Source organism: Caballeronia sp. SEWSISQ10-4 2 (genome assembly GCF_030464885.1).
Lineage (GTDB): Bacteria > Pseudomonadota > Gammaproteobacteria > Burkholderiales > Burkholderiaceae > Caballeronia.
Genome location: NZ_JALPRJ010000037.1, coordinates 1 through 90586, shown reverse-complemented (window position 1 = coordinate 90586; position 90586 = coordinate 1). Strand labels below are relative to the sequence as shown.

83 protein-coding genes and 2 pseudogenes are annotated in these 90586 nt (G+C 60.0%); 20 read left to right on the top strand and 65 right to left on the bottom strand.

What is annotated here, in order from left to right:
• Window positions 1-194: 194 nt before the first annotated feature.
• The 7 genes from denD to M0D69_RS24345 are packed head-to-tail and all read right to left on the bottom strand — an operon-like array spanning window position 195 to window position 6931.
• Complete coding sequence (gene denD / locus M0D69_RS24375; RefSeq protein WP_301784437.1) at window positions 195-1154, bottom strand: D-erythronate dehydrogenase; 960 nt, start codon at window positions 1152-1154, stop codon at window positions 195-197.
• Window positions 1155-1161: 7 nt separating this feature from the next.
• Window positions 1162-1959: a 2-oxo-tetronate isomerase gene (otnI, locus tag M0D69_RS24370; RefSeq protein WP_301784436.1), complete on the bottom strand. Its 798-nt coding sequence runs from the start codon at window positions 1957-1959 to the stop codon at window positions 1162-1164.
• Window positions 1960-1981: 22 nt separating this feature from the next.
• Complete coding sequence (locus M0D69_RS24365) at window positions 1982-3319, bottom strand: MFS transporter (RefSeq protein WP_301784435.1); 1338 nt, start codon at window positions 3317-3319, stop codon at window positions 1982-1984.
• Between the two features lie 50 nt (window positions 3320-3369).
• Window positions 3370-4023 (bottom strand): aldolase, encoded by a 654-nt coding sequence (locus M0D69_RS24360; RefSeq protein WP_301784434.1) that lies wholly within the window; start codon window positions 4021-4023, stop codon window positions 3370-3372.
• 2 nt (window positions 4024-4025) lie between these two features.
• Window positions 4026-5300: a 3-oxo-tetronate kinase gene (otnK, locus tag M0D69_RS24355; protein WP_301784441.1), complete on the bottom strand. Its 1275-nt coding sequence runs from the start codon at window positions 5298-5300 to the stop codon at window positions 4026-4028.
• Window positions 5300-6202, bottom strand: coding sequence for an L-threonate dehydrogenase (ltnD, locus tag M0D69_RS24350; protein WP_301784433.1), 903 nt, complete (start codon window positions 6200-6202; stop codon window positions 5300-5302). The genes otnK and ltnD overlap by 1 nt, the downstream gene beginning before the upstream one ends.
• Before the next feature lie 24 nt (window positions 6203-6226).
• Window positions 6227-6931, bottom strand: a complete 705-nt coding sequence (locus M0D69_RS24345; protein WP_301784432.1) for a FadR/GntR family transcriptional regulator — start codon at window positions 6929-6931, stop codon at window positions 6227-6229.
• Window positions 6932-7274: 343 nt separating this feature from the next.
• On the opposite strand from M0D69_RS24345, the gene M0D69_RS24340 reads away from it, so the two are divergent.
• Window positions 7275-8213: a DMT family transporter gene (locus M0D69_RS24340; RefSeq protein WP_301784431.1), complete on the top strand. Its 939-nt coding sequence runs from the start codon at window positions 7275-7277 to the stop codon at window positions 8211-8213.
• 77 nt (window positions 8214-8290) lie between these two features.
• On the opposite strand, the gene M0D69_RS24335 is transcribed toward M0D69_RS24340, so the two are convergent.
• From M0D69_RS24335 to M0D69_RS24290, 10 genes are all read right to left on the bottom strand, one after another.
• Window positions 8291-8644 (bottom strand): DUF1428 domain-containing protein, encoded by a 354-nt coding sequence (locus M0D69_RS24335; RefSeq protein ID WP_301784430.1) that lies wholly within the window; start codon window positions 8642-8644, stop codon window positions 8291-8293.
• Window positions 8645-8777: 133 nt separating this feature from the next.
• The gene (gene dhaK, locus M0D69_RS24330; RefSeq protein ID WP_301784429.1) at window positions 8778-9767 is read right to left on the bottom strand and encodes a dihydroxyacetone kinase subunit DhaK; all 990 of its coding nucleotides are present in this window, start codon (window positions 9765-9767) and stop codon (window positions 8778-8780) included.
• 13 nt (window positions 9768-9780) lie between these two features.
• The gene (gene dhaL / locus M0D69_RS24325) at window positions 9781-10413 is read right to left on the bottom strand and encodes a dihydroxyacetone kinase subunit DhaL (protein WP_301784428.1); all 633 of its coding nucleotides are present in this window, start codon (window positions 10411-10413) and stop codon (window positions 9781-9783) included.
• Window positions 10410-11429, bottom strand: a complete 1020-nt coding sequence (locus M0D69_RS24320) for an ABC transporter ATP-binding protein (RefSeq protein ID WP_301784427.1) — start codon at window positions 11427-11429, stop codon at window positions 10410-10412. Before M0D69_RS24320 ends, dhaL begins: the two co-directional genes overlap by 4 nt.
• Window positions 11422-12525 (bottom strand): ABC transporter ATP-binding protein, encoded by a 1104-nt coding sequence (locus tag M0D69_RS24315; protein ID WP_301784426.1) that lies wholly within the window; start codon window positions 12523-12525, stop codon window positions 11422-11424. The genes M0D69_RS24320 and M0D69_RS24315 overlap by 8 nt, the downstream gene beginning before the upstream one ends.
• Before the next feature lie 3 nt (window positions 12526-12528).
• The gene (locus tag M0D69_RS24310; protein WP_047897211.1) at window positions 12529-12723 is read right to left on the bottom strand and encodes a hypothetical protein; all 195 of its coding nucleotides are present in this window, start codon (window positions 12721-12723) and stop codon (window positions 12529-12531) included.
• Window positions 12720-13673, bottom strand: a complete 954-nt coding sequence (locus M0D69_RS24305) for a carbohydrate ABC transporter permease (protein ID WP_301784425.1) — start codon at window positions 13671-13673, stop codon at window positions 12720-12722. Before M0D69_RS24305 ends, M0D69_RS24310 begins: the two co-directional genes overlap by 4 nt.
• Complete coding sequence (locus M0D69_RS24300; protein WP_301784424.1) at window positions 13670-14626, bottom strand: carbohydrate ABC transporter permease; 957 nt, start codon at window positions 14624-14626, stop codon at window positions 13670-13672. Before M0D69_RS24300 ends, M0D69_RS24305 begins: the two co-directional genes overlap by 4 nt.
• Window positions 14627-14692: 66 nt before the next feature.
• Window positions 14693-16033, bottom strand: coding sequence for an ABC transporter substrate-binding protein (locus M0D69_RS24295; protein WP_301784423.1), 1341 nt, complete (start codon window positions 16031-16033; stop codon window positions 14693-14695).
• Between the two features lie 111 nt (window positions 16034-16144).
• Window positions 16145-17164, bottom strand: a complete 1020-nt coding sequence (locus M0D69_RS24290) for a LacI family DNA-binding transcriptional regulator (RefSeq protein WP_301784422.1) — start codon at window positions 17162-17164, stop codon at window positions 16145-16147.
• 311 nt (window positions 17165-17475) lie between these two features.
• Here M0D69_RS24290 and M0D69_RS24285 point away from each other — a divergent pair, with 311 nt between their 5' ends.
• On the top strand, window positions 17476-18309 hold the full coding sequence (locus M0D69_RS24285; RefSeq protein ID WP_301784421.1) for a crotonase/enoyl-CoA hydratase family protein: 834 nt from the start codon (window positions 17476-17478) through the stop codon (window positions 18307-18309).
• 19 nt (window positions 18310-18328) lie between these two features.
• Here M0D69_RS24285 and M0D69_RS24280 read toward each other — a convergent pair whose 3' ends face one another.
• The 4 genes from M0D69_RS24280 to M0D69_RS24265 form a co-directional block, all read right to left on the bottom strand.
• On the bottom strand, window positions 18329-19402 hold the full coding sequence (locus M0D69_RS24280; RefSeq protein ID WP_301784420.1) for a helix-turn-helix domain-containing protein: 1074 nt from the start codon (window positions 19400-19402) through the stop codon (window positions 18329-18331).
• Window positions 19403-19626: 224 nt separating this feature from the next.
• Window positions 19627-20697, bottom strand: coding sequence for an MBL fold metallo-hydrolase (locus M0D69_RS24275; protein ID WP_301784440.1), 1071 nt, complete (start codon window positions 20695-20697; stop codon window positions 19627-19629).
• 137 nt (window positions 20698-20834) lie between these two features.
• Window positions 20835-21488 (bottom strand): peroxiredoxin, encoded by a 654-nt coding sequence (locus M0D69_RS24270; protein ID WP_301784419.1) that lies wholly within the window; start codon window positions 21486-21488, stop codon window positions 20835-20837.
• A 136-nt stretch (window positions 21489-21624) separates the two neighbouring features.
• Entirely contained in the window at window positions 21625-22128 is a 504-nt protein-coding gene (locus M0D69_RS24265; protein WP_301784418.1) for a lipocalin-like domain-containing protein, read from the bottom strand.
• Window positions 22129-22578: 450 nt separating this feature from the next.
• Here M0D69_RS24265 and M0D69_RS24260 point away from each other — a divergent pair, with 450 nt between their 5' ends.
• Window positions 22579-23418: a MipA/OmpV family protein gene (locus tag M0D69_RS24260; protein WP_301784417.1), complete on the top strand. Its 840-nt coding sequence runs from the start codon at window positions 22579-22581 to the stop codon at window positions 23416-23418.
• Window positions 23419-23494: 76 nt separating this feature from the next.
• Here the strand turns inward: M0D69_RS24260 and M0D69_RS24255 are convergent.
• Window positions 23495-23605 (bottom strand): annotated as a pseudogene (locus tag M0D69_RS24255) (MerR family DNA-binding transcriptional regulator); the annotation flags it as partial.
• A gap of 478 nt (window positions 23606-24083) precedes the next feature.
• Here M0D69_RS24255 and M0D69_RS24250 point away from each other — a divergent pair.
• Both M0D69_RS24250 and M0D69_RS24245 read left to right on the top strand, forming a co-directional pair.
• On the top strand, window positions 24084-24506 hold the full coding sequence (locus M0D69_RS24250; RefSeq protein ID WP_301784416.1) for a VOC family protein: 423 nt from the start codon (window positions 24084-24086) through the stop codon (window positions 24504-24506).
• Between the two features lie 398 nt (window positions 24507-24904).
• A complete protein-coding gene (locus M0D69_RS24245) occupies window positions 24905-25801 on the top strand; it encodes a hypothetical protein (protein WP_301784415.1) in 897 nt (298 codons plus the stop codon).
• 336 nt (window positions 25802-26137) lie between these two features.
• Here the strand turns inward: M0D69_RS24245 and M0D69_RS24240 are convergent, their stop codons facing one another.
• The 3 genes from M0D69_RS24240 to M0D69_RS24230 form a co-directional block, all read right to left on the bottom strand.
• Window positions 26138-28033 carry an amino acid ABC transporter permease/ATP-binding protein gene (locus M0D69_RS24240; protein ID WP_301784414.1) on the bottom strand — a complete coding sequence of 632 codons (1896 nt, stop codon included), beginning with the start codon at window positions 28031-28033 and terminating at the stop codon, window positions 26138-26140.
• A gap of 170 nt (window positions 28034-28203) precedes the next feature.
• Window positions 28204-29058 (bottom strand): transporter substrate-binding domain-containing protein, encoded by an 855-nt coding sequence (locus M0D69_RS24235; protein WP_301784413.1) that lies wholly within the window; start codon window positions 29056-29058, stop codon window positions 28204-28206.
• A gap of 61 nt (window positions 29059-29119) precedes the next feature.
• Entirely contained in the window at window positions 29120-29812 is a 693-nt protein-coding gene (locus M0D69_RS24230; RefSeq protein WP_301784412.1) for a cyclase family protein, read from the bottom strand.
• A 53-nt stretch (window positions 29813-29865) separates the two neighbouring features.
• On the opposite strand from M0D69_RS24230, the gene M0D69_RS24225 reads away from it, so the two are divergent.
• On the top strand, window positions 29866-30408 hold the full coding sequence (locus M0D69_RS24225) for a hypothetical protein (RefSeq protein WP_301784411.1): 543 nt from the start codon (window positions 29866-29868) through the stop codon (window positions 30406-30408).
• A 59-nt stretch (window positions 30409-30467) separates the two neighbouring features.
• Here the strand turns inward: M0D69_RS24225 and M0D69_RS24220 are convergent, their stop codons facing one another.
• Complete coding sequence (locus M0D69_RS24220; RefSeq protein ID WP_301784410.1) at window positions 30468-31646, bottom strand: acetamidase/formamidase family protein; 1179 nt, start codon at window positions 31644-31646, stop codon at window positions 30468-30470.
• 398 nt (window positions 31647-32044) lie between these two features.
• Between M0D69_RS24220 and M0D69_RS24215 the strand changes: the two genes are divergently transcribed.
• Window positions 32045-34417 carry an acetamidase/formamidase family protein gene (locus tag M0D69_RS24215; protein WP_301784409.1) on the top strand — a complete coding sequence of 791 codons (2373 nt, stop codon included), beginning with the start codon at window positions 32045-32047 and terminating at the stop codon, window positions 34415-34417.
• A gap of 22 nt (window positions 34418-34439) precedes the next feature.
• Here the strand turns inward: M0D69_RS24215 and M0D69_RS24210 are convergent, their stop codons facing one another.
• From M0D69_RS24210 to fae, 7 genes are all read right to left on the bottom strand, one after another.
• Window positions 34440-35204: an SDR family NAD(P)-dependent oxidoreductase gene (locus M0D69_RS24210; RefSeq protein ID WP_301784408.1), complete on the bottom strand. Its 765-nt coding sequence runs from the start codon at window positions 35202-35204 to the stop codon at window positions 34440-34442.
• A gap of 37 nt (window positions 35205-35241) precedes the next feature.
• Window positions 35242-36174 (bottom strand): acetamidase/formamidase family protein, encoded by a 933-nt coding sequence (locus M0D69_RS24205; protein ID WP_301784407.1) that lies wholly within the window; start codon window positions 36172-36174, stop codon window positions 35242-35244.
• Window positions 36175-36205: 31 nt separating this feature from the next.
• The gene (locus tag M0D69_RS24200) at window positions 36206-37054 is read right to left on the bottom strand and encodes an ABC transporter permease (protein ID WP_301784406.1); all 849 of its coding nucleotides are present in this window, start codon (window positions 37052-37054) and stop codon (window positions 36206-36208) included.
• A gap of 26 nt (window positions 37055-37080) precedes the next feature.
• Window positions 37081-37905, bottom strand: a complete 825-nt coding sequence (locus M0D69_RS24195) for an ABC transporter ATP-binding protein (protein WP_301784405.1) — start codon at window positions 37903-37905, stop codon at window positions 37081-37083.
• A 15-nt stretch (window positions 37906-37920) separates the two neighbouring features.
• A complete protein-coding gene (locus tag M0D69_RS24190; protein WP_301784404.1) occupies window positions 37921-38955 on the bottom strand; it encodes an ABC transporter substrate-binding protein in 1035 nt (344 codons plus the stop codon).
• A 233-nt stretch (window positions 38956-39188) separates the two neighbouring features.
• Window positions 39189-39338, bottom strand: coding sequence for a hypothetical protein (locus M0D69_RS24185; RefSeq protein WP_301784403.1), 150 nt, complete (start codon window positions 39336-39338; stop codon window positions 39189-39191).
• 120 nt (window positions 39339-39458) lie between these two features.
• Window positions 39459-39992, bottom strand: a complete 534-nt coding sequence (fae, locus tag M0D69_RS24180) for a formaldehyde-activating enzyme (protein ID WP_301784402.1) — start codon at window positions 39990-39992, stop codon at window positions 39459-39461.
• Between the two features lie 124 nt (window positions 39993-40116).
• Between fae and M0D69_RS24175 the strand changes: the two genes are divergently transcribed.
• Window positions 40117-40890, top strand: coding sequence for a glycosyltransferase (locus tag M0D69_RS24175; RefSeq protein ID WP_301784401.1), 774 nt, complete (start codon window positions 40117-40119; stop codon window positions 40888-40890).
• Between the two features lie 25 nt (window positions 40891-40915).
• Here the strand turns inward: M0D69_RS24175 and M0D69_RS24170 are convergent, their stop codons facing one another.
• Entirely contained in the window at window positions 40916-41929 is a 1014-nt protein-coding gene (locus M0D69_RS24170; RefSeq protein ID WP_301784400.1) for a flippase-like domain-containing protein, read from the bottom strand.
• Between the two features lie 651 nt (window positions 41930-42580).
• Here M0D69_RS24170 and M0D69_RS24165 point away from each other — a divergent pair.
• Window positions 42581-42814, top strand: coding sequence for a hypothetical protein (locus tag M0D69_RS24165; protein ID WP_047897181.1), 234 nt, complete (start codon window positions 42581-42583; stop codon window positions 42812-42814).
• A gap of 178 nt (window positions 42815-42992) precedes the next feature.
• On the opposite strand, the gene M0D69_RS24160 is transcribed toward M0D69_RS24165, so the two are convergent.
• On the bottom strand, window positions 42993-44801 hold the full coding sequence (locus M0D69_RS24160; protein ID WP_301784399.1) for a phospholipase D-like domain-containing protein: 1809 nt from the start codon (window positions 44799-44801) through the stop codon (window positions 42993-42995).
• 1017 nt (window positions 44802-45818) lie between these two features.
• Window positions 45819-47372 carry a methyl-accepting chemotaxis protein gene (locus tag M0D69_RS24155; RefSeq protein ID WP_301784398.1) on the bottom strand — a complete coding sequence of 518 codons (1554 nt, stop codon included), beginning with the start codon at window positions 47370-47372 and terminating at the stop codon, window positions 45819-45821.
• 204 nt (window positions 47373-47576) lie between these two features.
• Here M0D69_RS24155 and M0D69_RS24150 point away from each other — a divergent pair, with 204 nt between their 5' ends.
• Window positions 47577-47774: a helix-turn-helix domain-containing protein gene (locus M0D69_RS24150; RefSeq protein WP_301784397.1), complete on the top strand. Its 198-nt coding sequence runs from the start codon at window positions 47577-47579 to the stop codon at window positions 47772-47774.
• A 143-nt stretch (window positions 47775-47917) separates the two neighbouring features.
• Here the strand turns inward: M0D69_RS24150 and M0D69_RS24145 are convergent, their stop codons facing one another.
• On the bottom strand, window positions 47918-48226 hold the full coding sequence (locus M0D69_RS24145; protein WP_301784396.1) for a hypothetical protein: 309 nt from the start codon (window positions 48224-48226) through the stop codon (window positions 47918-47920).
• Window positions 48227-49165: 939 nt separating this feature from the next.
• Here M0D69_RS24145 and M0D69_RS24140 point away from each other — a divergent pair.
• Window positions 49166-49924 carry a hypothetical protein gene (locus M0D69_RS24140; RefSeq protein WP_301784395.1) on the top strand — a complete coding sequence of 253 codons (759 nt, stop codon included), beginning with the start codon at window positions 49166-49168 and terminating at the stop codon, window positions 49922-49924.
• Between the two features lie 65 nt (window positions 49925-49989).
• On the opposite strand, the gene M0D69_RS24135 is transcribed toward M0D69_RS24140, so the two are convergent.
• On the bottom strand, window positions 49990-50883 hold the full coding sequence (locus M0D69_RS24135) for a LysR family transcriptional regulator (RefSeq protein WP_301784394.1): 894 nt from the start codon (window positions 50881-50883) through the stop codon (window positions 49990-49992).
• An 85-nt stretch (window positions 50884-50968) separates the two neighbouring features.
• Between M0D69_RS24135 and M0D69_RS24130 the strand changes: the two genes are divergently transcribed.
• The gene (locus M0D69_RS24130) at window positions 50969-51745 is read left to right on the top strand and encodes an NAD(P)H-dependent oxidoreductase (protein ID WP_301784393.1); all 777 of its coding nucleotides are present in this window, start codon (window positions 50969-50971) and stop codon (window positions 51743-51745) included.
• Window positions 51746-51870: 125 nt separating this feature from the next.
• On the opposite strand, the gene M0D69_RS43850 is transcribed toward M0D69_RS24130, so the two are convergent.
• The 5 genes from M0D69_RS43850 to ansP form a co-directional block, all read right to left on the bottom strand.
• On the bottom strand, window positions 51871-52146 hold the full coding sequence (locus M0D69_RS43850) for a YqjD family protein (RefSeq protein WP_367619753.1): 276 nt from the start codon (window positions 52144-52146) through the stop codon (window positions 51871-51873).
• A gap of 73 nt (window positions 52147-52219) precedes the next feature.
• Window positions 52220-53050 (bottom strand): transglutaminase family protein, encoded by an 831-nt coding sequence (locus M0D69_RS24120; RefSeq protein WP_301784392.1) that lies wholly within the window; start codon window positions 53048-53050, stop codon window positions 52220-52222.
• Between the two features lie 8 nt (window positions 53051-53058).
• Window positions 53059-54000, bottom strand: a complete 942-nt coding sequence (locus M0D69_RS24115; protein ID WP_301784391.1) for an alpha-E domain-containing protein — start codon at window positions 53998-54000, stop codon at window positions 53059-53061.
• 111 nt (window positions 54001-54111) lie between these two features.
• Window positions 54112-55509 carry a circularly permuted type 2 ATP-grasp protein gene (locus M0D69_RS24110; RefSeq protein WP_367619754.1) on the bottom strand — a complete coding sequence of 466 codons (1398 nt, stop codon included), beginning with the start codon at window positions 55507-55509 and terminating at the stop codon, window positions 54112-54114.
• 154 nt (window positions 55510-55663) lie between these two features.
• Window positions 55664-57160: an L-asparagine permease gene (ansP, locus tag M0D69_RS24105; RefSeq protein WP_301784389.1), complete on the bottom strand. Its 1497-nt coding sequence runs from the start codon at window positions 57158-57160 to the stop codon at window positions 55664-55666.
• 339 nt (window positions 57161-57499) lie between these two features.
• On the opposite strand from ansP, the gene M0D69_RS24100 reads away from it, so the two are divergent.
• Window positions 57500-58453 (top strand): LysR substrate-binding domain-containing protein, encoded by a 954-nt coding sequence (locus M0D69_RS24100; RefSeq protein ID WP_301784388.1) that lies wholly within the window; start codon window positions 57500-57502, stop codon window positions 58451-58453.
• Between the two features lie 116 nt (window positions 58454-58569).
• On the opposite strand, the gene M0D69_RS24095 is transcribed toward M0D69_RS24100, so the two are convergent.
• Complete coding sequence (locus M0D69_RS24095; protein ID WP_301784387.1) at window positions 58570-59046, bottom strand: hypothetical protein; 477 nt, start codon at window positions 59044-59046, stop codon at window positions 58570-58572.
• A 326-nt stretch (window positions 59047-59372) separates the two neighbouring features.
• On the opposite strand from M0D69_RS24095, the gene M0D69_RS24090 reads away from it, so the two are divergent.
• Window positions 59373-60335, top strand: coding sequence for a substrate-binding domain-containing protein (locus tag M0D69_RS24090; RefSeq protein WP_301784386.1), 963 nt, complete (start codon window positions 59373-59375; stop codon window positions 60333-60335).
• A gap of 78 nt (window positions 60336-60413) precedes the next feature.
• Here M0D69_RS24090 and M0D69_RS24085 read toward each other — a convergent pair whose 3' ends face one another.
• Window positions 60414-60719 (bottom strand): H-NS histone family protein, encoded by a 306-nt coding sequence (locus tag M0D69_RS24085; protein ID WP_301784385.1) that lies wholly within the window; start codon window positions 60717-60719, stop codon window positions 60414-60416.
• A gap of 254 nt (window positions 60720-60973) precedes the next feature.
• The gene (locus M0D69_RS24080; protein ID WP_047897220.1) at window positions 60974-61279 is read right to left on the bottom strand and encodes a hypothetical protein; all 306 of its coding nucleotides are present in this window, start codon (window positions 61277-61279) and stop codon (window positions 60974-60976) included.
• Window positions 61280-61888: 609 nt separating this feature from the next.
• Here M0D69_RS24080 and M0D69_RS24075 point away from each other — a divergent pair.
• From M0D69_RS24075 to M0D69_RS24050, 6 genes are all read left to right on the top strand, one after another.
• Window positions 61889-62524, top strand: coding sequence for a TetR/AcrR family transcriptional regulator (locus tag M0D69_RS24075; protein WP_301784439.1), 636 nt, complete (start codon window positions 61889-61891; stop codon window positions 62522-62524).
• A 421-nt stretch (window positions 62525-62945) separates the two neighbouring features.
• On the top strand, window positions 62946-63608 hold the full coding sequence (locus M0D69_RS24070; RefSeq protein WP_301784384.1) for a DUF3313 domain-containing protein: 663 nt from the start codon (window positions 62946-62948) through the stop codon (window positions 63606-63608).
• A 175-nt stretch (window positions 63609-63783) separates the two neighbouring features.
• Window positions 63784-65055 (top strand): paraquat-inducible protein A, encoded by a 1272-nt coding sequence (locus M0D69_RS24065; protein ID WP_301784383.1) that lies wholly within the window; start codon window positions 63784-63786, stop codon window positions 65053-65055.
• 61 nt (window positions 65056-65116) lie between these two features.
• Window positions 65117-66661, top strand: a complete 1545-nt coding sequence (locus tag M0D69_RS24060; protein ID WP_301784438.1) for an intermembrane transport protein PqiB — start codon at window positions 65117-65119, stop codon at window positions 66659-66661.
• Window positions 66658-67245, top strand: a complete 588-nt coding sequence (locus M0D69_RS24055) for a membrane integrity-associated transporter subunit PqiC (protein ID WP_301784382.1) — start codon at window positions 66658-66660, stop codon at window positions 67243-67245. The genes M0D69_RS24060 and M0D69_RS24055 overlap by 4 nt, the downstream gene beginning before the upstream one ends.
• A gap of 165 nt (window positions 67246-67410) precedes the next feature.
• Complete coding sequence (locus tag M0D69_RS24050) at window positions 67411-69885, top strand: penicillin acylase family protein (protein ID WP_301784381.1); 2475 nt, start codon at window positions 67411-67413, stop codon at window positions 69883-69885.
• A 55-nt stretch (window positions 69886-69940) separates the two neighbouring features.
• Here the strand turns inward: M0D69_RS24050 and M0D69_RS24045 are convergent, their stop codons facing one another.
• From M0D69_RS24045 to M0D69_RS23955, 19 genes and pseudogenes are all read right to left on the bottom strand, one after another.
• A complete protein-coding gene (locus M0D69_RS24045; protein ID WP_301784380.1) occupies window positions 69941-70522 on the bottom strand; it encodes a DUF3501 family protein in 582 nt (193 codons plus the stop codon).
• A gap of 24 nt (window positions 70523-70546) precedes the next feature.
• The gene (locus M0D69_RS24040) at window positions 70547-71884 is read right to left on the bottom strand and encodes a heterodisulfide reductase-related iron-sulfur binding cluster (RefSeq protein WP_301784379.1); all 1338 of its coding nucleotides are present in this window, start codon (window positions 71882-71884) and stop codon (window positions 70547-70549) included.
• A gap of 164 nt (window positions 71885-72048) precedes the next feature.
• Window positions 72049-72471, bottom strand: coding sequence for a rubrerythrin family protein (locus tag M0D69_RS24035; protein WP_047897154.1), 423 nt, complete (start codon window positions 72469-72471; stop codon window positions 72049-72051).
• 182 nt (window positions 72472-72653) lie between these two features.
• Entirely contained in the window at window positions 72654-74729 is a 2076-nt protein-coding gene (locus M0D69_RS24030) for a sigma-54-dependent Fis family transcriptional regulator (RefSeq protein ID WP_301784378.1), read from the bottom strand.
• Window positions 74730-75207: 478 nt separating this feature from the next.
• Complete coding sequence (locus M0D69_RS24025) at window positions 75208-76845, bottom strand: molecular chaperone GroEL (RefSeq protein ID WP_301784377.1); 1638 nt, start codon at window positions 76843-76845, stop codon at window positions 75208-75210.
• Between the two features lie 32 nt (window positions 76846-76877).
• Complete coding sequence (locus tag M0D69_RS24020) at window positions 76878-77672, bottom strand: metal-sulfur cluster assembly factor (RefSeq protein WP_301784376.1); 795 nt, start codon at window positions 77670-77672, stop codon at window positions 76878-76880.
• Window positions 77669-78688 (bottom strand): amidohydrolase family protein, encoded by a 1020-nt coding sequence (locus tag M0D69_RS24015; RefSeq protein WP_301784375.1) that lies wholly within the window; start codon window positions 78686-78688, stop codon window positions 77669-77671. The genes M0D69_RS24020 and M0D69_RS24015 overlap by 4 nt, the downstream gene beginning before the upstream one ends.
• A gap of 83 nt (window positions 78689-78771) precedes the next feature.
• Window positions 78772-79125, bottom strand: a complete 354-nt coding sequence (locus M0D69_RS24010; protein ID WP_047897150.1) for an MmoB/DmpM family protein — start codon at window positions 79123-79125, stop codon at window positions 78772-78774.
• Between the two features lie 44 nt (window positions 79126-79169).
• The gene (locus tag M0D69_RS24005) at window positions 79170-80255 is read right to left on the bottom strand and encodes a toluene hydroxylase (protein ID WP_301784374.1); all 1086 of its coding nucleotides are present in this window, start codon (window positions 80253-80255) and stop codon (window positions 79170-79172) included.
• A 66-nt stretch (window positions 80256-80321) separates the two neighbouring features.
• Window positions 80322-81413 (bottom strand): NADH:ubiquinone reductase (Na(+)-transporting) subunit F, encoded by a 1092-nt coding sequence (locus M0D69_RS24000; protein ID WP_301784373.1) that lies wholly within the window; start codon window positions 81411-81413, stop codon window positions 80322-80324.
• 67 nt (window positions 81414-81480) lie between these two features.
• Window positions 81481-83151: an aromatic/alkene/methane monooxygenase hydroxylase/oxygenase subunit alpha gene (locus tag M0D69_RS23995; protein WP_047897147.1), complete on the bottom strand. Its 1671-nt coding sequence runs from the start codon at window positions 83149-83151 to the stop codon at window positions 81481-81483.
• Window positions 83152-83762: 611 nt separating this feature from the next.
• Window positions 83763-83966 (bottom strand): hypothetical protein, encoded by a 204-nt coding sequence (locus M0D69_RS23990; RefSeq protein WP_301784372.1) that lies wholly within the window; start codon window positions 83964-83966, stop codon window positions 83763-83765.
• A gap of 43 nt (window positions 83967-84009) precedes the next feature.
• Window positions 84010-85101 carry a WD40 repeat domain-containing protein gene (locus M0D69_RS23985; protein ID WP_301784371.1) on the bottom strand — a complete coding sequence of 364 codons (1092 nt, stop codon included), beginning with the start codon at window positions 85099-85101 and terminating at the stop codon, window positions 84010-84012.
• The gene (locus M0D69_RS23980; protein ID WP_301784370.1) at window positions 85098-86102 is read right to left on the bottom strand and encodes a GTP-binding protein; all 1005 of its coding nucleotides are present in this window, start codon (window positions 86100-86102) and stop codon (window positions 85098-85100) included. Before M0D69_RS23980 ends, M0D69_RS23985 begins: the two co-directional genes overlap by 4 nt.
• Window positions 86099-86416, bottom strand: a complete 318-nt coding sequence (locus tag M0D69_RS23975) for a hypothetical protein (RefSeq protein ID WP_301784369.1) — start codon at window positions 86414-86416, stop codon at window positions 86099-86101. The genes M0D69_RS23980 and M0D69_RS23975 overlap by 4 nt, the downstream gene beginning before the upstream one ends.
• A 25-nt stretch (window positions 86417-86441) precedes the next feature.
• Window positions 86442-87485, bottom strand: coding sequence for an NAD(P)-dependent alcohol dehydrogenase (locus tag M0D69_RS23970; RefSeq protein WP_301784368.1), 1044 nt, complete (start codon window positions 87483-87485; stop codon window positions 86442-86444).
• Between the two features lie 720 nt (window positions 87486-88205).
• The gene (locus tag M0D69_RS23965; protein WP_301784367.1) at window positions 88206-88760 is read right to left on the bottom strand and encodes a glutathione peroxidase; all 555 of its coding nucleotides are present in this window, start codon (window positions 88758-88760) and stop codon (window positions 88206-88208) included.
• Window positions 88761-89450: 690 nt separating this feature from the next.
• Window positions 89451-89567 (bottom strand): annotated as a pseudogene (locus M0D69_RS23960) (NAD(P)H-dependent oxidoreductase); the annotation flags it as partial.
• A gap of 126 nt (window positions 89568-89693) precedes the next feature.
• Window positions 89694-90242, bottom strand: coding sequence for a hypothetical protein (locus tag M0D69_RS23955; RefSeq protein WP_301784366.1), 549 nt, complete (start codon window positions 90240-90242; stop codon window positions 89694-89696).
• Window positions 90243-90586 lie beyond the last annotated feature (344 nt).

The following is a 90586-nucleotide window of genomic DNA, read 5'->3' as shown; positions in this document are numbered from 1 at the left end:
CGCCACGCACAGTGGCTAATAGTGATAAAAAATACAGCTAACTCACGCAGACCGCAGACCTAAGCAGCAGCAACCCGGCACCGACCCCGACCGCTACGCCAGAAAACCCTGTGCAAGCCAGCATCACACCAAAACCGCGCCGCCGGCAGCCCCCAAAACCCGTCCACCGGCGCGAGCGAAAACCAATCGACCATTCAAGCAGCCCTGCTTTCTGCAATGAAAGCACGAATGACGTCGCTGAAATTACGATCGCCCGCCAACCCCAGCTTCTCGCCTCGCGAAGTCTCCCACGCCCCCGGCCAACTCCCCACAATCTTTTCGATCTTCGGGTCCGGTTGCCAGTCGATCAGCGAAGCGACCTCTTCCCCCGCCACTTCTTTCAGTGCGTCGACCATTTCCGCGACACTGACCGAGAGTCCCGGCATGTTGACCACCGGCCATGTGCCGAGCGCCGCCTGCTCAAGCTCGCAACCGGCGATCAGCGACTCGATCGCCTTTTGCGGCGACAGCAGCCACAAGCGTACATCGCCACTCACCGGACACACCGCGCGCTCGCCATTCAGCGGCTCACGAATGATGCCGCTGGCAAACGATGACGCCGCCGCATTAGGCCGCCCCGGACGCACGCTGATAGTGGGCAAGCGCAGCACGCGGCCATCGACGAAACCGCGTCGCGAGTAATCGCACAGCAACAATTCAGCGATCGCTTTCTGCGTTCCATACGATGACTTCGGGTTCAGCGCCGTATCGTCGCGAACCACATCGGGCAGCGTGCCGCCATACACCGCGACCGAGCTCGTGAACAGCACCCGCGGCGCGTGTCCGAGCGAGCGGCACACATCGAGCAGCAGACGCGATGCATCGAGATTGATACGCATGCCAAGGTCAAAATCCGCTTCCGCCTGACCGCTCACGATCGCGGCAAGATGAAAGATAGCCTGCGTGTCAGCACCAATGCACCGTTCCAGCACACTGCGATCCGCGATGTCACCGGTCTCGGCTCGCACCCGCTCGTCACCAAGATCCGGGGGACGCACGACGTCCAGCAGCGTGAGTCCGGTGATCGGCTTGCCCATCAAACTGCCGCGTTCGAGAAGACGGCGTGCCAACCGTTGTCCGAGAAAACCGGCGCCGCCTGTAATAAGAATTTTCATGGTGCCCTCACGCACGTTGCAGATAAGGTCTAATCCAGCCGAGTCCGTCGGAGGTTGCTGCTTTCGGCCTGTATTCGCAACCGATCCAGCCCTCGTAGCCGAGCGAATCGATGAGCTCGAACAGATACGGATAATTCAGTTCACCCAGGTCCGGTTCGTGCCGCTCCGGCACGCCCGCGATCTGGATATGGCCGATGCCCGCATGCGAGCGTTTCATGTCGCGCTTGAGCTTGACCGCGAGATCACCCTCCACGATCTGGCAGTGGTAACAATCGAATTGCACCTGCAGGTTCGGTGCGCCGATCTCCTCGCAGATCGCCTGCGCGTCGTCCTGGCGGTTGAGGAAAAAGCCGGGGATGTCGCGCGTATTGATCGGTTCGATGACAATCGTAATACCGGCTGCACGCGCAGCGTTCGCCGCCCGTTCGAGGTTCTTAAGATACACCGCACGATGTTTTTCGCGCGACTGTTCCGGCGTAATAAGACCGGCCATCACATGCAAGGTCTTGTTGCCGAGCACGGCGGTGTATTCCAGCGCTTTATCGAGCGCAAGTGCGAACTCTTCCTCGCGTCCGGGCAATGACGCGATCCCGCGTTCACCCGCCGCCCAATCGCCCGGCGGTGCATTGAACAAGGCCTGCGTAAGGCCATGTTCGTCGAGCCGTGCCTTGATATCGGTTGCGACAAAGTCATACGGGAACAGGAACTCCACACTTTTGAAACCGTCCTTCGCTGCAGCGCCGAAGCGGTCGAGGAACGCGTGTTCGGTGTACATCATCGTGAGATTGGCGGCAAAACGGGGCATAACATCGACTCCTTGAATGAGTTCAGCGATTCACGAGCTTGGCCGGCACGAGCCACGTGGCAATGGCGCCGATCACCAGCATGCCGGCGAGCACGTACATGCCCGTCGCCGTGCTGTGCGTCAGGTCCTTCAGGTACCCGATCATGTAGGGGCTCGCGAAGCCCGCCAGATTGCCGATCGAATTGATAACCGCAATCCCGGCAGCCGCCGCGGCGCCCGACATGAATGCTGTTGGCAGCGACCAGAACAAAGGCGCGCAGGTCAGCACACCGGCCGCGGCCACGGAGAGCGCCACGATCGACACCGCCGTATTGCCCGCGAACGATGCCGCCACGGAGAAGCCAACCGCAGCTCCAAGCGCCGGCACGATCAGATGCCAGCGGCGCTCACGATGTTTGTCCGCGCTATGGCCCAGCACATTCATCACGACGATCGCGACAAGAAACGGAATGGCGCTCAGCAAACCGATATTGAATGCTCCGCTCACACCCGTTGACTTGATGAAGGTCGGCATCCAGAACGTGAGACCGTATTGCCCCGTGACGAATGCGAAGTAGATCAGCGACATCCACCACATGCGGCTATCGGCGAAAAGCGCGCGCAGCGAATGTTTCGTGCTGTCGCCGGCAAGCTGCGGCTGCGCGTTGATTTCATCTTCCAACAGGCGCTTTTCGCGTTCGCTGAGCCACTTCGCGCTGCGGATGTTGTTGTCGAGATAAAGAATAGTCGCAATACCGATCAGCAGCGCCGGGACCGCTTCAATCAGGAACATCCACTGCCAGCCTTCGAAGTGCTTGTTGTCCGAGAAGGTCTGCATGATCCATCCGGACAGCGGATTTCCAAAGATCCCCGCCACGGGAATAGCCGACATGAACACGGCGACAATCTTCGCCCGCCGATGCGACGGAAACCAGTAAGTCAGGTACAGGATCACGCCCGGATAAAAACCAGCTTCGGCCAGTCCGAGCAGGAAACGCAGGATGTAAAACTGCGTGGGCGTCTTCACGAACACAAAAAGTGCCGAGAGAATGCCCCAGGTAATCATGATCCGCGCGATCCATATCCGCGCACCGATCTTGTGCATCAGAATATTGCTTGGCAGTTCGAACAAAAAATATCCGAGGAAAAAAACGCCTGCCCCGAGGCCGAATACCGTCTCGCTGAAACCCAGATCCTGCGACATCTGCAGCTTCGCAAAACCGACGTTCACACGATCCAGATACGCCACCACATAACACAGCATGAGGAACGGCACGATGCGCCAGAACACCTTCGAATAGGTGCGGGTGAGTTCTTTGATGTCGTAGCCAGATGCTACAGGCGTGCGCGAGCCGCCAGGCACAGCTTGGTCAGGGGTCATGCTTGTCTCCGGAAGGCAGTTTCGTGTTGGTGATTCGACCAGGCAAGGCGCTACCAGCGCACGTTGAAGGTCTTGCGCAAATCCTCGATGTCCGCTTCTTCGAGCGGTTCTGGAGGCGGTTCGTTAATCGAGCGCGCGAGGAGCCAGAGCCGAGCCGTTTCCTCGAGCTCTTCCAGCGCATACGACGCGTGGCTGACCGATTTTTCCCAGACGACCGGTCCGAGCCTTTCGAGCAATACGGCGCGCACCTTCGATGCAAGCGCCGCAACTTGTTCCGCGACTACAGGGTCACCCGGACGCCGATAAGCAATCAACGGCACGTGGCCCACCTTCATCACGTAGTACGGCGTGATTGGCGGCAGCACGTCGTCGCGCCGCCAGACACCGGCGAGCGTCAACGCGACCAGATGCGTGGAGTGCGTGTGGACGACGCCGTGCGCGTCGCCGTTATGTTCATAAATCTTGCGATGCAGCGCCAGCGTCTTCGACGGCTTGCCGCCGGACACGTGATTACCCTCTGTATCGACTTTGGCGATGTCGGCGGGATCGAGGCGTCCGAGGCAGGCATCGGTCGGCGTGATGAGCCAGCCGTCGTCGAGTCGCGCACTGATGTTCCCGGCGGTGCCGACGGTATAACGGCGTTCGTAAAGACTCGCGCCGGTCTCGCAGATTTCTTCTCGGATACGGCTTTCGGCGGTCGCCATGATCACGCGGCTCCGTCGAGAGACTTCAGCGCCTTCACGAAGAAAGCTTTCGTGCCGAAATTGCCCGACTTCAACGCCAGCCCAAGCGGTTCTTCGCCGATAGACTGCGTCGCCGGCACACCCGGATCGATCTGCGCGCCGATGCGCAGCGACTTCACGCCAAGCGCCTGAACGACCGCGCCCGAGGTCTCGCCGCCCGCAACCACGAACTTGCGCACGCCTGCATCGCGAAGCCTGCTTGCAATCGATGCCAGCGCTTGTTCGACCAGATGCCCAGCTTTCTCGACGCCCAGTTCCTTCTGCACGGCCTTGACTTCGTCCGGCGTGGACGTGGCGTAGATCAGCACGGGTTCATCGGCATGTTTCGACGCGAATTCAACAGCCTGCTCGACCACGGGTTCGCCGCCCGACAACGCGAGCGGGTCGATACGAAAGCTCGGTCTCGTCGCCCGCCATTCCGCGACCTGCTCGTTGGTCGCCTTCGATGCGCTGCCCGCCAGCACGACCGATTTACCTTCGATCTTCGGCAGGTCCGATGCGTGGCCGGCTTCGCTCAACAGGTTCGCCGCGCGGAAGTTGTCCGGTAGACCAAGCGCAATGCCCGAGCCGCCCGTGATCAGCTTAAGAGCCGAGCACGCCTCGCCCAGCACATAGAGATCGGCATCCGAAACCGCATCGGCGATAGCGAGGCGCACGCCATCGTTGCGCAGCGACGTGATCCTCTCGCGCACGGCTTGCGCACCCTTGGCGATCACGTCGTAAGCGATCAACCCGACCTTCGATTTCGTCTGCCGCTGCAGCACACGCACGAGGTTCGGATCGGTCATCGGCGTGAGCGGATGGTTCTGCATGCCCGACTCGTTTAGCAGCACATCGCCCACAAACAGGTTACCGCGAAAGATTGTGCGGCCGTTCTCGGGGAACGCGGGACAGGCAATGGTGAAGTTGTCGCCGAGCGCATCGAGCAGTGCGTCGGCGACTGGACCGATGTTGCCTTTATCGGTGGAATCGAAGGTCGAGCAATACTTGAACAGGAACTGTTTGCAACCTTGCACACGCAGCCATTCGAGCGCGGCCAGCGATTGCGCAACCGCTTCTTCTGCGGGGATGGTGCGCGATTTCAACGCGACGATCAGCGCGTCCGCCTCTATCTTCATATCCGATGCCGGCACGCCAATGCTCTGCACCGCGCGCATGCCCCCGCGCACGAGCATGTTGGCGAGATCGGTTGCACCGGTGAAGTCATCGGCGATGCAGCCTAGCAAGGCTTTCGTCATCATTTGGCTCCCTTCGGCACTTCGATGCCCGGGAAGATCTTGATCACGGCGGAGTCGTCTTCGCCGCCATGTCCCGCGGTCGACGCCATCATGAACATCTGGTGCGCCGCCGCCGACAACGGCAGCGGAAACTTCGACGTGCGCGCTGTATCGAGTACAAGACCGAGATCCTTCACGAAGATATCGACGGCTGACAGCGGCGTGTAGTCTCCTGCGAGAATGTGCGGCACGCGGTTCTCGAACATCCACGAGTTACCCGCGCTGTGCGTGATGACCTCATAGAGCGCATCCGGGTCCACGCCTTCGCGCAGGCCAAGCGCCATTGCTTCAGCCGCCGCTGCGATATGCACGCCTGCAAGCAGCTGGTTGATGATCTTCACCTTCGAGCCCGCGCCATGAGCCTCGCCCAGCCGATAAACCTTGCCCGCGATCGCCTCGAGCACATCCTCGCAGGCCGCATACGCCGATGCGGGACCGGACGTCATCATCGTCATTTCGCCGGACGCGGCGCGCGCTGCACCGCCGGACAGGGGCGCGTCGAGCATATGCAACCGGGCCGCTTCCAGGCGTTTGCCCAGTTCGACCGCAAAGGCAGGCGACACCGTGGCGCAGGCCAGCACGACACTGCCGGGTTTCATCGTGGAGACGGCGCCGGGTTGAGTGTCGGAGCCGAACAGCACGGTTTCCGTTTGCGCCGCGTTGACGACGACGGTCACCACGACCTCGCACTGGCTGCCCAACTCGGCCGGCGTCGCGCACGCAATGCCGCCCTCGCCCGCGAACGCTTCAAGCACCTGGGACCGCACGTCACAGGCATGAACCTTGAAGCCCGCGCGCAATAGCGAACGCGCGACGCCCAAGCCCATTGCACCCAAGCCGATTACTCCCACGTTTTTGGACATTTCGTTATCCTTCGAATTGATTGATCAGCAAATGCCCGCTTCCGCGAGGCGGCGAGCGGCGTTGTATAAGTGGGTCTGCGCGGCGTTGCGCGCAGCCATGGGATCGCGGGCGCGAATCGCAGCTACGATCCGGGAGTGTTCCTCACGGACCTGCCGCGAAAAGTCCTCCCGCAGCGCTTCATTGCGGCGCGTAACGAGCGTGCCGGCCTCGAGATACTGGTTCAGGAAGGCAAGCGTGGTCAGGAAATACGGATTGCCGGTTGCACTGGCAATCGCGCGATGAAACTCGACATCCTCGGTCACGCCGTCCTCGCCTTGCGCGGCGGCGACATCGATCTGCGCCAGCTTCGCTTCGATCACATCCATCTGCTCGTCGGTTCGGCGCATCGCCGCTTCCGACGCAACTTCCGCTTCGATCGCCCGCCGCAACGCAAGGATCTGCACGACCGCGCCGGGCTCGACGGCTTGCGCGTAGTCGATACGCAGCGGCCTGATACCCGCGCGCTCGACAATAAACACGCCACTGCCCTGGCGCGGCTCGACCATGCCTTCGTTCTTCAGCCGCGATATGGCCTCGCGGATCACCGTGCGGCTCACGCCAAACTCCTGCGCGAGCACAGCTTCGGTCGGCAGCTTGCCGGTTTTCACGAAGCTGCCCTTTTCGATCTGCAATTGAATCTGCTGCGCGACCGTGTCGCTCAAAGCCTGCGCAGGAATTTTATCGAACATGCAGTCTCTGATTTGTTGGGTGATGTGGTCATCATACAAATTTTGGATCTTTTCGACATACTAGAGATAACCCTGAGGACGCGATACGAGACAGCGCCAATTCCCTTGCCACGCTTTTCGATCGCAATATTTTTCACATAAGAGTGAGAAATGTTCGTTTGGCCGGTGTAAGGTGCACGCCTACGATGGCAGGCATATCCAGCCGTATTCCGCCGCCGTATCCCGCCGCATACGTGTAGCGAACCATGACGTCTTCATTTCACGCCAGCGTGAACCATCTTGCGCTGCTGCGCCCTTACGATGGCTTCACGTCGCGACTCCACTGCGCTCGACGTCCACAAAAATGAATCCTGTAAACATCGTCCAGTTGCTCATCCTCGCCGCCCTGTGGGGAGGCTCATTCCTTTTTATCCGCGTCGGTGTGACCGACTTTGGCGTTGCGCCATTGATGGCGTTGCGTGTGGGCATCGGCGCGTTGTTCCTGCTGATCGTGCTGATCACTCGCAGGTCCGCGCGCGATGCTTTTCATACGCTGCGCGCGCATGCGTGGCCGCTTTTCGTTGTGGGCATCCTGAACTCGGCCGCGCCGTTCTGCCTGTTTGCGTATGCCGAACTCACACTGTCCGCGGGCGTGACGTCGGTGATCAATGCCACCACGCCTCTGTGGGGCGCTATCGTCGCGTTCCTGTGGCTGAAGGATCGCTTGACCGGGCTGCGCGTAGCAGGGCTCGTGATCGGTTTCGTGGGTGTGGTCGCCCTCGTCTGGAACCAGATGGATGTGGGCACGAGCGCGGCGACGGCCGTGACGCCGGCAGCGACCGCACTCGCCGCAGCGGCTGCGCTCGGCGCAACGCTGTTGTATGGGATCGCGGCGAGCTACACCAAGCGGCATCTCACGGGCGTCGATCCGCTCGCGGTCGCCGCCGGCACGATGACCGGCGCGACCGTCGTACTACTGCCGTTTGCCGTGTTCTGGTGGCCGGCTGCACCCATCTCGACGCAGGCCTGGGGGTCGGTGATCGCGCTCGGCGTCGCGTGCACCGGCATCGCTTATATGCTGTTCTTCCGCCTGATCGCGGCGACTGGCCCGGCGCGCACGATCAGCGTCACATTTATCATCCCGATCTTCGGCATCCTGTGGGGCGCGTTGCTCCTTTCCGAACACGTATCGCCGGGAATGATCAAGGCGTGCGCGACTATTCTGGTGGGGACTGCACTTGCCACGGGTGTTATCAAGTGGCTTCCGGGCATGGGTACGCGGCGCAGGGTTTCTGCGAAGTAAGTAGTGAGAGAGCCTCAGTACTCTTTTCGATGAACGCAGCTTGCCGTCAACCTATGTTGGCGGCAACCTGAAAACCATCACGCGTCGACGATCACTTCGAAGCCGCCGTAAATCATCCGCTTGCCGTCGAAGGGCATCGCGTTCGTATCGGGCTGCAGCCGCGGGTCGGCCATCACCGCCTTCATTCCCTCATCCCTCACCTGACGCGACGGCCAGACGACCCACGAGAACACGACAGTCTCGTCGTCCTGGCGTTTGACCGCCATCGGAAAGGACGTCAGCTTCCCCTCCGGTACGTCATCGCCCCAGCATTCGACCACATTCAGCGCACCGTTCTCCTTGAAGACCACCGCTGCTGCTTCGGCATGCTTCCTGTACGTTTCACGATTGCCCGTTTGCACGGCGACGACAAATCCATCTACGTAAGTCATGAACGCTCTCCGTTTCGGTATGAATAAATTGGGGGCGCAAAGCGACTTCGTTTTGCATTGCCACATCGCAGCCCTACGCCCTATATGCATGACGAACGGTACGTCCATAAATCGACACGACTCACCAACTTTTTTACATACCCCATCGCAACGAAGGCGTATGGACCGCGCTATCCCAGTGCGTTTTCATCTCGTCGTCCAGCACTGAGAGCGTGATGGATGCGCCTGCCATCTCGAGCGATGTGGTCAACGCACCGACCTGTGCACGGCCGATGTTCAGGCCGCGCTGCCCGAGCCAGGCTCGCGTCGAGTTGAACAGCAGGTAAAGCTCGCCTAGCGGCGTGCCGCCCAGACCGTTGACGAGGACGAGCAATTCGGCATCGGCCTGTGGCTTCAGGTCGTCGACAATAGCGCTCAGCAATTCCGCCACGATGGCGTCGGCCGGCGCCATCTTCGCCCGTCGCCTGCCCGGTTCGCCGTGAATGCCGACCCCCACTTCAATCTCATCGTCGCCGATCTTGAACGTGCGCGTGCCCGCTGCCGGCACGACACAGCTCGTGAACGCAACGCCCATTGAAGCCGTGCGCTTGTTGATGTGGTCACCGAATGCCTTGCACTGCTCGAGGCTCGCACCGCTTTCCGCCATGCTGCCGACCAGCTTCTCGACGATCACCGTTCCGGCTACGCCGCGTCGCCCGGTCGTATAACTGGAATCCTCGACAGCGACGTCGTCGTTGATCAGCACGATCGCGTTCTGCACCTCGGACATCTCGGAGGCCATTTCAAAGTTCATCACGTCGCCGGAGTAATTCTTCACGATGAAAAGCACGCCCGGACCGGTATCGACTGCCATGGCGGCGGCCATCATCTGGTCGGGCGTCGGCGAGGTGAAGATCTGGCCGGGACAGGCTGCGTCGAGCATGCCGTGGCCGACGAAACCGCTATGCAGCGGCTCGTGTCCCGACCCGCCGCCCGACACCAAGGCCACTTTGCCGGGCTTGAGCACCTTGCGGCGCACAAACACGGGCTCGTTGTTCAGCACGACAAGGTCGGCGTGCGCGGCCGCGAATCCGGCCAAGCTTTCGGCGAGAAAATCGTCGACGTGGTTGATGAATTTCTTCATGGTCTGCGCTCCTTCACTCAATACGTTGTGCCAGATACGCGCACACCGCCGCGATCATCAGCTCGCTGGAACGCGCGCCCGGATCGATATGGCCGCGCGAACGCTCGCCGAGAAACGACGCCCGGCCCTTGGTCGCGAGCATGTCGCGGGTGGCGAGCATTTGTATGTGCGCCACCCGCGGCAATTCGTCAAGCAGCGCTTGCGCGGACGCTCCCGCGGCCGCCAGTTCACGATAGCGATTCGCAACCGGAATGAGCACGTCCATCATCGTCTTGCTGCCCACGCCCGTCTTGCCACGCTGGCCGACGGCGTCCACGCCCGCGGCAAAGATGGCTGAAAATCCGGGGACGTCGAGCGCGTGCGTGGCCGCGCCCTTCGACATACCGCTCAGCAGGGAAAAAAATAGTGGTCCTGATGATCCGCCGACTGTCGACAGTATCTTGGCCGCCGCCACGTCCAGCGATGGTCCGAACGCGGCTGCTTCAATTTCACTGCGCGCCGCGAGCAGCGCCTCCATGCCGCGCAGCAGGTTGAAGATGTGGTCGCCGTCGCCGATCTGTTGATCGAGCGACGCGATCTCGTCCGTGTTTTGCTTGAGCGTCGCATGCGCGGCTTCGATGCACGCCATGACCGTCTTGCCGTTCATGTCGCTATCCTCCCGCCGTCGGCGCGAAAATATAAGAGGCTACGAGGGGGCAACGACACGCCTACCGACTGCCCCGCGCTGAAATTGCGCTCCGTCACTGTCGTCGCCACCACGGCGGTGCCATTGCGATCCAGAATCAACAGATGACGCAGCGGCGAATATTCAAGCACCTTCACATCCATAGCGTTGCGCTCGCCCGCTTCAGCCACGACGATATCCTCCGGGCGTATTGCAACGGTCGCCGTCCCCTCCGGCACAACCGCCGAATCGAAGAGCGACGGGGGCAGCAGGTTGATCGGCGGCGAGCCGAGACGCCGCGCCGCACTCACGCACGCAGGATTGCCGTAGACCTCGCGCGGCGTGCCGAGCTGCACCAGGTTCCCATGTTCGAGAATCCCGATGCGATCCGCGAGCGTGGTCGCTTCCACCTGATCGTGCGTGACGTAGACAATGGTCGCGCCGATGCTCTTGTGCAGGCGTTTCAGCTCGATCCGCAGTTCCTCCCGCAGCTTGGCATCGAGCGACGACAACGGCTCGTCCATCAGGAACACCCGCGGCTCGCGAACCAGCGCGCGCCCGATCGCCACCCTCTGCATCTCGCCACCCGAGAGATGCGTCGCCATGTTGTCGAGCTTCGATTCCATGTGCAGCATGGCGGCCACGGTCTGCACGCGCATCCGCACCTCCGCCTCGCTGCTGCGCCGGCGTGGGGACCGCAGCGGGAAAGCGAGGTTGTCGAACACCGTCAGATGCGGATAAAGCGAGTACTGCTGGAAGATGAACGCCACGTCCCGGTCCGACGGATGAACGTTTGTCGCCAGCTTGCCGTCGATGAATACATCGCCTGCATCGGGCCGTTCCAGGCCCGCGATCAGGCGCAAGGTCGTGGTTTTTCCGGCGCCGCTCGGCCCGAGCAGCACGACGAATTCCCCGTCCTTCACGTCAATCGACAGATCGTCCACAGCCACCGTCGGGCCAAACCGCTTCGATACATTCTGTAGTTGCACTTCAGCCATGAACGTCTCCCGTTTCGGCATCCACCAGCACGGCCGCGGGAAGCCTCCGACCCGACATTGCGTCGTACAGCAGCACGCGCTCCTTGCGAAACGACAGCCCGACCATCGCGCCGGCGGCAAGACGCACCTCCTTGCCCACGCGCGCCCGCACGACACCCGCGGCCGTCTCGATCATGAGCACCTGATGCGAGCCAAGGAACTCGTCGGCGATCACCTTGCCACGCAGTGCCCCCTGTTCGTCGATGACAACATGCTCCGGGCGAATCCCGAGTAGCACACGTTCAGCCGCAGCGTTGCAATGAGGCACCGCCATGGTTGCACCATGCACCTGTACTTGCGTCGCGCCGGCTGCGACCGGTCCGTCGACGGGCAGAAAATTCATCGGCGGGCTGCCGATAAAGTTGCCGACAAAAACCGTCGCCGGAAAATGATAGATCTCGTGCGGCGCGCCGGCTTGCAGCACTTCGCCCTGGTTCATCACGACGATGTCGTCGGCCATCGCCATTGCCTCGCTCTGGTCGTGCGTCACATAGACCGTGGTCGCGTTGAGCTGGTCGTGGAGCTTGCGCAACTCGAGGCACATCAGTTCGCGGAAGTCGGCATCGAGCGTGCCGAGCGGCTCGTCCATCAGGAACGCCTTCGGCTGGCGGACGATGGCACGTCCCAGCGCCACGCGCTGACGATCGCCACCGGAAAGGCCGCCGGTCTTGCGGTCGAGGATTCCTTCAATGCGCAGCATGCGGGCGGCGGCGTCCACCCGCGCTTTTATCTCGCGCCGCGGCACATGCTCGTTCTTCAGCGGAAACGAAATGTTGTTGCGCACTGTCATGTGAGGATACAGCGCGAACATCTGGAACACGAAGGCGATGTCACGCTGACGCGCGCGCAGCGCCGTAACGTCCTCGCCGTCGATGAGGATCTGGCCGGACGTCGGCAATTCAAGCCCCGCGATCATGCGCAGCGTCGTGGTCTTGCCGCAGCCCGACGGACCGAGCAGCACCACGAAACGCCCGGCGCCTACGGCCAGATCCGTGTTGCGCACGGCGGTGAAATCGCCGAAGCGTTTGTGCAGGTTGACGAGCGTGATGGCGGACATGGATCAGTCCGGGAAATGGCTGGTGATGAGGAACGCCACCGCGCCGGCGAGGATCACGGGAAACGACCACGTGAAGAGCGCAAGCGAAAACGGTTGCACGAGCATCGCGATGCCGGCTCCGATCGCGACCGTCGCCGCAGCTTCGCCATGATCGCGACGCAGGAAGCGCGCACGCGGCGCCACGAGTTGTCGTTTCATTTGCGTACCGCTCCGAAGGTGATGCCGCGCAACAAATGTTTGCGCAGCACGACGGTGAAAAAGAGAATCGGCAGGACGAACAGCGTTGTCGCCGCGGCCACCGCAGGCCAGTCCTGCCCGCCTTCGCCGATGATGAACGGAATGAACGGCGGCATGGTCTGCGCGTCGCCGCTTGTGAGGAGCAACGCGAATGCGTATTCGTTCCAGGCGAAGATCAGGCAGAAGATCGCCGTGGCCGCGATGCCGGTAATCGCCTGAGGCAACACAACCTTCACGAATGCGTGCAAGCGCGTATAACCGTCGACGAGCGCCGCTTCCTCGTACTCGCGCGGGATCTCGTCCATGAAGCCCTTGAGCAGCCACACCGCCAGCGAAACATTCACGGCCGTATAGAGCACGATCATGCCGACGTAGCTATCGCTAAGCCCCAGCGCGCGGTACATCAGGTAGATCGGGATCGCGACGGCGATGGGCGGCATCATGCGCGTAGAAAGAATGAAAAACAGCAGGTCATCTGCCAGCGGCACCTTGAAACGCGAGAAGGCATAGGCCGCGAGCGTGCCGAGAAACACCGCAAGAAAGGTCGAGCCGAAACCGATCACAAGCGAATTGACGAAGCGCGGCAATACCTTCGACGGACCCGCGATCACCATGTTGCGCTTGCGCACGTCGCGCTCGTACCAGGTCGTGGCAGGCGGCAGGCTCGCGATGAACTCGGGCGTCTGACGGGACCGGATGGTAAAGAGATTGACGTAACCTTCGAGCGAGGGATGAAACAACACGACAGGCGGATACGCAATCGCATCCTCCTGGGTCTTGAAGCTCGTCATGAAGATCCACGCTATGGGCAGCGACGTCACGAGCGCATACACAATCACGACCAGCGCCGCGAAGGTCTTGCCGCGAGCCGACGCCGCGACCACCGAGTGAGCATTGCCGGGCTGTCTCATCGCTGTTTGATCCGGTTGAGCGCCTTGATATAGATGTTCGCCGCACCGAACACCGTGACGAAGAGAATGATTGCAAGTGCCGACGAATAACCGGTCTGCCACTTTTCGAACGCGGCGCGCTTGAGCGTGATCGACACGGTTTCCGTGACCGACCCCGGACCGCCCGAGGTCAGCAGGTTCACCATGTCGAACATCTTGAAGTTTTCAATCCCGCGGAAGAGCACGGCCAGCATCAGGAACGGCATGGTCATCGGCAGCGTGATCGACCAGAACTGGCGCCAGGGTGTTGCACGGTCGACTTCGGCGGCTTCATAGATATAGTCCGGAATCGAACGCAGACCCGCGAGGCAAATAAGCATCACGTAGGGCGTCCACATCCAGGTATCGACCATCACGATCGTCCAGGGCGCGAGCGGCACGTCGCCGATCATCTGGAACGAGGCCGGCGATATGCCGGTGACAAGGCTGACGACCTCGTTGAACAAGCCCGTCTGCGGCTGAAGCAGGAACGTCCAGAAATTGCCGACGACAGCGGGAGACAGCATCATCGGCAAGAGGATCAGCGTGGTCCAGAAACTGTGGCCGCGAAAGCGCCGGTTGATCAGCAGCGCGAGCCCGAAACCGAGCAGCACTTCGAGGCTCACCGACCAGAACACGAACCGCGCGGTGACCTGCATCGCGTACCAGATGTCCTCGTCGGTCAGGATATCGACGTAGTTGTCGATACCGATAAAGCGTGCCGGCACGCTCGGCATGTTCGACTTGAAATTCGTGAACGACAGCCGCAACGCCCAGATCAGCGGGAAGATGTTGATCGCGAGCAGAAGCAGGATTGTCGGAAGAATGAAGAGCCATGCAATAGTCCGGTCCGAGAGGCCGCGCAAGCTGCTGCCGCTGCGCGTCCCTCGTCCGGACTCCAGCTCCTGTGAAAGCAAAGGCTTGTCTGCCAACATGCCGTCCTCCTGATGGCGTACTGGCGCGGTCACACGGCCGCCGCCAGTACCGATGCATGAACCTCACTACTTGCCTTCCTGCTTGAACACCTTGTTCCAGTCCTTGACGAGCAGATCGAGCGCTTCTTTCGCTGAGCCCTTGTCCGCCACGACGTAGTCATGCACGCGCTTTTGCATGTCGAGCAGGAGTTCAGCGTACGCCGGCTCCGCCCAGAAGTCCTTGACGATCTCCATCGATTTAAGAAAGGCCGGCGCGAACGGTGCGCTCTTCGGAAAGCTCGGGTCCTGCACAACTGATTTTGCCGCCGAGTAACCTCCGATTTGCCACCATTTCTTCTGCACATCGGGCTGCGCGAACCACTTGATGTATTCGAGTGCATCCTCCTTGTGGTCCGAGTAGGAGACAACCGATATGCCCTGCCCGCCCAACTGCGTGAATTGCTGGAGCTCACGCGGCGTGACGAAGAATCCGATCTTGTCGCCACCTACATTCGGGTCCTTGTACAGGCCGGGGAAGAACGCGAACCAGTTCATCTGCATCGCCACCTGGCCGGACTTGAACGCGTCGAGCCCTTCCTGCATGTAGGCGTTGGTCATGCCCGGCGCCGTGCAACATTTATAGAGCGCCTTGTAGAACTCGAGTCCCTTCACCGCGTTCGGTGAATTCACGAAACCGTCGAGGTGATAGGGTTTCTTCGGATCCTCGTACTGGAACCCCCATGCATAGAGCGCATTCGTCACGCCCATGGTGATGCCTTCAGACCCGCGTTCGGTGAAGATGTAGACGCCATACACGGTCTTGCCGTCGATCTTGCGTCCCTGGAAGAACTCGGCGGTCTGCTTGAGTTGGTCCATGGTGGTCGGTGGCTCCAGTTCCCGTTTGTATTTCTGCTTGAACTCGGCGCGCAACTCGGGCCGTGCAAACCAGTCCTTCCGATAGGTCCACCCAACGGCATCGGCCATTGCCGGAAGCGCCCAATAGTTCGGCGTGTTCTTCGGCCATTCCGCATAACCGACGACGGTTGCCGGCATGAAGTCGTCCATCGAGATCTTGTTCTTCGTGAAGAAGTCGTTGAGCTTCACGTAGTGGCCGTTGACTGCCGCACCACCGATCCACTGACTGTCGCCAATAATGAGGTCGCAGAGCTTGCCGTGCGAATTCAGTTCGTTGATGAAGCGGTCGGCATAGCTCGTCCATGGAACAAACTCGAACTTCATGTTGATACCGGTCTTGGCCGTAAAGTCCTTCGATAATTCGACCAGCGCGTTCGCGGGATCCCAGGCCGCCCAGCACAGTGTCAGTTGCTTCGCCTGGGCGTGAGCGCCCGAAGCCATACCCAGCCCCAGCGACAAGGCGAGCGCCGCAGCCACTCGTGTCGACGTAAGTCGTGATTTAAGCCGTAACATGTGTCTTCTCCTTTTATTTCGGTCTCCGATACTTATGACGATCGGTGCCCATGCGCCGGGCACCGTGTTTCGGCTCTGCGGATTCAGCCATCGGTCCGCGTGTCGCGAGCGTCAGGCATGCGCATTCTCACGAAGGTAAATTCGGGTTTCCGGCGTCGGGATGGCCAGTGCGCCCCGCACGTCGTTCAGGAAATTGAGTGCGGCAAGCCCCGCCCAGTGGACAATGCCGCGTACGTCCTGGTCCAGGATGACGTCAATTGCGCGCTCGGCCAGCTGCGCGCGCGTCTGCGCCGTGCACTCGTGGCCGATCAGGACAACGCGCTCCTTGTCGCCGGATTCCTGCAGCGCCGACGCAATCCCGGCGATACCGCCACCCGTCACGTAGACACCCACGAGATCCGTATGGCGCGCGAGCAAGCCCTGCACCGCAAGGCCGGCGCCGCCGTCGTCTTCCGTGAAATCAGGTTCGGCGACCCAACGCAGGTTGCGAGAGTCTTCTTCGAGGACTTGCGAAAACCCGGTGCGCCGTTCGAGCTGGTCGTGCAGGCGAGATGACCCCGACAGCACCGCGACGGTACCGATTCGCGTACCTAGAAAGAGCCCCATCAGCAGTCCGGCGGTACGTCCCGCAATGCGGCTGTTGACGCCGACATAAGCGGCCCGGCGACTGCCCGGCAAGTCCGAGAACACGGTGACCACGGGAACACCTGCGTCGCTCAGTTCTTCAATGAAATGCGCGACCCAGGGATAGTCAAGAGGCGCCAGAACCACCGCGTCATAGGCGATCGCTTGCTCCGAAAACGATGCCGTGTCGCGTTGGACCGCGAAATCGCACCGGTAAAACGACGAGGTGATGCGGTGCTCGCGAAAGAAGCTCGCAGACAGCGCGATATCGCGTTCGACGTGATCGAGGAAGCGCGAGTTGATCTGTGGAAGAACGAACGCGATGCGGAAGGAATTGGCTTTTGCTGGCCGGCCACGGCTCGCGCGTTCGTCGCGCAGATTGGCGAGCGCCAGATGAACGCGTTCAGCCGTTTCGGGTCGCACGGCCTGATCGTCGCGCAGGACGCGATCGACCGTGGCCACGCTGACGCCCGCTCGACGCGCAATCATCATACGTGTGGCCGGCATTGTCCCCTCCGGTACCGTGCTGCGGATTTTTTGCGAAGAATCCTTTTGTTTACCTAAGGTAGTTTTTCCGCCAGAGAATGCAAGCTTTTTTGAGGATTTAAACCCGTCATTTGATTCTTGATGACGCCTTCTATTTATATGGATTATTTAGTTAATTTACGAACCGACTCCTAAACCGCGCTTGGAGAATGGTCATGGATCGGTGGTTGTCACCCGATTCCGCCCCGGCCCTGCTCGCGCGAAACCGGGCTCTCGCTGTTCTATCCAGACGCGTATGCTTTCGTGGATGCCGTTGGCTCAGGAGAAAGACCATGGCCGATTCCAGGCCCATGCCGAGCGTCACTCGCTTCGGCGATCACGTCCGGCTTGAATTGCATTCGCTGGATCCGCGTGTTGCGACAGTCGTTCTCGACCGGCCGGAGCGTCGCAATGCGGTCGACCGCCAAGTCGCCGATGCACTGCGCGCAGCTTTCGAAACCTTCGATGCCGACGCGTCGCTGGCGGTGGCCGTGCTGTGGGGTGCTGGCGGCACGTTTTGCGCGGGCGCAGATCTCACTGCGCTGAACGACGACGAGCATCGCAACGAGATTCATCCCGACGGCACGGGTCCAGGGCCGATGGGACCGACGCGGCTGATGCTCGGCAAGCCCGTGATTGCGGCCATCGCGGGACATGCGGTAGCGGGTGGGCTGGAACTCGCAGCGTGGTGTGATTTACGGATCGTCGAAGAGGATGCGGTCCTGGGTGTTTTCTGCCGGCGTTTCGGCGTACCGCTGATCGATGGCGGGACATTGCGGCTGCCTCGATTGATCGGCATGTCGCGTGCACTGGATCTGATCCTTACCGGACGGCCTGTCGATGCCGGCGAGGCGCTGGCGATCGGTCTCGCGAATCGCGTAGTCGAGCGTGGCGGTTCACGTGCGGCAGCGGAGGCGCTTGCGTGCGAACTGGCCGCGTTGCCGCAAGCAGCGATGCGCGCAGACCGGCGTTCGGTCTACAACAACGCATTCTCCGACGATTTAACCGGCGCGCTGCGCCGCGAAGGCGCGGGAGGTTATGCGGCGGTGTTTGCAGAAGGTCTCGCCGGCGCAGGCCGGTTTGCTGCGGGCGCCGGCCGGCATGGCGAATCGCAGTCATCGCTTTGATTGAGCTTCAATACCGCTCTTACTCGCGCAACAGGTCGAGTTCGAGCCCCCGGAAATCCTGCGGCGACATGCCAAAAAAGCGGCGAAAAGCGCGCGTAAAGTCGGAGTGGCTGTTGAAGTCCAGTCCATAGGCAATCTCCGCTACGCTCACGTGCGGGAATCGAATCAGATCGTCGGCTGCCTCACGTAGCCTGCAGTTGCGGATATAGGCACTTAACCCGCCCTCGGGTTCGAACATCCGATACAGCGTCGGGCGTGGCAACTGGAATATCTGAAGAATTCCGTCAGGCGAGAGCTTCTCGTGATGGAGATTCGCTTGAACATAGCGCTTCACCTCGTCAAACATCGCGGCACGGGTCGCCGCCCGGGCGCCTTCACTCAAGCGAGCCTGTTTGCCAAACGCCGCGATGAGCAGATTCGCGCACGTTCGCAACGTGTGTTCCGCGTCGGCAGCGTTCATCGAGGAGAGGCACTGGCCGAGCGTGAGCAGGTGCCTGTGAAGCAAGCGCGTCAGGGGCGAGCTATAAGTCAGCACTTGGCCGTGGATCGATTCCGCGTCCGGGATTGCCGACTCCACCATTGCGCGAGGCAAAAAGAACGCCAGCACACGGGCGGAACTGGGACGGCTCATGCGCATCGGCTGATTCATGTCCAACGCCAGGACACCCGGTACGAATTGCGCCGATTTTCGCGGATGGTGCGTACCTGTTACGGTTTCAACGATTCCATCGACAGCCACGTGGAACACAAAGTCGTGCACGCTATCGGTGGAAATGCGCGCCGTGGTTCGCGCCTGGGCCACTGGATCAGTTCGGGCGTCCAGGAAAACCATGTCCTTGAGCACATAGGTATCGATTTCGCCTCGAAACCCGGTCGCCAGTTGTGTGCGGGATATGGGTACATCGAGGGTTCTTCCTACGTAGTCTCTCCACGCAGGTAGCTGCAGCCCCACGGCTTCGTTAGCCACGGTGAAATGCCGATGAATGACGCGTGGAGCAAGCGCGGCCTCAGCGCCGGTCTCAGCCGGATAGACGTATCTCTGATGACGCGCTGCAATGAGTTGATCCACAGCTGGCGAATAGGATTTAGTCATACTCGGAGTGCAGCACGGCGGCAAAGTTGTTATCGGTTTATCGGCCGTGGCAGGAATAACTTTAGGCTTAGGAGTGTGGTGCAGAACCTCGCTTTATCAAGGGTTTTGTTGCATTAAATAAAACAGACCAGACGACGCCAATATGATTAGCATTACTCATAGACAAAATGATTCGGTATCGACCCGCGACGGACCGGTGTAACACAGAACTCGCGACAAGCAGGCTACACGCTGCCGTTCTCGACCACGCGGCCTTCCGCTCGCCAGCGCAGCATGCCGCCGGCGAGGTTGGCGATGGCCTCGAATCCTGCCTGCCGCAGGATGATCGTGGCTTGCGCTGAACGTCCGCCAGCCCGGCAGACCGTTACGATCGGGCGTTCCTGTGCGAACTCGCTGGTTCGCTGGGCTAGGTCGCCGAGCGGAATGAGCCTGGCTCTGGGAATGCGCCCCAGCGGCCCCTCGAACTCCGCAGGCTCGCGCACGTCGACGATCTGCACCGAATCGAGGTTCTCCTCGAGCCATTGCGAATTGATTTCCCAGATGCCCGCAAAGGTGTACGCCAGCGGCGCCCAGCCGGGCTCGGCTACCTGCATGGGGTCGCTTGCGGCGACGCCGCATTTCAGGTTTGCCGGCACCGCTATGTCGATCTGTCTGGGATGCGGCAATCGCAGATTCGTCATGTAGACGGTGAAATCGTCCTCGCAGAGTTCACCGCCGAGACGCGGATTGAAGCGGCGCTCCTCGCCTACACTCGTGACGCTCAGACCGTGATAATCGTGCGCCGGGTAAAGCAGGCAAGTGTCGGACAGCGTGAAAATCCGGTCGTGGATCGCCCGGAACATCGCGCGCGGGTCACCCTGCTGGAAATCCGTCCGGCCGGTGCCCCTGATCAACAGGCAATCGCCGGTAAACGCCATGGTCTCATCGTCGAGCACGAGGCTGATGCAGCCATTCGTATGACCAGGCGTCGCACGCACCGTCAGATGTCGAGCGCCGAATACGCACCTGTCGCCATCGCTCAGATAGCGGTCCGCGCCGTCAGCGCCGCTTGTAGCCGATATCGCAATCTGACTGCCCGTGCGCCGCTTGAGCATCCACGCGCCGGTCACGTGATCGGCGTGAACGTGGGTATCGACTGTATAAAGCAGGCGCAATCCAAGCTCTTCGATCAAGGCCGCGTCCCGGCGTACCTGTTCAAAGACCGGATCGATCAGCACGGAATCTCCGGTCGCGCTGTCGGCGAGAAGATACGTGTAGGTAGACGATTGCTGGTCGAACAATTGCCTGAAGATCAGCACGATTACGCTCCGTCGTCCGCCTCTGCGAACGCTTGAAAATAGTGGGCAAAACCGGCGCTGCTGACCTGGTCGGTGCGAGTCAGCGGACGCCGGCCGCAAGGTGCCGGCGCTCGCCACTCTGCTTGACGAGGGCGTTACCTCGGTTGCGCCACGTAGCGCAGGTACGGCTTCACGGTTTTGAAACCCTGCGGATATTTCCGCTTCGCGTCATCGTCAGAAACAGATGTCGGAATGATGACGTCTTCGCCCGGTTTCCAGTTTACCGGCGTTGCCACCGTGTATTTTGCGTTCAACTGCAGCGAATCGAGCAGCCGCAGCACCTCGTCGAAGTTGCGGCCGGCACTCATCGGATACACGAGGCTGGCCTTGACCTTCTTGTCGGGCCCGATGAGGAACACTGAGCGCACCGTCGCATTGTCGACTGCAGTGCGCGCCCCGCCACTGGCGTTCGGATGAATCATGTCGTAGAGCTTCGCGACAGTCAGGTCTGCGTCGCCGATCAGCGGGTAGTTGATCGCGTGTCCCTGCGTTTCCTCAATATCCTTCAGCCATCTCTGGTGGTCGCTGACAGGATCCACGCTGAGTCCGATAACCTTTGTGTTGCGCTTGTCGAATTCCGGCTTGAGCCCGGCCATGTAACCTAGCTCGGTGGTGCAAACGGGCGTGAAGTCCTTCGGATGCGAGAACAGGATCACCCAATGGTCGCCGATCCATTCGTGGAAATGGATCGGCCCTTCGGTTGTTTCGGCCGTGAAATCGGGCGCTTCTTCTCCTAATCGAATCGACATCTCTTCCTCCATGGGGTGGGTGCGTCAACGTACTACCGCTGCAGACGGAGCGACGGCCCCCCGGTTGCCCGGGGTTGTAGTCAGGTGATTCAATCGTCATTTCAATCGCTTATTTCCATCGTTTAACTAAAGATCCCTACTTTGCCCGTTGCCAAACCACGGTTGCGGCTCCATAGCCAAAGGACCCGGGTGTGATATAGGTAAGCCGGTCCCCGACGAGCGTGAACGGTCGTGTTTGAACATCACCGTCCCAGTTCGGGAAGGAGCTCTTCTGGATGTGGAAAACAATAGCGCTGCCCGCTTCGTCGACAGTATAGGTCCCGAAATGTGCCACGGTGCCCTCCGCTATCATCCTGTTCTCTTCAGTACTGCCAGCCAACCTGCTGCCCTCCGCGAGCTTCGGCAGGTCGGCGCGAATCCCCATTAACACGTAGCGGCCGTCGCTGCCGAATATGAGTTGGCCCTGGGGCTGGGGCCCGAGAAGATTCAACTGATTCCCACTCCTTTGAACAGTCAACGAGACCAATGACCAGGAACCCACGATCGAGGGCGCCGTTTGCGCGTGAGTCCCGACTGCCGGGAGACACAGCGCAATCAGCATGGCTACCGCAGCAGTCAGGTATTTAAGGAGTTGTTTCATGGCTCTCTCCGCCATGCATCGGCGCATAGAGTGTTGACAACCTAGACGGTGTGAACCTATGCCGAATGGTGTCGTCGCTCCCTAAGAGTTATAGACCCGGATCGAGCATTGCGGTATCAGCATTCGCTCTTTGATTGTGCGCTGGCAACGCCATTAACTCAGCGCAAAACAAGCGCGTCTGCGCCGCTGGCGGTTCATCGCTAAAATTTAGGACCGAAGCGACATTAATCAGTGGAACGGCTTTTGCTAAAGCGTTCCGAGCGAGATGACACATCTGACAAAAGTTCAGACGATGGCGGTGCTGAATGATGGTTGGTTGCTAGCAATTGGATGACCGCGGGTTACTGCCAACCGCGGTCGATGCTGTCCAACAAAGGAAATGGAGGCGCTGTGGCATCAACGACCTGCGCAGAGAAAATTTGCAAAACGTGCGACGTCGCGGTAGCGGGCATGCCAACTTTGTTGGCGAGGGCGACTGCCGCAATTGCCGTCTTCGCTGCGCAGGCTGCCCTCGCTCAAACTCCGTCGCCGCTCGGCGAATGGCAATACTCGGCGGGTATCGCGCTCGAAAAACTTTATCAGCCGAAGGTTCCGGATTGGCAACTGCGAGTTGGCATTGGGTCCACGTTCGAGCCGCGCTATGACGGCTCGGATCGCTATCACATGCTCGTGGGTCCAAGCCTCGACGTCCGTTACCGCGATCTGGCCTTTTTGTCGACCGGCGAAGGCATTGGTGTGAACGTAATTCAGGGGCCGAATTGGCGCGCCAGTATTTCTGCCGCCTATGACCTTGGCCGGCGCGGACACGACGACCCTTCGCGCTTGAACGGCCTTGGGAATATCAATCCCGCGCCAGAGCTGAAAATGGCCGGTGAATACGTCGTGTCCAAGGAATTTCCGCTTGTTTTCCGCGCGGCCGTCACACGCAGCATCGGAGGTTCCAATGGCTGGACTGCAGACCTGGGCACGTACATGCCGATGCCCGGCAGTTCGGAGAAGTTCTTCTGGTTCGCAGGTCCGTCGGTGACCTTCGCCGATTCGACCTATATGAACAGCTGGTTCGGCGTCAATGCGGCGCAGGCAGCCGCGTCCGGATACCGGCAATATGACGCAAGCGCCGGACTCAAGTCCGCCGGCTTCGGCATTACGATGATCTGGTTCGTCGACAAGCACTGGTTCGTCACCGCGGACGGGGCACTCAAACGCCTGCTCGGCAGCGCGGCGCATAGTCCAATCACCCAGACGAAGACGGGCGGCGTGTGCGACGTGTCGATCAACTACCAGTTCTGATCGTTTTGCAGGGCGCAGGTGGCAATGCGCCAAGCGAAGAGCATCGATATCTTCTGCATGCGAGCAATGTCAGATCTTTGCCTGGGGTTATCAGCCCTTGCCGCTCATAGAGCCGCGACGCTTTGATCGACACACCGAGGCGCCTGGCTGCTTCTGAAGCGTTCAAAAATGAAGGAGAAGAACTCATGTCCGAGGCCATGCAAGCCATTGCGCACGGCAACCCGGTGCACATAGCCGGCGATCGGGTCTTGAGTCCCCCAGTACTTTTCGTCTTGCCATGAGAGTGACATCGTCGCAACAGGCATATCGTCCTGTTCGATGACATACACCTCGCTTCGATCCGGACTCTGCTGCACGCCCATCTCGGTCCATCCTGCTTTGCCCCCAGCGGAATCGCCGTGACTGAGCTTGTACGCGAGGGCATCGTTCAGGATGTGTGTGAGAGCCGGCACATCTTCAATGGCCGCTTTGCGTATCGTTCTCGTCGTCATCGCTCACACCCTTCGACATGGTCGGCATTGGTGGACAAGTCTCGCATCGCGTACTGTAGCGCATACGCCCGCGAGCACAATTCACGGACCGATGAAGTGACATGGAACCTCGGATAGTCTCCGGCGATGATGCTGTCGGGCTGCCCTCTTACAAGCCCAAAACCAAGAGCACTCATGAAGCCACGAATATCCGTAATCACACTGGCGGTCGACAATCTCGACCGCGCTGTCGCGTTCTATCGCGACGGTCTGGGACTTCCTTCCGAGGGTATTATCGGCACGGAATTCGAGCATGGAGCCGTTGCGTTCTTTGATCTGAATGCGTCGCTGAAATTGGCGGTCTGGGCACGCGCCAACCTGGCCCACGACACAAGATTGCCACAGACCGCTCCCAGTCCGACCGATTTCTCGATTGGCCATAACGTTAACAGCCGGGACGAAGTCGATGAGGTGATGGAGCAAGGCCGCCGCGCGGGCGCAAAGATCGTCAAAGCGGCTCAGGACACGTTCTATGGAGGATATGCAGGCTATTTCCAGGACCCGGATTGTCACCTTTGGGAAGTTGTCTGGAACCCGCAGTTTCTTCCCGGTGATTAACCGGCTATTCCCTCGAGAATCGATTGACGGACGCGGATGGAAAGCTTGGCGGCATCACCCGGCTCGCAGGCGTGTGCTTTGCAAAATTTTCAATGCTTGCAGGAATGCCTTACGGTAGCTCGGTGTCGAGAACATCGAAGGAAACGCAGGTGCCCCTCTTCGGGAAAATTGCTGTCTTTCAGATCATGGTTTCTATACTGGTTACCGCGACCGTCGCTCGCGGAACAAGGCAGGTCGGGCCAATGACGAATAATTGAAACTGGGCTGCGCACCTATGCTTCCCAACTTGGGATGAACGCTTCAGCATCGACCATGCGGCAGCGCAATAATCAGTACACTATGGTCCGTAAAATGCTTTTCCAAACGACTTGCCATGGCTCTTGATGACCGACTTCACCGTGTCCTCCACTGAAAACGCCGATAATTGCCCCGTATGCGGCAATCCGCTCGCATCGCCTGATGTGGCGTGTCCGCGCTGCAACGCAAAACCTGCAACTGCCGCTGCAACCCTGATTGCCGCTGAACCTCCCGCGCCGGAAGCAGCGCCGGAAGACATGTTCTCCGACCGGTTCGCAGGCAAGCGGACCCCAGTGGATTCGCCCTATCCAAACTTCTCAGAACCGGAAACGACGGCTCCGGGCTCTAAAGGCCAAGCGGGTCGACGTCTCAAGCTTTTCGGGATCGCCCTGATAGCCTTGATCGGACTGGTCGCGGGCGCGTCGTATCTCAATCACGGGTCGGCGCCTTACGACCAGGAAGCAAAGCCCGTGGCCGGAGCACTTGCGAACGGCCTTCCTGATCCTGCTCCGCCAGGCAAAATCAATTCGCCCGTCAGCGCGAGAAACACCTCGCTTGATCTGATGGGAACTATCGATGCTGCGCGTTCGGCCATGGTGCGGGGCGAACTAAACTCCGCGCGCAAACAGTTGGCGATGCTTCCTTCCAGTCAGGATCAACGCAGCGATGTGCGGCGAATCGCCGACGAACTGAACCAGCGTGAACATGAAAGAGAGTCGGCGCTGGGCCTTGCGCGGGCCTGCGAGAAGGCTCGCGACATGCCATGTGTCTTGCGATCGGCAGGCGACGCCCTGGCGAGCGACGTATCCAATTCCGAAGCGCGCGACATGCTGTTACGCGCCGTGGCGCAGTCGGGCGTAAACCAGGTCGCTGCCGTAAACACGAACGAACAGGCCGATCCCGCTATAGCGACGCATCGACGATCGCCAGCAAGACATAAGGTCCGACGCGAATCGCAGATGCTTGCGAACGAGAACGAGATTTACTCGAAACATTGAGCAAAGTGCCGACGGTGCAGATTCCGCCGCCGCTCGCGGCGTCACAACGCGGCGGTCAATTGTCCAGTTCCGTCGACCTCACGATGCTCTGTTGCGCGTCGAGTTTGGCGAGCGCCCGAATCCGCAAGAACTGCCGGTGATGAACCAGGTGCGGTTCGACTAACCCTCTCTTAACACAGGATGACTAGGTAATATCAATGTCGATCGACAACTTTCATCCATTACTTCGCTCGCCGGATGGCTTTGCCCAAAGAGATGGGACGCGGTCATCTGGAGGCTGAAGCAACCGACGTCTCAAGGGAACATCCGGCGTGCAAATAGCCTTCTAGGCTTATCTCATTCGGCTCGCGTTTCAACCATCCTCAGGAACCGCTGCGTTCGTTCATGCTTCGGATGATCGAGTACTTCATTCGGCGGGCCTTCCTCGATCACCTGTCCTTCGTCCATGAAGATCACGCGATCCGCCACCTCACGCGCGAACCGCACCTCATGCGTGACCACCATCATGGTCATGCCGGCCTTGGCGAGCCTGCGAATAACAGCCAGCACCTCACCCACCAGCTCGGGATCGAGCGCGGAGGTCGGTTCATCGAACAGCATGAGGCGAGGAGAAATGGCGAGCGCGCGGGCTATCGCCACACGTTGCTGCTGGCCGCCGGATAAACGATGAGGCAGATGATCTGCATGGGCCGCCAATCCAACCGCGCTCAACAAGTCGAGGCCGAGCGCGTGCGCTTTTGCCGCCGGCTCCCCATAGACATGAACAGGCGCCTCGACGATGTTTCCCAGCGCGGTGAGATGATCGAACAAGTTGAAATGCTGGAACACCATCCCGATACGGGCGTCGGCCCGTGCTTTCGCAAGATTGCGAGTCGGGCGCAGGCCGCCGCCAACCTGCTTTTCATAACCGACATATTTACCGTCGACGGTTATCTGCCCCCAGTCCAGCGGTTCCAGATGATTAACCAGGCGCAGCAGCGTGCTCTTTCCTGAACCGCTCGGCCCCATCAAGACCACGACTTCACCACGCTTGATCACCAGGTCGATGCCTCGAAGTATCTCCTTTTGCCCATAGGCCTTCTGCACGTTGTAGCAGACGACGAAGGGATCGTCGGAGACCGGCACCGGGGTATCGGCGGTTCGAACGGCATCGATCCATAGGAGGTTCCTGGCCGGCGGAGCAAGCGACCTATCCGTGCTTTCGATAAGCGACGGCAACGCTGGGCGCTGCTTGCGTTCCGTCTCCGGATTGAAGGCACGCTCGAGATAGTATTGCGCCACGGCGACAGCGCTCGTCATCACCAGATAGAGGACACCGGCGGCCGCGAAGACCGTGAAGAACTTGAAATTCTGGCCGACAATCTGCTGCGCCCGGAAAGTAAGTTCGTTCACGAAGATCACCGACGCGATCGACGTGCCTTTAATCATGGAAATGCCTTGATTGGCCATGCCCGGCAGGATGGCTCGCATCGCCTGAGGCAAGACGATGCGCCGTAGCGTCAGGAGCGGTCCCATGCCGAAGGATGCCGCGGCAAGGCTCTGCTTCCGGTCCACGGAGAGAATTCCGCCGCGGATAATCTCAGCGCTGAAGGCGGCCTCGTTGAGCATGAATCCGACGACCGCAGTAGTGAAGCTATCAAGCTCGATGCCCACCACGGGCAACGCGTCATACAGGAAGATGATCTGCAATATGACCGGCGTTCCGCGCATGAACCAGATGTAGGACCACGCCGCCCCACTGACCGCGCGGACACTGGACAGCCGCATCAAGGCGAGGATCAGGCCGAGGATCGCGCCGCCGACCATTGCGAGAGCGGCTATTTCGATGGCGAGGAGCGCCCCTTTCGCGAGGAACGGATCGAAGAGATAACCTATCGCCGCCTTGATCGCCGATACGGTGATCATCGACCGGGTTGCGGCTGAAGTAGCCGTTGGAGGCAGTACCGCCGGTGCCGCTTTAGGTGTTGCCTTGGGCGTCGATGCAGCGTCCGGGCACCCTACTATGCAACCACCGCTTCCGAAGTTTCCTCCCTGCCCGCCCACCAGATCGTTCGCCGCGAAAGCCGTTGTCAGAGACAGCGCGAGCAATCCTCCGATCAGTAAAGTCCGCTTCGGAACGCTTCGATTCAGGAACCGCACGCCGACATGAAGCAGATCCCGCAACCCGTGCAGCAGTGCGATGAATGGCGTTGTCGTTCCAGCATTAGTTCGGGCAACGGATCGGTATGCCATTGACAAATCTTCCTTCTCGCCGGCCTTTGCCGGAAACGGGTCTGATAGGCTCCATTAGAAATGTCGACACTTCGCCGGGCGCGAGCAGCCGTTCAACTGAGCGGTTCCTGTTGTCATGCCGCGTTGGACAAGAGCGGCCTTCCGGCCGCCCCGGCACGCCGTGTCAGCCGCTATTCCGTCTTGATCTCGACGGGATACTGCAGCGACGGATCCACCTTGTACTTCGCCAATATTGCCTTTTCCTGGCCGCTCGCCTGGACGACCTTCAACGCTTCGGAAATGGCCTGGAGCAGTTCGGTCTCGCCCTTGTTCACCGCGACGCCAACGTGAAAGCCGCTCAGGATATTGAATGCAAGGGCGAGGTTCTGCGGCTGGTCGGCGACAAGGATGTTCGACATGGCAAGGTCGGTCATGATGACATCCACGCGGCCGCTCGCCACCTGACGCAGCCCGGCATTGAGGTCAGTGTAAGTGACCAGATTAATGTCAGGCTTTCCCATGCTGACGCACTTCTTTCCCAGGTCGTGGAACGCCGCCTCTTCAACCGTGCCAAGGCCGGCTGCCGCATTCAGGCCGCAGATGGAATCGAGGCTATCGACATGCTTGGGATTGCCCGCATGCACGATAAAGCCGGTAGCAGCGGAAAGATACAGCGCATAGTTCACCTGCTTGGCGCGGGCCGGCGTGTAGTTCAGCGTGTCCCACATGACGTCATTGCGGCCCTCGGTCACCGACGTAATCAACCCCGCCCAGACACCGACGCTTTGCGTCCACGGCACGCCGATGCAATCGAACGTCGCTTTGGCGAGATCGATATCGACGCCGATGATCCTGTCGGGATTTTGAGGGTCCCGATAGGTGAACGGCCGCTGCAGGCCATCGAGGGCTACCTTGACCGTCCTCCCGACGAGGCTGGGATACTTCTCCTTGAGTCTGGCCGGCTCACATTTGGCATCCTGTGCGTGGGCAATGCCCGCCGTAGCGAGGAACAAAACTATCAGTAAAACAAAGCTCTTGCGGATCATGGCAATGTCTCTCCCTAAGCGGCTCGTACCACAGGTGTTTTACGAATGTCCGATCACCCACTCAGACGACCAGCGCGACCGCGCGCACCGGACAACCGGTTCCCCCGATGGTCTTGATCGGGAACGCGCAAAAAAGGAAATCCTTTTGAACCAGCTTGTCGAGATGACAGAGCTGCTGAACCATGCAGATATTGTTCTCGAGCCACGCCAGATGTGTCGGGTCATGCCATTCATCCGGATGATCCATGCCGATGAGGTCGGTAGCGAACAGCGTGACTCTCTTCTCCACCATCCATTGCGCCGATTCCGCCGGGATATGCGGCCGGATACGGTTCATATTCTTTTGGCCCCACACCTTGTCAACACCGGTCCAGCAAATTAGCGCGCTTCCTGGGCCCACCGGCTTTCCCGACGCCGTCTCGGCTTCCTCGAAATCCTCGACCGTGATCGCCTCGCCGACCTTCCGATGAGTGAGGTCCAGGAGGTGGCCCGGCAGACACAACTGTTCGACGGGAATAGACGCTACGTCCATGCCATCTTCGACGAAATGGCGAGGGGCATCGATATGCGTGCCCGTGTGCTCCGAAATAAGGATCATTCGGGCTGCATAACCCACCTTTCCGCCGCTCAGTTGCCTTGTCTTGGCGATCGTATCCATCATCGGAAATGCGGTCGTCCACCCCGAGATATTTTCCATGTTCTCGGAGACTTCGTGACTTAGATCGATTACTTCCTTGATCGGATTCTGAAACATTAGCTAGTTCTCCCATTCCATCGTTTATGGTCGGCACGACACGCGTGGCGTCGATGTCTCAAGATACGATCGGGTTAAAAAAGCGGCTTGGATCAGCACGAATGATCTCTTGCCTATTTTCGTTGCAGTCGCGGCGGTTGCTTTTTTGGCTCAGGCAGATCGGGCCAGTATTGAATCAGGTGCATGGTCGCGCCACAGCAATGTCGCGACGCGGTTCACTCGCCGGTCAGCAGACACCGCTGTCGAGCGCTCTGCCGGGGTCTTTGAAGGCCTCAAACCGCTGCCCGCAGCGTTGCGTGCGCCAGCCCACACTTCACCGAAGATTCCTCACACCATTAATTTCGTCTGATCTATATTCAGTTCCACAACTTCAAAAACAATCCGTCTACAAGTCACCACTGCAATGCGCTGATTCGTCTATCGGCGCTCAGTCGGCATTGAGAACGGGTGTCGGGGCGTCGGGGCCAAGAACAAGAACTAAAGGCATGTCTGATCAAAGCACCCTTCGGGGTGCTTTTTTTTCGGTTCCGCAGTCGTCGTTAAAAACCGCACGCGCACGACAAGAGATGAAATTTGAAGATTTACCAAGCATTTAGGAATGCAGATCCTTGGCGGAAATTTGCGGTCAAATAAGCCGCTTACGTTCAGGACACACTCACGTTCCGGTAAAAACACTTTTGCGAATCGAGCCGTGCACGCCCCAGTTGGCGTCCACAACCTGAGTCACGCCGAAGTCCGCCGAGACCGACATCAGCGCAATCGCTTCATCCTCGCTCAAGCGATGCACGGTCATGAGGAAACGGCGCAATTTCCGGAAAGCGTCGCGCATGGCCTTGTCGAGGCTGGCGTGTTGCGCCACTTCAACCTGCGCGTTGGGCCCGAGTTCGGCCAGGTAGTTGGGAAAAGTGAAGCCGTACACAGACCATTGCTGCTCCGTTTCGAGCATGGGGTGAGTCAATCCCTCCAAAATCGTCCCGCCCAGTTGATCCTTTTTATGAAGGATGAATTCGAAATCGCCGGTGAGCGAGGCCTCGATCGCGGTGCCGCCAAGTTCGCTATCCCCTTGCGCCGCATGCGGATCGCCCACCGAAAAGAAGGCGCCCTCGACAGCAACCGGGTAATACATCGTCGCACCCTTGCCGACGCGCCAGTCGTCAATGTTGCCGCCTGTATAGCCTGGCGGAATCGAGCTCACATAGTCCGACTCGGAAGGCGCCAGTCCCATGGTCCCGAAATGCAGCCGCGCCTGCACCTTGATGTTGGGAAGAATTTTTTCCCGTCGCCGCACGAGCGTCTGGTCTACCTGCACGCCGGGATAGTCGATCACCGAATGGACGATGCCATCGGGATCGGTTTGCGGCGTCCAGACGTAGTTGTAGACCGCGCGCGCGAAGGGCTCGCCGGAGGTATCGAGCTCAAAGATGGTGACGACTTCCCGGGGCTTCGGTTCTTCGATCAGGTCGTGATACTGGAAGCCCCAGGAGGCCGCCACGTTCGAGCCGAAGCAGCGGCCTGCGTGACAAGCGTGGCAGCTCGGCCGGGGGCGAACGTCGAGGATGCGAACCTCCAGGATATCGCCGGGTTCCGCGCCTTCTATGACCACCGGGCCGGTCAGCAGGTGCACGCCGATCCCCTCGCCCGAGCCGAGCCTGAAAGGGCCGTCTGTCGGGCCTGCGCCGCGGCGCGACACCGCCTTGTGCTCCCGGGTCCAATGGAACACGCTCTCGGCGCCAGGGTCGCCGGCAATCATGCGCTCGTGGTCGTCGTTCGCATGATGGGTCAGCGTCTCGATGGTGGCCCGATCGCCGGACCGTAGCGTCAGGCTTGGCGCCACGCACTTGCTGAAGTATCCCCAATGCACGGTGGCAGGCGATACGAGAAGAATGTGATGCTGCATGTCCGGACCTCGAGAAGCGACGCACGCGGGGATTCGGCGCCAAGGCACGCGCCCAAGCGTACGCGAACGAAGTCTTAAGGACTTGTCTGGCCGCGCACAACTGCTAGTACAGGTGTGCACGCCAACGTGGAGAAAGACAGCACGGTGCGAGTGAAAGACCGTAAAAAATGGCTCGCGCAAAGTGCTTCATCGTGCATGGATGCGCCGCAACGGCGCATCCATGCACTGCGCTACGGCAAGCCACGCGTCGAAAACCACCCTCCACCCATAACGTCCGATGGCGCGAAGGTTGCTTCGAACTCCCCGTCATTCCGCTTTTCTTTGGGGAGCCTTGTTTGGACCTGTCGCGCTTTACTACCGAGTCATATCCCGAGGTGGAACGCGTGCGCGCATGGAGCACAGCGCTCGACCGGCTTGGCTGGTGCGGCACGCTCGAGGCTTCCGAGCACACGCTGCACGGCACGTTGACGTCGCAGACCTCGGCGGGCGGCTTCGAGCTCACGTCGCTTGCTTCTGTGCCGCAAACGCTCGACCTCAGGGCCGATAACACCGACAGCCTCATGATCGTCCTGCATCTCGACGGCGACGCGACGCTCGTGACCGACGGCCTGCGCGAACGCCTGGCTCTGCGCGACATCGTCTATGCATCGTCACAGGAAGCGGCGTCGCTCGTGTTCGCCACGAACTTTCGCCTGTTCATGGTGCGGGTTCCGCGGGTCGCGATCAACGCCCGCCTACTGTCGCCGTTTTCACTGCGCGCAGCGCGTCTTTCGGGCGATACCGGTATCGGTCACGTCTTCTCCGGTTTTCTCGTGTCGGTAGCGGAAAGTGTCGAGACGCTCTCCGCCGGCGAGCTGCGTCCGTTGGAACTGGCGCTTGCCGAGTTCCTCGTGGCGAGTCTTGCCGGGCATGAGCACAAAGGTTCGTTCGGTGGGCTTACGCCATCGCAAGCGGCTATTTTTTCGCGCATGTGCCGGTCCATCGAAGCTAACCTCGGCGATCCCGAACTGGGCGTTGGCACACTCGCAAAAGAAGAGCGCGTGTCGCCACGATACGTGCAAAAGCTGTTCGAAACCGCGGGGCAAAGTTTCTCTGCCTACCTTCGTTCGCGCAGGCTTGAGCGCTGCCGTGCAGAACTCGTCGATCCGCTGTACGAAAAGGTTTCCGTCTCCGATATTTGCTTTCGTTGGGGTTTCAACGATCCCGCGCATTTCAGCCGCGTCTTTCGCGAACGTTACGGCGCGTCCCCGCGTACGTTCCGTCACGAAGCGAGTCTCGAGATCGCACGCCATCTCGTGCGCCGCATCTCGCGTGGTTTGCCGGTCAACGCGACCGGCCTGCTCCTGCATGCGAAGCAAGGGAGTGCCGAGGCGGACGCGGATACGCTCGTTGCGCTCGATGATCCCTGCGTCGACGCGGTCCAAGTAGCAGCGCCCGCTCCGCGCGACAAGCCGCGTCATCACCTGCTGCGCGCGACGGCAAACACCGTACACTGGGGCTATTTCAGCCACAACCTGAAACCCGTGCTCGAAGTAGACAGCGGTGACACGGTCACCATCGAGACATTGACGCAGCACGCGTCCGACGACTGGGAGCGCATGGTCGCGGGCGACCCCGGCGCGGAAAGCGTTTTCCACTGGACTGCCGAGCGCAAGAACGTGAACCGGCGAGGCGCGGGGCCGATGGATGCATCGATCTTTGGCCGCGGCGCTGGTGAAGGCTTCGGCGTGCATATCTGCACGGGCCCGATCGCCGTTCGCCACGCGGAGCCCGGCGACGTGCTCGAAGTTCGCATTATCGATATTCACGCGCGGCGTTGCGCCAGCCCCAAATTCCATGGCCGCGCCTTCGGCAGCAATGCGGCTGCGTGGTGGGGCTTTCACTATCGCGAGCTGCTGACGGAACCGAAGCCGCGCGAAGTCGTCACCATCTACGAGATCGACACGGAACCGGCGCCCGACAGCGCCACCGCTTACGCGCGTGCAGTCTATAACTACCGTTGGACGCCGCAGCGCGATCCTTTCGGTGTGGTCCATCCGACCATCGACTATCCCGGCGTGCCGGTCGATCACTCGACGGTGGTCGAGAACCACGACATCCTCAAGAACGTGACCATTCCAGTGCGGCCGCATTTCGGCGTCATCGCTGTGGCCCCACAGCAGGACGGCCTGATCGATTCCATTCCACCATCGGCGTTCGGCGGCAACCTGGACAACTGGCGGGTCGCGCGCGGCGCGAGCGTTTATCTGCCGGTGGGCGTGCCGGGCGCACTGCTGTCGATCGGGGACCCGCACGCGTCACAAGGCGATTCGGAACTGTGCGGCACGGCGATCGAATGCTCGCTGACTGGTGACTTCGAACTCGTGCTACACAAGAAGAAGTCGCTGACGGACCAGCCGTTCGCCGATCTCACCTATCCGCTCGTCGAGACCGACGAAGAATGGGTGTTGCACGGATTTAGTCATCCGAACTATCTGGCTGAGTTCGGCGCAAATGCGCAGAGCGAGGTCTACCAGAAGTCGACGCTCGACCAGGCCATGCGCGACGCTTTCATCAAGACACGGCGCTTCCTCATGTCCACTAAGGGCTTGTCCGAGGATGAAGCGATCTCGCTGATGTCGGTCGCCGTGGATTTCGGCGTGACCCAGGTGGTGGATGGCAACTGGGGTGTCCACGCCATCATCCGCAAGGCGCTTTTCACTGCATGAAGCCGATCGGCTCACCACCAGCTCAAAGCTGTACACCCCGCGTGAGCGCACCATCGACAACGAGATTTGTCCCACTGACAAAACTTGCGGCAGGGCTCGCCACGAAAACCACCGCGTTGGCGATCTCCTGAGGATTCGCCATGCGTCCGGTCGGGTTCAACGCGAGCGCCTCGGCGTAGAGCGTCGGGTTGTTGTGTTCGATCCAGTCCCATACGCCGCCCTCGAAGTACACGTTGCCGGGAGACACCGTATTGGCCCGGATACCACGGGGCGCCAATTGATAAGCGAGGCCCTGCACGTAGTGAACAAGCGCCGCTTTGAAGGTGCCGTAGGGTCCGGCCGCAAAGTCTATTTCACGCCCGGAGACACTCGAGATCGCGACGATGGACCCAGCCTTGCTCGACTCCAGAAACGACAGCGCTGCATCGACAAGATTCACCGTGCCGAGCAGGTCTGTTTCGAATTCCTTGCGCCACGATTCGATATCGTTGCCGATCGCAAGAGCACTCACGTTCGCGACCACGATATCAAGGCCGTCCCACTGCGTCCCGACGCTTGCGACCCACGCCTTCAAGGCGGCGCCATCGGCTACGTCGATTGACGCGCCCAGCGCACGCCCCCCGCTAAGTCCTTTCAGATCAACCACCGCCGCTTCGACAGCTGCTGCATCCCGCGCGCAAATCGCGACATCGACGCCCTCCCTCGCAAGCGTCCGTGCGATCGCGAGGCCAATGCCCTTGGTGCCGCCGGTGACGATCGCCTTCAAACCCTTGAGTTGCAAATCCATGGTCGTTGTCCTGAGAAGCAAGATTGCTTTATCACGGTCACCGCTTCGGAAGGTATTTCTTCGCCACCTTGCAGACGTAGGTGAACTTCGGATTGACCATCTGCGTGCAGCGGGCTTCGGCTATCTGTCCCAGCAACATGTAGGCTTCCGACGCAGGTATCCGGTACTCCTCCTCGAGCCAGTAGATCATTTCCTCGAAGGCGATGCGCAAGGCGTCGTCAAGCGGACGGGCGCAGCCGACAGCACAGATATGTGTCGGCGTTTCGATGCGCGGCCACGTCATATGTTTAGGCGCCGGCACGAGGTCCACCCTCAGGGTCAGGTGACCGCGAATTTCGATAGCCCCCATGCCGTTGCATTCCGCATCGCCCTGCAAAGCATGCACGTCACCAAAATAGAGGTACGCGCCTTCATGGAAAACGGGGAACATGATGCGGTTGCCGTTCGTGACCTCCTGAATGTCCAGGTTGCCGCCATGCACGCCGTTATCGATTGTGAGCGTGCCCCCGGCGACCGGGGCTACCCCGATCACGCCGACCATCGGGTGCGCTTCAAGCTTCAGGGTATCGCTCCAGTGCACAATGCCGTTCTCCACCACGACGTTGCGGTTCTGGATGCCGAATTCCTTCTTGCGCACCCAGTCGGGAAAGATCCCGATGCCCGGCCAGAGCGCCGTATAACCGAGTCCATGCACGCCGACTTCAAGCACGTCGATCACCACCATGTCGCCGGGCTTCGCCCCCTTCAGCCGCACCGGCCCGGTAGCCGGATTGACGAACGGCAGCGTCACCTTCGTTTCGTCGAGCTTCTCGTGCACATGCGTGATCAGATGGCCGCCGATATTCAGCTCCGTCTCCACCTCGAAGGTTTCACCGGGCACTACTTCGGCGATAAAGCTGTCGGTCGCGGCGAGCGCGTATTTCAGTTGCTGCTTGCTGATGACCTGATGGTGCGTGGACGCAATGTTCATGGTTTCATCGGTTTCCGGTGAGTAAGCAGGATCAGTCGAACTTGTGCCAGGGCATCAGGAAACGCTCCAGGCGTCCGACGAGAAACGAAAGAAAAAGCGCAAGGACGATGGTCACCACCACACCGGCGAACACCTTGGGAATGATGTAAAGGCTGCCCGCCTTGAAGATGGCATGCCCGAGCCCGTCGGCCGACGACATGAACTCGCCGAGGATCGCGCCGATCAGCGCAAAACCGACGGTCAGCTTCAGGCCCGCGAAGATATCGCGCAGCGACGCGGGGATGACGAGTTTGGTAAAGACCTGACGCTTGGCGGCGCCAAGGGTGCGCATCAGGTTGATCTGGTCGTCGTCTACTGCGGTCGCGCCCTTGTAGGCGATCACCAGCGCCACCACCACTACCGATAGCGTAGACATTGCGAGCTTCGAGGCAAGCCCGGTGCCGAACCAGATGATCACAAGCGGCGCGAGCGCGACCACCGGTATAGACCCAAGCGCGACGATGAATGGATGCGCGACCTTCGAGACGAAGCGCGAATACCAGAGCAGCAGCCCGAGCACCGTGCCAATGACGTTGCCGAGCAGGAACCCCAGCAACGTCTCCATGCCGGTCACACCCGCATCGTGGACAAGGCTGCCGTCCTCCTGCATCTTCACGAGAAAACCCCAGATCTCTGAAGGAGAACCAAATAGAAACGCGTTGAGTGCCTGCTTCGATGTCGCGTATTGCCACAGGCCGAGCAGCACGGCGAGCAAACCGAACTGGCAGGCAAAAACCGCGAGCCTGCCACGCAATCGCTTCCACGCGCGGCGCCGCTTGACGGACGCCAGTGTGCGAGGCGATGAATTCATGGGCGCCGCGCTGCCTGCTTCCTCGAACATGCGTCTCATCCTCGTCAGGTGCCGGGTCAGGTTTCAGCCATACGCACGTCGAGCTCGGACCAGATCTCGCGTACCAGCGCAGCGAACCCCGGGGCGTCGCGCATTGCCATCATGTCGCTGCGATCGCCCTGCAGGCGGATATCGTGGATCACCTTGATCCGCGACGGCCGATGCGTCAGCACGATCACGCGGTCCGACAACGACACAGCTTCCTCCACGTCGTGCGTGATGAGCAACACCGAACGCCCGTCGCTGCGCACAAGCTTCGCCATGTCGCTTTCGAGCACGACCTTGGTCTGGAAATCGAGTGCGGCAAAGGGTTCGTCGAGCAGGATCACATCGGGGCCGGTGACCAGCGTTCGCGCCAGCGCCACGCGTTGGCGCATGCCGCCGGAGAGTGCCGTCGGGTAGTAGTCGTGGAACGCTCCGAGGCCGACCCTGTACAGCATCGCGTGGGCTTTCTTCTCACGTTCGGCGCGCGGCATGCCGGTCAGCTCAAGACCGAGCGTGACGTTGGCAAGCGCCGTGCGCCACGACATCAGCATGTCCTTCTGCAGCATGTAGCCGATACCCTTCGGGACATCGGTGAGCGGCTTGCCGTGCCACAGCACGTCGCCGCGCGTCGGCCGCACGAGTCCGCTCATCAGGTTCAGCAGCGTGGTCTTGCCGCACCCCGATGGTCCGACCAGACTCACGATCTCACCCGCCTTCAGGCTGAACGAAATGTCACCGATGACCGGACTCGCGTCGTCGTCATCGCCGTAGGTCTTGCCGATGTTGCGCGCAGTCAGCGGCACGCCGGTTTTACCGGGCGTGCCGGTTGCGCTGTATGGTGCTTCACTCTCAGGCATGTGCGCCTTGCTCACTCACTTGGCGGCGACGGCCGTGCCGCCGCCGGCCGCGGCCATCTTCGCCGCCTTGTCGGCGTACTGGTTGTCGATCACATCGCCGAATGCAATCGACGCCTGCACATTGCCGAGGTACTTCTGCATCGACATCAGGTTGGCCCACTGCTTCTGGTCGACAGGGATCGTCTGCGCCGGGATCTTGTATTGCAATTCCATGTCGATGGCGCGATCGACGACGTCGCCGGGCACGTCGGGAAATTCAGTGCGCGCGACCTGCTTGGCGTAGTCCGGCTTCGCGTAGGTCAGACGCGCCGACTCTTCGAGCGCATCGACAAGCGCCTGGACCACGTCGGGATGCGCCTTCGCGTACTCGGGCAGGACCATCACGCCGGTGTTGCAGAACGGACCCATGTAGCTCGAGAAGTCGAACACGACCTTCGCGCCCTGCGCGATCGCCGCCGCGACATTCGGCTGATATGCGACGGCCACGTCGGCGCGGCCCGCGAGCATCGCACCGATCTCCGTGCCTGGATTCACTTCGATGATCTTCGCGTCGGCGCCGAGCTTCAGCCCGTTGTCCTGCATGAGCTTCTTGGTGACACTGTAATTCGTGTTCGGATCGGGCGAGGTCACGAAGGTCAGTCCCTTGAACCCCTTGGGATTGGTGATCGGCGCGGCGACAGTCTTCGACACGCCGAAGTAATGGGCACGCTGCACCAGTGTGCCGACGACCATCCCGGGACCGCCTCGCTCCCGCGACATCTCGACCATTGTGGGGTCACCCACCGCGAACTGCGCGGTCCTGCCGAGCACGGCGGCGAAGGCCTGCGTGTCACCGCCGGCTGCTGTCAGATGCAGCGTTAGCCCGTGCTTCTCGAAGATCTTCGCGTGCTGGCCGACGTAGAGGTCGATGTACCCAAGGTTATGCACGGCTTCGACGAATTCGATGGGCTGGAGTGGCGCAGCCAGCGCCGTTTCGCTCAGGCCGACGGTGCCTGCGAGCAATAGCGCGGCACAAGCGCAGGATCTGGAGATGGTCGTAAGGGTTGTCATGTTGGTCGGGCTCCGTGCAGCTTGCCAGTGAATGGAAGGCTATCCGTCACCAGGCACGCGCCCGGTATGCGTCTCGCTCGGAACATCATATGAACTCAATAAATACCCTATATGCGCTGGCGCGAACGAAATCTTGTCGTACGGCGCACAAGTAGACGACCGATGTGTCGGTCAAAGATGCCAATGCGTTGGAGTCAAACTTACCGGGCAAGCATGTTCTTGCCGGTGCGGGATCAATGCGAGATGTGCTTGGCCCAATCCAACCAGCCGAGCGCCTTTGCGGTGTTATCGCCGAACTGGTTGGTGTGGTTTAGGTCTGCCCGGACAGCCGCCTCGCCTCGCTTGGCTAACTCGGCTTCGAACTGCTGCACATCTTCGTCCATTCGCTTCCCCGGCAGCCGAAAAAATCAACCGGGCGCGACGCATCGATCGCATCGGCAAGCACGTGCCAATGCGGTCGATACATCGTGCTCCAACAATGGGGACGGGACCGTTACCTGGGATCAGCTCCAGTCGTCCATGTCGTGCTTGATCGAGTGTCGATTGGCGATCAGTTCATCGATAGTCGGTTCACCGGTCAGCGCACGGCGAATCGCGAGCTTGGTCGCTTCGTAGTTGGTGCGGTACATATCCTTCTTGTCGAGATTGGGATCCGTCACACAGCGCGGGTCGATCCAGACCAGGCTGATGATGCACAGCTCGTTTGCCATCTCTTTCGGGATCAGCCCTTCAATCACGCAGTCGATGACCGCATCGGCCGTAGCCGATTGCACCACGCCGCCGAACAATTCGATGGTCGCCATGTCCTTGAGCGTCACCTTCGGCACGAGCATCGTGACCGGGCGCACGAGCTGGTTGCAGGCGCGGATGGCAAACATGGCCGTGTGCCCCTTGCTCTGCGCCATCATGTTCGCAAACGCCTGGCCGACCGGCCCGTCGACGCGGCCAATCAAGATTTCCGGCATGGCGTCGGTAGCCTGGCCAGGGGCGGCAAACACGGTGGCTTCGCCAGCATGGAATATGAATTTATCGGTCATCGAGCTGTCTCCTTAGCGGGTTCGATGCAAAGCGGTTACTCTATCACCGCGTTTTCCGTTGCAGGCTATTGCGTCCTATGGCTGCGAAAACCTTGAATCATTCCTCATTCAACTGCTGTTGCGCATGAACGCCATTTCCACATCGTCCGACCGCCGAAATCGTCACCGTGTTTCATGCATCATTTGCGCATTCAACGAGGCCCCGCGGATTGGCGCGGTGCTCGCGGTCGCATCCGCGCATCCACTGCTGGGCGAAGTCATCGTGGTCGACGACGGCTCGACCGATGGCACTGCCGAGATCGTCAAACGCTTTCCATCAGTAAGCTTGATTCAATGCGAGGTGAACCGCGGTAAGAGCGCGGCGATGGCCGTTGGCATCGCCGCCGCCCAGAACGAGTTGCTCATGCTGCTCGATGCGGACCTCAAGGGGCTCGCCGCCGAACACGTCACCGCGCTCGCGGCCCCCGTGCTGAGCGGCGCCGCGGATGTCAGCCTGAGCCTGCGGCAGAACAGCCTGCTGCTGTTTCGCGCGATCGGTCTCGATTTCGTTTCGGGAGAGCGCATGGTCAGGAAAGAACTGCTGAGCGAGGCGCTCAAGGAAATTCATCGCTTACCGCGCTTTGGAATTGAAGTGTTCATGAATCGCCTGATCATCGCGCGCCGGCTCTCGATTGCGGTCACCCACTGGCCCAAGGTCACGCAAGCCCGCAAGACTGAAAAACTCGGCTACTGGAAAGGCATCCGCGCGGAATGGCGCATGATCGCCGACTTGTTGACGGTCACTTACCCGCTCGCCCTCCTGTCACAGACGTGTCATCTATTTGCTCTACGAGTCGATCATGCCGGACACGCACCGTTCTCCGTGCGGATCAGGAGGCCTCGCGATACCGCGGCTTAATCCACCCTGCGCTACCCTGCGGGACTCAGTCGGGAGCGGCAGCTGACGTGACCATGTACCGCCGCCATGCAAGGGCAGCAAAGCCAGCGGCGCCCAGAATCAGCGGGCAATAGAGCGTGGCGAAACGCCAAAGCATCAGGGCCGTCGCCATGGCCGCCCGTGGAACCCAGGCCGCGAACGCGGCAGCAAGCGCAAGATCGCCGCCGCCTCCGCCAGCGGGCACGCCCGTCCAGAGCGCCGCATGCAGCACCACCGCCTGCACCGCCAGAACGAATCCGAGGGGCAACCGGTACCCAAGTTCGAGCAGGACAAACCACAGGGCGCTGTAGCGAAGCAGCCATTGCAGCGTAGTAAGCAGCAATAATGCGGCGAACCGGTCGCGCGGTCCCGTCAATAGCAATACCCACTGCTGGCGCACACTCTGGCGGAACCGCTCCAACCGGGCCCGCCGCGCTTTGATCCATGGGACACGGTGGCCCACCGCGTCAAACGCACGCGCGATATACCCGCGACATGCCCATAGCGCGCCGATCAGGATCGCGACAACTCCCAACACTCCGGCGACGGTCGACAAGCTGACTCTCGGGGCTAGATAAGTCAGTGGGCCCACGGAAAACACAAGCGCGATCGGCACCGCTATCGCGAAGAACGTCAGATCGAGTGCCTGGTCGGCGCCGACAACAGTAGTGGCAATCGCCCACGAGGCCCCGGCGCGCTGCAGCAATGCCATATTGACCCCATACCCGGCTGCTCCCAGAGGCGAGACGAGGAAGGCGAAATCGGTTACGAGGGTAATCGCAAACGTGCGCAAGAAACGCAGACGAAGCCCAAGCGTCGCTTGCAACAAGTGCAGCTTGCCAGCCTTCGCCAGCGCGCTCACAGCGGCGCTCGCTGCCAGCGCCAGGAATACTTGCACCGGCACCGTCAGCAGGCTCGTGAACAAGCCCTGGGGGCCTAGTACGAAGGGCACGCCCATTGAGAGTCCGACCCCCAGCACGGCGAGCATCGTCGCCGCGTTACGTGTGTGAGCGCCGGTCACGAGGTCCGCCCTTGCCGCCGGGCGCATGAACTCGACATCCGCAGGCTATATGGCGATGGAGCGATCGAGTCGTCTGGCACGATCCGTGGTTTGAGAGGCCGAAGAATATGCATGCGGTTGGGCGCGTCCTTAAAGCAGCTTGATTACCTGAGTTCGTGCGATGCGAGACAACGCAGCGCTCTGCATCGTCCGGTCGCCGGTGTGATCGAACCCGCATTCTCCAGTGCGATGATGACAGTCGCACTTCGTCGCACGGTGACAAGCACGGCCTTGGCCACCGCGCTCCTGCAGAGACAGCCGTCACGACTCTATCGTTCCGCGACCGTTTGATACGGCACTGAATCTTCCTCTATCCATCGTCCACGCACGCAATGCTGTGTTGCGAAGATCGGCCGCTCACGTCACACAACGGTCGTCAGACCGGGGTAGCTTCATAAGCCTCCCCGCACGAAATTTGCATGTTCTCACTTCACCGCCAAGACGCTATTTGCATTGGCCGCCAGCGCGTCGGCGCATGGGACCGAAAGTGCTGATTTTCTTGGCGCGTATCCGGTTTTAGTTATGCGCTCAGTGGGGAAAAGTAACATTTTCACATCGACAAATTGCAACGCTACAGTTATTGCAATCCGGCAATTCATGAAAGGAGATGCGATGGTCTTTTATCACCACGGTGCCGCTATTCAACCCTCCGTAACACGACTAGGCAACACGTTCCTTGCGCGCGTTTCCATTCTGGAGGAAGACGGCGAAGCTACGTCTCTTGGGGATCTTGGACAGTTTGCCAATCGCGATTGTGCCTACGAGTTTGCTGTACGCAGTGCCACAGCGTTCATCGATGGCGAGCCCTTGCCGCGCTCGCCATTTCAACAATTACCGGCCAGGTGAAACGACTTGCGGCCACGCGCTAGCGGCGCACAGTGGCACGTCGTTCCGCATACGGTCGAAGCGACGCTGGAAGTGCGGAAATGATGAACTCCATCCGGGGTGGAGCCATGTTGGCTCCACCCCGGCGAGTACCGCTGTTGCACCAGCGCTCGCCCTGCTTCCGATGCTCTAGCGCCGATTACTCACCCGTGCCACCCACAGAAGCTCCCAGCCAGAACGACAGTTCCGCATTGTTCGGTTTGCCGTTCGGCGAAAAGTAGGCGCTCTGCCACGAGTCGTCTTCATGCAAGCCCTGCCAGCTATCCTGGGTTCCGTGCTGCGCAAGCAGATAGCGCCACCTGTAGTGGTCGTACACGTCGAGCACGTGGACTGCGTACGCGCATGCCAGACTGACATTGCCTTCGATGATGACGAAGTTTTCATCGTTGGTGGACGACGCCTTGTTGCCCAGGTTGTGGCTGCCGACCACCACGGTGCACCGGTCAGGATCGAACGGGTCGATGACGACTATCTTGTCGTGAATCACCGCGTGCCCCGCTTTGGCGAGCTCCTTTTCCCAGACGCCGAACGCGTCATTGACGCCCTCGGTGGGAATCACTTGCGCCGGGTCCGTTGGCGTCGAATTATTGTTGTGCAAGTCGATGACAAAGTTTCCCGCCCGGTCCGCGTTCGTCAGCGCGCCGCGGATGAATAGCTTTCCGTTCTTCTCCTGCGCCGAAGCAGCGGCATCGATGATGCTGGGCTGCCCCGGATCGAATGCGAGAAACAGCACCGCGGATTTCGCCCCCTCGATGCGGGCATACACGTCTGCCATGTCGGGCGGTGTCACATCCTTAGCCTTGTTCTTCTGAAGCGTGTTGGGCGAAAGCCAGAGCGTGGCTTTCTTGGCGCCTGGAATCTGCACGGCAATCGGGGCGGCGTTTGCCGTACGGAACGCTTTGCTTTGCAACGCGTGTGGGTCCGTGCCCGCGCCCAGCGTATCTTTCTTGAGCGCGTTCCAGTACGTCGAATAAGCACTCGCCAGCGACGCTGAGCGCAGCACGATGCTGTTGTTGGTCTGTGCGCAAAGACCGGTCGGTGTCCAGTTGGTCGAGCCCGTCAGCACGGTGTCCGGCTTGCCGTGAGAATCGACGTAAAGCATGAACTTGTTGTGCCCGATATGACTGCCGTCAGGAAGCATCCGATCCGTTACATCGACGCCCGAATGATGCAGCGCTTCGCGTGCGGGGGCGTTTTCTCGGTCATCGTCGTGGGTCGTGCTGTCGAAGGTATTCGACAGGATCAGATGCAATTGCTTGTTGCCGATGAGGGCCGCTTCAAGTTGTTTGTCGGCGAGCTCATACAACGCTGCGTAGCAACTTCCACCGTGCGCTTTAGCCTCCTCAAGCAGCGACGGCAGCACCGTTACGAGGTCGCCTGCCAGCGACTTGCGCAACGGGTCAGCGGGGTCCGCAATGCGTTTGAGCAGCACGCCCGAATCCGGCAGATCGCTCTTGCTCTTCGGGAGTTGCCGGGCAAGCGCCTGCGTCGCGAGAATGCCCCGGTTGAAATAGCATTTGACGGCGCCCGGGTCGTCCTTCGGTCCGTGTTCCGCCGTCAGGCTGACGGGGTTTGAATAGAGGATGGGGGCACCTTCGAGCGGCGCTAACTTCGGAGGCGCATCTTTGCTGAATGTGCCTTGAAGCGGGATGATCTGGTAGACGGTGGCGCCGTGCGTGTGAGCGTCCCTGACATACAGGTCCTTCCAGAAAAATTTCTGGATCGGGCCCTGTGCCGTCGTCTGCCCGGCGTGTCCCGAATCGGGGTTGCTGGGAAAACCGGCCATGGCAGGTAACGACACCCCTTGCGGGGCGCTGCTTCCCGTCTGCACTTCTGACGCATCAACGCGCCGGACATCGAAACCGACACAGCCGGCAAGCTTGTGCTCGAAGGTCCATGCAACAAGAATGACGTCGTTGTTCGAGAGAGCAATACATTTTGCAGACATGCGTATCTCCTGGGTACCGGGGTGGCATGCGCGCCATGGCCGCGACTGCTCGTGGCTGCTCGTGGAGCAGCGGCGCGGTTCTTTGCGGCCGGGTGAAAGTGAAGGTGGCGGACGGACGCGTCACTGACACGGCGTGTCAGTGAGCAGATAGTTGCCTAACGGCTTGAACGTTTGATGACGCTTTGATGATGAGGGCGCGGTTTTTGCTCGCGCTGGTGGGCGGGGTTTGGTGGTTGTAGGGGGAGCGGTCGGGGTCAATGCCGGGTTGGTGCTTTCGGCGTTAGTGGTCTTCGTGAGTTAGCTGTATTTTTTATCGCTATTAGCCACTGTGCGTGGCGGCACGTCATTTCTGTCCAAAGCGACAAAGAAACGAAGCAAAGAAAGCGCTTTCCAACCACGGGCAAGTTAGTGTCCCTAGCGTGCAGGCCTCACTTTTTGGCACCTGATAGCACGGTGCTCGCCAGACTGGAGAATGTTTGAACCCCGACCTCTCCGAACACGGATACCCACACGCTTCGCCACCAGTGACGGAACCTGCCCAAGGGATACCCCGCGCTATCCGCGTACAACCATCGCAAGAAAAAAGCACGCAGACCACGTAGCCAACCCACCACGAAATGAGGCAACCAGCACACGTGAGGCCGTACTGGTTTGTGGGTCATCGTGCTTGCCCGAGAGCGTTGGGGGCGAAGCGTGTTCGTGTCAGGATTCGCGAGAAGGAGGGGTTCAAACATTATCGAGTCTGGCGAGCACCGTGCTATCAGGTGCCAAAAACTGCGGCCTGCACGCTAGGGACACTAACTTGCTGATTGTTGGGAGGCGCTTTCTTTGCTTCTGTTTCTTTTTCGCCGTTGGACAAAGAAACGACGTGCCGCCACGCACAGTGGCTAATAGTGATAAAGAGAACAGCCAGCATAGACCGGCCACGGACGCTGAAAGCAGCAACCCAGCATCAACCCCGACCGTTACCCCAAAAAACCAGCCCCCCGACCGAGTGCGAACGAAAAGCCCGCCTCGCTATGCAAGCCGCCGCAACTGAAAGCGCCCAGCTGCGGCCTTGAGCAAGCCCGTCTGTTCATCGAGCGACGCTGCCGCCGCAGCAGCCTGCTCGACCAGCGCGGCATTCTGCTGCGACATCTCGTCCATTTGCGAGACCGCTCGATTGACTTCCTCGATGCCGTCGCTCTGTTCCGCGGATGCCGTCGCGATCTCGCCCATGATGACGGTCACGCGGCGCACCGCAGCACGAACCTCGCCGATAGTCACGCCCGCTTCATTGACGAGCAGCGAGCCGTCTGCCACGCGCGCCGCGGACACGTCGATCAGTTCCTTGATCTCCTTCGACGCAACGGCGGAACGCTGGGCCAGCGTGCGAACCTCCGCAGCAACCACCGCGAACCCCCGGCCTTTGTCGCCCGCTCGCGCCGCTTCCACCGCGGCATTGAGCGCCAGGATATTGGTCTGGAATGCAATCCCTTCGATCACGCCGATGATCTCGCCCATCTTCCTGGCGCTTTCGTCGATCTGCCCCATGGTCGTGACCACCTTGTCGACGACATCGGCTCCCCGGGTCGCGGCAACGTTCGTGGATTCCGCCAGCGCCTTGCCTTGCCGTGCGTGCTCCGCGTTCTGCGTGACCGCGCTCGTCAGCTGTTCCATGCTCGCGGCGGTTTCTTCTACCGATGCCGCTTGCTCCTCGGTGCGTTGCGAGAGGTCGGTATTACCGGCCGAGATCTGGTGCGTGGCTGCTGCGATCGACTCCGTGCCTCGCGCGATCTGCTCGATCATCGTGGCGATACCGTCTTGCATCGTACCTACGCTCACGGCCAGTTGGCCCATTTCATCGCCGGCGTCGAGGTCCAGTTTCTCCGTCATGTCACCCCGGGCGATCCGGTCGAGATGACGCAATGTGAGATTAAGCGGGCGTGTGATCGAGCGCAGCAGGTTGAACCCGCTGACGACACACGCAAGCAGTCCCACCGCGATAGCAATCAAGGTAAACGTCTGCAAGGTATCGTAACGATCCTGCGCCGACTGATAGCGGGTCGCACCCTGCTCGTTGCGGAACTTGTCCAGCGCAGCGGATTTCTGTGTGAGCGAGGCAGATAGCGGTGGAACGTCGACCATCGCAAGCTTGTCCGCCGTTGCGTGGTCGCCCTTTCTGATGGCCTCTATCATCGGTTCGATCGCGTTATGCAGCAGCGCGGCACGGGCATCTGACACCGCTTTCGACAGCACCGCTTCGGCATCGGAGGCCGGCAACGCCTGGTAAGCCGTCCACGCCGTGTTCGATACCGCCAGATAACTCAATGCCTTGTCCACGAGCGCGGCCGTGTCAGGCGCCTCGGGATGCAGGAGCACGCGGTCGAGCGTCGTGCGCACGACCGTGAGGTTCAGGTTGGAACGGCCGAGCGCAGTGGCGGCAGCCACATCGTTCAGGTAGGCCTGTTTGACGGCGCCGTTAGAGGCGCGCATGCCTGCAATTCCAAGTATCCCTGTTGAGACGAGCAAGACGCCGAGCAACGCCAGCGTGGCCAATAAACGCAACTTGATCGTTAGCTTGAAACGCATGAAGTTCACATCTTTTTTCAGTGAGTCAAGATTGGTTATCGGCAGATACGTCAGCTAACTTTACAGTCGCGGACGATCCCGCCGCCCGCGTCTGGTCTCCGGACGCCGCGCGCCATTTGGCGAGGATCTTCAACTGCTCGTAGAACGTGAGGTGGATGTTCATCGCCTGGGCCACGAAGATGGCGGCCGGTCAGGGAGACGGGCTTGCCGTTTGCGGCGTGGCGCAAGCAGGCACGCGTGCTGGATGCCGTATCGAGGCTCGCTGATAGCGAGTCGGTGTCGGCGGTGGCTGCCCGGGTCGGCTACGACCATCCAGGTTCATTCACTGCGATGTTTCGCAGCGCGCTTGGCGCAGCGCCGACGCGGTATTTTTCCAGCATTGAGGACGAGGACGCAGCCTGAGCGCGACAGGTAAATATCCCGCCTTTCGTGAACTCACGGAAAGCGGATCTGGAAGAAAACCGGCAAGCTCCGTCGGCTGGCTCAAGGGTGCTCAAGCCAGCCGACAGACAAAAAAAAACCGCTAAGCAAGCAGCGTGTGCGGGTTATTGCAAAGATCCGGGAACGCCATCGCCCTTCATTCTCAACACGGCTGCTTGAGCCGTATCCGTGATCTTTTGCTCTGCCAGATTGGCCTTGAGGACAACAATCTGGTGTTGCGTTCCTTGATTGAAGTCCGCATCGAGTTCACTGATGCGACGGTTGTACCAGTTGACCACGCAGGTCTTGTCTTTGCAGTTGCGCTGACGCCATTGCCACTGCTTGACGTGGTCGTCCTCAAAGGCCTCTGCGTCCGGAGCCACGTCTTTCGCGCGTTTGAAGGATATCGCCAGCTTGTCGTCGAGAGATGACAATTCCGGGTCCGTGCAAACAAGCTTCTCGGAGCTCGAGACTTTCTTGCCGCAATGGAAACTCGCTGCGTGCGCGGATCCGGATACCAAGCCGCCGCCCAATACCAGTAACGTCAGCGTGACGGTCCCGGCCGCACGCCTCACGTTGAACAATTTCGTTTTCAATTTGCCTGACCTTGCCATACCTACCCCCGTCGATCCATCGTTAAAGTTGCGTTTGTGAACATGCTGCTATTTCGCCACGGTCTTCCCGGCCGGGCTTCTTGAGGCTCCAACCGTGAAAGGGACGGTTGCACGAAGACTTTCGGAAGCGCGTTTGACGACTCGCAAAGGTTCACGTTTCATCGCTCAAGTTTCCGATGCTGGTCGCAAGAGCGGCTCCCCAATGTCTTCGTGAGACAGGTTGGAAAACCTCCCATGGGCGAGTGCCTGCCAGCGGAATTCGTTAAGGTGATGATCCTAGTTTTCGAGCGAGCGAACCCCTCGAAAAGGAGGCGACCTTCTCAAGGCCTTACAGAATATTTCCCCGGTGTTTTGGAAGCGAATCGCAGCGGTGCGACCACAATCCTGTGTAGCTCCGTGATAGGTGAAGCGGGTCGACTGACCCGGCTTTTGCAACCTGCATCGACTATCAAAAAAATGGAAAGGTCCAGGCAGAAGATGCTCCCACCGGCAGCTGCGACAACGAGATAAGGATGCGTTAAGGGTAGCCGTGTATTCTCGAACCATCCTTTGTGAATCAGTCACCGCAGCTCGCATCCCGCGTTGTTGCAGTACCAATTGCGTCACGAATAACCCAATCACCCGCACGGATCTGCGTGCTCGAATAAAAAGGCGCAGATACGCAGACGGTCCCAACGCTCGTCGGCTGTTACTGCTCAAAGCAGATCCAAAACCGCCGCTGCACGTTGGTCGACACACACCAAACTTAGGGATAGAAAGATGCACGATTTTGAGAAAAATGCATTGAGCAAGGTCCCAGAGGTGACTTTGGCCTTTTGGATCGTAAAGATTGCTGCCACGACCTTAGGTGAAACTGCTGGCGATGCAGTCTCGATGTCCATGCACCTGGGCTATCTCATCGGCACTGCAATTTTCGCTGCGATATTTTTAGTCTCAGTATTTTTTCAGATAAAAGCGGATCGCTTCAGGCCATTTCTTTATTGGCTCACCATCATAGCGACCACCACAGTAGGGACGACGCTGGCGGACTTTGCGGATCGCTCGCTGGGGATCGGCTACGCGGGTGGTACAACGCTTTTAGTCATCCTGCTGCTGGCTTCTCTGGCGGTATGGCACCGGACGCTGGGCTCCATATCCGTCGGTAACGTCAGCTCGCCGAAAGCGGAGATGTTCTATTGGGTAACCATCATGTTTTCGCAAACACTTGGTACAGCCCTTGGAGACTGGACAGCGGATTCAGCGGGTCTCGGATATCAGGGAGGCGCGTTGGTATTCACAGGCCTGCTGGCGCTCGTGGCACTGGCGTACTACAAAACCAGGGTGTCTCGCACCCTGTTGTTCTGGGCCGCGTTCGTCCTCACCCGTCCGCTTGGTGCGGTTGTAGGAGACTTCCTCGACAAGCCCCTCAATGCAGGCGGCCTCGCGCTAGACCGCTACTCCGCATCGGGAGCGTTGTTCTCGTTTATCGTGGCGAGTATCTTGATCTTCCGGCAAAGAGCGGCGAGGCAAGGCCATTGATACTTTCACTGCGTCGGTGCATTCGATGAACCTGTGCTCCTGAGACGTGGAACGCTTCCCGCGAATCACACCGAATTTGCGATGTGCTCACGCAGCCATTGATGCGCAGGATCGCGATGGGAGCGCTCATGCCAGAGCATGGCCATCTCATAGCCGGGTATATCGACAGGTGGCTCCGCTACCCGCAGCTCGCTGGTGTCGCGAACCAGGCGCGAAGGCAGCATCGCCACGAGGTCGGTGCTCGCCAGGACCGACATCATGAACAGGAAGTGCGGAATGGAAAGCACCACCCGGCGCGCGAGACCTGCCTCCGAGAGCACCTCGTCCGTGATCGCCCGGAATCCCCCGCCATCCTGCGACACGACCACGTGATCGAGTTGGCAGAATTGAGCAAGCGTTGGCCGGCGCTTCAAGCGCGGATGACCGGCGCGACCTGCCAGAACATACCGCTCGGTAAAGAGCGGCCGCCGATGCAATCCGGAAGGAGCGTCCTCGCTCGTATGGAGGGCAAGATCGATCTCCCCCTGTTCCGCCTGCTTGGCGATGCGTGGCGGAACGAGTTGCAGGACTGCCAGCCGGGTACCCGGCGCCGCCGAGCGCAAGCCGGCCAACGCTGGCAGCAGGACCGTCGATTCCCCGTAGTCGGCAGCGGCAACGCGCCACGTATGACTCGCCTCGGCTGGATCAAAAGAGCGGGCGGGCGACACCGCGCGCTCAAGTGCATCAAGTGCCTGACGCAAAGGCTCGCGCAACTCTTCGGCTCTCGCGGTGGGTCGCATTCCTCGTGGCCCCGGCAGCAACAGCGGGTCTCCAAAGACATCCCGCAGCTTGGCGAGATGAACGCTTACCGATGGTTGCGAGAAGTTCAGGCGTTCTGCCGCGCGGGTCACATTGTGTTCTGAAAGGAGGACATCGAGTGTTACCAGCAGGTTAAGGTCCAGCCTTCTTAAATTATTCATGGCAATACCTGTGATATTGGATATTCATTTCCAATATACCTGACCAAGCCCTATTCTGCCCTCTTCCAGCAACGGAGGCCCAGCCATGAATGTTCTTCTCGTCTACGCCCACCCCGAACCCCGGTCACTGAACGGCTCGCTCAAGGACTTTTCGATCAAACGTCTTGAAGATGCGGGACACGTCGTCCAGGTGTCTGACTTGTATGCAATGAAGTGGAAAGCATCGCTCGACGCGCACGACAGCACGGACAGGCAGTCCGAAATGCCCTTTGATCCATCCCTTGATTCCAAGCATGCGTTCGAGAATGGTCTGCAAACCAAAGACATCGCGCTCGAACAGGACAAGCTGGTGTGGGCGGATGCTGTGATCCTGCAGTTCCCCCTGTGGTGGTTCTCGATGCCGGCGATCCTGAAAGGCTGGGTGGAGCGCGTCTATGCGTACGGCTTCGCCTATGGCGTAGGGGAACACTCCGACGCCCGCTGGGGGGACCGCTATGGGGAAGGCACGATGGCAGGAAAGCGAGCGATGCTGGTTGTCACTGCGGGCGGATGGGAGCCTCATTACAGCCCGCGGGGTATCAATGGCCCAATAGATGACCTGTTGTTCCCCATCCAGCACGGGATTCTGTATTACCCCGGCTTCGACGTCCTGCCACCGTTCATGATCTATCGGACAGGCCGGATTGACGAAGCAAGGTATTCAAAGATTTGTGACTCGCTCGGACAACGTCTTGATGATCTTTGGAAGACCGCGCCGATATCATTTCGCCCACAGAATGCTGGTGCGTACGAGATCCCGGAACTCACGTTGCGGCCTGAAATTGCGTCCGATCAGAGCGGCTTCGCCGCGCACATTGCATAGAAATTACGCCGTCGGGCATTCCTGCATTGACGCAGGTGAGAGATGGACAACTGCTTGGAAAGCGGGAGATGGACAAGTCACGGGCAAAGCCATGCCCACCCGTCTCCCTCACGAACAGGACAGTGCTATTTCCGCCCGGCCAGCCACCCAATCAGCACTCCCACACCCAAGGCTACGCCGGCTGTCGACCATGGACGCTCATGCACATAGTCGTTCGCAAGACTCGCTGATTTCCGCCCCTGTTCAATCACCACGACTTGCACATCGGCCGCCTTCTTCCGGGCCTGCTTGAGACGGGCTCGGACCTTGCCGGATTCCGGCATTGATCCGGCGACGAAATCCGGGGTTGGCGTTGCCGGCGTATTGTTCACATCGCTTGCTGCACTGTTGGAAATTGACATGCCGTTACCCCATGCTCATGGTTAAGGAAACACAACGTATTGATCCAGGCGTTCGTGGCGGCATGCCAGAACGTCAGCCCTGAACCTGCGAACTTTGCGAACCCTGCGAACGCGCGACATCGATCTCGACAATCAGCGTCTCCACACCCTGCCCCGTGCGCACGCCGGAAACGGGCATGGCGTCGCGATAGTCCAGGCCGGTCGCGATCCGCACATAGTGCTCATCCGGGCACGTATTGTTGGCGGCGTCGAACCCTACCCAACCCAGCCCGTCGAGGTATGCCTCGGCCCAGGCATGGCTCGCGGTCTGCGCCGGTGTGCCGTCCATCAGCAGATAGCCCGACACATAGCGCGCGGGGATGTGCATCAGACGCGCCGCCGCGATAAAGACATGTGCATGGTCCTGACACACCCCCTGTCCGTTCCGCAAGGCCGTCTCTGCGTCCGTGCCGACCACGGTCGTGCCGGGTTTGTAAGCGATCCGGCCGTTAATCGCACTCATTAGCTCGTGCAACGAGTCCAGCGGCTTACCTTCTGAACGAAGCGGAGCCGCGAGCGCGCTAATAGATTCTCCGGCATGGGTCAACGCGGTAACCCGCTCGAAGATCCAGGGCGGCGCAACGCCATTGACCGTACCGAATATCCCGGCCGTGTCCTCGGTTTCGACCGTCCCTTCCGCCACGATGACGATCTTCTGCGTATTGCGCTCATGACGGACGAGATCGACACGATTGCCCAGCCCGTCCGAATAGGAAACGGTAGGCGCTATACCGTCGACCGTAACCTGCCAGTCGATGACTCTCTGCCCCGGGCACGTCTGGGGACGAAGCCGCAGCCGCTGCAACGCGTAAGGCACGGGCTGGTCGTAGTGATACCGGGAGATGTGACGGATCGCGAGACGCATGGCCGGACTCAATCGAAGTTGTAGGTTTCGGCAATATCGAAGCCGAGACGGTTGTTCTGGCCGATGAACCGGGTGAGGAATTCGTGCAGGCCGTCCGCGAAGATTTGCTTGATCGTGTTGCCTTTAAGCGTGGCGAGCGTGTTGTCGGCGGTGTCGTGGCACGCGTGACGGACGCCGTAGTCTTCAGCGAGATAACCCAGGTTCTCGACAATGTTGAGATAGCAGAAATGCAGCGAGCGCGGCATCCGTCCATTGAGCATCAGATAATCTGCGATATTCACAGGCTTGTATTGAACGTCGTACACCCACCGGTACGAGCGATGCGCGGCCACGGAACGCAGGATCGACTCCCACTGGTAATTGTCGAGTGACGTGCCGACGTAGGACACCGACGGCAGCAGCAAGTGATACTTGACATCGAGAATGCGCGCCGTGTTGTCGGCGCGTTCGATGAAAGTCCCAATGCGGGCGAAGTCGAAAATCTCGTTCCTGAGCATCGTGCCGTGGAACGTGCCGCGAATGAGCGCGGTTTCGCGCTTGATCTGATCGAGAACGACAGGCAACTCGCTGGCTGGAACCGGGCTCGCCAGTGCCCGCTTTATCACCATCCACGCTTCGTTGACACTCTCCCAGGCCTCGCGGGTAAGCGCCGTGCGCACCATGCGGGCGTTCGAACGCGCTGCTTCGATGCACGACAGGACGCTCGACGGATTGTCGCCATCGCGCAGCAGATAGTCCGGCACCGTGCTCGCGGAATAGACGTCATGCTTCTTGCGAAAGCCGTCTTCGGTACCCGATGTCACCACGACGGATGACCATTCCGCTGGTGCGTCGGAGGTTCGGGTCAGCGCCATGCGCAACCCGGCATCGACAATCCGCGCCATGTTTTCTGCGCGCTCGATGTAGCGGTGCATCCAGTAGAGACCGCTTGCAGTACGTCCGAGAAGCATGTCCTGTCCAACTCCCGTTTTGTTTAGTGCCGCGTTCGTGGCTCGCTCCGGACCGGGGCCGCTGCCAGGTTCGTTCACGTCCGCGCCATGAACGGCATGAAAAGCCCAAGCTCAGTCCGCGAGCACCCAGGTGTCCTTGGTACCGCCGCCCTGGCTCGAATTGACAACGAGCGAGCCTTCCTTCAATGCAACTCGCGTCAGTCCGCCGGGGGTGATCCGGATGCGGTCGGACACGAGCACAAACGGACGCAGATCGACGTGGCGCGGCGCGAGGCCCTGTTCGGTCAATATCGGCGTGGTCGAGAGCGCCAGCGTCGGTTGCGCGATGTAGTTGCCCGGCCGCGTCTTGAGCTTGACGGCGAACTCCTCGCGCTCCTTCTTCGACGCAGCGGGACCAACCAGCATGCCGTAGCCGCCCGACCCGTGGACTTCCTTCACCACGAGTTCCTCAAGATGGTCCAGCACGTATTTCAGGCTGTCCGGCTCGGCGCAGCGCCAGGTCGGCACGTTCTCCAGGATCGACTTGCGGCCGGTATAGAACTCGACAATCTCCGGCATGTAGGAATAGATCGCCTTGTCGTCGGCGATCCCGGTGCCGGGCGCATTGGCAATCGTGATATTCCCGGCACGGTAGACGTCCATGATGCCGGCTACGCCAAGCACCGAATCGGGGCGGAAGGTCATCGGATCGAGGAAAGCGTCATCCAGGCGGCGATAGAGCACGTCGATAGCGCGAAAGCCTTCTGTCATGCGCATGACCACGCGGCCGTCCATCACGTGGAGGTCACTGCCCTCGACCAGATGAACGCCCATCTGATCGGCGAGAAAAGAATGTTCGTAGTACGCGGAATTGTGGATGCCCGGCGTCAACACGGCGATGGTCGGATTGGCTTCGTTGCCGCCCGGCGGGCACACGGCAGCCAGCGATTGCCGCAGTAACTGCGGATAGGTTTCGACCGGACGCACCTTGACCTGTTGAAACAGCTCGGGGAAAAGCTGCATCATCGTCTCGCGGTTTTCCAGCATGTAGGAGACACCGGACGGCGTACGGGCGTTGTCTTCCAGCACGTAGAACTGGTTTTCGGCCGTGCGCACGATATCCACGCCAATGATATGCGTGTAGACATTGCCCGGCGGACGAAAGCCGATCATCTCCGGCAGGAAGGCCTCGTTATGGGTGATCAGCTCTTTCGGGATGATCCCGGCACGCACGATCTCCTGACGATGATAAATGTCGTGCAGAAAGGCATTGATCGCAATGACGCGCTGCTCGATGCCTTGCGACAGCCGGGTCCATTCGTTACCCGAAATGATCCGGGGAATGATGTCGAACGGGATCAGGCGCTCGGCCGCCTCTTTTTCGCCATAAACGGCGAACGTAATGCCTGTCTTGCGGAAAACGCTTTCCGCGTCGCGCGCCTTCTGCGCGAGATTCGCCGGATTCTGCGTATCCAGCCATTGCTTGAGCAGGTTATACGGCGGGCGGACGCCGTCACCGGATGTCAGCATCTCATCGAATGGCTTCACGTAACTTCTCCGTCGTGGCGTCGTTGCAGCTGGATTGCAAGGGGATGTCCTACCTTGCCGTACTGGGCCCGCGGATCCGCCCAGGCGGCGAGGAAGCACGGAACACCGCGGCGCATGCCCGCACTGCAATCGTACCCTAGCGCGGGTTGTCTTCAAAAATGCTTTGGGTCAGGGTAACCGACGGGATCGTCGGTTTCATCATGGTCAGTGCCCGGCGGCGCACCCCGTACCACCCGGCTACCAGGAGCAGGACCACGACGGGAATCGAGGCCACGGTCCACGTACCGTTCGGATAGTCGAACGCCATCAGCACCAGCACGCCCAACAGAAACGCCAGCGTCAGCCAGGATGTCACCGGGGCGCCCGGCATCTTGAAGGAGGCCGGTTCAGCTTCGCCTCGCGCGACGGCCTGGCGCAACTTCATCTGGCAGACAACGATAAATCCCCAGGTGCTGAGAATGCCGAGCGACGCCACGTTGAGCACGATTTCGAACACGCTCGACGGCACAAGATAGTTGAGCACCACGCCCAGGATGTAGATGGCCACCGTCACCAGGATGCCGGCGTACGGGACCGACTGCGAACTCATGCGCGACAGGAAGTGCGGCGCGGATCCGCCCATCGACAGCGCGCGCAACACGCGTCCGGTGGAATACAGCCCCGAGTTGAGGCTCGACAGCGCAGCCGACAGCACGACGATATTCATCACCGAGCCAACGCCCGGCACGCCGAGTGCGCCAAAGAACGTGACGAACGGGCTCTGCCCCGCCTTGTAGGCGCTCCACGGCAGCAAGCAGACGAGCAGCACCACGGATCCCACATAAAACAAGGCGATACGCCAGATCACGCTGTTGATCGCGCGGGGCAGGACCTTGCGCGCGTCCTTGCACTCGCCCGCGGCCGTGCCGACCAGTTCGACCCCGGCAAAGGCGAACACCACGCCCTGGACGAGCACGAGCGCGGCCATCAGGCCATGCGGGAACAGGCCGCCATTTTCCGTGATCAGATGCGATCCGGTTGCGTGCCCGGCAACGGGTGTCCCCGTACCGAGGATGGCGACACCAATAAGCAGGAACAGCGCGATCGCCGCCACCTTGATAAGGGCGAACCAGAACTCCATTTCGGCGAACCATTTCACGCCTATCAGGTTCATCGTGGCGACAATACAGAGCGCCAGCAGCGCGAACAGCCATTGGGGCACGGCGCTGAATGCCGCCCAATAATGCATATATAGCGCGACCGCGGTAATGTCGACAATGCCGGTCATCGCCCAGTTGAGGAAGTACATCCAGCCGGCGACAAATGACGCTTTTTCCCCCAGGAACTCTCGCGCATACGACACAAAGCTGCCGCTGCTCGGACGGTGCATGACCAGTTCGCCAAGTGCACGCAGGATCAGGAATGAGAAGACGCCGCAAACCAGATAAACGAGCGCCAGTGCCGGACCGGCTATTTGCAGGCGCGCACCCGCACCAAGAAATAATCCGGTTCCAATCGCGCCGCCGATTGCAATCATCTGAACCTGACGATTACCTAATGTTTTGTGGTATCCGGCTTCATGGGATTCCAGCCAGCTTTTCTTGTCCACTTCACCGGGCAATTGAGCGGATGCTTGATCGGGTGCTGTAGCCATAATCATCTCCAACTTAAGGACGGTTTTCAGAATTTGACAATGCTGCGCCGTGCCTGGACGGATTGGGCGTGCGTGCCCAAAACCTTACGGCGCATTGCTACAAACGTTATCCAGATGACGTGGGCCCGTATCGATATGTCGAGCCGATATGTCGAACGACATGCCGCTTTCAGCTAGGGCAGCCCAAAATTATGGTGCCAAATTGATGGGCGCAATGCCTATGCAAATTTCGACTAACGCCATTCGAAAATAGATATTGCTAGTTTGCCGACCTGTGGCACGCTAGAGAAACTTATCGGCCCATGCTAGCGGTCGACGTCTTTAAATAGAGCGATGACTATGGAAGCAAAATGGCTGGAAGATTTTCTTAGTCTCGCGGAGACCAAAAGCTTTTCCCGGTCGGCTCGTAACCGGGATTTAACGCAGTCGGCATTTAGCCGACGAATTGTCGCGCTCGAGACCTGGATGGGAACCAGGCTGGTGGACCGCAGCGTCAACCCGATTTCACTCACTCCGGCAGGCCGGATGTTCCGCAGCCTGGCAACGGACATCCTGAAGAGTATGTATGCCGCCCGTAATATGGTCGGCGGCTATGAACAGTTCGCCGACAGCGATCATGTCGTCCATTTTTCGGTGGCTCATACTCTGGTTTTCACGCTTTTCCCGGACTGGCTCAAGCGGCTCAACGGTAAATTCGGCGACGTCATGGCCCGGGTGCAGGCGGTCAATGTCCCTGAGGGCGTGCAACATCTTCTCGCGGGCGACAGTGACCTGCTGATGGGCTACCACCATCCGAACCTGCCCATCGGACTGGACCCCAATCTCTTTCCCTTCCTTACCCTCGGTGTCGAGCGCGTTCTGCCGGTTTCTGCCGCAGACAGCAATGGCAAACCGTTATTCGAGTTGCCTGGAAAAAGCGGCAAACCCCTGCCGCTCCTGGCTTATTCATCTGGGGCGTTCCTCGGCAACGTGGTCGAAATGCTCTTGCTGAACGCCGCCGAACCGTACGCACTGTATCGCTGCTTCGAAACCCATATGTCCGAGGCATTAAAAGGCATGGTGCTCGCGGGTCACGGTATCGGCTGGCTTCCCGAAAGCTGCATCACCCGGGAGCTGAGCGAAGGGAATCTTGTCAGCGCGGGTTCGGACGCCTGGACGACTGAACTGGAAATCCGTCTCTACCGTTCCGGCAAGCAAAGAGGCCGGGCTGCGGAACAGCTTTGGTCTTACGTCGAAAAAATGACGGCTGAGTCGGCGGTCAACGTGCCGCCGGAAGCGTGGAAGGCGGCGTAAGCCAATACGATGGAGCGCCCCGACGAGGGGAAAACTGACGGGCTTGCCCGGTGCGCCGGCATCGACGAGAACGGTGACTCGTTATTCGTTATTCACCGAGGGCACGATTACGCCCTTCACGCTTGGCCTTCAGCAAGAGGGCGTCTGCACGCTGGAGCGTGGCCTCCCACTCCTCCCCGGCGCGATGTTCGGCTACCCCGATCGAATTCGTGTGCGGTAAAACCGGCGCGGCGCCTGAGCTCCTTGAGCGGCACCGCACGTGCTCCCGGAAGGTGCGCGTCATGCGGCAGCCGCCAATAAGTACTGGTGTAGTCGGCCGGTCGGGGCCTTTTCCCGCTACGGATATCCAGAATCTCAAAGTACTGATTTTCGTAGAACCGGTTTCCCGTCGAGATATAAGTGCTCGCCATGCGTGTCAGATCGTCGGAGCTTTGCCGCAATTCGTCCGCCAGCTTGAACGACTCGAAGCGCTTTTCCTGGCCGCGGATTGTGTCGTGCTCAATATCGAGGATCTGGTACAGAATGAATAGAAGCAGCAGTAACAGAATACTCAGCGTGGCCGTTGCAATGGTCGTGAGAGCCTTGATTTTCATGGCGATCTGCCTGCACTTCTTCGTTTGTCCTGGAGTGGCCAGTGCCGGCGAAAATAATCTCGTGTAACGATACCGACGCTAATTCACCGCAGTTGTATACCGGTCTTTCACTAAAGCGTTACGGCATCCGGCCATTGTTCTTGAGGCACGCGAACAAATCACAAAGCTGGCGCAATATCGAATGAGATGTCGAGCAATGATGTTTTCATGACGGTCGCGGATGATGAGCACGGCGCTGAAGCCGGCTGTGGTCCGGGTCCGCATGCGGCGACACATCGTCGGTCCACGTCATATCATGCGGGGCTGAGCGTACAAGGAAAGAACCGATGGTACAAAAGATACGCCGGCGTTTGCTCGTGACCGGCGCGCTCACAGCGGCCGGCCTGATGGCGGCAAAAAGCGCCAACGCCGTGCAAGACGGCAAGCTGACAATTGCCCTCGTGCTGAAGTCGCTCGCGGATCCGTTTTCCGTCGCCATGGCAGGCGGTGCGCAGAACTATCAGAAGCACTATGCGTCGCAGTTCGACCTGACTGTCCGGGGCACGGCGACGGAAACCGATACCCTCGCCCAGACACGCATCGTCGACGAACTGATTGGCGCCCGGACGAACGCAATCGTGCTCGCCTCCACCGATTCAAAAGCGTTGATACCCGTGGTGGCACGCGGAATCAACGCGGGTGTCATTGTGATCTCCATCGACAATCCGCTCGACGAAGCGTCCCAGGATGCCACCGGCATTTCCGTACCTTTCGTCGGCGCGGACAACCGCAGAGGAGCCGCATTGGTAGGAAAGTATCTGGCGGGGAAGCTCAAACCGGACGACGAAGTCGGGATCATCGAAGGCGTTTCCGCCGACCGCAACGCGCAGCAGCGAACGGCGGGTTGCAAGGACGCGATGAACGCCGCGGGAATCAGGATTGTCGCCATACAGCCGGGCGACTGGGAATACGGAAAAGGCAAGGAGGCCGCGTCGGCGATCCTGAGCGAACACCCGCGGATCCGGGCGCTCATGTGCGGCAACGACAACATGGCGATGGGTGCTGTCGAAGCGGTTCACAATGCGCGAAGAACAGGCCGTGTGTATGTCACGGGCTATAACAACATCGATGCAATCGGACCGCTGCTCGACGACGGCCGGATTCTCGCAACCATGGATCAGTTTGCCGAAAGACAGGCCGCGTTCGGGGTCGACGTCGCATTAAAAGCGCTTATTGAAAGGAGGAAGCAGCCGGATTTGTCGCGCTTCATCGAAACGCCGTTGCAACTGGTCACCAGTGAAAACCATTGAATGCCAGTGAACAGTGACGAGGCGATTCCTGGAGTACAGCGTCCTCAACTCTGAAACCCCGCGCGAGGCACCGCCGCACTAGCTGCGAAACAAAGATGGCTGGACCAGGAAATCGTCCCGGTTCTTGTCTGCGATCCAGTTGGGCGCCCGTCCCCGCCCGCTCCAGGTGGCCCCGGTGGCCGGGTCGCGGTATTTCGCGTTGGCGGCCGGCGGGACCATGCGCGCATGAGCTTTAGTGCCCACGACCTCCTGCAGCGTGATCTTGTATTCCCTCATTTTCGCGACGATCTCGCGCAGCGCTCGATCTGCTTCTTGCTGACGGGCTTGCTCCAACTCTTGCTGGAGCGCTTCGCGCTGCGCCAGTAGTTCCTTCAAACTAGGCATTACTGTTCCCATAATCATTCGAAATAAATCGGGTCGCATATGACCCATCAAGGTTCGTCCAAGCAGCAAATATTAACCGAACTGATGTGCGGACTTGATATCCCTCGGTTCTTGGGTTCGAGCGAAACACGTGCGATCGACTAAAAGGTCTGGCCGCTGACCGTTCGAATGACGATCTCGCCGATGGCGCACCAGGCAGACGGCACCCGTCGGTCCTTATGACCCCAGCGAATGCCGACCCACTACGCGACGCGTTACTTCCACTTCGCGCCGAGTTTATCGAGCCCGGCCTTTTGTAGATCTTCGGGCTTCATCGCAAGCCGGAACTCGCATTCCGCGTTGAATTTGAGGAACCATGGTTCTGCGATCGATGGAAGATCACTAGGTTCCGCGATATCGACGACCAGAACGGCACCGCGCTTCCTGCTTTGTTCAGTGAAATAGATCACCTCCGGCTTGCATTCCTCCACTATCTGCGAGATGACGGCGCCAGCGCTGCCGTCTCGAACAAGCGTGTTGAACGGTTCGTGCGGTATGTGGACATTCACGAGTATGCGCATGATCGCATCGCTCCTGGTTAGTAGGTCTGCTAGGTTTGTCGGAGTCAGCCGGTGCTGCAGGGTCGTCATCCATCCGTGGATAGCGTGGTTTTCTGGCCGCGTTGTCGAGCTTGGCGACACAGGCTCCTGCGGATGTCCCGGCTTGCGTCCAGATCGACGGATGGTGTTCTGCTTTATCGCGATCGGTAGGTCCTTAAATCGGCCGTTCGCGAGAAGCTATTCTGTTATAGGCGCGGACTGCGAAAATAGCACGGCAGGGTTCTCCCGGGCAGAATCACTTGGCAACTAAAGCGGAGAAGGATCCATGGTTCCGATGTTCGCGCAGGACGCCGTGGAGAACGAAGCGCATCACCCGCACAGACTCGACATGCTCCGAACAGCAGGAAATTCCGGGTCCGCAATCGTGGTAATGTCACGGACGCCTATCACCGGCGACAGTCGAGTGATAACGGGGAGCCGCAGGGACATCTGCAAGCCATCGAAATAATCGGCGTGCGTGTCACGCGTACTTCCATCGGCCGAGATCCAGAGCGCTTGAATAGCAACTGATGCCCTCGCATACTTCTGTCTGTCTGTCTGCCTGAACTCGCATTAACCCTTGAGAAAAAAATTATGGATAATCCCTCTCGCTCGGAACGCTCCCGCAAACTGGCCATCGAGGCGGCGTTCACCATCATTGCTCGCGATGGTCCGGGTCAGCTCACGTTTGACGCCATCGCGCGCGAAAGCGGTATCAGCAAGGGCGGACTGATGCATCAGTTCCGCACCAAGGGGAACGTTCTGAAAGCGTTGCTTGAGCACCAGACCGAATATTTCGAGAACTTCTCCCGAGACTATCTGGCTACGATCGGCGACACCAAACCCGAAGCCACGCTGCTGGCGCAGATTGCGACAGCGCGCGAATCCACTACGCAGCAGCACTCGGTCGCCCTTGCCATTCTCGCCGCCCTGGTGGAAGACCCTGAGCTTCTGTCTACGGTTCGAGAGGGCGATGCAAAAAGGGTCAAGCGTATCAAGGCCGAAGCGGTCGACCCGGATCTCGCGCTGTTGCGCTGGTCAGCAGCCAGAGGCCTTGCATTGACGGCTCTTTTTGGGCTCTGCCCATTTTCCGACAAGGAGCGCGGGCGTTTGTTCGATCGCCTGCTTGACGAAGACCAATGGCCATCTTCTCCTGACGCCAAAGTCAAAAAACCGCGTTCCACGCGCTCATCACGTAGCGCCAGCCACAGCGACCAAAGCGCTTGAGAGCAGCGTATCTGCCTGATATGGCGGCAATGGAAATTGCCCGGATCTGGATCTGATCCTCGATGCACGGTCAGTTTCCGACGTGCCGCCGGTAGCGGCTGCAGCGACTGCAGTAACATCCGCACAAGCAAGACCGCGGCGCAGATTCATTCAACGACGGTGGCGTTCGGGCCACCGAATCGCGGTCATCCCAAGGTGTCGATAAATGGGGCGCGAGGCGCTTGCCCCATATCCAATCCCATCCCTGACGCCAATACCATCGTGACGATGCCCACGGACACTCCGTGATTTAATTTACAAACAAACCGCCTGGTCGGTTTACATAAATAATCTGCGGTGTTACGCTTGCGCCTCACATGAGCTGTCATGTCTGAACCTGGCCAGCAAACCGGCAGGTGCAGCATCGAAACCGGAGAACTGAATGGTCAAGTCAATCAAGGCACGGCATCTGTTGCTCGCCGCTATTTGCGCAACCGTGGTTGGTTGCTCAAGCGTGCAGCCGGTCGCGTATTCTGGAATTACGTCGTCATCCTATTTGAAGCCTGATCCGGAGGATAAGTCCGGCCGTGTGCCGTATCGCTTCTCGACTCAGGTGGATTGGCAGCAGTACCGGAAGGCGATTATTGATCCGGTCGTCGTGTATCGAGCCGCTGATAACCAGTTCGGCGATATGAGCGACTCAGACAAAAAAGCCCTCGCAGGCTATATGCAATCCAAGTTTGAGGAGAAACTGCGGACTCGCTTCGAACTGGCGAATGCTCCAGGTCCGGGCACGTTGCGCGTCAAGCTGACTCTGACAGGCGCTTCAACAACCTCTACCTTTCTCGGTCCCTTTACACGGTTCGACCTTTCGGGTGGTGTCTACAACGTAGTTCAAACCGCCCGTGGCAAAGAGGGCGCCTTCACAGGTTCCGTCATGTACGCCGTTGAAATCTACGACGCATCGAACAACAAACTCCTCAGTGCTTACGTGACAAAGCAGTACCCGAATCCATACAACGTCGGAGCGACCTTTGGGTCGCTGAACGCATCGAAGACGGGTATCGAGAAGGGCGCTGATGCTCTGGTTGCGCAGCTTAAATGAGCCGGGATACAGGACGACGATTAGCCGCTGACGGGATAGCCGGTCCCGCGTCGCCTGTATGCAAGCGGTGCCCTGCAAAGCTGGTTCCCCCAAAGTTAGCCGATGCCTGTGGCGCAAGCCGGGCTAAGGGCGCGCGCTCCTGGATCATGCGCCTCGCCCCAAGCGGATGCCGAAGATGAATGAAGCCAAGTTAATTGCGTGTCACGAATGCGATCTGCTCCAGTGGGAGGCGCCGCTACTTGAGGGCGCTACCGCGCGTTGCCAACGATGCGGTGCGGCCCTCTACCGAAGTTTGCCCGCCAGGTTCGACCGCGCACTGGCGTTCACGTCGGCTGCAGCGATTTTGTTTGTGCTCGCCAACTGCTTTCCGATCGTCGGACTTTGGGTCAATGGAACACTGGTCGAAACCACGCTTTTTGGGGCAGCCTGGTCGCTATACGTCCATGGCATGTGGCCAATAGCGGGCCTCGTCTTCGTGACGACGCTGTTGATGCCTTCACTGAACATAGCGGCTGTTATCTATCTGCTCGTTCCGCTGCATGTGGGTGGTCTTCCTCAAAGATCCGAGCTTGTCCTTCGTGTGCTGCGGCACGTTGCGCCCTGGGGCATGATCGAAGTGCTCATGCTCGGCATGCTGGTCGCACTCGTCAAACTCCAGCACATCGCAACCGTTGTCCCCGGCGTCGCGATCTGGGCATTCGGAGCGGTGATGTTGCTACTGGCGGCAGCTGCCGTTACGTTCAATCCGCGTGATATATGGGCGCGTATCGATTCCGTACGGAGCGACCGTCGCGTGTCACACGCGGTACAGGCAAGTGCCACGGCAGATACCGCCGCGCGCGCCGGTCTGTTCTTTTGTCATGACTGCGGCTTGCTCTCAAAGCCGCTTTTTGCCCACGTCCATGCCGGAATCTGCCCGCGTTGCGATGCCATGCTGCATCGGCGCAAACCCGATAGTCTCGTGCGCACCTGGGCATTCGTTTTCGGCGCCATGATCCTTTACATCCCCGCCATTCTCCTGCCAGTCATGGTCACCAGCACCTTGTTCGGGACTCAATCCGACACGATCCTGAGCGGCGTTGTCTATCTCTGGAACGCAGGATCGTGGTCGCTTGCAGCTATCGTTTTCATCGCCAGTGTCGTCGTGCCCGTGCTCAAAATCCTGTCGTTAGCCTATCTCGCGTGGAGCACCCAGTTGCGCTCTGCCCTCATCCCGCGACAGCGAACGCGTATTTACCGCTTGGTGGAGTTTGTCGGCCGCTGGTCGATGCTCGATATCTACGTCATCACCGTTCTGGTCGCGCTCGTGCAATTCGGTTCGGTTGCAAGCATCGAGGCGGGTCCCGGGGCGATCGCATTCGGCGCAGTCGTCGTGCTGACCATGTTCGCCGCGCTGTCATTCGATCCCCGGCTGATATGGGACGCAGTGGAGCCGGAAAGTGAATAGAGATGACCAGGATGCGCCCGGTATTCCGACTGCAGTCGCGGTCAGCCGGTCGAAGTGGCGCATGCAGCTTGTCTGGTTGGTGCCGCTTGTCGCCGTCCTGATCGCGGGATGGCTGGCCGCGCAGTCGATCATGCAAAAAGGCCCGACCATTACCATCAGCTTCTCCACCGGTGAGGGTATCGAAGCTGGCAAGACGAAGATCAAGTTCAAGAATGTCGATATCGGCACGATCAAAAGTGTCGAGCTTTCCGACGATCACAAGACGGTGCTGGCCAGTGCCGAGATGTCCCGCAACGCCTCCAGCATGCTCGTCGACGATACTCGCTTCTGGGTCGTTCGGCCGCGCATCTCCGGCGGCACTGTGTCAGGCATAGGGACATTGTTGTCCGGTTCTCACATCGGAATGGACGTCGGTACGGCGCAAAAAGCGCGACGCGATTTTGTCGGACTCGAGTCGCCGCCGGTCCTGGCCTCAGGCGCGCCAGGGCGAGAGTTCGTGCTTAAGAGCGGGAACATCGGCTCACTCGATATAGGTTCGCCCGTATTCTTCCGGCGGCTTCAGGTCGGTCAGATCGTCTCGTACGCACTTGACCCTGACGGCACGGGAATGACCCTGCACGTTTTTATCAATGCGCCTTATGACAAGTACGTAACGAATGACACTCGCTTCTGGCACGCAAGCGGCGTTGACGTGACTTTGGATACGACCGGCGTAAAGGTCAACACCGAATCATTGGTGTCAATCCTGATTGGTGGCCTGGCATTCGAGAACCCGCCTGACACGATCAGCAAGACTGAAGCAGAAGCGCGGCACCAGTACGAACTTTTTGTCGATCGGGCCGAGGCAATGAAGCAGCATGACGCCATCATCGATAAATACGTGCTGGACTTCAAGGAGTCTGTACGCGGGTTGACCGTCGGTGCGCCCATCGATTTCCGGGGGATAGTCATTGGCGAGGTATCGGCGATTCGCACGCACTTTGATCCGGCAACGAAGGAATTTAGTATCCCCGTCGAGGTGAGCATTTTTCCTGAGCGCCTGGTCGCGAGCGACGACTCGGGAGCCCGTAGTGCGATTACGTCGTCGGAACGAAAAGCCATTGCGGAAGACCTGGTAAAAAAAGGGCTGCGGGCGCAACTGAGGACCGCCAGCCTGCTGACGGGACAACTGTATATTGCGATCGATTTCTTCCCCGCCGCACCGAAAGCGAGCGTCGACTGGAGTGTAAAGACACCCCAGCTGCCAACGGTGCCAGGCAACCTGCAGGGCTTGCAAGACTCAATCACCAGTCTCGTCGCCAAGCTGAACAAGATTCCATTCGAGGGGATCAGCCAGGACCTGCGCAAGACGCTCGGTGACGCAGGCACGCTGATGAACACCATCAATACGGATGTGGCGCCTGAGGCAAAAGCTACGCTGACTGCGGCTCGCGAGGCGCTCACGTCGGCGAATCGCGCGCTGCAAAGCGACTCGCCATTGCAGCAAAGCACCGCTGAAACAATGCGCGAGTTGTCACGGACCGCAGCGTCGTTCCGCTCGCTGGCGGAGTATCTCGAACGCCATCCGGAAGCGCTGCTGCGCGGCAAGACCGAGGACAAGCAATGAACCGATATCCATGGTTTCCCTGGACAGTAGTCGTGCTAACTCTGTTTGCGGGGTGCGCAACGTCGCCAGCATCGAAGTTCTACACGTTGAGCCCGGTTCAAGTTGTCGAACAGTCGTCTGGCATCAATCCGGTCATGATCGCGATCGATCCCGTTACGGTTCCCGAACTGGTCGATCGATCGCAGATAGTGACTACGCTGGATGCGAACCGCGTGTCTATCGATGAGTTCGCTCGCTGGGCAGAGCCCTTGAAGAGTCAGATTCCGCGTGTGCTGGCGGCGGATCTTGTGCAGTTCATCCCGGGGGCGATTGTGTCCACTTACCCGCAACGTGTGGACGACAATGCCTACCGCATATCGGTCGACGTGCAGGCCTTCGATTCGTCAACGAACGGGACGGTGACGCTGGCGGTTATCTGGTTGGTGCGTTCGCCGAAGCGAGGCGAGAAAGTTAGCGGTCGCAGTGTTGTACATGAGGCCGCGGGCGGGCCTGGTTACGACGCCCTGCTCAAGGCACACAGTCGAGCACTCGCGTCCGTGGCGAACGATATCGCCGTAGCGACGCATTCGGCGATGCGGCAGTGACACGAGGGACGGAGTCCACACCTGATCGTCGCATTGCTCCCGCATCGGGCTCGCTCCAATGTCGCCTGCCCACACTGCTTTAATCGCAGGCGTGCTATGGTCATACGCCCTCCGACCGACCTGACCGGCATGACAGGACGGTGACAACGACATCAATCTTCTGCAATGAATCGTCCGAGCCTTTCCTTACAAAGGCGGTGTTCCGCCTGGTTGACGAGACTGGTGTGCGCACTCGTCGCTATCATCGTGGTCGTCGTGATCGCGGGCTATATGACGTTGCGCGCCAGCCTGGCGCAACTCGACGGTACACGCGCTGCGTCTGCGCTGTCGGCAACGGTCTCGATCGAACGCGACGCGCTCGGCGTGCCAACGCTGCAAGGCAGCACCCGCAATGACGTTGCCTTTGGCACCGGCTTTGTGCAGGCTCAGGATCGCTTTTTCCAGATGGATCTGTTGCGCCGCGTCGCCGCGGGCGAGATGTCCGAACTGGTCGGTCCGGCCGCGCTCGAGCTCGATCGCCGCAACCGGCCGCATCGTTTCCGCGAACGCGCGCGGATGGTGCTCGACGCTCTGCCTCCCGATCAGCGGCAACTACTCGATCGATACACGGCCGGCGTCAACGAAGGACTCGCGTCGCTGGCCGCGCGCCCGTTCGAGTACTGGATGCTGCGCACGCAGCCGGCAGCGTGGCGCCCTGAAGACACGCTGCTGGCAGTCTATGCAATGTACTTCGACCTGCAATCGGAAGAGATACGCCGCATCCTGTCGCGCGCGGCATTGCACGAGCAGGTACCGGCTGATCTGTTCGCGTTCCTCCTCCCGGCGACGAGCCATTGGGACGCGCCGTTCGATGTCGCACCGCCTTCGCCCGATGAACCCGCGACGCCTCCCGCGCCCCTACCCTCCACGCGCCCGGACTGGTTGCACACGCTGAAACCGGCAGGCGTCCCGGCATCGAACACCGGGTCGCAGCACGGCAGTCTGACAGAGACCCAATCGATGGTCGGCAGCAACGGCTGGGTGGTCGATGGCGCCCACAGCGAGCACGGCGGTGCGCTCCTCGCGAGTGACATGCATCTCGGCCTGTCGCTGCCGAGCATCTGGTACCGGCTGTCGCTCGCGTGGCCGGGACCCGATGGGCACCTGCGCCGCATCACCGGCGTCAGCCTGCCTGGTGGCCCGCTAGTGATCGCCGGCAGCAACGGACAGATTGCCTGGGGCTTCACCAACAGCTATGGCCGTTTCATCGATCTGATCGAATTGCAGCGTAATCCCGCCGATCCGTTGCAATACCGGATCGCAGGCGGCGCTTGGGAACGCGCGACCGTCCACCATGAACGCATCGCCGTCAAAGGCCGCCAGCCGGTCGACTTACCCGTCGTCGATACGCGCTGGGGCCCGCAGATCGTCGTCGGTTCGCACGCGTATGCGCTGCGCTGGGTCGCGCACGATCGTCAGGCGATCAACCTGAACCTGCAGCGGCTAGAAGACAGCGCGAGCGTCGCGGATGCACTGCATACGGCGCAAACCAGCGGGATTCCCACCCAGAACTTCATGGTCGCCGATTCGCACGGCAAGATCGGCTGGACGCTTGCCGGTCCACTGCCCAAACGTGACGATGCTGCGGACGCATCAAGCGGACCGCTCAGCGACCTGCCGTTCGATTCGGCCACGTATCGCGGCTGGCAGGGCTACCTCGCGCCGGACGCGTACCCCTCGCGGATCGACCCGCCGCTCGGGCGCTTGTGGACCGCGAACAATCGAACCTTGCCGCCAGCCGAAGCGGCGCTTGCCGGCGATGCCGGTACCGACGTAGGCGCGCGCGCGTCACAAATCCGCGACGACCTGTTCGCCGTGCCGCGCGCCAGCGAACGCGACATGCTGTCGATTCAAACCGACGACCGCGCGCTGTGGATCGACACCTGGCGACGCCTGGCTCTTTCCGCCCTCGACACCGACGCGCTGAAGGACCATCCGCAACGTGCTGAATTCCGGCGGCTGATAGAGACATGGAACGGTCGCGCGGATGCCAATGCAACCGGCTACCGGCTGCTGCGCGCGTTTTACTTTTCGCTCTATGACGCCTGGTTCGGCAAGCTCGACGCCGATATCACCGCGCCCGGCCTGCAACTCGGCTATCGCGCCGCGAGTTCGCGCTACGACGCGGTGATGGAAGCGCTCGCGGAGCATCGCGCCTGGGTGCCGGACGGTTTCACCGACTGGCGGGCCTTCATGCTCGACCGGATCGACCATGCGATTGACCAATTGCCCGCGGGCACCAAGCTCGAGGACGCACGCTGGGGCGATCGCAACCGCGCTGCGATCGAGCATCCGTTCGCGCGGACGTTGCCGTCGTGGCTCCCGTGGGTGCGCGGCTGGCTCGGCGCACCGCACGACCCGCTGCCGGGCGACTTCAACATGCCCCGGGTGCAGACGCCGACATTCGGTGCATCCGAACGGATGGTCGTGTCACCGGGGCGCGAGCAGGACGGCATCTTCGAGATGCCCGGCGGGCAATCGGGAAACCCGCTGTCGCCGTATTTTCTCGCGGGGCATGTTGCGTGGGTGCATGGCGACACAACGCCGTTCCTGCCGGGTGAGACAGTTCACCGGCTTGAGTTGGTGCGGCCAGCGCAGTGAACTGTCTGGACGCTCCAGCGTCACCGCCTCCGGCAGTGCCGGTCAACACCGGTAATCACGTCAAATCCTTCAACAGCGACGCCCGCTGCCGGGACTCGATCGTCTGCGCCGGCACCAGATAGTTCGGGTGATCGCATCCGACCTGCAACGCGGCCCCATCGCGCAAACGCGCTTTCATCGCGGGCGTTAGCTCAAAGCGGACAAAATGCACCGCGGAGGTCTTCTCATCGTTCTCGCGTTCCAGGTCCTCGTCGGCGATCGCATACACCGGCGGCCCGCCCTCTACCTCAATGAACACGCGATCCTCGATGCCAATCAGCCGCGCCAACGCCGCATGTCGCTCGATTTCGTTCGCGTATTCAATCTGCATTGTCGCCTTCAGATTGCTGCCGTCCGGCACGAGCGGCAGGTAGGCATCCAGTTCGGCCTGAATCCCCTCCTCTTCGAAAATCTTTTCGATGTGGAGCATTTCCTGAATCTGATAGCGGATCGTCAACTCGTCTTCGAACAGGAACGTGACGTGATTACCTAGCGGCACGGTGCGCTCTTTCTTGTGCTCGATCACCTGATTGCGCATGGCGATGCGCGACTTCGAATAGTTCTCGAGCGACAACAGCGAATGGCGGGCGATACTCATCGGGTGTCCTTGCAGTGCGGAATATCAGAGGCCATAGGCCTTGCGCAATAGCGTCAGCGGATGCGCGAGTTGCGCTTTCGGCAAGCCATTTTCCTCAAGCCCCTGTTCGATATGATGACCGGCCAGCGCGCAATCCGACGAAATGTAATCGGGCTGCGGCTGCGCCATCGCCTTGAATACCGGCGTGCCGATTTGCATCGCCGTACGATGAAACTCCTTTTTCACGCCGAACGTGCCGGCATGTCCGGAACATCGTTCGACTACGCTCACCTGCGTGTCCGGCACCAACGCCAGGGTTTCAGACGTCTTGCGGCCGATGTTCTGCACTCGTGCGTGGCACGGCACGTGATACGCCACCTTGCCCAATCCGGTTTTGAAGTCGGTCTTCAGGAGTCCATCCCGGTGACGCGAAACAAAGTACTCGAAAGGATCCCAGAAGGCTTCGCTGACCGCTCGCACGTCGACATCGTCGGGAAACATCAGCGGCAGTTCGTGCTTGTACATCAGCACGCAGCTCGGAATCGCGCCGATGATCGCATAACCCTCGCGCGCGTATTTCGCGAGCACCGGCATGTTCTTCGCTTTTTTGTCCGCAACGCCCTGCAGATTGCCTTGTTCGAGCAACGGCATGCCGCAACACGCTTCGCTCGTGACGAGTTCGTAAGGCACGTCGTTGTGAGCGAGCACGGCAAGCAGATCGTGGCCGATCCCGGGTTCATTGAAATTCACGTAACAGGTGGCGTAAATCGCTACCTTGCCGGGCGTACGCTCGCCATTGACAGCCTGCGACACCGGTGATTTTTTTGCTGCACTGCGGAATTTACGCGCCGCGAAATCGGGCAGCCACGCGTCCTTGTCGACGCCGAGCGCTTTTTCCATCATGCCGCGCGCCGCGGCGGTGTGATTGACCGCGTTCACCGTCTGCGTAATGACCGGAATGCCCGCGAAATGACCGAGCGCGTCGGTGTTCGAGAGAAACTTGTCGCGTAGCTTCACGTCGCCGCGTTTGTAGTCGATCGCCTTGGCGCGCAGCATCAGATGCGGAAAATCGACATTCCACGGATGCGGGGGCACATAGGGACACTTCGTCATGTAACACAGGTCGCATAGGTAACACTGGTCGACCACCTTGCCGAATTCGCGTTTGTCGACTTCGTGTGCTTCGCCGGTATCGGTTGCATCGACCAGATCGAATAGCGTCGGAAACGCACCGCACAACGACACACAACGCCGGCACCCCGCGCAGATATCGAAGACGCGTGTGAGCTCCTGATCGAGTGCCTCCTGGTCGTAGAACCCGTCCGAGAGCCAGTCGAGCGGATGCCGGGTGGGCGCTTCGAGACTGCCTTCTTTGTGGGGCATGCCGTCGTGCTCCATTTGTAATTTTGTGCTTTTGTACTTGGATCGCGGATGACTGGCGCAATGCTGCGCATCACGCCAACACAAGCGAACGCCTGCGAACCGTCGCCGCATACTTGGCGCCACGTGTATGAGGAACGCCGGCGCTGCCGCCGACGCGCCTCACGTCAGTCGACTAGCGCGTCAAGCGCCTTGGTATACCGATTTGCGTGGCTACGCTCGGCCTTTGCCAGCGTTTCGAACCAATTGGCGATTTCGTCGAAACCTTCTTCGCGCGCCGTCTTCGCCATACCCGGATACATGTCGGTGTATTCGTGTGTTTCGCCGGCAACCGCCGCTTGCAGGTTCAGGCGCGACGAGCCGAACGGCAAGCCAGTGGCGGGGTCTCCCACCGCTTCCAGATATTCGAGGTGCCCATGTGCGTGACCGGTTTCGCCTTCCGCTGTCGAACGGAATAGCGCTGCCACGTCGTTCTGACCCTCGACATCCGCCTTGCCCGCGAAATATAGATAACGACGATTCGCCTGAGATTCGCCAGCGAACGCTGCTTTCAGATTTTCTTCAGTCTTCGAACCCTTGAGTTGCGACATCTGAACCTCCATGCAAGCCTGTATTGGGGGTGCGCGGTTGTAATATAGGTCGTCTAAGTCTTGATGACTCGCCATGCAGTCGCGCGAAGCTGCACAGTCCCATTTAAATCTAGCAGGTGGATTGGGTGTCCCCAATTGTAGTTTTCAATCCCGCCGATAGTCGTTTGCAACACGGAAGCCGGTCATTCCATCGCCGGCTTGACGATGCCTTCCAGTTGATAGAGCTCCAGCTTTCGATATAACGTGCTGCGCGAAACGCCAAGCGAACGGGCAGCCTGGGCAAGATTGCCATGCGAGCCATGCACCGCGCGAGCAATGGCCACGCGCTCCGTTTCTTCCAGACTGGCGGACTGACGCAGCACCGGCTCAGCCGCGCCGATGGTCCCCGTTTCGTCTAGCAGTTCCGCAGGCAATTCGTCGAGCGCCACCTCCTCCTCGCGCGACGTCAAAAGCAAGTTTTCGATAATATTTCGCATCTCCCTGACGTTGCCCGGCCACGAATAGGCTCGCAGCACCGCCATGACTTCGGGGTTCAGCCGCCTTAATGGAACCGCGTGGCGAAGAGCCAGTCGCCGGTTGAAATGTTCGACCAGGAGATCGATGTCGATGTCCCGCTCGCGCAGAGGGGGGATCCGTATGCGGGTGACGCTGATGCGGTAATAGAGGTCGCCACGGAATCGGCCGGATTTTACTTCGTCGTGCAGATTACGATTGGTCATCGCCAAAAGGCGCACATCGACGCGCCGTGGCTGTGTGTCTCCTAACCGGTAGACGACGCCCTCCTCGAGAGCGCGCAACAGGACGGGTTGTAATTCGAGCGGCAGCTCGCCGATTTCGTCGAGACACAAGGTGCCGCCATGCGCCAGTTCGAACCGGCCGGGCCGTCCCTCTGCCGTGGCTCCCGTAAATGCCCCACGCACATGGCCGAACAACTCGCTTCCTATCAGCTCCTTCGACGCCGCCCCGCAGTTGTACGCGACGAAAGCTCCGCCCCCGCGTTCCTCTCCATGTATTGCGCGCGCGAACAGTTCCTTGCCGACTCCGGTTTCGCCCTCGATCAATACCGGCACGCGCCTGCGGGCAAGCTGGCGTCCTCGATTGACGGCAGCGAGCATTGTCGCGCTTTGCCCCAGTATCTGGGCGAAGCAGTTGCGTTGAGGATCGGCCTCGCTTCCCGCCTCGCTTCCCGCCTCGTTGCCTGCGCCGTTCCCGACCGCATTCCCGAGTGCACTGCTACGCTCGGCAATCCGGTTGGCCGCCGGGCGCGATCGCATTGTGGGAACAACGAGCATTGCGCCAATCGTGCTGCCTTCTACAACGACCGGGTTGAACCATTCGGCACGCAAGCCTCGGGGCAGGTGCCGGGCCCAGTCCTCCACGGCGGAGTTTTCGTCCATCCCGGGAAACCGCTCTCCGATGCCAACGGGAAGCGGCACTCTGCCGGTCGTGTGAACGAGCCGGCCGCGCCGGTCGATGGCGATCATCCCCGCTGCATCGGACGATGAAAGCCGTTGCAGGCAAAAAGCCAATAGACGCATCTGCTGACGGGCCGACTGCTCGGCCAGCACCATTTCGATCTGTCGTGCCGCTGTAATCGCCAATGTCAGGTTATTGATCTGATAAGTCGAAGGCGGTCCGGAAATGTCGAGTACACCTATGATCGCACCGGTTCCGGGTTCGCAGATCGGCGCCGCCGCGCAACTCCATGACTTGATCCCTTCGCAGAAGTGTTCCGAGCCATGAATATAGGTTGGCTCGCCGGTGGCGAGCGCGGTGCCGATGCCGTTGGTGCCGGCCATGCCTTCGCGCCAGTCGCCGCCTGTCGTCAAATGGATTTTCTCGCCGGCCGTCAGGGTGCGAAGGTCACCCGCGGCTTTGAGAATCACACCATCCTGGTTGGTGAGAAGCAAGATGGAATGCGAATCCGCGAAAAGGTCCGCGGTCGCGGCGAAAAGTCGATCGGAGGCCGCCAGCAACTCCCGATGACGCCAGCGCAAAGCCTCGACCGCGTCGCCGTGTACCGCGAACGGCGCGAGGTTTGCAGAAGGATTGACGCCGGACTGCAGACTACGCTGCCACGACGCGATCAGAGCCGAAGGAACCGACAACGATGAATCGCCCGCCAGGAAACGCTCCCAAGCGTGCATTGTGTTGCGGTCAGAGTGGACGACGTCGGCCCGCTGCGCCTGGGCCATCACGCCATGCATCACGGCCTGATCGCCAGGACCTGACACACTGTCAGTTTGATGTCTCGCCACAAGTCTCCTCCGATGCGATTGGTCAACCCGAAACCCCTCTGCGGCAGGCTTCGTCGTGACTCGCTATCTGGTATTGCGGCTGGCGCTTCCCGTTGTTCGCTTCTGTAAGCTGGCAGCAACACCACGGGCTAGTATATGCCTAGCTTTTGATCAGGTCCGCTCGGGAAAACACGGTCCGGCCAACGTGGCTAACTATTCTTTTACAAGACACATAGCAGACATATAAGGAACCCTTGCAGCGCTATTCCTGGCGGAAATGACTCAACGGGTATTGGCGTAATAGCCGGCTATTACAGAGCAAGGCAAGTCAAATCAAGCGTTCACGCGAAACGGACTTGACGCCTCCTACCGGATGAGCCGGGCGAGGCGGAATTCGGGTTGTCCGAATTCAGGTAACGAATCTCCACCCACAAATTCGGATACCGAAGTATTCATAACTGTTTCACCGGCCTGCGTGCGGAAGCCGGTGACGACACGATTACTTACGGCCAAACATTTCAGCGCCGCCGCCAAGGGCGGGCCCGGCCGTAGGATCGATGGACTCCGGCTTCTTGGCGATCAGCGTCTGGGTGGTCAGGATCAACCCAGCCACCGAGGCCGCATTGCGCACTGCGCTGTAACTGACCTTCACCGGATCGATAATGCCCGCATCCACCAGGTTCACGAAGGCACCGGTGCGCGCATCGAGTCCCATGCCCGGTTTCGATCGCACCGCCTCGGCCACGATCGCCTCACCGTTCAGGCCGCAGTTCGTCGCGATGTGATACAGCGGTTTCGTAAGAGCACGCTGCAGCAGTCTCGCGCCCTGCTGAACACTGCCTTGAGTTCGTGAAACGACCCCCTCAAGCTCGGAGGACACCCGCAGCAACGCCATCCCTCCTCCCGGCACGACACCCTCGGCAATCGCCGCGCGCGCGGCATTGATCGCGTCCTCGATCAGATGAAGCCGCCGCTTCTGTTCGACGGGCGTAGCTCCGCCAGCCAGGATCATCGCTGTGCCGCCGGATAGCTTGGCGAGGCGCACCTGGAACTTGTCCCGTTCAACGTTCTCCGGCGCCATCTCGTACTGGCGCGCGACCTGCTGGCGACGCGCAACGATCCCGACCGGATCGCCGCCACCGGCCGTAATGATGGTCTGGTTTGCGGAAATGCGCACTTGCCGGGCACTGCCGAGATCTCGCAGCTCCGTGGTCTCGAGTTTTCCGCCCAGATCGCGGGCGATCACCCGGCCTCCCGTGACAATGGCGATATCCTCGAGCATCGCTTTGCGCCAATGTCCGTATTCGGGCGGATGGATGGCCGCCACGGGCACACCGCCATTGTCACGCCAGGCGAGCAAGCTCACCACACAGGCAGGCGCAACCTCTTCGGCAATGATCAGCAGCGGGCGTTTGCTTTTCGCTACGAGCGCCTGGATTGCGGCTACTTCTTCCAGCGACTGTAACCGCTGATCGGTCATCAGAATGAGCGGGTTATCGAGCACCACCTGCATTCTTTCAAGGTCCGTGACCATGTGGTGAGACAGGTAGCCACGATCGAATGCCATGCCGTCGACCACTTCGAGCCGGGTCTCAACCGTGGTTCCATATTCGACATCGACGATGCCATCGGGGCCTACCCGCTCCAGCGCTTCGGCCACCATCGCGCCCGTGACCTCGTCGTTGGCGGCCACTATAGCTACCGCACGGACCTCTTCGCTTCCGCGCAGCGGGGTCGCCGTACGTTTGAGCGCCGCAATGACCTCGGTTACAGCAGCCTCCAGACCCTGGACCAACTCGACGGGGTTGGCCCCCTCCGCCAGGCAGGCCAAGCCATCCTGTACCAGCGCATCGGCCAGAACCGTCGCCGTGGTAGTCCCGTCGCCGGCGACTTCATTGGTCTGCTTCGATACCTCCCGCACCACCTGTGCGCCGATGTTCTCGAACACGTCTTCCAGCTCGATCTCATTGGCGATACTCACACCGTCGCGGGAAATGATCGGCGTACCGATCGGACGGTCGATGATCGCGTTCATTCCGCGGGGCCCAAGCGTGCCACGTACCGCCTTGGCAAGCTTAGCGACTCCGCGGCCGAGAGCCATGCGGGCCTCATCGTCATGCAGCATGATATTCGGCATGATTGCCTGTCTCCTTTTATGATAGCTTTGGATTACAAACCATTTTGAATCGATCTGGCCGAGCTGATAGAACGAACGAAATGCACCGGCTTGACCTCCACTTGAGGTGTGCATGCTGTGCCGTATCGGGTAGCCAGCAAACCGCGGCACATCGCGCTGTTAAATTCGGCGTTGACGCCAATCCGCCGCAAGTTGCGCAGATAGGCATGGATCTGGCCGGCATCGAGCGATGCGCCTTCGTGGTCGACGAAGGCCAGTTCATCCGCGCCCGACCCGACGACCGGACGTCGCTCCAGGTATCGTTCGACGCGACGATGACCCTCGGCATCGCATGGCAGCGCGGCAAGCCCCACCACGCTCAACTGCACCAGCGCCGTGGGCTCATGCCGGCCCTCGATCAGATACGTCAGCAGCGCTTCCTGCCTTCGCTGGAAAGCCTTGACCATGAAGGTCCGGCGGACTTCCTCCAGTTCGCCGCTGGCTTCATTACCAAAAGTCGCCTGGAACGACAGGCCGGCCGCGACGCCGCGATTGATCTCGTCGGCATACATGTGCTCACCGAGGCCCACCGTGACCTTCGTGACCCACGGCAAGGCCGTGACGGCAATACGCATGTCGTCGGCCATCAGGAACGCGAAATTGGCGGCGCACCAGTAAGTTGGCAAGCGGAAATCGACGCGGACGTGACCGCCTGCATCGACCTCGACGCTGGTGACGAAACCCAGTTCCGTCACCGATTCGTCGAGTTCGGGATCGATGACAGACTGGAGCCGCGCCCACACTTGCGCAGTACGCTCAACGGTAGCAACGGCTGCCATGATGGTCATACCGTAGCCGTTTGCCGGGTGTCGGCGAGCAGCTTCTTCTGCGCTTCAATGTCAACCCCATACAAGCGCGCCGCGTTGAGCCCGAGGATTTTCTTCTTCGCTGTCAGCGACAATTGAACGCCCGTCTCCTTGCTGACGGATTCCGGCAGTTCGAACGCCATGAACTTCTCGATCAGCCACTTTGGCGACCAGATACCGTAGTCGCTGCCGTACAGGATCTTGTCTTCCCCGATCCAGAAGAGCAGCTCCGAAATTACATGGGCGAAATACTCCGGGCGGGTGTGAATGAACGGCAGCACCACAGCCAGGCCGCCATACACATTCGTTTCCTGGGTCGCGATCCAGCAGAAATCGTCCAGGCGCGGCAAGCCGCAGTGCTCGACGATGAAGTTCAGGTTCTGGAAGCTGGTCGCCGCGTCGTCGACGTCGGCAACATCGAAGGCGTCGCGGTTAAGCGGCAGGATGGTCGGCCCTTTGTGGACGTGGATGTTCTTGATGCCCAGCTTTTCGCAGCGTTCGAAGTACCTCTGCACGCCTGGGTCCGACAGCTTGTAACCCTTGCTGTCACCGCGCCATTCAGCGGTATAGAGCTTGACGCCCTGGATCTTGTAGCGCTCGGACAACTCGTCCAGGCGATCGAGCCCGGCCTCGCCGTCGCGAGGGTCGAACGCACCGTTCACAATGAACCGGTTCGGGTATTTCTCCTTCAACACATAGTTGGCCTCGGTCGTGTTGAAGCCGTTCTTGTAGAAGTCCGTCAGATACGTCGGCTGACAGATCGCCATGTCGTCGTATCCTGTGACGAACAGGTCGTTGTACATGGCTTCCTCGCCGTACTTGTCGAACTTCTCCTTGGGCCACAAATACTCCTTGGGACTCAAGTTCGAATGATAAGCATAAAAGCAATCGATGAACTGCTGGCCATGAACATTCTTCAAGTTGGCCTTGCTGCCGTCCCAAAGATGAACGTGCCCGTCGATGATGAATATCTCTTCACCGTCCGTGGTTCGATACATGACATTGTCTCCATGGTTGTGCGAGAGCGACCGGCGTCATGTCATGCAAAGCCGTTCGCGAGGTTCAGTAGCGGGTTACGTTGTCACTCGTAAGCCATGGCGTCGTCCATATTGCCGAACAGCACGACGGTGTCGTCGTCTATCATCACCATCCGCCCGTAATGGGTCGAGGTGGATATCTCGAACAGATGCGGGGTCATCTCGCGGCCAAGCGATTCACTGATCTCGCTCATCTTGAACTCGATCTTGCCCTGCCCGTCGATACGAATCATCGCGGGCAGGTAGGTCACCGTGATGCCGGGCTTGTGCGCCATTAACTCTGCAATCGCGCGTGCCTCGACACTATCGTTCATGGTGACGCCACACTGATGAGAAATGGTCTGCTCGAAACGAACGTCCTTCATCGACTTGAAGATGTTGTCGGTATGCACTGACATTGCGTGCTCCTCTTCCCGGTTAGGTCGTATTACTAAAGAATGGCTCAGGCCTGGATCGCCAGAGGAAAATGAACGCCGATCTCTCGGGCGATCATCTCGGCGCGCTCTATCGAACTGGTCATGCTGTCGTTGAACTGAACCACCTTGACATGCGGAATCGACCAGATTGGTTGCAAATGCTTCGCAGCGGCAGACGCCAGGGCGCCGTGCTTTTCCAACCACTCGCCGAACAACTTGCGGTTGGCGTCGCCGTGCTTCGGGTCGTTGGCAAGCATGTGGAACAGCTCGACTGCGTTGGCCAGGTTGCGCTCGTAATCGCCCTCCGCTGCGGAAACAACCGTAGGCGTCAGGAAGTCGTTTTGCGATGCGGCCATCTGCATGATGAAGCCGCTGCGGAATAGGTCGGCCACCAGCGGCTCGAAGACCACGTTCACCGCGAAGTACTTTTCGAGGAAGTCGGTTGCACCGCCTATGGCCTCCACTGCCCGGCGCGTTTCCTGCCAGATCGGATCGTTCAGCCAGTGAGACTTACCGGCATCAAGGTCGAGATTCGGCGCGTCCAGTGCAATCTCTCCCAAGTACAGCGTCAGGTCCTGGGCGAAACGCAGCTTGTACGACGCATTCGTAAGGATGGCGCTATTGATCATCTGCGTCACGCCATAGCGCTGCGCGTGCATGGTCGAAGTACCCAAGCCAAACTCGGCATGCTTGTATGCTCCAAGATGCTGCTCCAGCACCTTGAGCCACGCCTTGTCGAACCGCTTCACCGCGCCCGAACGCCGGGCATTGCCGATAGCGCCGCTGATCATGCCGATGATCGTGGACTGGCGCTGGTAGTGGGTGCGCTCCCATTCCTCATCGACAGCGCGAAACTTGTGCCAGTCCGTGCATTTAGCGGCGGTCCATGTTTCCGAATAGGTCGGTGTGCCATCGGCGAACGAAATGATCCAGTCCTGCAGCAAATACCGCTTCGGGTCCGGCTGAACGTCAACGGTCATGTCCTCGTAGTGCGTCGCCTTGCGCCCCTTCGGCTCGTAGTAGTTGTACTTGCGGCTGTCCCAACCGGCAAACTGGGCCGCACCGGCCGCGCCTGATGCAAGCGGTACCGGTTGCTCTATCGAGGTACTCATGTTGATCCTCCTTCGTCTTTCAGTTATCGGAACATCCCGCAACCGGGAGCCCTGCCATGGGGCCGGTCAGCGGACGGCCTGAGTAAATTTGTCGAAATAAAGCCGCTCGGGCGCAACCCCGGCCATTTGCAGTACGGGCATCACCGCATCGATCATCGGTGTGGGACCACACGTATAGGCATCGATCTCGCCAGTGAGCGCTTCCTCGCGCAAGGTCCGTCCAAGCACCTCATGAATGAAGCCAGTCTCGCCGGTCCAGTCATCGCCTGCTTCAGCGTGCGAAAGCGCGGGAATAAAGCGGAAGTCGGGCAGCTTCGCCGCGAGTTCGGCGAAATCGGCGAGATAAAACAAGTCGCGACGGGTACGCGCGCCGTAGAAGAAACGCACCGGCCTTTGCTCGCCGCTCTGGACGAGATCATTGAGGATCGACCACAGGGGAGACATTCCCGATCCACCGCCCACCAGCACCATCGGCCCCGGCTGTTCTTCTCGCCGGAAGCACGTGCCATACGGTCCCTTCGCCACCAGCCGGTCGCCCGGCTTGAGGCCGTCGTCGAGCTGAGAAGAGAAGGCGCCATTGGGGTATTTCTTGATGATGAACGCAAGACTCGTCTGGCCCCCTGGCTCGCTTGGTACGCTCGCCATGGAGAACGATCGGGTAATGTCCTGCCCCGGAATGGTCAGGTCGACGTACTGGCCGGCCCAAAACCGCAGTGGCTGATCCAGTTCCACTTCCAGCAGCCGGATGTCGTGTGTGAGAGCGGTTATCTTCGTCAGCGTTGCCCCTATTTCCTTCACCGCAATAGAGCGGCGCATCAGGTCTTCGTCGTAGTTCAGCAGTTCGACCGTCAGGTCACTGAAGGCGAGCGTCCTGCACAGCAAGATGTGATTTGTATCGCGCTCATAGTCGGGCAGCGCGAAGGTTGAATACTTCTTCATCTCGACGTCGCCATCGATCAACAGGGACTTGCAACTGCTGCACTGCCCTTCCTTGCACCCGTGCATCACCGAGATGCCCTGGCGGAAGGCGGCATCCAGCACGGTCTCGCCCTCCGCGACCTCCATCTCGACGCCGACAGGCTCGAATCGCACTGTATGAACTGTCTGGTAGTCGACTGTATCCGGCATGGCATCCCTCTTCCATTGCGTGTCGCTCATCGTGCCCTCCTGATTCGTCCGGGAGCGGTAGTCACCCACTCAATCACTCCCGGACGGCATCGCTTCGTCAGTTAACCGGATTAATCTTGAAACCGGCTCGATATTCGGCGATGTGCTTCTCGCGCTGCTCCGGCGTCATTCCCCGAAGCAGAACGATCGGGCTCTGGATGATGTGACCGCGAACATGATCGAGCGTCCACATGTTCCTGTCGTCGAACCGCAGATGCGGTTGCGGCACCAGGGTCTTGCCGTCGCTGCGCACGAAACCGAGATCCTTGATGCAATCAGCCAGATCCCAGCCGTGGTAGCACTCCTCCCACTCGCGGCGCCCGCTGAAGCGTCCCATGGCCGGCGTCGGCCGCCCCTCGTATTCCGAGGCGAACGCCACCTTGTGGGTCCAGCGGCACAACTCCGAGCAGTAGGTGTACAACTGGCCGTCCACTTCGTCGACTACGAAGTCCTCCCGGATCAGGCACGGCACCAGGCAACTCCAGCAGCGGTGCGGGTACACGTAGCCGTTTTCCTGGTCGAACAGCATGTTGGTCTCGCCAGGCACGCTCTTCTTCGCATACCACTTCCAGTAGTCGCCGAATTCGGCGTACCAGCCTGGGTACTTGTGCTCGAACCACTCGAAGTCCTTTTCTGTCTGAGCTTCGATACGCCAGAAGTTGACCGGCCAGCCCACGGAGAAAAACTGTGCAACCTTGTGCACGTAATTCTTCTTCACCAGACGATCCCATGCGGCCCCGACGTCGTCGTGGTGAATCTTGATGCCGTATTTTTCCAGCGGCAGCATATAAGTACGGTAGTAATCCTCATAGATCCACCGGTGCCACAACTCGGCGTACGACTCCTTGTTCTTGTCCCTGTCGGTGGTGCCGTATTCGATGAACGTGCCGATCGCCGCATCGACAATGGCGTGGTTCTGCCAGAAGGCGTAGCGAAGATCGCGCTCGAGCAGCAGATGATTGTCCGGGTCGTTGATAACCGACATCACCAGCGAATGGCCGTTGCCGATATGCCGGCTTTCGTCGGACTGCACCGAGAGGAACACCGTCGGCAATGCATAGTCGCCGTTGCGCGCGGCTTCCGAAGGCATGGCGACGAACAAGGTGTTCGTGAATGCCGTTTCAGCGACCACTTGCAGGAAGACGTTCGCTGCGGTGACGGCATCGCCGGTGAGGAACCCTTCGGCAAACTGGCGACCGATCGTGGTCGCGTAGCACTTGCCGAATGCCGCCTCGGTGATATCGAACCCGGCCGGGTCGATATAGTTCTCCATGTACCATTTCTTGAGATTCATCTGGATAGTCGAGTGCCGGAACTCGTCGACCATCTGCATGGTGAAACCCGTGCGTAGTTCCTCTCCGGGCGCGAGGCGGCCGAGCATGGCCATTGAACGCGCCGCCGAGATTTCCGGGAACGGAATGATCGCCAGGAACAGCTTCATCCACTCGACCCAGCGCGGCTGGACATTGCGGAACATGTCGCCGCGCAACGCCGCGTCGAGTGCACCGTAGACGCGATTGTCCTTTTCCTCCTGCATCGGAAAATAGGAGCGCAGCACCTGTTTCATCGGGTCGCGTGGCGCCTTGCTGATCTTGTAGTCCGTCGGGAAGGTCATGGCCTCCTGGACGTAACTGGGCGTCCAGCCGAGATCGGCGACGCGGCGTGCCGCCTCGCCGATGCTGATCCCACGCTGGGATGTGATCTTGTTGAGGGTTAATCCATCAGACATTGAGCTCTCCTTTTCCATTTCACGATTCGCCGTCGTATTTCACCTTCATATGGCGGCGCTACGGGCAGGGCCGGTTGATGCCACGGCCAGAGTCAACAATCAACAGCACAGGCGGGGGTCACTGTCGCGAACCAAAAGGTGCGCGGGTCCGGTCTTCACGATCCATGCCTCCTGTCGTTTTGTTATGCACCTCGGATCATCGACGCTTGGGTCTCGATCTACACTCATAGAGCGATTTGCGTGCCAATGAGGCTAACGTCGCGCCCTATAAGGCTGCGCAGCACATGCGATTGCTCGCATCATTTCCGACGGCTAATTCTGTTTTGTTCTGCGACATTCGCATTCGGCCGATCTGTCCGATATTGGGACGCTCATGGCTACCATCAGTCGCCTTCCCCTCTCGGCCGATGGTGCATGGAAAAAGGGAACGACAGTGTCGTGTTTTTAAGAGAATTCTTTAATTAATCTGGATGCCGTATTATTTAAGTGGCAGCAAAAACTGCGTCCTCGTTTCGGTCCCCACCATTTACCTGCCATGGGGAAGGCGAGACCGCCCGAAGCAGTTAGACGGCGCGATCATCGCGCAGCCCTGAGCCTGAACGCACGACAACCTACAGTCGCAAGCCTCCATGCTTGTCGCCTGTATAAATCACGCTCTGGGCGTCATCACCATTCGGTTTCCTTTCGGCAATGAAACGCGCGGCTAGAACCAGGGCGCCCATCGCGAAGTCCTTGCCGTAAGCGGCGATCATTTCGTCGCCAATCGCTCCCAGTCGCTCGAAGAACTGGTCCTTGGTGAAGTGTTCATCGGTCATCGTTGTCTCCTTCTTTGTGTGTAGTAAGTCTTGTCCGCTTGCTTCATCGCAGGCTTCCGAAGTTAAATAGCGCCTCCGGCAGCAACACGAGCCCGAGCTCACCGGCCTCCGTGCCCAGCGCAAGGCGGGATCCACTAGGCGACCAGGCGATCGCGCTGACAGGACTGTCCCCGGACCCCTTGACGAACAGGACGTCACTGCCGCCCGGCTGGCACAGCAGTACCGCGCCGTTGTGATACCCCACGGCAATCAAAGGATGGGTGGGATGACAAGCGACCTGAGTGACCGGGGTCTTGCCCGCAATGCCGCATTCTCGCGGTTGGTCATCGCCACCGGGCGGATCGAATCGCCAGCAAACCGCGCGCGGGCCACCGCTCGTGACCAAGACCCGGCCGTCCGCCGAAAACGATAGCGATAGGGGTTGCCCGGGATAACCGCCCATTTCGATGTCGCCGCCGTCCGGCAATCGCCACCCGTGCAATGCGTTCTCCTCCATGCCGCTCACCAGATAGCGGCCGTCGCGACTCCAGGCGACGCTGCGGTGATAGCCGGGCCACGCAAGCAGGCGCGGAACATGAGCGTCAACGGGCCATAGTGTGACTCCGCCGTGATGGGCGATCGCCAACTGCTCGCCGGCGGCATTGAATGCAAGGGCCGTTGCCGAACCCGGTAACGCCAGACTGGCAGGCTTCGTTCCCAGCCAGTGAACTCGACGCCCGGTTGCATAGGCTCGACCGGCCGGACTCGTCGCCACAAGGTCGATCCACTCACCGTCGGCATCGACAAGGACTTCGCTCGCACCATCCACATTCAAGTGGACAAGCCGGCCGTCGTCGCCACCGCTGAGAAATCCGCCTTCAGGGTCGGCAGCGAGCGAGAGGCAGGTGCCGTCGTGCACGCTGAAACGGGCCAGCGGCGCAGCGGGTTCCTGCGGCTCGACGAATTCGACACCGCCGCCCTGACGCGGCTTGAGCCCTGGGCCGCCACGCCATTCAGCAGCTGCGAGCGCCAGCGTGCCGTCACCGAGCGCGAATCCGGCATTGAGTCCCGCGGCATCCCACACGACAGCAACTACGGGCGCCTCCGTCACCCAACGTGCCCCAAGCAGCTCGATCAAAGGCGGCGGCGTATTCATGAGTCGGTCTTGCAGTGCCCGATACTCTCCCGCAATCCACGTCGATCGAGATTGCGGCCGATGAACACCAGCCTGCTATCGCGTACTTCATCTACTCTCCAAGGCCGGTCGAAATCCGTGTCCATGGTCATATGCACCCCCTGGAACACAAAGCGCCTTTCCGATCCCGCCAGGTCGACGATCCCTTTGGCTCTCAACAGATCCTGGCCTTGCTCGACCACCAGTTGCTGCAGCCACGATAGAAACCGGCTGCGTTCCAGCGGTTTTTCGACGCGCAGCGAAACGCAATCTATGCCATGACTGTGACGGCCGGGGCTAACGGATATGTGGCGAAAAGGACGCTCATCACGGGGCGATTCGTTGCCGTCGTCTGGCGACGAGTCAAGATGAAGGCGCTTGAGATCGAACGCGCCTCGATCCAGCAGCCCTGCAAGCGGCACTGCGCAGCGGACACTGTGCAGCAACTCGGCAGTAGGATTGATACCTCGTACGGCCGCTTCTACCGAAGCCAGACCAGTCGCATCGACGAGGTCGGTCTTGTTGAGCAGTACGGTGTCCGCCTGCGCCAGTTGCTCCGCGGCCTCACGGCTGTCGGCCAGCCGTGCTTGCAGGTGCAGCGCGTCGGCTACGCAAATCACGCTGTCAAGACGCGTGCGCTGACGAATGGCATCGTCGACAAAGAATGTCTGAACCACGGGCGCGGGGTCCGCCAATCCCGACATTTCTATCAGGATGCCGTCGAAGCCGCCCTTGCGTTTGATCAGCCCCGACACTACGCGGATCAAGTCCCCGCGCACCTTGCAGCACACGCAGCCGTTATTCAGTTCAACTACCTCATCTTCCGCGCCAACGACGAGGCCCCCGTCGATGCCGAGTTCGCCGTATTCGTTGACGATCACCGCGTAACGCCGGCCGTGTTGTTCGCGCAGGATGCGATTGAGCAGCGTGGTTTTTCCGGCGCCGAGAAACCCGGTAAGCACAGTGACCGGTATCCGATTCATTGCAAATCTCCCGGTTGCTTGCCAGACTCCGCCGTGTCGAAATTCGCCAGCTCGTTCTCGAGCCAGTCTCGCTCGGCTTCGATAGCCAGCAGCTCGTTTTCCGAGGCGCGCAACCGCTCCCGCAATTGCGCGATATCCCGCGTCCGGTCCGGCGTGGCGCCTTCGCGCTTCTCGCACGCCAGCGCACAGGCCAACTCGATCTCAGCGCCGGCGCATCGGTTCTCGCCGCGCAAGTAGCGGGAGTTAACCTCGGTCAATGCAATGACCAATCGCACGCGCTCGGGAATCGGGTTTGGATTGTTCTGCGACGCCACGGCGCTCTCCCTGTCGGATCCATCGCTATGGAATCAGCACCGCGCGGCCCCTGACCTTGCCATGGTGCAGGTCCTTGAGCGCCTGGTTTGCCTCGCTCAAACGGTATTCCTTCGTCGCCAGATGAACCAGTCCACGATCGGCCAACGCCATCAACTCGACCAGCTCGGGATAAGTGCCGACCAGATTGCCGACGATGGTTTTCTCGCTGGTGATCATGTCGATAGTCGGCAACTCGATCTTCCCGCCATAACCGACGATGTAATAGAACCCGCCGTTGCGCGTCATGGCGAGGCCTTTGGCGACCGCATCACCTTCGCCGACAAAATCGATGACCGCCTCCGCGCCATTGCCGCGGGTCAATTCGAGCACGCTTTGCACTTCATCGCCGCCGCCCTTGACCGTATGGTGCGCACCGCATTCCTTTGCCAGTTGCAATGCGGTTTCCGAGCGGTCGACCACGATGATTTCCGCAGCGCACAAGGCCTTCAGTACCTGGATGCCGATGTGACCCAGGCCGCCGGCGCCAATCACAACGGCGAACTGGCCGGGCAACAGATGGCGCGACGCCTTCTTGGCAGCGCGGTAGGCGGTCAATCCAGCGTCGGTGTAAGGCGCGACATCCTTGGGCGCAAGCGACTTCGGCAGCTTGATCAGCGAACGCTCGCCCGTCAGCAGATATTCGGCATAACCGCCGTTAGCGTTGATGCCCGGGAAACTGCTGTCGGTCGCATGCATGTCGTCGCCGCGCCGGCACGCCAGGCAGTGGCCGCTGGTCACGAGCGGATGGCAGATCACGGCATCGCCCACCTTGACGCTCTCCACGGCGGATCCCACCGCCTCGACCCAGCCGGCATTTTCGTGGCCCATGATGTAGGGCAAGACCACGTCGACCTTGCTGCGCCAAATGCCTTCGACAACGTGCAGATCGGTGCGGCAGACACCGGCGCCTCCTATACGCACGATCACGTCGGTGGCTCGCCCGATCTTCGGATCAACGACCTCCTCGTAACGCACGAACTCGTCACGGGTCAATGATTCGTCGTATTCATGCAGCACTGCAGCTTTCACGTTTCGTCTCCTTATCACAGTTTGCAGGGAAACTTGCCAGCATATAAATGGCCTGCTATCTGGCGGCGAAGAACGGCAATTGGCGGTTCGTGATAACGCATCCGCTAGTAAGCACCCCCGCCGCCAGCTGTCCGCGCTTTGGTTACGCCCGACGCGCGTTCGAAATGCGCCGACTGGAGAACTCGCCGGCTCCTCCAACGCGTTTTATCGCTTTTGTTAATGCAATCTCTGTGCCGATGACGCTTAACCCGCCACAGCCGGGCCTTAATGCCCGGCGGACAAAAGGAAAGTGACTGACTGAATGGCCGCTCTGGCCTGCTTGGGAATTCGCCCACTGTCGCAGAATCGGACGCCTGATCAAGCGATGGCTAGTGCATGTGTCTCGAAATCGGACATATGAGTGTCGCTATTGAAGGGGGAATGTGATGACGCGGGCCAGCCGCTCGCCGTCGTCCACGCCCGTGATTTACTGGTCGCCCAAAACGCCGCCAGTGAAATCAAGCGGCGTATTCGTTCGCTTTAACCGGGCCAAAGGCGCCGCCGAGCGTGAATCGCACCATCGATTGAGCTTCGCGCAGACGAGGTCAATCACCCCTCGTCTGCGCTTCAACATCGCGGCTTCTACTCGATCTGATGTCCGTAAGAACTCCGAACAAACTGTTCTGATTGCTCTGCCCGATTCAATCCAAGCACGACCGCCACTCACTCATGGGCACGCCGTTACTGCGCTTCGCTCGACAGTTCCGCCTGGATCGCTTCGAGCAGGCGTGGATCGTCGGCCGTGACATCGGGGGCGAAACGGCCCACTACGCGGCCATCCCTGCTGATCACGAATTTCTCGAAATTCCATAATACGTCCGGCGCAGGATTAGGCTCGATGCCGTAACCCTTCAGCCGATTACGAAAAGGGCCGTCACCGGTGGCATTCGGCTGCGTGCTGGTCAACGTCCGGTAAAGCAGATGCTGGTCGGCGCCCACCACCGATACCTTCGAAAACAGGGGGAATTTGACATCGTAGGTCAGGCTGCAAAACTCCTTGATCTCTGCGTCGCTGCCCGGCTCCTGGCCCTTGAAGTTGTTCGCCGGAAACGCCAGCACTTCCAGGCCCTCTGCCCGCTTGTCCTCGTAGAGTTTCTCCAGGCCTTCGTATTGCGGCGTAAGTCCGCACTTGGAGGCCACGTTCACCACCAATAACACCTTGCCCTTGAACGGCTCGAGCGTAATCGCTGCGCCGTCGATGGATTTAACCGGAATATCGTAGATTGTCTGGCTCATGGTTTGACTCGCTGGAGAATGAGATGAGTGTGGGATCAAGCGCCGTCTATCGTACTTCGGAATCGTCAAAGCAGCGCGCGATGCGTCCGGCGAGTTATATCCCAAGGCTGATTACCAACTGTCGCCAAGGGCTTACCCATTATTGTTTTTTGTATCGACTGGTGAGCGCAATGAGTGCGCAGTGCATCGCGTAAGAGGCCGCGTCGCGTTACCCCGGGCGTCTGCAGTGCTGCTCCGGTCGGTGCAGCAGGATAACTGGCGTTATTGTTTTGTTACTCGCCGTAGTAAGTGCTTCGGCCGAAGCTGATAAGTTAAAAGCAGTCATGCCGTTCATGCGATCGTATCGACCACGTGAACGGGTGCGACCCACTGAAAACGAAGGAGAAGTGCATGAGAAAGATTGCAGCTATGGCGGCCCTGGCGGCCACAACATCGCTACTTGGCGGGTGTTGGTGGGGCCCGCCGGGTGGAGGATGGGGTGGTCCCGGACACGGTGGCCCAGGAGGAGGGCCTGGCGGTGGTGGTCCGCAAGGCGCAGTCATCGTGCCCCATACGACTTCTGTGACCTGACCATTCATTTGACCCGGTCGGCCCCACCCACCCCGTTAGTGGGGCCGACCGGGTCACCGTATGCTCCAACTCCCCGGCGTCACGGTCATAAACGTGCGCCCTTCCCGCCAGCGCGGATGGCAACCCGCCGGTCTGATCGAGGAAATTGCGCACCTGCGCGCACATGTTGCCAAACCGCGTGGGCGTACCGAAGATGATGGCGTCGGCTTGCGCCAGTTGCTCGACCGTAGCCAGGGGAACATGCGCAAACCCCGCTCGCACTGCCTTGGCACCAATGCCTGCAGTGGTCGTTATTTCAATAAGCTCTTGACGCGCGGCATCGCGCACCAGCGCCGCTTTGCCATTTTCATACGCTGCGACCAATCAGGACGGCTGGTCGTTTCCATTGTGTTCGTGGAGCGGATCAGGGCTCTTCTGAGTCGCGCGTAGCACGCCGGTGCTGTCGAAATAGAAGTGGAAGAGCTGGTACCACACGTCGTCCTCCAGATAGCGATAACTCCATACTTCGCGCTTCATCAATGGGAAGTAAGCCGTCTCCTCCGGTCGGCCGAAGTTGACCAGGACGTCATTCTTCGTCCATTTGCCGAGCTCCGCGCGATAGAACTCGCTGGGCTGCAGCACTTGCCGGACGCTGATCACCTTGCCCGTCGCGTCGATGTCCGCAGCCGTGGTGAATTCGCCCCAAGGCTGCGTCGGCCACATCAGCCGTTTCGCGCCACCAGGTAGCTCGTAAGCCTCGCGCGGCTGGCCCAGCTTAGCGATCACGACCGCTTCCTGTTCACCTGCCTGGAAACCCTGCCAGGGCTGCGCGCAGGCGCCTAGCGCGAGCACCGCCGCGCAGGCCAGCACGATGCGTGCGCTATAGGCCCGACGCAATGCGAGGCTGTTTATTTTCGACTCGCGGGACGCCATGTCAAAACTCCTTACGTCGTTCATCCATAGACTTTTGACACACGGCATGGAAAAAGATTTGAAAGAATTTCGAATAAAATGTTGGTTGGCCTAAGCCGCCGAAGCTCGACTTCGCACTCAAAATGGCGTTGCAAATACCTCGTACGGATCGATCGAACAAGGCTCGGTGTCAAGTTTCAATTCCGGACCAGATACTCAAGCGACCCGCGCACGCGCCGCACCGAATTAAACATGGCGACATAAATATTGCAGCATTATATGATTGCGTGGTTACTCTTTTGGAGAGGCAACCATGCGCAAGCTCGAAATTGCAGACCCGCAGATCATGCAGGTTGCGATTCAAC

What these genes read in the sequence shown, in the direction of transcription:
- denD (WP_301784437.1), bottom strand. Translation starts at nt 1,154, where the DNA reads ATGAAAATTCTTATTACAGGCGGCGCCGGTTTTCTCGGACAACGGTTG.
- otnI (WP_301784436.1), bottom strand. Translation starts at nt 1,959, where the DNA reads ATGCCCCGTTTTGCCGCCAATCTCACGATGATGTACACCGAACACGCG.
- M0D69_RS24365 (WP_301784435.1), bottom strand. Translation starts at nt 3,319, where the DNA reads ATGACCCCTGACCAAGCTGTGCCTGGCGGCTCGCGCACGCCTGTAGCA.
- M0D69_RS24360 (WP_301784434.1), bottom strand. Translation starts at nt 4,023, where the DNA reads ATGGCGACCGCCGAAAGCCGTATCCGAGAAGAAATCTGCGAGACCGGC.
- otnK (WP_301784441.1), bottom strand. Translation starts at nt 5,300, where the DNA reads ATGACGAAAGCCTTGCTAGGCTGCATCGCCGATGACTTCACCGGTGCA.
- ltnD (WP_301784433.1), bottom strand. Translation starts at nt 6,202, where the DNA reads ATGTCCAAAAACGTGGGAGTAATCGGCTTGGGTGCAATGGGCTTGGGC.
- M0D69_RS24345 (WP_301784432.1), bottom strand. Translation starts at nt 6,931, where the DNA reads ATGTTCGATAAAATTCCTGCGCAGGCTTTGAGCGACACGGTCGCGCAG.
- M0D69_RS24340 (WP_301784431.1), top strand. Translation starts at nt 7,275, where the DNA reads ATGAATCCTGTAAACATCGTCCAGTTGCTCATCCTCGCCGCCCTGTGG.
- M0D69_RS24335 (WP_301784430.1), bottom strand. Translation starts at nt 8,644, where the DNA reads ATGACTTACGTAGATGGATTTGTCGTCGCCGTGCAAACGGGCAATCGT.
- dhaK (WP_301784429.1), bottom strand. Translation starts at nt 9,767, where the DNA reads ATGAAGAAATTCATCAACCACGTCGACGATTTTCTCGCCGAAAGCTTG.
- dhaL (WP_301784428.1), bottom strand. Translation starts at nt 10,413, where the DNA reads ATGAACGGCAAGACGGTCATGGCGTGCATCGAAGCCGCGCATGCGACG.
- M0D69_RS24320 (WP_301784427.1), bottom strand. Translation starts at nt 11,429, where the DNA reads ATGGCTGAAGTGCAACTACAGAATGTATCGAAGCGGTTTGGCCCGACG.
- M0D69_RS24315 (WP_301784426.1), bottom strand. Translation starts at nt 12,525, where the DNA reads ATGTCCGCCATCACGCTCGTCAACCTGCACAAACGCTTCGGCGATTTC.
- M0D69_RS24310 (WP_047897211.1), bottom strand. Translation starts at nt 12,723, where the DNA reads ATGAAACGACAACTCGTGGCGCCGCGTGCGCGCTTCCTGCGTCGCGAT.
- M0D69_RS24305 (WP_301784425.1), bottom strand. Translation starts at nt 13,673, where the DNA reads ATGAGACAGCCCGGCAATGCTCACTCGGTGGTCGCGGCGTCGGCTCGC.
- M0D69_RS24300 (WP_301784424.1), bottom strand. Translation starts at nt 14,626, where the DNA reads ATGTTGGCAGACAAGCCTTTGCTTTCACAGGAGCTGGAGTCCGGACGA.
- M0D69_RS24295 (WP_301784423.1), bottom strand. Translation starts at nt 16,033, where the DNA reads ATGTTACGGCTTAAATCACGACTTACGTCGACACGAGTGGCTGCGGCG.
- M0D69_RS24290 (WP_301784422.1), bottom strand. Translation starts at nt 17,164, where the DNA reads ATGCCGGCCACACGTATGATGATTGCGCGTCGAGCGGGCGTCAGCGTG.
- M0D69_RS24285 (WP_301784421.1), top strand. Translation starts at nt 17,476, where the DNA reads ATGGCCGATTCCAGGCCCATGCCGAGCGTCACTCGCTTCGGCGATCAC.
- M0D69_RS24280 (WP_301784420.1), bottom strand. Translation starts at nt 19,402, where the DNA reads ATGACTAAATCCTATTCGCCAGCTGTGGATCAACTCATTGCAGCGCGT.
- M0D69_RS24270 (WP_301784419.1), bottom strand. Translation starts at nt 21,488, where the DNA reads ATGTCGATTCGATTAGGAGAAGAAGCGCCCGATTTCACGGCCGAAACA.
- M0D69_RS24265 (WP_301784418.1), bottom strand. Translation starts at nt 22,128, where the DNA reads ATGAAACAACTCCTTAAATACCTGACTGCTGCGGTAGCCATGCTGATT.
- M0D69_RS24260 (WP_301784417.1), top strand. Translation starts at nt 22,579, where the DNA reads ATGCCAACTTTGTTGGCGAGGGCGACTGCCGCAATTGCCGTCTTCGCT.
- M0D69_RS24250 (WP_301784416.1), top strand. Translation starts at nt 24,084, where the DNA reads ATGAAGCCACGAATATCCGTAATCACACTGGCGGTCGACAATCTCGAC.
- M0D69_RS24240 (WP_301784414.1), bottom strand. Translation starts at nt 28,033, where the DNA reads ATGGCATACCGATCCGTTGCCCGAACTAATGCTGGAACGACAACGCCA.
- M0D69_RS24235 (WP_301784413.1), bottom strand. Translation starts at nt 29,058, where the DNA reads ATGATCCGCAAGAGCTTTGTTTTACTGATAGTTTTGTTCCTCGCTACG.
- M0D69_RS24230 (WP_301784412.1), bottom strand. Translation starts at nt 29,812, where the DNA reads ATGTTTCAGAATCCGATCAAGGAAGTAATCGATCTAAGTCACGAAGTC.
- M0D69_RS24225 (WP_301784411.1), top strand. Translation starts at nt 29,866, where the DNA reads ATGTCTCAAGATACGATCGGGTTAAAAAAGCGGCTTGGATCAGCACGA.
- M0D69_RS24210 (WP_301784408.1), bottom strand. Translation starts at nt 35,204, where the DNA reads ATGGATTTGCAACTCAAGGGTTTGAAGGCGATCGTCACCGGCGGCACC.
- M0D69_RS24205 (WP_301784407.1), bottom strand. Translation starts at nt 36,174, where the DNA reads ATGAACATTGCGTCCACGCACCATCAGGTCATCAGCAAGCAGCAACTG.
- M0D69_RS24200 (WP_301784406.1), bottom strand. Translation starts at nt 37,054, where the DNA reads ATGTTCGAGGAAGCAGGCAGCGCGGCGCCCATGAATTCATCGCCTCGC.
- M0D69_RS24195 (WP_301784405.1), bottom strand. Translation starts at nt 37,905, where the DNA reads ATGCCTGAGAGTGAAGCACCATACAGCGCAACCGGCACGCCCGGTAAA.
- M0D69_RS24190 (WP_301784404.1), bottom strand. Translation starts at nt 38,955, where the DNA reads ATGACAACCCTTACGACCATCTCCAGATCCTGCGCTTGTGCCGCGCTA.
- M0D69_RS24185 (WP_301784403.1), bottom strand. Translation starts at nt 39,338, where the DNA reads ATGGACGAAGATGTGCAGCAGTTCGAAGCCGAGTTAGCCAAGCGAGGC.
- fae (WP_301784402.1), bottom strand. Translation starts at nt 39,992, where the DNA reads ATGACCGATAAATTCATATTCCATGCTGGCGAAGCCACCGTGTTTGCC.
- M0D69_RS24175 (WP_301784401.1), top strand. Translation starts at nt 40,117, where the DNA reads ATGAACGCCATTTCCACATCGTCCGACCGCCGAAATCGTCACCGTGTT.
- M0D69_RS24165 (WP_047897181.1), top strand. Translation starts at nt 42,581, where the DNA reads ATGGTCTTTTATCACCACGGTGCCGCTATTCAACCCTCCGTAACACGA.
- M0D69_RS24160 (WP_301784399.1), bottom strand. Translation starts at nt 44,801, where the DNA reads ATGTCTGCAAAATGTATTGCTCTCTCGAACAACGACGTCATTCTTGTT.
- M0D69_RS24155 (WP_301784398.1), bottom strand. Translation starts at nt 47,372, where the DNA reads ATGCGTTTCAAGCTAACGATCAAGTTGCGTTTATTGGCCACGCTGGCG.
- M0D69_RS24140 (WP_301784395.1), top strand. Translation starts at nt 49,166, where the DNA reads ATGCACGATTTTGAGAAAAATGCATTGAGCAAGGTCCCAGAGGTGACT.
- M0D69_RS24135 (WP_301784394.1), bottom strand. Translation starts at nt 50,883, where the DNA reads ATGAATAATTTAAGAAGGCTGGACCTTAACCTGCTGGTAACACTCGAT.
- M0D69_RS24130 (WP_301784393.1), top strand. Translation starts at nt 50,969, where the DNA reads ATGAATGTTCTTCTCGTCTACGCCCACCCCGAACCCCGGTCACTGAAC.
- M0D69_RS43850 (WP_367619753.1), bottom strand. Translation starts at nt 52,146, where the DNA reads ATGTCAATTTCCAACAGTGCAGCAAGCGATGTGAACAATACGCCGGCA.
- M0D69_RS24120 (WP_301784392.1), bottom strand. Translation starts at nt 53,050, where the DNA reads ATGCGTCTCGCGATCCGTCACATCTCCCGGTATCACTACGACCAGCCC.
- M0D69_RS24115 (WP_301784391.1), bottom strand. Translation starts at nt 54,000, where the DNA reads ATGCTTCTCGGACGTACTGCAAGCGGTCTCTACTGGATGCACCGCTAC.
- M0D69_RS24110 (WP_367619754.1), bottom strand. Translation starts at nt 55,509, where the DNA reads ATGCTGACATCCGGTGACGGCGTCCGCCCGCCGTATAACCTGCTCAAG.
- ansP (WP_301784389.1), bottom strand. Translation starts at nt 57,160, where the DNA reads ATGGCTACAGCACCCGATCAAGCATCCGCTCAATTGCCCGGTGAAGTG.
- M0D69_RS24100 (WP_301784388.1), top strand. Translation starts at nt 57,500, where the DNA reads ATGGAAGCAAAATGGCTGGAAGATTTTCTTAGTCTCGCGGAGACCAAA.
- M0D69_RS24095 (WP_301784387.1), bottom strand. Translation starts at nt 59,046, where the DNA reads ATGAAAATCAAGGCTCTCACGACCATTGCAACGGCCACGCTGAGTATT.
- M0D69_RS24090 (WP_301784386.1), top strand. Translation starts at nt 59,373, where the DNA reads ATGGTACAAAAGATACGCCGGCGTTTGCTCGTGACCGGCGCGCTCACA.
- M0D69_RS24085 (WP_301784385.1), bottom strand. Translation starts at nt 60,719, where the DNA reads ATGCCTAGTTTGAAGGAACTACTGGCGCAGCGCGAAGCGCTCCAGCAA.
- M0D69_RS24080 (WP_047897220.1), bottom strand. Translation starts at nt 61,279, where the DNA reads ATGCGCATACTCGTGAATGTCCACATACCGCACGAACCGTTCAACACG.
- M0D69_RS24070 (WP_301784384.1), top strand. Translation starts at nt 62,946, where the DNA reads ATGGTCAAGTCAATCAAGGCACGGCATCTGTTGCTCGCCGCTATTTGC.
- M0D69_RS24065 (WP_301784383.1), top strand. Translation starts at nt 63,784, where the DNA reads ATGAATGAAGCCAAGTTAATTGCGTGTCACGAATGCGATCTGCTCCAG.
- M0D69_RS24060 (WP_301784438.1), top strand. Translation starts at nt 65,117, where the DNA reads ATGCAGCTTGTCTGGTTGGTGCCGCTTGTCGCCGTCCTGATCGCGGGA.
- M0D69_RS24055 (WP_301784382.1), top strand. Translation starts at nt 66,658, where the DNA reads ATGAACCGATATCCATGGTTTCCCTGGACAGTAGTCGTGCTAACTCTG.
- M0D69_RS24050 (WP_301784381.1), top strand. Translation starts at nt 67,411, where the DNA reads ATGAATCGTCCGAGCCTTTCCTTACAAAGGCGGTGTTCCGCCTGGTTG.
- M0D69_RS24045 (WP_301784380.1), bottom strand. Translation starts at nt 70,522, where the DNA reads ATGAGTATCGCCCGCCATTCGCTGTTGTCGCTCGAGAACTATTCGAAG.
- M0D69_RS24040 (WP_301784379.1), bottom strand. Translation starts at nt 71,884, where the DNA reads ATGCCCCACAAAGAAGGCAGTCTCGAAGCGCCCACCCGGCATCCGCTC.
- M0D69_RS24035 (WP_047897154.1), bottom strand. Translation starts at nt 72,471, where the DNA reads ATGTCGCAACTCAAGGGTTCGAAGACTGAAGAAAATCTGAAAGCAGCG.
- M0D69_RS24025 (WP_301784377.1), bottom strand. Translation starts at nt 76,845, where the DNA reads ATGCCGAATATCATGCTGCATGACGATGAGGCCCGCATGGCTCTCGGC.
- M0D69_RS24020 (WP_301784376.1), bottom strand. Translation starts at nt 77,672, where the DNA reads ATGACCATCATGGCAGCCGTTGCTACCGTTGAGCGTACTGCGCAAGTG.
- M0D69_RS24015 (WP_301784375.1), bottom strand. Translation starts at nt 78,688, where the DNA reads ATGTATCGAACCACGGACGGTGAAGAGATATTCATCATCGACGGGCAC.
- M0D69_RS24010 (WP_047897150.1), bottom strand. Translation starts at nt 79,125, where the DNA reads ATGTCAGTGCATACCGACAACATCTTCAAGTCGATGAAGGACGTTCGT.
- M0D69_RS24005 (WP_301784374.1), bottom strand. Translation starts at nt 80,255, where the DNA reads ATGAGTACCTCGATAGAGCAACCGGTACCGCTTGCATCAGGCGCGGCC.
- M0D69_RS24000 (WP_301784373.1), bottom strand. Translation starts at nt 81,413, where the DNA reads ATGAGCGACACGCAATGGAAGAGGGATGCCATGCCGGATACAGTCGAC.
- M0D69_RS23995 (WP_047897147.1), bottom strand. Translation starts at nt 83,151, where the DNA reads ATGTCTGATGGATTAACCCTCAACAAGATCACATCCCAGCGTGGGATC.
- M0D69_RS23990 (WP_301784372.1), bottom strand. Translation starts at nt 83,966, where the DNA reads ATGACCGATGAACACTTCACCAAGGACCAGTTCTTCGAGCGACTGGGA.
- M0D69_RS23985 (WP_301784371.1), bottom strand. Translation starts at nt 85,101, where the DNA reads ATGAATACGCCGCCGCCTTTGATCGAGCTGCTTGGGGCACGTTGGGTG.
- M0D69_RS23980 (WP_301784370.1), bottom strand. Translation starts at nt 86,102, where the DNA reads ATGAATCGGATACCGGTCACTGTGCTTACCGGGTTTCTCGGCGCCGGA.
- M0D69_RS23965 (WP_301784367.1), bottom strand. Translation starts at nt 88,760, where the DNA reads ATGAGCCAGACAATCTACGATATTCCGGTTAAATCCATCGACGGCGCA.
- M0D69_RS23955 (WP_301784366.1), bottom strand. Translation starts at nt 90,242, where the DNA reads ATGGCGTCCCGCGAGTCGAAAATAAACAGCCTCGCATTGCGTCGGGCC.